Below are 114752 nucleotides of genomic sequence, written 5' to 3' on the forward strand. Positions count from 1 at the left end.
CCAGCGCAACCCCTACGTCAGGGCCGAGGTCATCTGGCCGCTGGAACTGTGCCGCCACAACGTGGTGCTCATCGACTCGCCCGGCCTCAACGAGCACGCCAACCGCGACGAGATCACCCTCACCCACCTGCGCAAGGCGGACGCGGTGATCTTCCTCCAGCATGCGATCGCGCCCATGAGCATCAGCGAGTCGCAGTTCCTCACGTCCTACCTGGACGCGCACGACCCCTTCTTCGTCTTCACGTACTTCGACGCCATCGAGGACACCGAGCGGGACGACGTGGTCGCCGGGGCGCGGCAGCGCATCGTCGGACTGCGCGGCGAGGACCGGGACGAGAACCGCTTCCACTTCGTCGACGCCAGGACCGCCCTGCGCGCCCGGATCGCCAACGACACCACCGGCTACCAGAACTCCGGTGTGGCCGATCTGGAACAGGCCCTGGAACGCTATCTGGTGACGGACCGTCACAAGGTCAAGCTGCTGGCTCCGGCACGTGCCCTGCGCGGCCTCGCGCGCGAGCTCGACCGCAACATCCCGCACGAACTCGCCCTGCTCGACACGAAGTCCGCCGACCTGGAACGACGCTGGGAAGCCGCCCAGCAGCCGCTGCGTGACCTGGAGGTACAGGCCCGGCAGATCTCGCTGGACATCCGCAACCAGACCCGGATGCTCCAGGACAGGGTGGAAGCCCTGCTCGGCGGCTACCTCGCGTCCGTGGCGGACGAGGCTCCGGCGATCGCGGCGGAGGTCCCCCTGACGACCAGGATCGGCATGAATCCGCTGAAGGTTCCGGAGCGGGCCGAACAGGTCACCCAGGAGATCGCCGCGGGCACCGCGAGGGCCATCGAGCAGAAGGTGGCGGACTGGGTGAGCAGTTCGCTGGAGCCGGTGATCCACCAGGACCTGGAGAAGCTCGGCGAGCGGATGAACGCTCAGCTGAACTCCTTCGAGGCCCGTCTGGACGAGCTGCGGATCAGCCTCACCGGAGTGCGGGACGCCGGGCGCGCCGGGGAACGCGAGGAGGAACAACCGCTCACCAGGTTCCTTTCGGGGGCGGCCGGCTTCGTCCTCGGCGGAGTGGCGGGCGGCATGGTCGGTGCCCGGTTCGGAGCCAAGGAAGCGCTGCGCACCCTGCCGATCACCCTGGCGATCGCCATGGCCTGGATGTTCACCCCGTTCGGGATCCCGACCCTGATCGGCAGCATGCTCGTCCATGGATTCATCAAGAGCAAGGAAGCCGGCGGCCGGCTGGAGAACAGGATGCGGGAGGCCGTCGGCCGCGAGATGGCCACCCAGATCAGGCTGGCCGCGCCCAAGCAGGCCCGGGAGGCGGCCCAGGCGTTCGCCACCACGACCATGGAACCGATCGCCCGTGACGTGACTGCGGGGCTCTCCGCCCGGACCGGTGAACTGACCCGCAGCGTGGAGTCCGCGCGCGAGGCCCGCCGGCAGGGCGAGGAGACCGTCGAGGAGCGCCGCGCCGAACTGACCCGGCTGGACGCGCTGCTCCGCAAGGCCGGTGACGACCTCGGCGACCTGGTCGACGAACTGGCGTTGCTCTGATGGCCCGTTACCGCAGGCGCCTGTGCATGGCCGTGGACCTGCGCCAGTACAGCCGCCACGGCTACACCGAACAGGCCGACGCACAGGTCAGGCTCCGCCTCGTCGTCGAACACGCGCTGCGCCGCGCCCGGGTCATGCGGGTCCGTACCCAGCAGCAACTGCAGGGCGACGGACGGCTGGTGGTCTTCCCGGCCCGTACCGACCTCGTACGGGCCGTCCCGGCACTGATCCTCGGCCTACGGGACGGCCTGTACGAGGCGAACCGGGCACCCGGCGCCTTCGGCCGGATGAGGATGCGGGCCGCGCTCGGGCAGGGGTCCATCTCCCGGGCCGACAGCGGCTATCTGGGCGACTGCGTGGTGCTGGTCAGCCGCCTGGTGGACTCCGACGGGCTGCGCGGCGCACTGGAACGCAACGAGGACAGCGACCTGGCCCTCGCCGTGTCGAGCGAGCTCTATCGGGACGTGATCGTGCAGCAGGCCCATGGGCTGCCCGCCTCCGGCTTCCGGCGGACCGAAGTGGTCACCGAGAAGAAGGACTTCGCCGCCGACGCCTGGCTGTACGTGCCGAGGTCCGCGCCCGCCAGGGACATGAGCCAGGAGCCGGTGATCTGGGGGCACTCGCCGGGGCGCGCGGCCATGCGGGAGTTCGTCGTTCCGGCGCTGGCCGCCGCGCACCTCGCGGCCACCGTGGTCTCTCACACCCAGACGCTGCGGGAGTGGGCGCTGCCGGAGTCCGGTGCCGGTACGGGCTGCGGGGGCGACGACTTCGACGGACCGGACCACACGGGTCCGTACGGCGCCCACCATGCGGATGCTCCCCATGCGGACCCGTACCACCACGACCCGTATCACCACGACCCGCACCACCCGGATCCGCACCACCCGGATCCGCACCACCCGGATCCTCATCACCCCGACCCGCATCACCATGGCGTTCAGCACCAGCACCATGACCACGACCCCGATCCGCAGCACCACGACCCCGGCGACCACTTCCAGCACTTCCACCACTTCCACCACGGCGGGCACTGAGCGATGGCCGAACACACCTCGGCAGCGGAGGAGTTGGCGGCGGCGGTCGCCGCGATGGCCTCGTTCCAGCAGGTCACCCAGCAGGCCGACGCCAAGGCCGGAACGATGGTCACCGTGCACGTCGGTCTCGCGGCCGTCGTCGCCACCAAGGTCGGCTCGGTCGGTGCCCCGGCGCCGACCGAGCCGGTGGCCGTGCTCTTCTGGCTCGCCACCCTGGCGTATCTGCTCGGCTTCACCGTATCGGGATACCTGCTGGTCCAGGTGATCCGTCCGCGCACGGGGCGGCACCCGGCACCGAACCGGTTCTCACTCGACGTCGCCGACCACGCCGGCGCGACCGGCGATCGGCTGGCAGTCCAGGCATGGGCGACGGCGGACGCCATCGCGCGGATCGCCTCGCTCAAGAACCGCTACACGGCCCGCGCGGTCGGCTGGGTCGCCGGGATGGTCGTGGCGGCGGCCGTCTGGCTGGTGCTGGCCGGGGCGACGTGAGGAGCGGCGCGGCGCCTCAGTCCGTACCGGCGATCCGGCTGAGTTCGGGGACGTCCCGGACCAGGATCCGCCGGTACCCGGTCTCGATGATCCGGTGCTCGCGCAGCATGCGCAGCACCCGGTGCACGCTCGGTTCGGAGGCCCCGACCAGCGCCGCGAGCTCCGGTTGGGTGAGCGACACCCCGATCGAGACCCCGGCCTCGCAGGGCCGGCCGTACACCCGGGTCAGCTCACCCAGTACCCGGGCCACCCGGGTGCTCACCGGACAACCCCCGAACTCCTGTCTCCGCCGGGTCGCCCAGCGCAGTTTGCCCGCCACCGCGCGCATCACGGCCTGGGCGGCGTCGTCGTGCCGCGCGAGAGCCGCGAGGAACTCCTGCCGGGTGATGGTCTTTGCCGTCCCCGCTCCGGCCGCCACGACCGTGGCAACGCGTGGCTGCGCGTCGAAACAGGCCAGTTCGCCGACGATGTCACCACCGGACCGGACCGCCATCAGCGCCTCCCGGTCGTCCTCCGTCGTGGCCAGCACCTTGAACCAGCCGCTCAGCAGCAGGAAGACGTGCGAGCCGTACTCGCCCTCGCGCAGTAATCGCTCACCGCCCTCGAAGCGCACCGGCCGCCCGAGTCCGATCAGCTGATTGCGCGTCTCCACGCAGAGTCCGCCCAGCAGGCTGGCCTCCGGCCAGCGGCCTTCCACCGGCCGGGGAGCGGGCCCGGTGCGCGCAGCGGTTGATGTCATGACGGGGCCCTTCGCATCGCCGTTGGTTTTTGGCCAAGATGCCGCCTGTCACGCATTGTGTCCCCGACTTCCGTGCTGCGCCCAGAAGTTGGGTGTTTTGGTGTGACTTTTCGGTCGGGGCCGTTCGCCCCGCACATGATGTGGTACCGGCGTGCGTGGTGCCTGATGCCGCGCTAGGTGGCCGAGGTGCGGCGGCCGTCTCGGCGGTCGGAGCCTCGGCGGTCGGAGCCGCGGCCGCCGGAGCTACGGCCGCCGGTGCCGGCAGCTCCGCCCGTGGCTCCGCCGGCCGCCGCTCGTCGGCGGGATCCGCGGGCATCCTTGCCGGATGCGGAGGTGTCACCCCTGGTGGCAGCACCTGTCGTCGCTCCGGACCCGTCGCCGTTTCGGCGTCGGCGGCCGGACCGTCTGCCGCGCTCGGTGCCGGTCTTCCGGTCCGGGCGGGACGCCGTCGGTGTCATCGGCTGGGGGACCTCGATGGTGACGGGCACGCCCGAAGGCTCGCGGGCGCCGGTGAGGGTGACCAGTTCCGGGTCGCCCGACTTGATGCGGGCCGTACGGGGGCGGATGCCCGCGTCCGACATGAGCCGGGTGACGTCATGTCTCTGGTCGGGCAGGACCAGAGTGACCACGCTGCCCGAGCCGCCGGCGCGGGCCGTGCGGCCGCCCCGGTGGAGGTAGTCCTTGTGGTCGGCGGGGGGATCGACGTTCACGACGAGGTCGAGGTCGTCGATGTGTATGCCCCGGGCCGCGACGTTCGTCGCCACCAGTGTGGTGACCTGGCCGTTCTTGAACTGTTCCAGGGTGCGGGTGCGCTGCGGCTGGGAGCGGCCTCCGTGCAGTGCCGCCGCGCGGACACCGACCGCCAGGAGCCGCTTGGCGAGCCGGTCGGCGGACCTCTTGGTGTCGAGGAAGAGGATGACCCGGCCGTCACGGGCCGCGATGCGCGTGGTGACGGCCTTCTTGTCGGTCTCGTCCAGGACGTGGAGCACGTGGTGCTCCATGGTGGTCACCGCCCCCGCGGACGGGTCCACGGAGTGCACCACGGGGTCGGTCAGGAACTGCTGCACCAGGCGGTCGATATTGGCGTCGAGGGTGGCCGAGAAGAGCATGCGCTGTCCGTCGGGCCGTACCTGCCGGATCAGCTTGGTGATCTGCGGCAGGAAACCCATGTCGGTCATCTGGTCGGCTTCGTCCAGCACCGTGATGCGTACGCTGTCGAGTACGCAGTCCCCTTGTTCCACGAGGTCGTTGAGCCTGCCGGGCGTCGCCACGACCACCTCGGCGCCACGCCGGAGCGTATTGGCCTGCTTGGTGACGGACAGTCCGCCGACCACGGTGGCCAGCCGGAGGTTCACCGCCGTCGCGTAGGGGGTCAGCGCGTCCGTCACCTGCTGGGCGAGTTCCCGGGTGGGCACCAGCACGAGGGCGAGGGGTGCCTTGGACTGCGCGCGCAGTCCGGCTGTGCGGGCCAGCAGCGCCAGCCCGAACGCGAGGGTCTTGCCGGAGCCGGTGCGTCCCCGCCCCAGCAGGTCACGGCCGGCGAGTGAATTGGGCAGCGTGGCGGCCTGGATGGGGAAGGGGGTGGTGACGCCTTGAGCGGTGAGGGTCTTCAGCAGCCCCGCGGGCATGTCCATACCGGCGAAATCCTCGACGGCGGGCAGTGCGGGTGTCGTGCTTTCCGGTAGCCGGAATTCCCTCGACGACGACGCCGACGGCGGGGGTGACGAGGCGCGCCGATTCGGCTTCTGCGACCTGCGGGACATGCAGTTCTCTGCCTTCCTGGAAACAGCACAAACCGGGGTCCGCACCATGACGGTGCGGACCCCGGTGAGCGGATACGCGTCCGGCGATCAGGCGGGGACGATGTTCTCCGCCTGCGGGCCCTTCTGGCCCTGCGTGACGTCGAAGGAGACCCGCTGGCCCTCCTGGAGCTCACGGAAGCCCTGGGTCGCAATGTTCGAGTAGTGGGCGAAGACGTCGGGGCCGCCGCCGTCCTGCGCGATGAAGCCGAAACCCTTTTCAGCGTTGAACCACTTCACGGTTCCCTGTGCCATGACTTTCTCCTTCTGTAGGCAGAGGCCCCATCCGGAGATGCCGGAAAAACAAATAATGCGCCCGAAGGAGAAACATTCCCGTCAGGCGCACATAGGTTCATGGGTACCACAACTGCAACGCGAAAACCCTAGCACAGCTCGGCGGCCCGTGCCGGAACATCGAGGCGCGCGCCGGGGCGCAAGGCCGCCGGGTCGGCGCGGGTCGGAAATCGGTGGCACTCGGGTGCGTGCCGCTCTAGGGTGAGGGCTGATTCACACGGCGGCCGTCCGGCCGCCGCTGTCGACCGGGTGAGGAACGGGAGGTGTGACCGATGGCTGTCTCTGCGATGGGCGCTGCCCGCAACCAGAAGAGCATCCACTCCACCTCCGTGGCCTCCGGCTGACCTTTCTCCCAGCGCACAGCTGCGCGGAGCCGGGGCCGCCCTTGTGAAGGGTTTCCCTTGACTTCCAGCAATGCTTTCTCCGCTCTCGCTCCCTACGGCTGGGACGAGGCATGGGCGGAGCAGTTCGCCCCGTACGACTCCGATGGACTGCTGCCCGGGCGGGTCGTCCGCGTCGACCGAGGGCAGTGCGACGTCGTCACCGCCGGTGGCGTCGTGCGGGCGGACACCGCCTTCGTCACCCCGCACGACCCGCTGCGGGTCGTGTGCACCGGTGACTGGGTCGCCGTCGAGCCCGGTGGCAACCCGCGCTATGTACGGACGTGTCTGCCGCGCCGTACCGCCTTCGTGCGCTCCACCTCCTCCAAGCGGTCCGAGGGGCAGATCCTCGCCGCCAACGTCGACCACGCGATCGTCGCCGTGTCGCTCGCCGCCGAACTCGACCTCGGCCGCATCGAACGGTTCCTGGCCCTGGCCTGGGAATCGGGGGCGCAGCCCGTGGTCGTGCTCACCAAGGCCGACCTCGTGCCGGACGCGACGGCCCTGTCGCACCTCGTCCAGGACGTGGAGACGACCGCGCCCGGTGTGCCGGTGCTGACCGTCAGCGCTCTGTACGGCGAGGGGCTCGACGTCCTCGTGGCGCTCGCCGCCGGGGGTACCTCCGTGCTGCTCGGGCAGTCCGGCGCGGGCAAGTCGACACTCGCCAACGCGCTGGTCGGACAGGACGTGATGGACGTCCAGGCCATCCGGGACATGGACGGCAAGGGGCGGCACACGACCACCACACGCAATCTGCTCCCCCTGCCCGGCGGAGGCGTGCTGATCGACACCCCCGGGCTGCGGGGCGTCGGGCTCTGGGACGCCGAGACCGGGGTCGGACAGGTCTTCTCCGAGATCGAGGAGCTGGCACAGCGCTGCCGGTTCCACGACTGCGCCCATGAGTCGGAGCCCGGGTGCGCGGTGCTGGCCGCCGTCGACACCGGGGAACTGGCGCAGCGGCGGCTGGAGAGCTACCGCAAGCTCATGCGGGAGAACCAGTGGATCGTGGCCAAGACCGATGCGCGGGTCCGCGCGGAGCTGCGGCGCGACTGGAAGCGGAAGGGGGCGGAAGGGAAGGCGGCGATGGAGCTGAAGCGGGGGCGTTGGCGGTAGGCCCCGGGTGCCTGCCGGTGCCGGTGCGGCCGTCACCGGACGGGCTGGTGTGGCGTCGGCCGGACCCGCCAGGTGCGTGTCCGATATCCGCCAGCCCGGCCCGGTGTCCATCGCTCACACTGGAAGCGTGATGGACGAAGACACCAGGTACGAGGCCGTGCGGAGCCGGGACGCCCGGTTCGACGGGGAGTTCTTCTTCGCCGTCGAGACCACCGGGATCTACTGCCGGCCCAGCTGCCCGGCCGTGACGCCGAAGCGGCGGAACGTGCGGTTCTACGCGACGGCCGCCGCCGCGCAGGGCTCCGGGTTCCGGGCCTGCCGGCGGTGCCGTCCGGACGCCGTGCCGGGCTCCGCCGACTGGAACGTCCGGGCGGACGTGGTGGGCCGGGCGATGCGGCTGATCGGGGACGGCGTGGTCGACCGGGAGGGCGTCGCCGGGCTCGCCGAGCGGCTGGGCTACAGCACGCGGCAGGTGCAGCGGCAGCTCACCGCGGAGCTCGGCGCCGGCCCCGTCGCGCTCGCCCGCGCCCAGCGCGCACACACCGCGCGTGTGCTGCTGCAGACCACCGAGCTGCCGGTCACCGAGATCGCCTTCGCCGCCGGATTCGCCAGCGTGCGCCAGTTCAACGACACGATCCGGGCCGTGTACGACTCGACGCCGACCGAGGTACGGGCCGCCGCGCCCCGGGATCGTGGGGCGCGCCGGACCACCCCCGGCGCCGGGATCCCACTGCGCCTCGCGCACCGGGGGCCGTATCAGTCCGGCGCCGTCTTCGACCTGCTCGCCCGCGAGGCCGTGAGTGGGGTCGAGGAGGCCTGCGGCGAGCCCGGCCGCCGTACCTACCGGCGCACGCTGCGGCTGCCGTACGGCACCGGGACCGTCGCCGTCGAGGAGCGCACCGGCGCCCCGGGCGCGGGGAGCGCCGCGCATCCCGGTGGCTGGCTCGACGCCCGGCTGCATCTGACCGACCCGCGGGACCTGACCACCGCCGTGCAGCGGCTGCGCCGGCTGTTCGACCTCGACGCCGATCCGTACGCAGTCGACGAGCGGCTCGGCGGTGACGAGCGGCTCGCTCCGCTGGTCGCCGCCCGGCCGGGACTGCGCTCGCCCGGCGCCGTCGATCCGGCGGAGTTCGCGGTACGGGCCCTGGTCGGGCGGCCGGAGGCCGAGCGGCTCGTCCTGCGGTACGGCAAGGCACTGGACGCCCCCAGCGGCAGCCTGACCCATCTGTTCCCCGAGCCCGCCGTCCTCGCGGAGGCCGAGCCGCACGGCACCCTGGGCGCGCTGGCCGCCGCGCTCGCCGACGGCACCGTACGGCTCGATCCGGGCGCCGACCGGGACGACACCGAGGCGGCGCTGCTCGCCCTGCCCGGTATGGACCCGGCCGTGGTCGCCGCCGTCCGGGTCCGCGCGCTCGGCGACCCCGACGTGGCCCCGCCGGGCGAGGACGTGCCCGACGGCTGGCGGCCCTGGCGTTCCTACGCCGTACAACACCTGCGTGTGCAAAAGGAGTTGGAGTCCGGATGACGTACTGGACCCGGGTGGACGGGCCGCTCGGCCCGCTGCTGCTCACCGCCGACCCGGACGGGGCGCTGACCTCGCTGTCCGTGCCCGGGCAGAAGGGCGGCCGCACGGTCCTGGCGGACTGGCGGCAGGACCGCGGGCCGTTCCGGGCGGCCGACGAACAGCTCGCCGCCTACTTCGCCGGTGAACTCAAGGAGTTCCGGCTGGAGTTGCGCAGCCCGGGCACCGAGTTCCGGGAGCGGGTCTGGGCCGCGCTCGACTCCGTCCCGTACGGCGCGACCACGACGTACGGCGAGATCGCCGCACGGATCGGCGCCTCCCGGGCCGCCGTACGGGCCGTCGGCGGCGCGATCGGCGCCAACCCACTGCTGGTCGTCCGCCCGTGCCACCGGGTGATCGGCGCGGACGGCTCCCTGACCGGCTACGCGGGCGGCCTCGACCGGAAGGTGTGGCTGCTCACGATGGAGGGGGCGCTCGGCCCGGCGGGAGCCTAGGCCCCGTCGTCCTCCAGGCCCCAGCTGATGATCCGGCGCGGATGGACGCGGATGACCTCCTCGCTCATGTACGGGCCCAAGTCGTGCGGGCCGACGAGGAGTTCGGCCTCCCCGCGAATGTCGACGCCGCGGACCTTCCACGGCCGCGTGCTGACGATGTCGTCCACGACCAGCGCGACCTTCGGGTTCTCCCGGAGGTTGCGCCACTTCTTGGTGGTACCCATCGAGCGGCCGCCGATCAGGATCGTCCCGTCGTCCTGCGGGAAGAAGCCCACGGGGTTCGCCTGCGGCTGCCCGTGTGCGTCGACGGTGGCCAGTCGTCCCAGCCGCTGTGACGCCAGATATGCCCGCTCGGCCTCGCTGAATCCGGTCATGGCACCAGTCGAACACGCCCGCCCCGCCCGGCACATCGGCACATCGCCCCAGAACCCCTAGGGCCGTCGGCCTGGTCCGGAACGGCCCGGCTGGGCCGTGCGGGTGGTTTCCGCGGTGGCGTTCCGTCGTCCTGTCGCGCCCGTGTGTCACCGTCGCCTCCAGCGGGCGACGGGGAAGGGCGGGCGGACACATGGTCAAGGCCGGGCGGGTTCTCGCACTGCTGCTACTGCTGCTGTCCTTCGGCGCCGCCGCGCCGACTGCGACGGCCGACGCGGCTCCCGGGCCGGCGTCCGTCTGGACCGGCACCTGGGAGACCGCCCCCTCGGGGACCGCTCCCGCGCTTCCCGGTGCCGCCATTCGCAACGTCGTGCACACCAGTGTCGGTGGGACAGCTGTGCGCATCAGGCTCAGCAACCGGTTCGGCACAGTGCCCCTGACGCTGGGCGCGGTCACGGTCGCCCTGCGGCGGGCGGGCGGCGGTCCGGTGGCCGTGGCCGGTTCGATGCGTGTCGCCACGTTCAGCGGGGCCGAGTCCGTCAGCGTGCCGCCGGGCTGGGACGTGCTCACCGACCCGGTGCCGCTGGCCGTGCCGGCCGCCGCCGATCTGCTGGTCACGGTCTTCACGCCGGCCGACTCGGGCCCCGCGACGTACCACCGCACGGCCCTCCAGACCAGCTATGTGGCCGCGCAGGGCGAGCAGTGGGCCGCCGACGAGGACGGCGCGGCCTACTCGGCCAAGACCCGCTACTGGTACTACGTCACCGGCGTGGACGTGCGCGGCACGGCCGCCGGCAGTGTCGTCGCCTTCGGGGACTCCCTCACCGATGGCAACGGCTCCACCACTGACGCCAATCACCGCTGGCCCGACCGGCTTGCCGAACGCCTCCAGGGCCGCCGGCTGGGCGTCCTCAACGCGGGCATCGCCGGCAACCGCCTCCTGCGGGACGGAGTCGGGCCCAGCGCCCTGTCCCGGCTCGACGCCGACGCGCTGTCCCGGGCCGGGGTGCGCGCGCTGATCGTCCTTGAGGGCATCAACGACATCAAGGGCTCACCGGAGGCGAGCGACCCGGTCGCCTTCGTGGAGGCGTACCGCGAGATCGTGACCCGCTCGCACGCCCACGGCATCCGGGTCGTCGGCGCGACCCTCACGCCCTACGGCGGCTACTCCGCCTTCACGGCGGCCCGTGAGGCGGTACGGCAGAAGGTCAACGCTCTCATCCGCACCGGCGGTGTCTTCGACGCGGTGGTCGACCTCGACGCCGTCGTCCGCGACCCGGCGTCGCCCGAGCGGATCCGGCCCGACTACGACCCGGGCGACCATCTGCACTTCAACGACGCGGGCATGCGGGTGCTGGCCGACACCGTCGAGCCGGCCGTCCTCGGCTGACGCGTCAGCCCCCGATCACCGCTCCCAGCCACGCCCCCGCGATCAGCAGGCAGGCGAACAGCTCCGCCAGCAGGCTGGAGCCGCCCGAGCGCATCGTCGTACGCAGCGCGGCCATGGCCTCGCCATGACGGCCCAGACGCAGTCGCTCGTGGAGGTAGATCCCGGCCATGAAGCCGGGGATCGCGCCCAGCACGGGAAGCAGGAAGAAGCCGAGGAAGGCCCCGGCGCCCGCGTACACCCCCATCCGGGGCGTGGCGCCGCTCTCGCGCAGCCGCCGGGGCGGGAGCGCCCAGCGCACCATCAGCGAGAGCAGCAGTACGGCGGTGGCGCCCACCAGGACACCCCAGGCCAGCGGCTGCGGATCCGTCAGCGCCCACCACAGGACCCCGGCCCACACCAGCCACGACCCCGGCACCCCGGGCACCAGCACTCCCCACAGGCCCAGCACGATCACCAGGCCGACCAGCAGGAGCTCGGGCACTCCCATCTGCCCAGCGTGCCGGAGCCCGGGCGACCGCGCAGGCCAAGCGCCGGGTCAGTGGTCGTCCCTGGCCACCCAGCCCCGATCGTGGGCGTGCCAGCCCAGCTGCAGCCGGGTCGTCACACCGGTCAGCTCCATCAGCCGCTTCACCCGTCGCTGTACGGTCCGCAGGCCCAGGTCGAGCTGTTTGGCGACGCTGGCGTCGGTCAGCCCGGCGAGCAGCAGCGAGAGCACCTCCAGATCGGTGCCGTCGGGACCGTCCGGCTGCTCCTCGACGACCCCCTGCGCACCCAGCCGCAGCGGCAGCGCGTCCCGCCACACCGACTCGAACAGCCCCGAGAGCAGTTCCAGCAGGCCGCTGGCGTGCACGACCAGCGCGGCCGGTTCGCCGGTGTGCGAGGTGAGCGGCACCATGGCCAGCGTGCGGTCGGCGACCACCAGCTTGGTCGGCACCCGGTCCACCACCCGTACCCGCTCGCCGCGGCCCAGTGCCGTGGTCAGCTCCGTGATGCCGTCCGGCCGGTCGAGCACGGCCCGCTCGACGACCACCCGGTAGCGGACCCCGCGTCCGGCGGCCTGCTCCTCGGCGTCGTTGTCCATGCCGGAGACGACGGCCGGGTTGCCGGTGACCAGCGCGCAGACCTCCTCGCTCGCGCCGAGCTGGAGCTGGAGGAAGCGCTGGGTGACCGCGGACGCGCCGGTCACCACCTCGACCAGGTCGTGCACCGCGGGCTCCGCGGCCGCCGCGCGGTACTCCTCGGCGAGCAGGGCCGCCGCCAGCTCGGCCTTCTCCAGTTCGTGCCGCTGCTGGGTGAGCAGCGCGCCCAGCGCCACGCCCGGGGGTGCGGCGACCCAGCGGCCGGGGCGGGCCGAGGACTGCGCCGCGAGGCCGTGCCGCTCCAGTCGGCGCAGGGCGCGCTCGGTGTCGTGCTCGGCCAGTGTCAGGCGCCGGGCGAGATCGGCCACGTCGGCGGCGCCCACGGACACGAGTGCCCGGTACGCCGACTCGTGCGTCTCGTCCAGCCCTATCGCCGCGAGCATCAGCCCTCGCCCCTCCCCTGAGACAAGCCGTGACACGGGCGGCCATGGCGGAAACCGGCCACGGCGCAATCCCGCCTCGGCACATCATCGCCGTACCGACGGTCACCCTGCCAAGGTGGCGTCACCGATCAGTTGATCAACGGTGTCGCCGGGCGGTCCTCCCGTGGGGGGTGGGGCCGCCCGGCGGCGTTGCGCGTATCGCCTTGCCTCGTACGGCAGTTCGCCGCGTCCCTCGGTACGGCGTGCGCGGCCGGCAGGTGCGCCGGTTTTTCGGGATGCCCCGTTTTCATACGGCCCGTGCGGTGGACAATTAGGGGCATGAGCCAGCAGGGGGGTAGGCCCACCCGTCATGAGGACGACTGGTGGGGGCAGCTGTACGACGACTCCACCGACGACGCCGGGCCCACGGCCACGGCCGACTCCCTGGACGACCGGTTCGCCTCGGCGGCGGACACGGTGGACCCACGATCGGGTGGCGCGACGGGGGACGGCTCCTCGGACGCGCCCCCCGCCGTGGAGTCCACGGTCCCGCCGCAACGCGCGCCCACCGCGCCGGACGAGGGACCCCCACGGCAGCGCGCCCCCTGGGAGCCGCCGCCCGAGGCACCCGAGGGCCCCGCGACGTTCCCACCGGGCCCCAAGCCCCCGGGCTTCAGGGACTTGCCGGACGGCGCACCAGACGCCCGGCAGGGTGCCCCTGCCGCCACTCAGCTCGATCTGCCCGTCGTACCGCCGCCCTCCGCAACCGTCGACTACGTCGGATCCGGGCCGCCCACCTATGACGCCGAACCCACCGCGTTGCCCGTCGCCGATCCCGACGAGCTGGACGATCTGGTCGCGGACACGGTGCTCGACGGCGCCCGGTACGGGGCGTGCACACTGCGGGCCGTGTCCGTGCGGGGGGACTCCGCGCGGTACCGGGGGGAGCCGCGCCGCGACTCGTTGCTCACCGCGCGGTTCGGGTCGGGGGAGCAGGCGCTGATCCTCGTGGCCCTGGCGACCGGCGCGCGGGCCACGCCGGGGGCACACCGGGCGGCGGCCGAGGCCTGTCAGTTGATCGGGCGGGCCGTCGGACGCAGCCATCAGCGGCTCGGCGAGGACATCCGGGCCGCCCGGCGCGGTGACCTGAAGTCCGGCCTGCACCGGCTCACCGACCGCAGCCTCGGCAAGCTCCGCGCCAGCGCCGCCGAGCAGGGCATCGACCCGGAGGAGTACTCGGCGACCCTGCGCTGTCTGCTGCTGCCCGCCCACCCGGAGTGCCGTACACGCGTGTTCTTCGGGATCGGCGAAGGCGGGCTGTTCCGGCTGCGGAACGGGGAGTGGCAGGACATCGAGCCACGGGTCACGGCCGACGACACCACCGGTGAGGCGGTGGTCGGCTTCGGCTCGCTGCCGTCCGAGACCCCGCAGGGCGACCGGCTCACCATGGACCTGGGCATCCCGACGCCCCCGAGTCCGTACGAGCCGGCTCCCGAACCACCCCGCGAACCCTTCCGCTTCCGTGCCTCCGTCGCCCGTCCGGGCGATGCCCTGCTGATGTGCAGCGGAGGGCTCGCCGACCCGCTGCGCGGCGAGCCCGCCCTCTGCGCCTACCTGGCCCGGCGCTGGTCCCGTGGCGCCCCGCCCGGTCTGGCCGCGTTCCTCGCGGACACCCAGGTGCGGGTGAAGGGGTACGCCGACGACCGTACGGTGGCCGCCGTCTGGGAGGCGTAACCGCGCACCCTGTGAATTCATGGATCTCGCAGAGACCGGACGGCACCGGATGGCACCCGATTGCACCCGATGGCACCGGACGGTTACTCCGGAGACGAAGGGGCACGCGAGAGCCATGGCCAAGCAGAACGTCGCCGAGCAGTTCGTCGACATCCTCGTCCGCGCCGGCGTACGCCGCATGTACGGCGTCGTCGGCGACAGCCTCAACCCGGTCGTCGACGCCGTCCGCCGCAACTCCGCCATCGACTGGATCCACGTACGGCACGAGGAGACGGCGGCCTTCGCGGCGGGCGCGGAGGCACAGATCACCGGGAAGCTGGCGGCCTGCGCCGGCTCCTGCGGCCCGGGCAATCTGCACCTCATCAACGGCCTGTACGACGCCCACCGCTCCATGGCCCCGGTGCTCGCCCTCGCCTCGCAGATCCCGTCCAGTGAGATCGGCCTCGGCTACTTCCAGGAGACCCACCCCGACCGGCTGTTCAGCGAGTGCAGTCACTACAGCGAGCTGATCTCCAGCCCCAAACAGATGCCCCGGCTGCTGCAGACCGCGATCCAGCACGCGGTCGGGCAGCGCGGCGTGAGCGTGGTGTCCCTGCCCGGCGACATCGCCGACGAACCCGCCCCGGACAAGACCGCCGAGACCGCCCTGGTCACCTCCCGGCCCTCGGTGCGCCCGGGCGACGCCGAGATCGACCGGCTCGTGGAGATGATCGACAGGGCCGAGAGGGTCACCCTGTTCTGCGGCAGCGGCACGGCGGGCGCGCACCCCGAGGTGATGGAGTTCGCGGGGAAGATCAAGTCCCCGGTGGGCCACGCGCTGCGCGGCAAGGAGTGGATCCAGTACGACAACCCGTACGACGTCGGCATGAGCGGTCTGCTCGGCTACGGCGCCGCCTACGAGGCCACCCACGAGTGCGATCTGCTGATCCTGCTCGGCACCGACTTTCCGTACAACGCGTTCCTGCCCGACGACGTCGCCATCGTCCAGGTCGACGTGCGGCCCGAGGTGCTCGGCCGCCGCTCCCGCCTCGACCTCGCCGTGTGGGGCGATGTGCGCGAGACGCTGCGCTGTCTCACCCCGCGGGTGCGGCCCAAGGACGACCGGCGCTTCCTCGACCGGATGCTGAAGAAGCACGCGGACGCGCTGGAGGGTGTGGTCAAGGCCTACACCCGGAAGGTGGAGAAGCACGTCCCGATCCATCCTGAGTACGTGGCCTCCGTGCTCGACGAACTCGCGGCCGAGGACGCGGTGTTCACGGTCGACACCGGGATGTGCAACGTCTGGGCGGCCCGCTACATCTCGCCCAACGGCCGCCGCCGGGTCATCGGTTCGTTCTCGCACGGCTCGATGGCGAACGCGCTGCCGATGGCGATCGGGGCGCAGTTCACCGACCGGGGCCGGCAGGTCGTGTCGATGTCCGGGGACGGCGGGTTCTCCATGCTGATGGGCGACTTCCTGACCCTGGTGCAGTACGACCTGCCGGTGAAGGTCGTGCTGTTCAACAACTCCTCCCTGAGCATGGTCGAGTTGGAGATGCTGGTCGCCGGGCTGCCCCCGTACGGAACGGCCACCACCAACCCGGACTTCGCCGCCGTGGCCCGTGCCTGCGGTGCCTTCGGGATCCGGGTCGAGAAGCCCAAGCAACTCGCCGGTTCCCTGAGGGACGCCTTCAAGCACCCCGGGCCGGCCCTCGTCGACATCGTCACCGACCCCAACGCCCTGTCCATCCCGCCCAAGATCAAGGCCGAGATGGTCAAGGGGTTCGCCCTGTCCGCGTCGAAGATGGTGCTGGACGGCGGGGTGGGGCGCATGGTGCAGATGGCCCGGTCCAACCTGCGGAACGTGCCCCGGCCCTGACGGGTTGCTCAGGCTGTGGGGACCGTTTGATTCCGGCCAGTTTCACCGGCCCTGCAGAATCGTCCCTGCGGCGTATCGCGTGCCCGGTCTCCGCCATGGCGGCGGCCGGATCGGCAGAACGGAACCGTTAGGCCCTTGACGGGGCACCCGTGGCGGCGTACTGCGGACCCCAGGTCCGGAACCTGGACGCGGGGGCACTGGAGCCTGCCCTGAAGTCCCCTCCAACCGTGGCCGAAGAGCTGGTTGTTGACTTTTCGACATGACTGCCCCCGGACGGACGGGGCATGGATCCCCGTGAAGGTGTTCGATCAGGAGGGGTACCGGCAACAGCGTGCGGGCGGGGGTCATGAAGAGGCAGGCACGAGGGGGCGGTCCCGTGGCGATCGGGGCCTCCTCGGCGAAGGCAGTGGGGGAAGAGACCGTCAACATCAACGTCGTGGAGCAGACGCACGCACCGCAGCTCAGGCGCCGGCTGGGCCGCGCGGACCTGCGGGAGGTGCCCGAGGCACGCAGGGCACTGCGCGAGCTCCTGAGGCACTGGGGAAAGCCGGGCCGCTCCGAGATCGCCGAACTGCTCACCAGCGAACTTGTCACCAACGCCCTCGTCCACACCGACCGCGATGCCGTCCTGACAGCCGTCCTGGGACCGCGTGGACTGCGGGTGGAGGTGCGGGACTTCGTCGGCCGCAGGCCGAGGATGTGCGCGCCGAAGGCCGACGAGGGCACGAACGGCAGGGGTCTGGTGCTGGTGCAGTCCCTCGCGGACGCGTGGGGCGTGCGGGCGCACGGGGTGGGGAAGTCGGTGTGGTTCGAACTCGGCGCGGAGGCCGCGTGAGCCACGGCAACGGGACGGGGGCGTGACCCTGAAGGTCACGCCCCCGTCCCGAGTGGTGTCCGGCCCCGGCCGGACTAGCCGAACTGCTGCTCAAGGTCCTTGAGCTTGCGCTCCAGGGAGTCGAGCCGCGGCAGCGCCATGGTGTCGTCCTCCGCGGTCAGGTCGACCGTGATCGGGTCAGACCCTTTGCGGACCGGCTGAAGGGAGGGCCGAGAGCGTACGGGCAGCGGTTCCGGCGCGGATATGGCAGGCTCCGCAGTGACCTGGGAGGAACCGCGTTCCACCTCGTGCATCTCCATCTGCCGGCCGGTGCCGCGGCCGACGAAACCGCGGTGCCCGCGGCTGATCGCCTTGAGCTGGGCACGCTCGACCCGCTGCTGCTCACGGCGGCGCAGCCGCGTCTGCTCCTTCTGACGCTGGTCCTCGCGCACCTCCTCGACCGCCTCGTCCAGGCTGCGCACGCCCTCCAGGAGCATCAGCGACCAGGCCTTGTAGGTCTCGCGGGGGGCCCGCAGCCAGCGGACGATACGGATCTGCGGCAGCGGACGGGGCACCAGGCCCTGCTCACGCAGCGCGGCCCGGCGGGTCTGCTTCAGCGCGCGGTCGAAGAGCACGGCGGCCGACAGCGACATGCCGGAGAAGAACTGGGGGGCGCCGTCGTGGCCGATGCCCCGGGGTGCGTGCACCCAGTTGAACCAGGCCGCGGCGCCCGCGAACGTCCATACGAGGATCCGGGAGCCGAGGGCCGCGTCGCCGTGGCTGGCCTCGCGCACCGCGAGGACGGAGCAGAACATGGCCGCGCCGTCGAGGCCGAACGGCACCAGGTACTCCCAGCCGTCGGTGAGGCCGAGGTTCTGCTGGCCGAAGCCGACCAGGCCGTGGAAGGAGAGTGCCGCGGCAACCGCCGCACAGCAGAACAGAAGGACATAGGAGGCGGTGCCGTATATGGCCTCCTTGCGCCGGCGGCGCTCCTCGCTGCGCTCCCACGAGTCGTCCGCGCTCGCGTCCTTCCCCGAGGAGCGCTTACCGCGCGCAAGCACCGCAACCGCCGCCAGCATGCCCAGGAGCAGTACGCCGCCCGGAAGCAGCCAGTTCAGCGATATGTCTCTCATCTGGGGTCCCTTGCATTGGGATAGGGCGTATCGCCCGCCATAGTGGCCCAATCCCAACGGCCCTCAGGGGGTTTCGGGGCAAGAGGCCGCCAACGAAGTGCAAGGGGATGCCCAGGGCGGCGTTCTGCTCGAACTGCCGCTTGAGGGGCGGGAGTTGAGTTCGAATAAGACTACCCGTACGGATGGGGCCACGGAAAGTTCCTGAGAAAAGTGAGGAAGTTGTGAACTGCTTGTCTCCGTGGGGGTGTCCCCGTCGCCGGTGATCCTAGTGGACACCGGGCCGGGCCGTGTCCTGAGGGTGCCTCAGGCCGCCGCGACCGCAGTGAGCACAGCACGTGCCCGCGCCGCCGCCCGCGCGGCCCGAACCCCGCGAGGACGGGTTCCAGGTGTCCGGCCACCGCGGGAGCAGGTGGTCCCGCAGCACCTGTGACTCGTCCCACGCCGGGAACGCGTCGAGGTCGTCCGTTCAGGGGGTGGCGGAAGACGGCCGAGGCGGCGACGGGCATGGCGGAACCACCGATCGGCGAGCGCGAACGGATAAAAAGGTAAGCCTTGCCTTACTCGCTTCGTTCGGAATTTGAACTGACGCGTTGTGCGCCTAAGGTGCTTGACGGGTGAGTAACAACCCGCCGTTAATAGCCCAAGTGCCGACAACCCGGAGGAGGACCCCCGTGAAGCAGGGCGCACACGGCTCCGCCGTAACGGGGATTCCTGATCGTCCGGCGGATGCGGCGCGGGTGCCCGTGCAGCCGCGCGCCGCGGACGTGGCACGCGAGCGCGACACCTCGACGCCGGAGGCCCGAGGCGAGCACACGCACAGTGAGCGGCCGATTCCGCAGCCGCGGGCGGTCGTGCAGCGCTCGTCCGTGCGCGGCCAGATCCTCGACGCGCTGCGCTCCGCGCTCGTGACGGGGGAGCTGAAGCCGGGCGAGGTGTACTCGGGGCCCGCGCTCGGTGACCGGTTCGGGGTCTCCGCGACGCCCGTGCGGGAAGCCATGCAGCAGCTTGCCCTGGAGGGCGCGGTCGAGGTCGTGCCGAACCGTGGGTTCCGGGTCGTCGAGCGGGGCACCCGGGAGCTGGCCGAGCTGGTCGAGATCCGCGCGCTGATCGAGGTGCCGGTGATGCTGCGGCTCGCCCGTACGGTGCCCGCCGTGCGCTGGGCCGAGCTGCGGCCCCTCGCCGAGGACACCACGCGCGCCGCGTCCTCCGGCTGCCGCGCCACGTACGCCGAGTCCGACCGCACCTTCCACAGTGCGCTCCTGGCCCTCTCCGGCAACGAACAGCTCGTCCGGATCGCCGAGGACCTGCACCGCCGCTCCCAGTGGCCCCTGGTCGGCGGCCCCCCGCGCCCGGGCCACGCCGACCTGATCGCCGACGCGGCGGAGCACACGGCACTGCTGGAGGCCCTGATCGCCCGGGACCTGGACGTAGTACGAGCCCTGGTGGGCGAACATTTCGCAGGCGCGGCCTGAGCGTCACGCTGCGCTGCCTGGACGTCTGCGGGCCTGAGGTGGCTGTGCGGGGGCCGGCGTGGGTCAGGAACCGTCTCCTTCGGCCCCCGTGGCGCACGTGGTCTTCGAGGGGCCGTCGTGCGGGTCGGCCTTCGCGCGGCCTGAGCGGTGTGCCGGGGCCCGCGCGGCGCATCCCGTGCGGGCGCGGTGCGTGGCGTGGGCCCGGAGGGGGTCAGGGGCCTCGCCTTCGGCCCGGTGGCGCTTGCGGTTTTCGAGGGGTCGTTGTGCCCGGCGGCCTTCGTGCCGGGGTCGCCGATGCGGGGCAGGCGTGCCGGTGCGTGGTGCCGGCCGATGTGGCCTGGCCCGCGTTCGGCGCGGGCTGAGCCGTCTGCCGGGGCCCGCGTGGCGCGTTCGGTGTGGGTGGTGCGTGGTGTGGGCTCGGAGGGGGTCAGGGGCCTCGCCTTCGGCCCCCGTGGCGCTTGCGGTTTTCGAGGAGCCGTCGTGCCGGGGTCGCCGATGCGGGGCAGGCGTACCGGTGCGTGGTGCCGGCCGATGTGGCCTGGCCCACGTTCGGCGCGGGCTGAGCCGTCTGCCGGGCCCGCGCGGCGCGTCCCGTGTGGGTGGTGCGTGGCGCGGGCCCGAAGGGGGTCAGGAGCCGTCGTTGTCGGAGCCCGTGTTGCTTGCCGTCTTTGAGAAGCCGTCGTGCCAGGCGGCCTTCGCGCCGGAGTCGCCGATGCGGTACACGTCCAGGACCGCGCCCGAGGCCACGGCCAGGGACAGTACGGCGAACGTGATCCGCAGGGGGAGGGCGTAGCGGCGTGCCGCGGCGGGTGAATCGGCCTGCGCCGTGTCCGGCGTGGACTGGCGGCGGCCCACCCACCAGACCGCCGCCGCCAGGACGAACAGGCCCGCGGCCCAGGGCAGCAGCCCGTCGCCCAGTTCGGCGTGCCGGCGGACCAGGGCGTTGCCGTCGACGTGCTCCTCCAGCCACTCTCCGGCCTGAGTGGTCAGCGGCACGCTCACCAGCGCGACGAAGGCGAGCAGGGGCAGCAGCGGGCCCAGTCGCCGCGCGGCCTTCGGCCACACGGCGCAGACCACCAGGGCCAGCGCGGTCAGCGGAACGAGCACGACGACGAAATGGACGAGCAGGACATGTGCGGGCAGGCCATTGACGAGGCTCATCGGGGTACTCCTGTGAGGGGGTCGGGCGCGCCAGCCTGGCACAGGAACCTCTCAGTTCCCTCTGGGTCCGCGCTCAGGCCGTGGCCGCCCCCGGAGCCGGCGGGGCCAGCTGGCGGGCCAGCCAGGTCGGTACGCCGCCGAGCAGGCGGAACAGCCGGCGGGCCTCCTCCCGCAGCCGGGACGCCTCCGGCTCCGACTCCGCGTCGGCCAGCGAGGCGAGGGCCGGTGCCGTACCCACCAGATAGCCCAACTCCTCCCGGATGCGCAGGGATTCGGCGAAGCCGTGCCTCGCCTCCGCCAACTCGCCCTCGCGCAGCGCCAGCCCGGCGAGGTGGCGCCAGGTGAAGGACAGCAGCAGCGGGTCGGAGTGCGCGGCGGCGGCCGCGTGGGCGCGCCGGTACGCGGCCAGCGCCGCCTGCGGGGAACGGGCCAGGTTCTCGGCGAGCAGACCGCGCCGGAAGTCCAGCAGGGCCCGGCCCGGCACCCCCGGAGGGAGCAGCGCCGCCGCCCGCCCCAGCGCCGCCCGCGCCTCGTCGGCCCGGTCCCGCACCCCGTGGATCGTGGCCGCGTACGCAAGTTGCCCGCGTTCACAAGCGGCCGCGCCCCGCTCCTCGTCGCTGCGGGCCTGCGCCTCGGCCGTACGCAGCGCGTCCTCGGCCTCCGCCCAGCCCCGCTCGGTGTAGAGACACCGCTCGACCAGCAGCCCGGCCCGTTGCAGCGTGGCCGCCGCGCCGTCCGGCGGGAGCAGCGCGGCCGCGTCGGCCCAGCAGGCCCGCGAGCGCAGCCGCCATACCGCGGTCTGGAGAGGATCGTCGCCAGCGGTCGTTCCGTTACCAGACATGGCGGTATGCGCCACGTTGCCCTCCCCGAGCGCGCCATCGAGCTGTTGAGTGGTGGCGGCATTCCAGCACCAATCGACTGGCCTGGCCAAGAGGGTGGGTGAATAATTTCACAAAGTCGTGGGATCACGCCACCAGTTGGCGCATCGCCGTCGCCCGCCCGGGCGACCTCAGCTCATCCGCAACGCCAAAAAGAAATCGAGCTTGTCCTCCAGCCGGGACAGGTCCCGTCCCGTCAACTGCTCGATCCTCCCCACGCGATAGCGCAGCGTGTTGACGTGCAGGTGAAGCCGGGTGGCACAGCGGGTCCAGGAGCCGTCGCAGTCCAGGAACGCCTCCAGCGTCGGGATCAGCTCGGCGCGATGGCGGCGGTCGTAGTCGCGCAGCGGATCCAGGAGGCGGGCGGTGAAGGCCCGGCGGACGTCGTCCGGCACGAACGGCAGCAGCAGCACGTGCGAGGCCAGCTCCTGGTGGCCCGCCGCGCACACGTGTCCGGGGCGCGCCGCGGCCACCCGCCGCGCATGCCGCGCCTCCTCCAGCGCGCCCCGCAGCCCCTCCGCCGAGTGCACGGCCGCGCTGACGCCCAGCGTGACCCGCCCGTCCTCGCCCAGGCCCGCCGACAGCGGGTCCCGTACGGTCTCCAGGAGCTCGTCGGCGAGGATCCCGGCCTCCGAACCGTCGTGCTCGGACGAGACGGCCGGCAGTGGGACCAGCGCCACAGCCTCCTCACCGGTGTGGGCGACGGCGATCCGGTCGGAGGGCTCGGGTCCGGTGGCGAGGGGGTCGACCAGGATCTCCTCCAGCAGCGACTGGGCGACCGGGCCCCCTTCGACCTCGCCCTCGTCCCACTCGACCCGCGCCACGACCACCTGCCAGTGCGGGGCGGTCCCGAGGCCCGGCAGCAGCACCGGCGCGGCCACCCGCAGACGCGCGGCGATCTCGGCGGGCGCGGCGCCCGTCTGCACCAGTTCGAGGACCTCCTGCGCGAGCCGCCGCCGCACCGTGCGCGACGCGTCCCGCCGGTCCCGCTCGACCGCGATCAGCTGGGTGACGCCCTGGAGCAGGTCCAGGCGCTCCTCGGGCCAGTCCCCGGCGTCCGCCTCCACGGCGAGCAGCCAGTCCGACAGCACCGTCTCGCGCACGTCCCGGGCCCCCTGCGGGGAACGGCCGCTGCTGCGGATCGGGAACAGCGAATACGTTGACACGGGCGCGGGCGCGGAGCCCAGCAGCACCCGGTGCGGTCCGCGACGGCCGGTGCGCACGGCGGACAGATGCTCGGCGGCGAGCCTGGCGCAGGTCTCCGGGGGCAGGGCCGGGCCCGCGACCTTGGAGCCCGCGATCAGCCGCCCGGTGGGGGAGAGCACCCAAGCCCGCAGGTCCAGGTCGGAGCCGAGGAGGTCCAGGACCACGTCCGGGCCGCCGCCCGCCGGGCCCGAGGTCATCATCCGGCGGTGCCGGTCGACCACGGCCGCCAGATCACCGGCCCGCTCGCCCGAGACCTGCCGGACCACATGCTCGGTAATCGTTGCGAACGCAACCGACTCATGCACCGCGAACAGCGGCAGCCGGTGCCGTGCGCAGGCCAGCACCAGGTCGTCCGGCACATCCCCGAGCTCGGCCTCACCGGCGGCCAGCGCGGCCACACCCGCCTGCACCAGGATCCGTACGAACGGCTCGGAGTCCTCCGCGTCCCGGCGCCAGGCCAGCCCCGTCAGCACCAGCTCCCCGCCCGAGAGATACCGGCTGGGGTCGCGCAGATCGGTGGTCATCACACCGCGCACGGCGCGGTCGAGTTCGTCCTCGCCGCCGAGCAGCCGCAGGCCCAGCGCATCGGTGTCCAGCAGTGCGCGCAGCCGCATTCTCGTCGCCGCCGTTCTTGTCTCGAAAACTACGATGAATCTTGAAGGGTTCAGTGGGGCGGGGGCCCGGTGGTGTTTCCAGAGGAAAACGAGGAGGTTTCTGATGGCCTCCATTCATACGAATCTACAAGATGCCCGTGCTGGCCAGCCAACTCCTTCATGGTTTCCGTGACTGACCCCCTCGGACCACAGCGCTGTGTACTGAGCCCACTCAGCGTGAACAGCACATGAACGAGCCAGGCCCGCCGCACACGATCTGGCTCATTCCGTACGACCCCGAGACGAAGAAGAGAGCCGGTCATGGACTTCCTTCGCCCCGCCAGCTGGGAGGAGGCGCTCGCCGCGAAGGCCGAGCACCCTTCCGCTGTGCCGATTGCGGGTGGCACCGATGTGATGGTCGAGATCAACTTCGACCACAGGCGGCCCGAGTACCTCCTCGACCTCAACCGCATCGGCGACCTCTACGAGTGGGAGGTGGGCGAGGTGAGCGTGCGGCTGGGCGCCTCCGTGCCGTACACCCGGATCATGGAGAACCTGCGCGCCGAACTGCCGGGCCTGGCCCTCGCCTCGCACACGGTCGCCTCCCCGCAGATCCGCAACCGCGGCGGCGTCGGCGGCAACCTCGGCACCGCCTCCCCGGCCGGCGACGCCCACCCGGCCCTGCTGGCGGCGGGCGCCGAGGTCGAGGCCGAGTCGGTGCGCGGCACGCGGCTGATCCCGATCGACGACTTCTACACCGGCGTGAAGCGCAACGCGCTCGCCCCCGACGAGCTGATCCGCGCCGTCCACATCAAGAAGGCGGACGGCCCACAGCAGTACTCGAAGGTCGGCACCCGCAACGCCATGGTCATCGCCGTGTGCGCCTTCGGTCTCGCCCTGCACCCCGAGACCCGCACGGTCCGCACCGGCATCGGCTCGGCCGCGCCCACCCCGGTCCGGGCGAAGACCGCCGAGGACTTCCTGAACGCGGCACTCGAAGAGGGCGGCTTCTGGGACAACGGAAAGATCATCACCCCGTCGGTCGCCAAGCAGTTCGCGGACCTGTGCTCCGCCGCCTGCAACCCGATCGACGACGTCCGGGGCACCGCGAGCTACCGCCGCCACGCGGTCGGCGTCATGGCCCGCAGGACGCTCACCTGGACCTGGGAGTCGTACCGCGGCGACCGCCGCATCACGGAGGGAGCCGCGTAATGCGCGTCAACTTCACTGTCAACGGACGCCCGCAGGAAGCCGACGACGTCTGGGAGGGCGAGTCCCTGCTCTACGTCCTGCGCGAGCGCCTCGGGCTCCCCGGCTCCAAGAACGCCTGCGAGCAGGGCGAGTGCGGCTCCTGCACGGTCCGCCTGGACGGCGTGCCGGTGTGTTCCTGCCTCGTCGCGGCGGGCCAGGTCGAGGGCCGCGAGGTCGTCACCGTCGAGGGGCTGGCAGAGTTCGCCAAGCAGCGCTCCTGCGGGACCGGTGCCTGCGGTACGTCGCTGCAGGACGCCCAGCTGGGGGTCCCCCCGGGCGAAGCCTGGGGGAGGGAGGCCAAGCCCTCCGACTCCCAGACCGGCGAGGGCACCGAACTCTCCACGATCCAGCAGGCGTTCATCGACGCCGGAGCCGTCCAGTGCGGCTTCTGCACCCCGGGTCTGCTCGTCGCCGCCGACGAGATGCTGGAGAACAACCCCAACCCGACCGACGCGGACATCCGCGAGGCCCTGTCGGGCAACCTGTGCCGCTGCACGGGCTACGAGAAGATCATGGACGCGGTCCGCCTGGCGGCCGCCCGGCAGGGAGAGGCTGTCTGAGCATGCCTACGAACGGCGCTCCCACCAAGATCACCCAGGGTTCGCACACCAAGGGCGGCATCGGCGAGTCGACCCTCCGCCCGGACGGCACCCTCAAGGTCACCGGCGAGTTCGCGTACTCGTCCGACATGTGGCACGACGACATGCTCTGGGGCCAGATCCTGCGCTCCACGGTCGCCCACGCCGAGATCGTCTCGATCGACACGGGCGAGGCCCTCGCGACGCCCGGCGTCTACGCCGTCATGACGTACGACGACCTGCCGACCGACGTGAAGAACTACGGCCTGGAGATCCAGGACACCCCCGTCCTGGCCCACGGCAAGGTACGCCACCACGGCGAGCCGGTCGCGATCGTCGCCGCCGACCACCCGGAGACCGCGCGCCGCGCCGCCGCCAAGATCAAGGTGGAGTACCGCGAACTGCCCGTCATCACCGACGAGGCCTCCGCCACCGCCCCGGACGCGGTCCTAGTCCACGAGAACCGCGACGATCACCACATCGGCCATGTCCCGCACCCCAACATCGTCCACCGCCAGCCGATCGTCCGCGGCGACGTGACGGCGGCCCGCGAGCGGGCGGACGTGATCGTCGAGGGCGAGTACACCTTCGGCATGCAGGACCAGGCCTTCCTCGGCCCCGAGTCGGGTCTCGCCGTGCCGGAGGAGGACGGTGGCGTCCACCTCTACATCGCCACCCAGTGGCTGCACTCCGACCTGCGCCAGATCGCGCCCGTGCTCGGCCTGCCCGAGGACAAGGTGCGCATGACGCTGGCCGGCGTCGGCGGCGCGTTCGGCGGCCGCGAGGACCTGTCGATGCAGATCCACGCCTGCCTGCTGGCCCTGCGCACCGGCAAGCCCGTCAAGATCGTCTACAACCGGTTCGAGTCCTTCTTCGGGCACGTCCACCGGCACCCGGCCAAGCTGTACTACGAGCACGGGGCGACGAACGACGGCAAGCTGACGCATGTGAAGTGCCGCATCGTCCTGGACGGCGGCGCGTACGCCTCCGCCTCCCCGGCCGTCGTCGGCAACGCCGCCTCCCTCGGCATCGGGCCGTACGTCGTCGACGACGTCGAGATCGAGGCCATCGCCCTCTACACCAACAACCCGCCCTGCGGCGCCATGCGCGGCTTCGGCGCGGTCCAGGCGTGCTTCGCCTACGAGGCGCAGATGGACAAGCTGGCGAAGAGGCTCGGCATGGACCCGGTGGAGCTGCGGCAGCTGAACGCGATGGAGCAGGGGACCATCATGCCGACGGGCCAGCCCGTCGACTCCCCGGCCCCGGTCGCCGAACTCCTGCGCCGCGTCAAGGCGATGCCCCTGCCGCCGGAGCGCCAGTGGGAGAGCAGCGAGGGCGCCGACGTACGGCAGCTGCCCGGCGGACTGTCCAACACCACGCACGGCGAAGGCGTCGTACGCGGCATCGGCTACGCGGTCGGCATCAAGAACGTCGGCTTCTCCGAGGGGTTCGACGACTACTCCACCGCCAAGGTCCGCATGGAGGTCATCGCGGGCGAGCCCGTGGCCACCGTGCACACGGCCATGGCGGAGGTCGGCCAGGGCGGTGTCACCGTCCATGCGCAGATCGCCCGCACCGAGCTGGGCGTCGCCCGGGTGACCATCCACCCGGCCGACACCCAGGTGGGCTCGGCGGGTTCGACCTCGGCCTCCCGGCAGACGTATGTCACCGGCGGCGCCGTGAAGAACTCCTGCGAGCTGGTGCGCGAGCGGGTGCTGGAGATCGGGCGCCGCAAGTTCGGTACGTACCATCCCGCTTGGGCGACGGCGGAGCTGCTGCTAGAAGGCGGCAAGGTCGTCACCGACGGCGGTGAGGTGCTCGCCGACCTGGTGGACGTGCTCGAGGACGAGGCCGTCGAGATCGAGGCCGAGTGGCGGCACCGCGCGACCGAGCCCTTCGACCTGCGCACCGGCCAGGGCAACGGCCATGTCCAGTACAGCTTCGCCGCGCACCGGGCCGTCGTCGAGGTCGACACCGAGCTGGGCCTGGTCAAGGTGATCGAGCTGGCCTGCGCCCAGGACGTCGGCAAGGCGCTCAACCCGCTGTCCGTCGTCGGCCAGATCCAGGGCGGCACCACCCAGGGCCTGGGCGTGGCGGTGATGGAGGAGATCATCGTCGACCCGAAGACGGCGAAGGTCAGGAACCCCTCCTTCACGGACTACCTCATCCCCACGATTCTCGACACACCGACCATCCCCGTCGATGTGCTCGAACTCGCCGACGACCACGCCCCGTACGGGCTCCGCGGCATCGGCGAGGCCCCCACCCTGTCCTCGACTCCCGCCGTCCTCGCGGCCATCCGCAACGCGACGGGCCTGGAGCTGAACAGGACGCCGGTCCGGCCGGAACACCTCACCGGAACGGCATGACAGACCCTCCGGGCGGCGCACGGAACGTCACACACTCCGCGCCGCCCGGAGTATTCAGATCGTTCGTCTCGGGCCGTCCCCCGGGTCGTGCGGCCGAAGCACCATCCCAAATCCCGCAGCCGCCGAGGCGGTTGCTGCGGGTGCCCCTATGAACCTTGGGAGTAGGCCCACATGACCCAGCAGTCTCTGGAGCCGACGACCACCGCCGAGGACGCGGGTGCGGGAACCCGCAACCCGGCCGGCAGGTCGTGGCTCGACCGGTACTTCCACATATCCGCGAGAGGATCGTCCGTCGCACGCGAGGTGCGCGGCGGCGTCACCACCTTCATGGCGATGGCGTACATCCTCCTGCTCAACCCCCTCATCCTGTCCGGCAAGGACGCGGCGGGGGACACACTCGGCCAGAAGGCCCTCATCACCGCGACCGCGTTCGCGGCGGCCTTCAGCACACTGCTGATGGGATTCGCCGGCAAGGTGCCGCTCGCCCTCGCCGCCGGCCTCTCCGTCTCCGGTGTCCTTTCCTCGCAGGTTGCCCCGCAGATGACCTGGCCGCAGGCCATGGGCATGTGCGTGATGTACGGCGTGGTCATCATGCTGCTCGTCGTCACCGGCCTGCGTGAGATGATCATGAACGCGATTCCGCTCGCGCTCAAGCACGGCATCACCATGGGCATCGGCCTGTTCATCGCCCTCATCGGCTTCTACAAGTCCGGCTTCGTGCACCAGGGCAAGGCGACCCCCGTCACCCTCGGCCCGGCCGGTGAGCTGGCCGGCTGGCCGGTCCTCCTCTTCGCGGGCACCCTGCTCCTGATCTTCATGCTCCAGGCGCGGGGCATCCCCGGCGCCATCCTCATCGGCATCGTCGGCGGCACGATCGTCGCCGCGATCCTCAACGCGGCCGGTGTCATCGACCCCAAGCAGTGGGCCGGCGGTGCTCCCGAACTGCACGGCAGCGCGGTCTCGATGCCCGACTTCTCGCTCTTCGGGCACGTCGAGTTCGGCGGCTGGGGCAAGGTCGGCGCGATGACCGTGGGGATGATCGTCTTCACCCTCGTGCTCGCCGGGTTCTTCGACGCGATGGCCACCATCATCGGCGTCGGCACCGAGGCCGGACTGGCCGACGACAAGGGCCGGATGCCGGGCCTGTCCAAGGCGCTGTTCATCGACGGCGCGGGCGGTGCGATCGGCGGTGTCGCGGGCGGCTCCGGCCAGACCGTGTTCATCGAGTCGGCCACCGGCGTGGGCGAAGGCGCCCGCACGGGCCTCGCCTCGGTCGTCACCGGACTGTTCTTCGCGGCCTGCCTCTTCTTCACCCCGCTCACCGCGATCGTCCCGCAGGAGGTCGCCTCCGCCGCCCTGGTCGTCATCGGCGCGATGATGCTGATGAACGCACGGCATGTGGACTGGGCCGACCGGGCCATCGCGATCCCGGTGTTCCTGACCGTCGTCGTGATGCCGTTCACCTACTCCATCACCGCGGGCGTGGCCGCCGGCGTCATCTCCTACGTCGCCATCAAGGCCGCTCAGGGCAAGGCCCGGGAGATCGGGGCGTTCATGTGGGGCCTGACAGGGATCTTCCTGGTCTATTTCGCCCTCAATCCCATTGAGAGCTGGCTCGGCGTGCACTAGCCGCTCCCCGAAAGACCCTCCACACAACCGTCGTCAAGGAGACCGAGAGATGCTGGACATCGCCGAGGAGCTCGACCGGTGGGTCGAGCGGGGACGCGACTTCGCCGTGGCCACCGTGGTGGCGGTCGGCGGCAGCGCCCCGCGCCAGCCGGGTGCCGCTCTCGCGGTGGACACCGACGGCACGGCGATCGGCTCGGTCTCCGGCGGCTGTGTGGAGGGAGCCGTCTACGACCTGTGCCAACAGGCGCTGCGGGACGGCGAAACCGTCCTGGAGCGCTTCGGCTACAGCGACGAGGACGCCTTCGCCGTCGGCCTCACCTGCGGCGGCATCATCGACATCCTCGTCACACCGGTACGGGAGGCCGACCCCGCCCGCCCGGTGGTCGCGGCCGCGCTGGCCGCCGCCGCGCGTGGGGAGGCCGCGGCGGTCGCGCGGATCGTGTCGGGCCCGGCACAGCTGCGGGGCCGGGCCCTGCTCGTCCGCCCCGACGGCTCGTACGACGGCGGCTTCGGCGCCCATCCCGAACTGGACCGCACCGTCGCAGCCGAGGCCGGCGCCTTCCTGGACGCGGGCCGCACCGGCACCCTGGAGATCGGCGAGCAGGGCTCCCGCTGCGGCGCCCCGCTCACCGTGCTGGTCGAGTCGTCGGTGCCGCCGCCCCGGGTGATCGTCTTCGGCGCGATCGACTTCGCCTCGGCGCTGGTCCGCATCGGCAAGTTCCTGGGCTACCACGTGACGGTGTGCGACGCCCGGCCGGTGTTCGCCACCCGGACCCGTTTCCCCGACGCCGACGAGATCGTCGTCGAGTGGCCGCACACGTACCTGGAGCGCACGGACGTCGACGGCCGTACCGTCCTGTGCGTGCTCACCCACGACGCCAAGTTCGACGTGCCGCTGCTGCGGCTCGCCCTGCGGCTGCCCGTGGCCTACGTCGGCGCGATGGGCTCCCGCCGCACCCACCTGGACCGCAACGAGCGCCTGCGCGAAGTCGGCGTCACCGAACTGGAGTTGGCACGCCTCAGGTCCCCCATCGGCCTCGACCTGGGAGCCCGCACCCCCGAGGAGACGGCCCTGTCGATCGCCTCGGAAATCGTCGCGGCCCGCCGCGGCGGCACCGGCGCGTCCCTCACGGGCGCACACACTCCGATCCACCACGACACGACGTCCGCACCGGCGGGCCGGATCGGTTCGGTGGCCTGAGGGCCGTCACGGAGACCGGTGCCCTGTCCGTGGCTGAGGGCGGGACCTGCCGCATCGTCGGCCGGGGGCCCGGGGCCGGCGGCGGAATGTCGGGGCCGAGGCCGGTGTGTGAGTCCGTTCACATGGCCAGACCGTGGTTCTTGGGCAGGGTCCGGGTGTTGCCGTGGGGCGGTCGCCGGTCGCCGGTCGCCGGTCGCCGGTCGCCGGTCGCCGGTCGTGCGGAGCGACGGGCCGTGGCCGAGACCGGCGCGCACGGCAACCTGCGCAACCCGGTCGGTGAGCTCTTGGGCAGTGCCCGGACGTCGACGCGTGGGGGTGTGGCCTTCGTCGGCCGCCGCGGCTGTCCGCCGACGCGTGGCCGGCGGTCACGTGTCCGTCCCGGTCCGCCCGTTCGGCAGTCCTGATGCCCTCCGCCGTTCACGCCCTCCTGAGCAGCCTGTTCAGTGCCCTGCCGAACATGGCCCGGGCCGTGCGGTCCAGGAGGGGGTCGAAGAGATTCGGGAGGCCGCGGAGGCGTAGTTCCTCCCGCCACACCACGCGGGTACGGCCGCCCGGTCCCGGGTGTACCTCCAACTCGGCCCAGCCGAGGACCACCCGTCCCTGCTTGACCAGGCGGCACAGGCCGGGCTCGCCGTCGTGCGGCGGGTGCCAGGCGGTGACCTCCATCGGGTCGGCCAAGGAGAGCGGACCGATCCCGGTACGGGCCACGAAGCGCGTGCCTTCCCGGGTCGGCGGATCGGTGACCACGGTGATCCGCGTCAGCGGGACCACGTCGGCGTGCCGGGGCCACTCCGTGAGCCGGCGCCACGCCTCGTCGATCGGCAGCGGTGCCGTGCGTTCGAGCTGGAAGGTGACCACGCAACGATCTTAGGGAAGCGGTTGCCCGAAAGGGGACCCGAGTCACCTCGGGCAGTTGCACCAACGAGGGCTTCGTAAGCGGGCGTACGCTGGTCGGCGCGGCGGGATGCCGCATTGCCCGGGCGAGGTCACCGGCCGGCGCCCCGCACGTCCCCTGTCGTGCCGTACAGCCGTACGGCACCATGAGGCGCGTCCCCGTACCAGCGTTCGGGAGGGCGTCGTGGACCGCGAACAGCACGGCAGGCTCGACGAGTTGATGCGCGACCCCTATCCGTACTACGCGAGGGCCAGGACGGCCGAGGGGCTCACCCATGTCGCCGAGCTCGACGCGTGGCTGGTGGCCAGGGACGCCGACGTACGCGAAGTGCTTCGTCGTACCGAGGACTTCTCGTCGGCGAACGCGCTCAGGCCGGACGTGCTCCCCTCGCCCGCCGCGCTCGTCGCCCTCGGCGGCGGGTTCGGCGGGCGGCCGGTGGTGGTCACCTCGGACGGCGAGCGGCACCAGCGGTTACGGGCACCGCTCGTCCGCGCGCTCTCACCGGCCCGGGTCGCCGCTCGGGTGCCGTACGCCGCCGAGCGTGCCGCCGCCCTCGTCGACGGCTTCGTCAAGGACGGGCACGTGGAACTGATGTCCGGCTATGCCAGGCGGCTGCCCGGTGAGGTCATCGGGCGGATCGTCGGCCTCGACCCGGCCGACGTACCCGTGGTCGTGCACGGCGGACACCGCGCCGAGGAACTGCTGTTCCGGCCTCTTGCGGAGGCGGAGCAACTGGCCGCCGCCCAGGACGTGGTGGCGATGCAACACGTCCTCGACCGCTGTGCCCGCGACCGGTACGCGCGCCCGCGCGAGGACCTCTGCACGGAGATCGTCGCCTCGGTGGCCGGCCCCGGTCAGGACGAACTCACGTTGGACCAGCGGCACGAGACCGTCGCCCATCTGCAGAACCTGCTGATCGCCGGGCACCTCACCACGACCGCGCTGATCGGCACCACCGTCCTGCACCTGATGCGGCACCGGTCCCAGTGGGAGCTGCTGTGCGCGGAGCCCGAAAGGATTCCGGCGGCGGTCGAGGAGGCGCTGCGCCATGACGGCCCGCTCCAGGGCTTCCGCCGGATCACCACCCGACCGGTCACCCTCGCGGGCACCGAACTCCCGTCCGGGGCAGCGGTGTTCGTCGCGTTCGGCGCGGCCAACCGGGACGGCTCGTGCCATTCCCGCCCCGACGACTTCGACATCACCCGCACCCCCGGCCGCCATCTCGCCTTCGGCTTCGGCACGCACGCCTGCCCCGGCGCACAGCTGGCCCGCGAGCAACTGCGCATCACCCTGGAGGAGTTGACGCGCAGGCTGCCCGGACTGCGGCCGGCCGCCGGGCACCCCGTCACCATGCGGCCCACGCTGATCCACCGTTCTCCGCGCAAGCTTCATCTGACCTGGTGAGGGGGCCCGGTGCCGCCCCGGTGCCGTCCCGGTGCTGTCCTAGGGGCGGTACACCTTCCCCGGCTCGGCCTTCCCCGGCGCGAGCAGCTGCGGCACGGTCACGAACACGTACCCGCGCTCCTTCAGGGCGTCGATGATGCCGGGTACGGCGGGCACGGTGCCCTGGTAGATGTCGTGCAGCAGGATGATCCCGTCACGGGACGCCTGCGCGAGGACGCGCTTGGTGATCAGTGCGGAGTCGGTGGTCGTGTAGTCCTTGGCGGTCACGCTCCACAGCACCTCGGCCAGCCCCAGCTCACGGCTGATGCGGTGCACGGTCCCGTTCGTACGGCCCTGGGGCGGGCGCATCAGCGTCGGCCGGTGCCCGGTGAGGCGCTCTATCGCGTCGTTGGGCCGCTCCAGCTCCTCACGTATCTGCTTCTCCGATATCCGGGTCAGGATCTTGTGGTCCCAGGTGTGGCTGGCGACCTCGTGGCCCTCGGCCGCCATGCGCTTGACGAGCTCCGGGTACTTCTCGATGTGCCGCTTGCCGAGCAGGAAGAAGGTCGCCGGGACCCGCTTCTCCTTGAGGATGTCGAGGAGCCGGGCCGAGTTCTCGCTGGGCCCCGCGTCGAAGGTGAGCGCGATGCACTTGGCTTCCCGGCAGTCCACGGTCCCGAACCGGGCGGCCTGGGATCCGGAGGCGGCATGGGCGCGGGCGGCGCTGGGGGCGGTCGTGTCGGTGTCCGCGCAGCCGGTGAGTGCGAGTGTCAGCGAGAGGGCCGCGGCGGTCAGTGCGGTGAGACGCAACCCCGATCCCCGTCTCGGCGTCTTCTCGGTTGGAAGCTTCTTGGTCCACAGAGGCATGCCGGGACTATACATAGCGGGTATAGACGGTGTGTATAGATGTCTGCGGTTGCCCGTATCACCATGGAAGACGAGGACCGACCTCCAGCGAGAGGACGACCCATGCGCTTCCAGGACCGAAAGCAGGCCGGACGCGAACTCGCCGAACGGCTCCGAGACCTGCGGGACAAGGGCGCCCTGCCAGAACCCGTCGTGCTGGCCCTCCCCAGAGGCGGCGTCGCGGTCGCCGCGGAGGTAGCCCGGGTGCTCGAAGCACCGCTCGACGTGCTCCTCGTACGCAAGATCGGCGCCCCGCACCACGCGGAGTTCGGCGTCGGCGCGATCGCCGGCGACGACCCGCCGCTCTACGACGCGGACACCCTGGACGGCCTGGGCCTGACCGAGGAGTCCCTCGCCCCGACGGTCGAGCGGGAGCGGCAGGAACTCCACCGCCGTGAGCGGCGCTACCGCAAGGGCCGCCCGCCGCCGGACCTGCGGGGACACACGGTGATCGTCGTCGACGACGGCCTGGCCACCGGCTCGACCGCGCGCGCGGCGCTGCGCCACGTACGGCGCAGGGGCCCCGCACGGGTCGTCCTGGCCGTCCCCGTCGGCGCGCCGGACTCGCTCGCCCTGCTGGGCGAAGAGGCCGACGACGTGGTCTGTCTGCACCAGCCGTACGGCTTCTCGGCCGTCGGCCAGTGGTACGACGACTTCGGACAACTGACGGACGACGACGTGCTCGACGCGCTGGACGGGTGACGGCCGCGTCGGCGGCGGAGGTGAGACGGTGCCGGACATGACGGCGGACGAGGCGCGGCGGCGGTTCACCGCGGCCCGGGTGGCGCGGCTGGCGACCGTGGACACGGACGGGCGCCCCCATCTGGTGCCGGTCGTGTTCGCCGCGCACGGCACCGACGGGATCGTGACCGCCGTCGACCACAAGCCGAAGACCACGACCCGGCTGAAGCGGCTGCGCAACATCACCGGCCGGCCGTCCGTGTGTCTGCTGGCGGACGTGTACGACGAGAACTGGGACCGCCTGTGGTGGGTCCGCGCCGACGGCGAGGCCCGCGTCATTGCGCCCGACGCACCCGATGTATCCGACGCGCCGGACGTACCTGACGTACCCGACGCACCCGACGCACCCGACCGGGCCGCGTACACCGCCGCTCTCGCGCTGCTCCGCGACAAGTACCCCCAGTACCGCGACCACCCGCCTACCGGCCCGGTGATCGCCGTCATCGTCCTGCACTGGACCGGCTGGCGCGCGACCACGGCCCCTGCGTAGCCGCGCCCCGAGGACGACGTCACCGCGCCCGGCACCGCCCGTCGCCCCGGACAACCCCCGTCTGTCAAGTCCCAGCGCATCCCAGTGGTACCGGACGGGTACGGGGAGTAACCTCGGAAGACATGACGCGCACGGGGGAACGAGCCGTCAAGTCGCGGATGGAGACGCCGCGTTGGGTTGCACGCATTCAGCAGGCCGGAGGGCCGGTCGTCGGCGCCGGTGTGCTGCTCGGGCCCGACCGGGTGCTCACCGGAGCCCATGTGGTCAGCCCGGGCGAGCGGTACGTCGTCCACTTCGTCGGCGTGCCGGGCGTACCGGCGGTCGCCGCCACCGTCAGCCCTGACGAGTACGTGCCGCAGCAGGAGGACTCCTTCGGCGACCGCACCGGAGACCTGGCCCTGCTGCGGCTGGCCGAACCACGCCCCGCCCGGCAGACCACCCGGCTGTGCCGGCTCGCGGCCTCGCGCGAGGGCGTGGGCATGTACGGCTTCCCGGAGGGCGACGACGGGGGCCGCTGGCACAGCGCCACCCTGGTCGGCGGGCGCGGCCGGGACAGCCAGGTGCAGCTTCGCCCCGAGACCCCGGGCGAACTGGCGGGACCCGGGTTCAGCGGCGGGGGAGTGGTCGACTACGCGACCGGCGAGCTCATCGGCATCGTGCTCAGCGTCGACGCGGGACACGGATCCGCGTTCACCTACATGAGCCCCACCGAGACCATCCTGCGCCATCTTCCGCAGGTCGCCGCCTGGACGGTCGGCCCGTCCGCCGTCGACCCGAGGCTGCACCCCAAGGAGAGCACCGGCGAACTCGACGTGCCGTTCGCCACCGAACTGGCCTCCTGGTTCCGCGGCGAGGGCTGGCCGGTGCTCGTCACCGTCGTCCCGGTGCGTGGCCGCCGCGCCTGGACCCTGAGACGCGCGGTCACCCTGGCCGACCGCGAACTGCGCACCCGTGACAACACCAGCCGCTTCGCCGACGATCCGCGCGAGACCGTCCCGCCGCCCGGCGGCCACGATCTCGCCCTTGTGGTCAAGGGATTGACGGTCGCCCAGGTCATGGACCGGATCGCGGAGCGGCTCGGCACCCCCAGGGACACCGCCGTCCCGCTGCCCGAGCAGATCGTGGCGATGGGCATCACGCTCGCCGCCGTCCTCGTCGGCGTCGACGAGGCGGCCGAACCCGACCCGCTGCTCGGGATGCTGGAGCGGCTCGCCGAACAGGGAGCGAGACTGCTCCTGGTGTTCCGCGCCCCGAACGACCGCGCCACGCAGGCCGCGGACACGCTCGTACACCGGCCGCTGGCCGGCCGCTGGGCCCGGCTGCGCGCGGACCTCGACCGGATCGTGGACCGGCTCGGACCCGCCCTCGACGAGCGCCTCGGCCGGGTACTGCCCGGTGGGGATCCCGACACCGCGCACCTGATCGACCGGGCCCGGCGCGGCATCCCGCTCACCCGCCTGCTGCGCGGCCAACTGGCCGAGGCCGCCGACCGGGAGACGGAACCGTCGCGGGCCGACGACCTGTTCGTCTACGAGGCCGCGGCCGCGCGCCGGATCCGGCGGCTGGAGCGGGCGGCCGCACTGCTCGACGCCCGCATCGCGCGCCGTGACGAACTGCGCGGCCGGGTCGCCTCGGTGTGGGAGCTGTCCAAGGGCAAGGCCGGCCCGGCGCAGGCCGAGCGCAACCTCATGGCGTACGAGCTGTATGACACCGCCTCGGCACTGCTGCGCGAGGCCCCGTGCGACGTCAACGCGGCGGAACACGCGGCCGGGCGATTCGTCGCGTACTGCTCCGGGCATCCGCAGGCGTACGAGGAGGGCACAGCGTGACGTCATGTACCCATGCCGGTTGCGCGGGCCGTCTCATGGTCACCGGTTTCTGCGACACGTGCGGGCGCAAGCCTGGGCTCATCGGCGAGTTGCCGCCGCAGCCGGTGCCGAGCGACGCCGGTGAGCCGGGGCAGTCGGGCCCCGAGCCGCCCGGCCAGGCCCCGGTGCATGCCGTCGCCGGGGTCGGCGATCTCGACCGGCGCGGACTCGTCCGCGCGCCGTACTGCTCCGGGCATCCGCAGGCGTACGAGGAGGGCACAGCGTGACGTCATGTACCCATGCCGGTTGCGCGGGCCGTCTCATGGTCACCGGTTTCTGCGACACGTGCGGGCGCAAGCCTGGGCTCATCGGCGAGTTGCCGCCGCAGCCGGTGCCGAGCGACGCCGGTGAGCCGGGGCAGTCGGGCCCCGAGCCGCCCGGCCAGGCCCCGGTGCATGCCGTTGCCGGGGTCGGCGACCTCGATCAGCACGGACTGGTCGTCCTGCCCGACGTACCCGTCCCCGCGCACCCGGTCGTCGAGGAGCCCAGACCCCCCACCGGCGGACGCCGCTGCGGCGCCGACGGGTGCACGATGATGATCGGCGTCGGCTACGGCGGACAGCCCGCCAGGTCCTCCGGCCGGTGCCCGCGCTGCGGCACGCCCTACTCCTTCCTGCCCCAGCTCCACCCCGGCCAGATCGTCGCCGGCCACTACCGGATCCTCGGCTGCCTCGCCCGCGGCGGCCTCGGCTGGATCCACCTCGCCGAGGACACCCGCGCCGAGGGGCACCGCGTGGTGCTCAAGGGACTGATCAACGTCCATGACGCGCTCGCCCGCCGCAACGCCGTCGAGGAACGCCGCTCGCTCACCGCTCTGCACCACCCCGACATCGTCCGCATCATCACCTACGCCGAACACGAGGTGCCCGGCCAGTCGCCCACCGGCTATCTGGTCATGGACTACATCGGCGGCCGCTCCCTGCAGCACCTCTTCGACGACGAGGACGCGGAACGGCTCTTCAAGGGCCGCCCCCGCCTCGACCATGTGCTGACCTACGGCTGCAAGATCCTCGGCGCGCTCCAGTACATGCACGAACGAGGCCTGCTCTACTGCGACATGAAGCCCGCCAACGTCATCCACTTCGGGCGCGGCATCAAGGTCATCGACCTCGGCGCGGTGCGCGCGATCGGCGACCGCACCTCCGCCTATGTGTACACGAGCACCTTCGCCCCGCCGCAGCAGGAGATCGAGAAGCGCGGCTGGCACGTCGACAGCGACCTCTACACCGTCGGTATGACACTGCAGGCCCTGGCCCGCAGCGCGGAACCGGCCCGCGGCCTCGCCCCCGACTCCTTCCGGCGCCTGATCGACCGGGCGACGCACGCCGAACCCCGTGCCCGGTTCCGCTCGGCGGCCGAGATGTCCCGCCAACTGTGGGAAGTGCTGCGCGAGTTCCGCTCGCTGCGGTTCGGTGAACAGCTCCCCGAGAGCTCCACCCGGTTCCGCCCCACCGACGCCTCGCTCGACGCCGGGCTCGGCGCGATCCCCTCCCTGGCCCACTGGACGGCCCGCCCCGACACCTGCCCCGGCGAACTGGACATCAGCCCGCCGCCCGCCCACGAGGTGGCCGCCGCCCTGCCCCAGCCCGTCCCGGACCCCGCCGACGGTGCCGCCCTCCTGCTCGACACCTTCCCGCCGGACGCCCCGGACCGCGTCGCCGAACAGTGGCGCCGCGAGTCACGGCTGGGCACCCCCGAGACCGCGCTGTGGCTGTGCCGCGCCTATCTGAGGAGCGGCAGACAGAGCGACGCCGAGAGCTGGCTGCACGAGGCCGAGGCCCAACTCGGCGCGCAGGACGCCAAGTACGACTGGCGGATCGCCTGGCACCGCGGCGTCCTGCACCTGAGCAAGGACGAGGTGAGCCACGCCGGCAGCTGCTTCGAGGCGGTGTACCGGGCCCTGCCCGGCGAATACGTCCCCAAGCTCGCCCTCGGCTACTGCGCGGAGCGGCTGCGCGAGGCCCAGGCGCAGCGGGGCGCTCAGGGGCAGCGCGATCCCCGGACCGCCAGGGCCATGAAGTTCCACGAGGCCGTCTGGCAGCGGGACTCCGCCCACGCCGCGGCCGCCTTCGGGCTGGCCCGCGGCCATCTGGCCTCCGGCCGGCGGGACGAGGCGGTACGGGTCCTCGACCACGTCCCCTCGACCTCCCGCCACCACGACGCGGCCCGTATCGCCGCGGTGCGCATCCGCACCGGCACCCTGGACGGCAGGGCGCCGTCCGTGGCCGACCTGCGGGACGCGGTCCGGCGACTGCCCGAGCTGCGCCTGGACGGCGGAGCGACCGACGGCGAGTCCCGGGCCCGGCTGGTCGCCGAGGTGCGGGACAACGCCCTCGGCCGCCGGCCGCCGCAAGGGTGGGGGCCGGACTTCCCCACCGGGACCGTGCTCGGGTCCGGTGACGAGGACACGCTGCGCGCGCTCCTCGAACAGTCCTTCCGGCACCTGGCCGGCCAGGCCCGCACCGCCGACGAACACGGCCGCCTGCTCGACCTGGCCAACGCCGTCCGGCCCATGACGACCTTCTGAACAGACGTAATGACAGCCGTCGAAAGGGAACACAGCGATGAGCGAGGCCGGTGGCATCGAGGTGACACTGGCGGTCGGCCAGAACAAGTACCTGTCCGCCGTACCGACGGCCGCCGGACCGCCGGGGGACCAGGAGATGCACGCCATCCTGGAGATCGGGGTCACCCACAGCGGGGTCACCCACAGCGGGGTCACCCACACCGGGGCCGGACCGCTGCCCGGACGGCCCGGCGGCTCGGGGGCCGCACTCGCCGAGGTGCTGATCATCGACACCTCCAGGTCGATGCTCCACCCCGACACGAAACTGCGCGCCGCGAAGGACGCCACGGTGGCGGCCGTACGACTGCTGCCCGACCGCACCGCCTTCGCCGTGCTGTCCGGCCGCTTCGACGCGACCGTGGTCCACCCCGCCCCCGGCGCCGAGGCGATGGCTGTCGCCGACCCGCGGCAGCGCGAGGCCGCCGAGTACGCCGTACGCGTCCTGGACGCCGACGGCGGCACCGCCATCGGCACCTGGCTCGACCTCGCCCGTCGGCTGCTCAACGGACAGGACGCCCCCATCAAGCACGTCCTGCTGCTCACCGACGGCCGCAACGAACACGACGACCGCGCCGCCATGCGGCTGGACACCGCACTCGACGCCTGCGACGGCCGGTTCATCTGCGACGCCTGGGGCATCGGCGACGGCTGGGACGCCGACGTACTGCTGCGCATCGCCCGGCGACTGCACGGACGCGCGGCCGCGGTCCGCCATGAATCGGAACTGCCCGCCGCCTACGAGGAGTTGGTCAACGGTCTGCTCGGCACGGCCGTCCCCGAGCTGCGCATCCGGCTCGTCCCCACCCCGGGCACGGTGATCCGGCAGGTCAAGCAGGTCGTGCCGGCCGAACAGGAACTCCTCACCGTCAGCACCGGATCGGGCGAGCGCGGAGCCGAGTACGTCACCCGGGGCTGGGGCGACGAGGTCCGGCACTACCAGGTCGTCCTCACCGCCGACCCGTCCGGCCGGGACCTCGGCGAGGACCTCCAGCTCGCCGCCGTGGAGCTGCTCGTCCCCGACTTCGGCCGCACCGTAGGGCTGCCCGCGCCGCAGCCGGTCCTGGTGCACTGGACCGACAACCCCGCCGACGCCTCCCGGCAGCACCCGGGAGTCCGGCGCCACCAGCTGTACGAGCAGTCCGGCGCGGCGGTGGCCCGGGCGTACCGAGCGTGGCTGCGCGGCGCGGACGGCCGGACGGAGGCCGACGCCGAACTCGGCCGGGCCCTGGCCCTGGCGCGGGAGCTCGACGATCCCCAACTGCTGCGCGCCCTGCGGCAGATCACGGACGAGGGACGGGAGCCCGGGGGCCGGGTCACCGTGCGCGACGGACTCAAGGACGTCGACTGGCAGCATCTGATCCTCTCCAGCGCCATGACCACCCCACCGGACCCGGCGGCCGCCGCGGAGCAGCCCCCGGCCGGCCCCGACGCCCCCGGCGAGGCCGGTGAGGGCGGCGAGCAGCTCGTGGAGTGCCCGGACTGCAAGTGGCTCGGCCCGGCGGGCTCCCTGTACTGCGGCGGCGACTGCGGCAGACGGCTCGGGGAGTCAGCATGAGCACCGGCACCCCGCCCCGGGACACGAGAGCGTCCGCCGCGCCCGGCCCCCTGCCCCGCTTCCTGGAGCGGGTCCTCGGCGGCCGGCACCGCCCGCCGCACGGCGCCAGCACGACCGCCCACGACCTGTCCCTGCGCCGTCGGCTGCTGCTGGGGCTCACCGCCGTGCTGACCGTCTGCCTCTTCCTCTCCTACGAGGGGGTGCACGGCGACGCGGACCCGCTGCGCACCTCCAGCGTGCCGGGCGTCCTCGCCGTCGACACCGCGCGGTACGCGCTCGCCCAGGCCCAGCAGGAGGCCACGGCCGCCACACCGTCCACCAGCGAGTTCCAGAAGCAGATCTCCGTCGCCGCCCGCAGTCTGGCCGTCGCGGCCGCCGACGACGTGGGCGGGCCGGCGGGCCGGCAGGCCCTGCAGACCGTCGCCGACCTGATCACCGTGTACCACGGCATGGTCCAGAAGGCGCAGCTCGAACCCGCGGGCGTGCTGCGCGACGCATACCTCAGGTATGCCAGCAGTGTCCTGGAGGACAGGCACTCGGGCATAAGGACCCGGCTGGATCAGCTGCAGAAGGACCAGCAGGGCGTGATGAAACGGCAGACGAGCTTCGGCTGGACGCTGTGGCTCGGCTGGAGCGTCGTCGTGCTCCTGGTCCTCGCCCTGGCGGCGGCCCTGCTGGAGACGCAGGTCTATCTGCGCCGCCGGTTCCGGCGCAGGTACAACCGCGAACTGCTGGCGGCAGGCGCCCTGCTGGTCGTCGGGGTCGTGACCCTGACGCTGTTCACCCTGTGGACGCACGACGGCATGTCGGACACCCGCGGGCTGCTCCACGGGCAGCTGTCCGAGCCGTCCGCCATCACCGAAGCGGGGCGGCAGACCGCCGCGAACCTGGCACACACCGGCTTCCGCGCGGCGGCGGCCGTATGGATCGTGATCGGAGGGGGCCTGCTCATGATGCTGGCCGAGACCGGCCTGCGGCAGCACATCAACGACTACCGGTTCAGGCCGCGGTGAGCGCGCCCCGGTCGACCGTCCGCACGGTCACGGTCGTGGCGAGCTGTCTGGCCCTGCTGGCGGCCCTCGTCGTCGTGGGCGTCCGCGTCTACGGCCGGGAGCCGACCGTCACCCTGCTGGCCAACTGGACGGGCGAGGACCAGAAGAACTTCGAGGAGGCGGTGATCGCCCCCTTCGAGAGCAAGTACCACATCCGCGTCGACTACCAGGGCAGCTCCGCCGAGAGCCAGGTGCTCAGCTCCGACGTGGAGGCGGGCACCCCGCCCGACGTGGTGGTGCTCACCGGGCCCGGTGAACTCGCCGCGTACGTCCGGCAGAACCAGCTGAAGGCCCTCGAAGGGCTCATCCCCAAGGGGGACTTCAGCGAGTCCTGGGCCACCCCGATCGACGGCCATGTGTACTGGTTCCCGCTCAAGGCCGACCTGAAGAGCATCGTCTGGCATCCCGGCGGCATGACCGAGCAGCAGATCCGGGACGCAGCCCGGCAGCCGGGCCAGTGGTGCCTGGGGATGGGCTCCGGCGCGACCAGCGGCTGGCCCGGCACCGACTGGATCGAGGACATCCTCCTTCAGCAGTCGGGCTGGCAGACGTACCAGAAATGGGCGCGGGGCGAGATCCCCTGGGACTCCGACGCGGTCCGCAACGCCTGGAAGAAGTGGGGGAGCATGGCCGGAGCGGGCAGGAAGCCGGACGACCTGGTCCGGCGCGCCCTGCTGACCGACTACCAGGACGCCTCCGCGTTCGTCACCAAGGATCCGCGGCAGTGCAGCCTGGAGCACCAGGCCTCGTTCATCCGCAACTCCTCCGACTCGTGGAAGCGGGTCAACGGTCAGTACGTGACCTCCTCCCGGCTCCTCGGCAAGGGCGACTCGGACGCCTGGGAGGTCTCCGGCGACCTGGTCGCCCTCCTGCACGCGACCCCGCAGGCGAAGAAGCTGATCGGCTACCTCGCCTCCGCCGAGGCGCAGCGGGCCTGGAGCGCCAAGGAGTCCGGCTTCTCCGTGGACGCCAAGGTGCCGCTGGAGACGTACGGGCCGGTGACCGCGTACCGCCACTCGCTCGCCACCACGCTCCTCGACCGGCGGGCGGTGCACTGCTTCGACGCCTCCGACGCCATGCCGCCCACGGTGCGCGACGCCTTCGCCCAGGCGACCATCGAGTTCCTGGCCCGCCCCGGCGACCTCGGGTCCCTGCTGAAGTCCCTCGACACCCTCGGCCGCAAGCCGGGCCTGACCTGGCTCCCCTCGGTCTGCGACCGGGTCCCGCCGGCGGACTGAGCGCGGTGGGTGCCGGAGCTACAGCCAGTCCTTGCGCTTGAAGATCAGATACAAGGTGACGCAGACGACCCCCATCAGACCGACGGCGAAAGGGTATCCGAGGGCCCAGTGCAGCTCCGGCATCTCGCGGAAGTTCATCCCGTAGATCGTTCCGACGAGGGTGGGGGCGAAGAGGATCGCGGCCCATGCCGAGACCTTCTTGACCTCCTCGTTCTGCTCGAATCCGGCCTCCGCCAGCGCCCGCATCTCCGCGTTCTGCTGCTGGCTCACCAGGGTCGCGTTCACGGTGAGGATCTCCGTGAGGGCCTGGCGGAAGCCGTCCACGCGCTCGCTGATGTGGGTGACGTGGTCGGCGACGTCGCGGAGGTAGCGCTGGAGCTCCTCGTCGGTCTCGTACTTGGCGAAACCGGCCATGAGACCGTGCAGCATGCCGACCAGCGGGCGGGTGGCGCGCTGGAACTCGACCATCTCGCGGGAGAGTTCGTAGATACGGCGGGAGACCTCGGGGTCGCCGCGGAACACCTCGGTCTCGATCTCGTCGATGTCGTTCTGGACCCCCGAGACGACGGGCGCGTAGCCGTCGACGACCGCGTCGAGGATCGCGTACAGCACCGCCTCCGGGCCGAGTTTGAGCAGGTCGGGGGAGTCCTCCATACGGCCGCGGACCGCCGAGAGGTCGGGAGCGGCCCCGTGCCGGACCGTGATCACGAAGTCCGGGCCCACGAAGACGTGCAGCTCGCCGAAGTCGACCTCCTCCGGCGCGTCGAGATAGCGGGCGGCACGCAGGACGACGAACAGCGTGTCGCCGTACCGTTCCAGCTTGGGGCGCTGGTGCGCCTCCATCGCGTCCTCGACCGCGAGCGGGTGGAGATCGAACTCGGCGGCCAGGGAAAGGAGTTCACCCTCGGTGGGGCGGGCGAGCCCGATCCACGCCATGCTGGAGGGCTGCTTGCGCAGTTCGCGGTAGGTGTCGGTGAGCGTGGCCGGGGAGGCGACGCGCACCCCGTCGCGGTACAGGGCCGCCTGGACGATGCTGACGGGCTCGACCGCATCCCCGCCCGGGGTCCGCGCCGGGGGAGCGGGGGGCACGGCGGCCGGCGGCTGGTTCAGCGCGCGACGCCAGACGGACTTGCGGTGATTCTTCTCGCCGGAGCCGGCGCGTCGCTCATGCATCGCGGCTGCCTCCCGGTCGAGCGTGTGTCGGGGTGATCACGCAGCAGGATATACGGGGGGATCCTTCGGGTGGGTGCCCCAATAGTGATCATGCTGTGACCTCGTTGTACACACCTCGGAAGGCCTGATCAATACGGTCTCACTGTGTCCGGCAACGAGAATCCACTTCTCCAGGAAGACCCGGTTCCTGCCCGGAAGCGTACGTGGCCCCGGAATGCCGCGCTGGCCGATGATCCCGGTGGCCGAGGCGTTTCCGGTCCATGTGGCGGACGGGAAGGGTGGCACCTTCACCAGGGTGGGCTCGGCCGTGCTGAAGTCCTGCACCGAGCAAGGACACCCACGACAACCAGTTCAACCTGGCCGTCTTCACCATGAAGGACCCCCAGGAGACGGTGAAGCTGGTGACCCAACTGTCCATGCACGTCGACGACTACGAGGTGGCCGCGCAAGCCCCACCGCCCGGATCCGGCCTGCCGACCCTGCCGGCCGACAGCGGAATGGTGCAGGCCTTCACCGGGCAGCGCTACGAGACCGCACAGTGACCCGTTCGACGCCCCCATGGCGCCGTCGGCCGCGTCGAGTGGGACCGCGCCGGTGTCATGCGCAGCCGGCACGGCGAGGACTACCCGCCCGCGGCACGCGATGTCCTGGCCGCCGCACGTGAGTTGGACGCCGAGCGGGTGACCACCAGCCCGTACCACCGCGTGGCCCGCGCACGAGGACGGCTCCTGGGCCCGCGCCACGGCCTTCGGGACCGAGCCGTGGCCGCGTTCCCTGACCGGCTCCGCTCGTCCGCTCCCTCCCCCGTGGCGCCGTCTCGCAGAGAGTTGCGGACAGAACGTGTCCGCAAGCGGCACTAGCGTGCGGTGCATGACGAAGCGGAGCATTGCGAGGGTGGCCTCCGCCCCCTCCCTCGACACCCGTGCGCTGAACCGCGCGACCCTCGCCCGGCAGCTGCTGCTGAGCCGTGCGCCGCTGTCCGTCGGGGCCGCCGTGGAGCATCTCCTCGGGCTTCAGGCGCAGAACGTCAAGCCTCCTTACTACGCGCTCGCCGCCCGTATCGAAGGCTTCACCCCCGAGGCGCTGTCCCGGCCCATGGCCGACCGCGAGGTCGTCCGCATCGTCACCATGCGCTCCACGATCCACACCCACACCGCCGACGACTGCCTCACCCTGCGGCCGCTCGTCCAGGTCGCCCGGGACCGGGAGCTGAACGCCTTCCGCAAGGGGCTGGCCGGTGTCGATCTGGACCGTCTCGCCGTGCTCGCCCGTGAGCTGGTCGAGGCCGAGCCGCGGACCATGGCGCAGTTGCGCGAGGCGCTGCTCGCCGAGTGGCCGGGCGCCGACCCCCAGTCCCTGTCCATCGCCGCCCGCTGCAGGCTCCCGCTCGTGCAGGTCACCCCGCGCGGGCTGTGGGGCAGGAGCGGACAGGTCGCCCTGACCACAGCCGAACACTGGCTGGGCCGCTCCGCCGAGCCCGCCGCCGCCCCGGACGCGACGGTTCTGCGCTACCTCGCCGCCTTCGGACCGGCGTCCGTGAAGGACATGCAGACCTGGGCCGGACTCACCCGGCTCCGCGAGGCCTTCGAGCGCCTCCGCCCGCGGCTGGTCACCTTCCGGGACGGCAACGGCGTCGAACTCTTCGACCTGCCCGACGCCCCGCGCCCCGACCCGGACACCCCGGCCCCGCCCCGCTTCCTCCCCGAATTCGACAACCTCCTCCTCTCCCATGCCGACCGCACCCGGGTCGTACCGCCCGAGTACTGGGGCCGCACCTGGCAGGGCAACCAGGCCCACTGCACCCTGCTCGTCGACGGCTTCGTGGCGGGCGTGTGGAAACTGGACGGTGACGCACTCCGCATAGAGCCCTTCGGGACACTCACGAAGGGTCGGCGGGAGGAGGTGGCCGAGGAGGGGGAGCGGATGCTCGCCGTCATGCATCCGGGGGAGTCGTACGACATCCGCTTCGGCAACGTCGTACGAACGTGAAGTCCTCGGTCCGCGTACGACCGTGTGAACGCATGGAAAGGGGGGCGCTGCGGGCCGCTCGTGGTGGCTCGCAACGCCCCCCTGGTATCTACCTGAGGGGTTCTCAGGAGTTCTTCTGGGTTACGAGTTGACCTGCGTGGTCACCAGGTTCGAGAAGGTGGTCAGCCGGGTGTACACACCCGGGTAACCGGCCTCCGCGCACCCCTCTCCCCAGGAAGTGATCCCTGCCAGGACGCCCCCGATGAGCAGGGGACCGCCGCTGTCGCCCTGGCAGGTGTCTACGCCACCGGATGAGTATCCGGCGCAAACCATGTCGGTCTGGACGAAGTCCGAACCGTAGGAGCTGCGGCAGCTCGAGTCGGCCGCGATCGGCACGGTCGCGGTCCGCAGCTGGTTGGAGGAGCTGCCGCTCTCCGAGGTGGTGCCCCAGCCGAGGATGCGGGCCGTGGTGCCGGCCGCGTACACACCCGTCTGGGAGGAGGAGACGTACGACGCCGTCGTGTACGGCATCGAGGTGGACAGGGTCAGCACGGCCACGTCATCGCCGTTGGTGGCGTCCGTGTAGTCCGGGTTGACCCAGATCTTGCTGACCTTGCTGACCGTGCCGTTCGTCCCGTTGAGGTAGGTCCGGCCGCCCACGACGCGGACGTTGCCGGCGCTCTCGCCGACCATGCAGTGCGCGGCGGTGATCACCTTCTTGGCCGCCACCAGGGTGCCGCCGCAGAACTGGTTGCCCGACGCGTCCGTGATCTGCATGACGAACGGGTACGCGGTCGTGGTGGTCGTCGTGCCGCCGACGATGGGCTGTGGAGCCGCTGCAGCGGTGGGGGCGCTGAGCAGTGCGGTCGCCGCGGCCGCGGCGGTCGCCGCGACGACGGCAGCGGTTCTCTTTGCGCGGTTGAGCCCGAACATGAGTCTCCTCAGTGGGGGTGGCCGGTGGGGGGTACGCGCGGGTGGGGGGTGTGAGCACGGGGGCCGCGGGACCGACCCCCGTGTGCCCGGGCGAGCGGCACGCCCTTAAGCTATGGGCCGGTACACCCTCCGCCCAATGAGGGAACCCCCTAGGGGAGTAGGGCAGGGAAAACCCTCGGTCCGGCTCAGTTAACCGGCAGGCTTCTCACTTCGCGCGCCGTCCCGCCGCCAAACGGACTATGTCCACCCGGGAACGGATGCCCAGCTTGCGGTACACCCGGGTCAGGGTCGCCTCGACCGTCTTCACGCTGATGAACAGGCGCGCGGCGATCTCCCGGTTGGTCGCGCCCTCCATGACCAGCGCCGCCACCTGACGCTCCATCGAGGCCAGCCCCTCCAGCCCGTCGAGGCCGCCCAGCGCGGCGGCCGCGGCGGCCGCCGGCTCCGGCTCGGGCGCCGCGAGGGCCGCGTCCACCTGGCGGAGCCAGGGCAGCGCCCGGCAGCGCCGGAACAGCCGGGTGGCCTCGTCGTACGACGACGAGTTGGGGCGGCGCGCCCCTTCGGCAGGGCCGGGCAGCCGGCCGCGCAGCGAGGCCAGGGCGAAGGCGGCCCGCGCCTCCTCCAGGCCGTACCCCAGTTTGGCCAGCCGGTCCTGAGCGGACGTCAGCTGGGACTCGGCCGCCTCGTGGTCGCCGCGGGCCGCGCGCACCAGGGCCTCGGCCCGGTCCAGGACCGCGAGGACACTCTCCCGGCCGAGCCGCAGCGCGTGCTCCCGGGTGACGTCGATGACGTCCTGCGCCTCGGCGGGTTCACCGATCCGGACGAGCGCCTCGGCGAGGTCGCCGTGCCAGCGGCCGCGCGCCGGGTCCGTGATGCCCAGGCCCCGCTCCAGCTCGCGGACCCGGCGCAGCGAACGGACCGTGCCCGCCGGGTCCCCGGCCACCAACTGGGCGTACCCGAGGGCGCCCAGGGCCCGGGACAGATACATCTGGTCACCGTCCTCCTCGGCGTGCTCCACCGCCTCCCGGGCCAGCGCCAGCGCCCGGTCCACGTCCCCGCCGGAGGCCTCGGTGAGCGAGGTGAGCATCGCGGAGGCGGTCTCGCCGATCCCGGAGTCCCGGGCCAGCCGGAGGCTCTCGCCGGCCAGGTCGAGGGCCCGGCCGCAGTGCCCGGCGCGCAGCTCGGTCTCGGCGAGGCCGCGCAGGAAGTGCACCTCGCTCTCCACGGAGCCGCGCCGGCGCACCTCGCGCAGCAGCGCGGTGACCGTCGCCCGGGCCTCGGCCAGCTGGTCGCCCATGACCAGCCAGCGGAACCGGGCGCTGCCCGCGCCGTTGTGATGGCAGGCCACCTTCGGGTCCTGGGGCTCCTTCAGCGCGCGCTTGATGGTCGCCGGGGCGGCCGGGTGGCCCATGAGGGTCTCGGTCTGGGCCTGGAAGGCCAGGGCCAGCAGTTCGGTGCGCCGGTCGGCGCCGCGCTCGGCCAGCTCCGCCGCGTGCGCGGCCGCCTCGCGGGCCTCGGTGAAGTCGCCCTCCACGATGAGGGCCCGCCAGGCCAGCTGGTAGTGGACCAGGGCGAGCAGCCGCGGGTCCTCCCCGGCGTCCGCCAGGGCCTGCGGGAAGACGGCGTCGACCTCCGTCATGGTGTGGCCCGCCGTGTCGATCACGATGATCCAGGCCCGCACCCGGTCCGCGGGCACGGTCGCCCGGGTCAGCACCTCGCGGGCGACGTCCCGGGCGAGGTCGACCTCGCCGGCGGTGATCGCGTCCTCGGCGGCCTGGAGCCGGCGCTCGTCCGGGCCGGGCAGGGTGTCGGCCGGGGTGTGGCGGGCGGCGAGCAGGCCGAGCTGCGCGGCCACGGACGGCGCGCCCCGGTCCCGGGCCTGCGTGGCGGCCTCGGCGAGCCGGGCGGCCACCTCCGGATCGGTGCCGGTGGTGGCCAGGGCCAGATGACGGGCCCGCTCGATCGGGTCGGAGGCCGCGGTGGACAGCGCCGCGTGCGCGGCACGCCGTTCGTGGGCGGGCGCCTCCGCGTAGAGGGCGGCCGATATGAGGGGGTGCGCGAAGCGCACGGTCGGGCCGTCGGGGTCCGTGGCCAGCAGCCCGAGTTCGGCGGCCTGGGCGCACTCGGCCTCCACGTTCTCCCGGCCGGCCGCGAGCAGCAGCGCCGGGGTGGGACGCGCTCCCGCGCTGGCCACCAGCAGGGTGCGGCGCGCCTCGACCGAGAGCATGTCGAGACGGCTCAGCACCAGGGCGCGCAGCGAGGTGGGCACCGGCAGCGGCTCGCCCGGCCTGGGCGGGGTGGGGTTCTCGGCGAGGGCGCGGCCGAGCTCCAGGGCGAAGAGGGGGTTGCCGCCGCTGGTGCGGTGTATCTCGCGGACCGTGGAGCGGGGCAGTCCCGTGTAGCCGCGGTGGTCCAGGAGCGCGGAGACCTGGTTGCGGGAGAGCGGGTCGAGGCGTACGGCGACGGTGTCCGGCGGAGAGGCGCGCAGATGGCGGTCGTACTCCTGGCCCTCGGTCCGGACCGCGCAGAGCAGCTGCACCGGGGTGCCGCCGAGGCGGCGGGCGGCGAAGCCGAGCAGCTCCGCGCTGGCCGGATCCAGCCACTGCAGATCGTCGGCGACGATCAGGACGGTGCCCTCGGCGGCCAGGGCGCGCAGCGCGGACAGCACCGCAAGACGCAGGGCCAGACCGTCGCGTTGCAGGGTGGATTCGCCGCGGCCGGTGAGCGCCGACTCCAGGGCGGTGCGCTGGGCCGCGGGGAGCCGGCCGGAGACCTGGTCGAGGACTAGACCGAAGAGGTCGGCGAGGGCGAGGAAGGGAAGGTGCGATTCGGACTCGGTGGCCGAGCAGCGCAACACGGTGCGGGCCGCGCCGGCGTATTCCGCTGCCAATGCCCGCAGGACGGTCGATTTCCCTATTCCGGCGGGGCCGTGCAGGAGCACACTGCCGCCCGAGGTGAGCTGCTCACGGGCGGCGCCGAACGGCTCCTCCCGGCCGATGACCAGGTCGGGGCGGCATCTCGCAGGCTCCTGGAAGTCCCGTCGCACGGTCACCGCTCCCCTCGTGTGTCGTGTCCGGCCCAAATTCTAGGCAACGAACCTTGAAATTCGGACGGAAGGCGTGGTGAGGGAAATAACAGAGGGTAGCCACAGGGCAATTCAGGTACCGGCGGATGAATAGACAGGCTTCCTAACCGCTACGGCAGCAGACCCGACCGGCGTGCCGTCGCCACCGCCTCCCCTCGCGTGTGGGCGCCCAGTTTGCGCATCGCCGAGCGCAGATAGCCCTTGACCGTCTCCGGGCGCAGCCCCAGCCGCTCCGCCACCGCCGCGTTCGTCGCACCCTCGGCCACGCAGGCCAGGACGTCCAGCTCGCGCGGCGCCAGAACGACACCCCTCGCCGGTGTCGGCGCGGTCAGCAGACCGCAGGCGGCGAGGAGTTCCTCCCGCAGCTGGGGGTCCGTGATCCGGGGCGCCAGGGCACGCAGCGCCGCGTGCGCCTCGCGCACCTGCTCCCAGGCGGCGTTCGCGTCCGTGTCGGCGCCCGGCTCCGGCCGGGCCGCCGTCAGCAGCCCGCGCGCCTCCTCCCGTACGACGAGCGCCTGCTCCACGTCCCGGGCCACCGCCACCGCCGAGTTCAGCGTGCGGTCGCCCAGCGGCTGGGCCGTGCGCAGGGCGCCGTAGATCACGCCCCGCACCCGGCGTCGTACCACCACCGGTACGGCGAACACCGAGCGGATGCCCTCCGCGGCCACCGGCGCGTCGTACTCGTGGCTGATCTGCCGCGACGAGGAGTAGTCCGTCACCGCGCACGGGCGGGCCAGCGCCACCGCCTTGCCGCCCAGGCCGTTGCCCGAGGTCACCGCGAGCGAGCGCAGGGCCGCGGTGTTGGTGCCGCTCAGCTCGCTGATGCGCATCTGCAGCCGGCCGGACTCGACCAGGCCGCCGAAGGCGACCGGGAGACCGGTCGTGCGCCGGAGCCGGGCCAGCGCACTTCGTATCTCGACCGCCCCCGCGGGGTCTGCTGCCACCTGTTTCACCCCTTCGTCGCGGCTTCCGTGCGACCCACACCCCCATTCGGGGGTAGTGAGACCTGCATCACGGATTACACGATGCCAGAGAGCCGCCCGGCAATGGTCCGGCACCTAGGAGGACAGATGACGACGGCCACGGAGCTCTTCCGCACCGCGCGGGACTTCCTGCTGGAACACCGCGAGGATTACGCCACGGCCTACGAGGGCTTCGCCTGGCCGCGCCCGGAGCACTTCAACTGGGCCCTGGACTGGTTCGACGTCATCGCGGACGGGAACGACCGCACCGCCCTGCACATCGTGGAGGAGGACGGCGCGGAGACCCGGCTGTCCTTCGCCGAGCTGGCCGACCGCTCCGACCGGGTCGCCAACTGGCTGCGGGCGCGCGGTGTCCGGGCCGAGGACCGCATCCTCGTCATGCTCGGCAACCAGGCCGAGCTGTGGGAGACCGCGCTGGCCGCGATGAAGCTGCGTGCCGTCGTCATCCCCGCCACCCCGCTGCTCGGCCCCGCCGATCTGCGCGACCGTGTCGAGCGCGGCCGGGTCCGGCACGTACTCGTCCGCACGGCCGACGCCGGCAAGTTCGACGAGGTGCCCGGCGACTACACGCGCATCGCCGTCGGCGGCGCGCCCGAGGGCTGGCAGCCGTACGAGGACGCCTACGCCGCCTCCGCCGACTTCACCCCCGACGGCGAGACCCACGCCGACGACCCGCTGATGCTCTACTTCACCTCGGGCACCACCGCCCGCCCCAAGCTGGTCGAGCACACCCATGCCTCGTACCCGATCGGGCACCTGGCCACCATGTACTGGATCGGCCTCGAACCCGGCGACGTGCACCTCAACATCTCCTCGCCCGGCTGGGCCAAGCACGCCTGGTCCAACCTCTTCGCCCCGTGGAACGCGCAGGCCACCGTCTTCATCCACAACTACACGCGCTTCGACGCGGCCCGGCTGATGTCCGAGATGGACCGGGCCGGGGTCACCACCTTCTGCGCCCCGCCCACCGTCTGGCGCATGCTCATCCAGGCCGACCTCACCCAGCTGCGCACCCCGCCCCGCGAGGCGGTGGCCGCCGGTGAGCCCCTGAACCCGGAGGTCATCGAGCAGGTCCGCCGGGCCTGGGGCGTCACCATCCGGGACGGCTTCGGGCAGACCGAGACCGCCGTACAGGTCAGCAACAGCCCCGGCCAGGAGCTGAAGACCGGCTCGATGGGCCGGCCGAGCCCGGGCTACCGCGTGGAACTGCTCGACCCGGTGTCGGGCGCACCCGGCGTGGACGAGGGCGAGATCGCGCTCGACCTGTCCGTGCAACCGGTGGGCCTGATGGCCGGCTACCACGGCGACGCCGACCGTACGGCGGAGGCGATGGCCGGCGGCTACTACCGCACCGGTGACATCGGCTCCCGCGACGCCGACGGCTACATCACCTACGTGGGCCGCGCGGACGACGTCTTCAAGGCCTCCGACTACAAGATCAGCCCCTTCGAGCTGGAGAGCGCCCTGCTGGAGCACGAGGCGGTGGCCGAGGCGGCCGTCGTGCCCGCGCCGGACGAGCTGCGGCTGGCCGTGCCCAAGGCGTACATCGTCCTCGCCGAGGGCTGGGAGCCCGGGCCCGACACCGCCAAGGTGCTCTTCGAGCACTCCCGCGAGGTCCTCGCCCCCTACAAGCGCATCCGCCGGCTGGAGTTCGCCGAGCTGCCCAAGACCGTCTCCGGCAAGATCCGCCGGATCGAGCTGCGCGAGGCCACGGCCGCGGGTTCGGGCAACGAGTACCGCGAGGAGGACTTCCGGTGAGCGGAACGTCGGAGCTGTCGTACACGCACGGGACGAGCGGGACCGTCCTGCTCGGGGACACCATCGGAGCCAACCTGGACCGGGCCGTCGCCACCTGGCCCGACCGGGAGGCGCTCGTCGACGTGCCGTCGGGGCGGCGCTGGACGTACGCCGAGTTCTCCGCGGACGTGGACGCGCTGGCGTACGCCCTGCTGGCGAGCGGGGTCGCCAAGGGCGACCGGGTGGGCATCTGGGCGGTCAACTGCGCCGAGTGGGTACTGGTCCAGTACGCCACCGCCCGCATCGGCGCGATCATGGTCAACATCAACCCGGCCTATCGCACCCACGAGGTCGAGTACGTCCTCAACCAGGCCGGAATCTCCCTGCTGTTCGCCTCCCTCAGCCACAAGTCCAGCGACTACCGGGCGATGGTCGAGGAAGTGCGCGGCAGCTGCCCGCAGTTGCGGGAGGTCGTGTACATCGGCGACCCGAGCTGGGAGGTGCTGCTGCGGCGCGGGACGCCCGACCGGGCCGAGGAGCTGAGGGCCCGCGGGAGCGAGCTGTCCTGCGACGACCCGATCAACATCCAGTACACCTCGGGCACCACGGGCTTCCCCAAGGGGGCCACCCTCTCCCACCACAACATCCTCAACAACGGCTATTTCGTGGGTGAGTCGATCGCCTACAGCGAGCGGGACCGGATCTGTATCCCGGTGCCCTTCTACCACTGCTTCGGCATGGTGATGGGCAACCTCGCGGCGACCTCGCACGGCGCGTGCATGGTCATCCCGGCGCAGTCCTTCGAGCCGAAGGCGACCCTGGAGGCGGTCCAGCAGGAGCGCTGCACCTCCCTCTACGGCGTCCCGACCATGTTCATCGCGGAGCTGAACCTCCCCGACTTCGCGACGTACGACCTGTCGTCGCTGCGCACCGGGATCATGGCGGGTTCGCCCTGCCCGGTCGAGGTGATGAAGCGGGTGGTGGCCGAGTTGCACATGGAGGAGGTCTCCATCTGCTACGGCATGACGGAGACGTCCCCGGTCTCCCTGCAGACGCGGATCGACGACGACCTGGAGCACCGCACCGGCACCGTCGGCCGTGTCCTGCCGCATCTGGAGGTCAAGGTCGTCGACCCGGTGGACGGCGTCACCCGGCCCCGGGGCGTCGCGGGCGAGTTGTGCACCCGCGGCTACAGCGTGATGCTCGGCTACTGGAACGAGCCCGAGAAGACCGCCGAGGCCGTCGACCCCGGGCGCTGGATGCACACCGGCGATCTGGCGGTGATGCGCGAGGACGGGTACGTCGAGATCGTCGGCCGGATCAAGGACATGATCATCCGGGGTGGCGAGAACATCTACCCGCGTGAGATCGAGGAGTTTCTCTACGGCCACCCGAAGATCAGGGACGTCCAGGTGGTCGGGGTGCCGCACGAGAAGTACGGCGAGGAGGTGCTCGCCTGTGTCATCCCGCACGACGCGGCCGATCCGCTGACGCTGGAGGAACTGCGCGCGTTCTGCCAGGGGCGGCTCGCGCACTACAAGGTCCCCAGCAGGCTGCGGATCCTCGACTCCTTCCCGATGACGGTGTCCGGGAAGGTGCGCAAGGTTGAACTGCGGGAGAAGTACGGCGCGTAGCTCAGGCGCCGGTGGCGTTCAGGTCGTCGGCGAGGCTGTTCGCCGGCTGCGGGGTGCCCGTGAGGTCCAGGACGAACAGGGGGATGCCCAGGGAGTCGGCGCGGGCGCGGGCGTCGTCGGTGTACCCGGCGAGAGAGAAGTAGACGCAGTCGGTCGACTCCACCATCGCCGTCAGCCACAGGCACTCCACGTCCCGCAGGGAGGCCGGGCTGACGGTGGGGTCGACCTGGGCCACGACCCCACGGGCGGCGAGCCCGACACCGGACGGCGGCCGCTGATCGGCCCGCCGGATGTTCCGGTACCCGAGCCACCGCAGATAGAGCGCGGCGACGGTGACGGCGTCCCGTGCGGATCGAATGGCAATGGGCTGAAAGGGACGTCGCCGCTGGGGGGATTTGGGCGCGGGGGGCGACCCGGGACTGCGGCGGCCGGGGGTGGGCGGTGATCCGGGGCCGGCGCGGCCGGCGTCCGCAGCGGGGCGGCCGGGGTTTGCGAGCGGGTCTGTGGCGGGGCGGCCGGGGCCGGTGTGCGGGTCTGTGGCGGGGCGGCCGGGGCCCTGGTGCCGGTCCTTCCCGGAGCGGCCGTGGGGTGCGCGGCGGCCCGTGCCGGAGCGACCGGGGGCGCCCTTCGCACGTGCGTCGGCACCGGCGTCCGTGACCGGCCCTGCCTCCGCGTCCCCGCTCGGGCCGGGGGCTGAACCTGCTCCCGGGCTCGCGTCGGCGTCCGCTTCCTCCGCGCCCGTGTCGAGGTCTGCGTCTGCTCCCGCCGCCGTACCCGAGTCCGTGCTCGCGCCCGCGCTCCGACCTGGGCCGTCGCCTGCCCCCGCACCTGCACCGAAACCCGTGTCCACCCGCGTATCCGTGTCCTCGCCGGGGCGTCCGTCGGTGACCGGGATGCGGAGGACCGTGCCGCAGCCGCAACCCAGTTCCGGGCGGGGCCACTCGTCGTGGCGTCCGCAGGACGGGCAGCGGACGGTGATCCAGTCCTGGTCCCAGACGCGATGGGTGACGGCCGTCGCCGCGGCCCCGTGGTCGAGCGCTGGTGCGATCGCCGCGCCGCACGCGCAGGGATACGACGGCGCGGTGTAGACGTGCTCGCGCCGACAGGCCGGACAGCGCACCGGCACGCTCTCGGGCATGGCCGACTCCAAGGCGTCGCGTCGGGACAGCGGTCCCATCGTGCTCCTGCCGGACCCCGCTTGTCCCACTCTTGACGACCTTCGGACACCCACTTACATTGATTCCAGATAGTAGAAGTTTCATTCCGCAATGCGGAAGCAAGCGGAAGTAATGAAAACTCGGGACACAGTGCTCACCGCGGGGCGCGACGGGAGTACGCATCCGACAGCCGGAGCAGGAGTACTCGATGGCTCGTATGACCGCTGCCCGCGCGGCAGTTGAGATCCTCAAGCGCGAGGGCGTCACCGCCGCGTTCGGTGTGCCGGGCGCGGCGATCAACCCCTTCTACGCGGCGCTCAAGGCCTCGGGCGGCATCAACCACACCCTCGCCCGCCATGTCGAGGGCGCCTCGCACATGGCCGAGGGTTACACCCGCACCCACCCGGGCAACATCGGCGTCTGCATCGGTACCTCCGGCCCCGCCGGCACCGACATGATCACCGGCCTGTACTCGGCCATCGGCGACTCGATCCCGATCCTGTGCGTCACCGGCCAGGCCCCGACCGCGGTGATCCACAAGGAGGACTTCCAGGCCGTCGACATCGCCTCGATCGCCAAGCCGGTCACGAAGATGGCGGTCACCGTGCTGGAGGCGGCCCAGGTCCCCGGCGTCTTCCAGCAGGCCTTCCATCTCATGCGCTCCGGCCGCCCGGGCCCGGTCCTGATCGACCTGCCGATCGACGTCCAGCTCACCGAGATCGAGTTCGACCGGGAGACGTACGAGCCCCTCCCGGTGTACAGGCCTGCCGCGACCCGCCCGCAGATCGAGAAGGCGATCGCGCTGCTCAACGAGTCCGAGCGCCCGCTGATCGTCGCCGGCGGCGGTGTCGTCAACGCCGACGCGGCCGAACTCCTCGTCGAGTTCGCCGAGCTGACGGGCACCCCGGTGGTCCCGACCCTGATGGGCTGGGGCGTCCTCCCCGACGACCACGAGCTGAACGCCGGCATGGTCGGCCTGCAGACCTCGCACCGCTACGGCAACGCGACCTTCCTGGAGTCCGACTTCGTCCTCGGCATCGGCAACCGCTGGGCCAACCGCCACACCGGCAAGCTGGACGTCTACACGGCCGGCCGGACGTTCGTCCACGTCGACATCGAGCCCACCCAGATCGGCAGGATCTTCCCGCCCGACTACGGCATCGCCTCCGACGCCAAGGCGGCGCTGGAGCTCTTCGTCGAGGTGGCGCGGGAGCTGAAGGCCGCGGGCAGGCTGCCCGACCGGTCCTCCTGGGCCGCGGCCGCGCAGGAGAAGAAGGCGACCCTCCAGCGCCGTACGCACTTCGACGACATCCCGATCAAGCCGCAGCGCGTCTACGAGGAGATGAACAAGGCCTTCGGACCGGAGACCCGGTACGTCTCCACCATCGGCCTCTCGCAGATCGCCGGCGCCCAGATGCTGCACGTCTTCAAGCCCCGGCACTGGATCAACTGCGGCCAGGCGGGTCCCCTCGGCTGGACCGTTCCGGCGGCGCTGGGTGTGGCGAAGGCCGACCCGGAGGCGTCCGTCGTCGCCCTGTCCGGCGACTACGACTTCCAGTTCATGATCGAGGAGCTGGCGGTCGGCGCCCAGCACAGGATCCCGTACGTCCACGTCCTCGTGAACAACTCCTACCTGGGCCTGATCCGCCAGGCGCAGCGGGCGTTCGACATCGACTTCCAGGTCAAGCTGGAATTCGAGAACATCAACTCGCCCGAGCTCGGCGTCTACGGCGTCGACCACGTCAAGGTCGCCGAGGGCCTCGGCTGCAAGGCGATCCGCGTGACCGACCCGAACGAACTCGGCGCCGCCTTCGAGCAGGCCAAGAAGCTCGCCGCCGAGTTCCGGGTGCCGGTCGTCGTCGAGGCGATCCTGGAGCGCGTCACCAACATCTCCATGTCGACCACCAACGACATCTCCGACGTGGTCGAGTTCGAGGAACTGGCCACGGACCCGTCCCACGCACCCACGTCGATCAAAACCCTGAAGGTCTGACCTCGGTCAGCAAGGGGGCGGCCCGTCCGAGGGGGACGGACCGCCCCCCTTCTTTTTGCGTGAGGATCCGCGGGCCTTCACACCGAGCCGCAGGTGAAGCCGCCCCCGCCGGACGAGGAGCGCGGTACCTCGTGGTCCGTGGTGCCGCCGCGGCCGGTCAGCCCCGCCTCCTGCGCGAAGCGCGGGGCGAGTGCGGTCAGCGCCCGGTCGCCGTACAGGGCGACCGCGAGCAGGGTGTCCCGTGCCGACAGGCCGGTCCGGACGGCGGGCAGAGGATGCTGTGCGCGCAGGTCCTTCAGTGCGCGGCGGGCGGCGCGGGGGCGGCCGGGCGGGAAGGTGCGCAGCAACCCGGCGGCCGTGAGGTTGCCGCGCGCTTCGGCGAGGGCCGAGCGCACGCCCTGGCGGTCCAGCAACTGCCGCATGCCCGCGCTCCGGTACAGGGCCGCGTGCACGGCCCTGGTCAGGGGCGGCAGCCCCGGCCCGCTGACGGGTCCCGAGGTCCGCATCGTCCCCGCCCGGCCCGCACCGACGGCGCCGCGCAGATGCAGATCCAGCACCGCGACCGTGACGGCGGCGCGAGGACCGCCCCGTATCAACGCGATCTCGTACGGCTCCAGCCGGCCCGTCGGCGTACCGCTCATGACACACCCCCGTGCGGGCGCCGGCCGCCACTGTGCCGGCGGGTCCCGCATGGCGGGAATGTGCCCGCCGGCCGGGGTGGTCGAAGCCTCGGCGGCGGTGTTTCAGAGGTTGATTTGAGGGTGCCGTAGGCAGGGGTACGCCCGGTGCCGTACGCGTGTCGTCATGGCTCCGGCTCCATCAGTCCCGGCCAGTCGTCCGGGCCGCCGCCCTGCCACTCGATCAGGTCGCTCTCCTCGACCTCGATCCGGTCCAGGTCGGCCATGCGCAGGATCTCGACCACGTCGTCCAGATGGGAGGCGATGCCGAGGGTCACGTCGCCCTCGGTCACCCGCCGGGAGCCGTCCAGGGCCGGGGAGTGCACCACGATGTGCGGAAACTCGGTCGGTGGATACGTCATGAGTAAAGGCTCCTGCGGGGCGGACGGATCCGCACCCCCGAGGAGCCTTGGCCTTGGCCGTCCGACGGCGCGAGGCTGGGCGCGACAGGACATTCGCGCCGCCGGACGGTGTCTGTGAGGTGTGGCTGGGACCGCGGCGGCAGCGACGGACCGGCAACGCCCTCCCCTCAGGTCGAGAAGGGGAACCGGATCCTTCACCACCGCACTGGCTCGCCCGCCGCCGCGGTCCTCACCTGCCCGCACCGGGTCCCGACGGCACCCCTCATCCGGGCCGTTCGCTGGGACGCGGTGCGGGAGTTCAGTCCTCGCGCAGGGCGCGGACCGCCTCCTCCACGCGCCTCCCGTAGTCCGGGTCGGCGGCGTGGAAGTGGGCCAGGTTCTTCTCGATCACGTCGTCGCGGGAGACCTGCGAGAGGCCGCCGGCGATGTTCGCGACGAGACGGGACTTCTCCTCCTTCGACATCAGCCGGTACAGCTCGCCCGCCTGGAAGAAGTCGTCGTCCTTGGTGTGCTGCGGCGCCTCGTGCGTGCCGGTGTGACCGGTGACCGCCAGCGGGGCGGACAGCGGGCGGCCGGTCTCCACCGGGCCGTCGTACGAGTTCGGCTCGTAGTTCTTGGCCTTGCGGCCCTGGGAGTTGGCCGCCATGAGGCCGTCGCGGCCGTAGTTCCGCGCGGTCGTCGCCCTCGGGGCGTTCACGGCGAGCTGTGTGTGGTTGACGCCCAGGCGGTAGCGGTGCGCGTCCGCGTAGGCGAACAGGCGGCCCTGGAGCATCTTGTCGGGGGAGGGGCCGATGCCCGGGACGAAGTTGTTCGGGGAGAACGCGGCCTGCTCCACCTCGGCGAAGACGTTGTCCGGGTTGCGGTCCAGGACCAGGCGGCCCACGCGCCGGAGCGGGTGGTCCCGGTGCGGCCAGACCTTGGTGAGATCGAAGGGGTTGAAGCGGTAGTCGGCCGCCTCGGCCGCGGGCATGATCTGGACGTACAGCGTCCAGGACGGGTGGACGCCCCGCTCGATCGCCTGGAGCAGGTCCGTCTGGTGCGAGCCGGGGTCCTTGCCCGCGGTCTCGGCGGCCTGCTCGCCGCTCAGACAGCGGATGCCCTGGTTGGTCTTGAAGTGGTACTTGACGAAGAAGGCCTCGCCCTCGGCGTTCGTCCACTGGTAGGTGTGCGAGCCGTAGCCGTTCATGTGGCGGTACGACGCCGGGATGCCGCGGTCGCCCATCAGCCAGGTCACCTGGTGCGTGGCCTCTGGGGCGTGCGCCCAGAAGTCCCAGACGTTGTCCGGCTCCTGACGGCCCGTGAACGGGTCGCGCTTCTGCGAGTGGATGAAGTCCGGGAACTTGAGGGGGTCCTTGATGAAGAAGACCGGCGTGTTGTTCCCGACGAGGTCGTAATTGCCCTCTTCCGTATAGAACTTGACCGCGAAGCCGCGCGGGTCGCGCACCGCGTCCGCGCCACCCAGGCTGTCCGCCACGGTGGAGAAGCGCGCGAACACCTCGGTGCGCTTGCCGATCGTGTTCAGGAAGTCGGCGTGGGTGTGGCCGGTGACATCGTCGGTCACCTCGAAGTAGCCGTACGCGCCGGAGCCGCGGGCGTGCACCACGCGCTCCGGGATGCGCTCGCGGTTGAAGCGCGCCAGCTTCTCCAGGAGGTGCTGGTCCTGGAGCAGGAGCGGACCGCCGACGCCGGCGGAGGCGGAATTCTGGTTGTCTGCGACCGGGGCGCCGGACTCCGTGGTGAGAGTTCGCGCCGTGAGCACGCGCTTCGACATCGTGGACCTTCCGTGCGAGGGGGCAGCGGAGTTCTGTGGAATTCGACTTCCGCTTTGTGGAGCCTAGGTTTGGGGCAATCGGGCGTCAACAGTTTGTTGAAGTGGATTCCGGGCGGTGCCGACGCCTGGGCGCGACAGGACAGATGTCGGCGGCGGCACCGCCCGGAAGCTGGGGGAGCGGGCTCAGACCTGGGCGCCGGAGAGGCGCTCCACGGCCCGCAGCAGGGCCGAGTGGTCCAGGCCGCCGTCGCCCTGGGCGCGCAGGCTCGCGACCAGCTGGGCGACCACGGCGCCGATCGGCAGGGCGGCGCCGACGTTGCGGGCGGCGTCCGTGACGATTCCCATGTCCTTGTGGTGCAGGTCGATACGGAAGCCCGGCCTGAAGTCGCGGTTCAGGAAGTTGTCCTTCTTCCGCGTCAGCACCGTCGACCCCGCCAGGCCGCCATTGAGGACGTCCAGGGCGGCCGTCAGATCCACGCCCGACTTCTCCAGGAAGACCACGGCCTCGGCGCACGCCTGGATGTTCACGGCGACGATCAGCTGGTTCGCGGCCTTCACGGTCTGGCCGGAGCCGTGCGGGCCGCACAGCACGATGGTCCTGCCGAGCGCCTCGAAGACCGGCTTCGCCTCGTCGAAGTCGGCCTGCTTGCCACCGACCATGATCGACAGCACGGCCTCGACGGCGCCGGCCTCACCACCGGAGACGGGGGCGTCGAGGACGCGGATGCCCTTCTGTGCAGCGGCCGCGGCCAGGTCGACCGAGGTCTGCGGGGTGATCGAGGACATGTCGATCAGCAGGGCGCCGGACCTCGCGTTCTCCAGGATGCCGTCGGGGCCGTACGAGATCGCCTCGACCTGCGGGGACGCGGGCACCATCGTGATGATCACGTCGGCGTCCCGGACGGCCTCGGCGATGGAACCTGCGGAGGTGCCGCCCGCGGCGGCCAGGCGGTCCAGCTTGTCCTGCTCCAGGGTGAAGCCGGTGACGTCGTAACCCGCCTTGATCAGGTTCTCCGACATGGGGGAGCCCATGATGCCGAGGCCTATCCAGGCGATCGACGGGCGGGAGGAATCTGCGTGGTTGCTCATCTTGGGGGTGCCTCTCGGTACGGGGGGTGATTCAGCGGGCGGCGCGTGCCTCGTGGGGCAGCCAGTCGAAGGCGTCGGCGCTCGGGCGCTCGCCCGGCTTGTACTCCAGGCCGACCCAGCCCTCGTAACCGGCCTTGTGCAGCTGGTCGAGGAGCTCCTCCAGCGGGAGCGTCCCCGTGCCGGGGGCGCCGCGGCCCGGGGTGTCGGCGATCTGGACGTGGCCGGTCTTCGCGGCGTACCGCTCGATCACCGACGGCAGGTCCTCGCCGTTCATGGACAGGTGGTAGAGGTCCATCAGGAAGCGCGCGTTGCCGAGGCCCGTCGCCTCGTTGACCTTGTCGACGACCCCGACCGCCGCGGGGGTCGACACCAGCGGGTACAGCGGGGACTCCGGCCGGTTGAGCGCCTCGATCAGCAGGATCGCGCCGACGCGGTCGGCGGCCCGGGCCGCCAGTGCCAGGTTCGCCAGGGCCAGGGCGTCCTGCGCGGCCGGGTCGACGCCGTCGACGCGGTTGCCGTACAGGGCGTTGAGCGCCTTGCAGTCCAGGGAGGCGGCGAAGTCGGCGGCCACGTCGATGTTGGCGCGGAACCTCGCGGACTCCTCGCCCGGGAGCGACAGGGCGCCGCGGTCCGGGCCCGGGAGTTGTCCGGCGTAGAAGTTCAGCCCGGTGAGCTGGACGCCCGCGTCCTCGATCGCCTGCTTCAGGGCGTCGAGCTCGGACCGCTCGGGGGTGGGGGAGTCGACCCAGGGCCACCACAGCTCGACCGCGGAGAAGCCGGCCGCGGCGGCGGCCGCGGGGCGCTCCAGGAGCGGGAGTTCCGTGAAGAGGATCGACAGGTTGACGTTGAAGCGCTGGTCTGCGAATCCCATCGGGGCCGCGCTCCCTTCCGTTAGTGATTCCGTATTGCGGAAGTTGATTTCTGCTTAATGGAAGATTGCCTGCGACCAGGAAGACCTGTCAAGGGGCCCCACGAGTAAGCGCCCGTGTGGGCAGGGGGTGAGGGCGCTTGAGGGGCCTGACGGGAGGGGCTGCCTGCGGGCCACGGGTTCCTCGTCGATGGGGCGGCGCCGAGGGCGACGGCGGAGCGGGCTGGGCGGCGCCCCTCGGCCCAAGGCCGGCCGCCGAGGCCTACGCGCCGGCACGGCGGGCCTGGAGCGGGCAAAGCGGGAGCATCCGCTACGGCGGCCCGGCCGGGAGGTGCGGGCTCAGTCCTCCTTGGGCCCTGCCCCGCGGACTCCCGGTCTGTCGCTGTTGCCCGTTCCCCGGCGTCTTCGTGGGCTCTCTGTATGCGCGTGCTCGCGTCTTGGCTCCCGTCTGCGGGGCTTGCGGTGTGGGTGGGGGTGGAATTCGGGTGTGCTTTCGGGGGCGAGGCGTGTGGGTGGGTCGGTTAAGGTCTCACCCAGCGGGCGGGGTGTTCGCACCCCGGTCGTGGGCCTGGCGGAACGCGCGGGTCGGAGCGGATGCCATGGGGGCACAGTGCGACTGAAAGTTGAGTTCACCACCGAGCCCTTCGATCTGGACGAGGCGCCCGCGCACGCGCTGGCGGCCCGCGAGGTGATCGGGGCGGCGCAGCTGGACGCGGTCGACGTCGGCCCGTTCGGCAACACCGCGGAGGGTGGCGCCGACGAGGTGCTGACCGCCGTGGACGCGCTGCTGCGCAAGTCCCTGGAGGCCGGCGCCACCCGGATCTCGCTGCAGGTCAATGTCATCGAGGAGGGCGAGTGACCGGCAAGGACGAGCCCTTCATCACGGCCGTGAAGCCGCTGGTCGACGCCATGGGCGGGGAGCTGCTCCCGCCGGACGAGGCCGGCCCCGACGACGTCGTGCTCGCCTGGGAGGGCGTCGACGCGGTCGCCGTACGCCTGCCCCAGCTCGCCGACTCCCTCGACCACATCCTGGCGGCCATGGAGCGCAAGAAGGGCAAGCCCCTGGCCGATCTGGACCGCAAGGCCAAGCAGGAGGTCGTACGCATACTGGAGGCGCGCGGCGCCTTCTCGGTACGGCACGGCGTGGAGACCGTGGCGAGCGCGCTCGGGGTGAGCCGCTTCACCGTCTACAACTACCTGAACCGCGAGAAGCAGGGCTGAACGCCCCCGCCGGGCTTGTAACGCGGAATTTTCAACAAAGTGTTGACGTCGTGTTTCTGAGGGCGTTAGCTGTTCGCAGCCCGTTCAGCACGAAGGCCGTTCACGGCCACGGAGGCTCCCGTGACTTCCACTTCAACGCCCACGGGCCTGGCCCGGTTCAACGTCCTGGAGGAGCCCGCGGCCTTCGCCGTCCTCCACGAGGCGTGCGCCTCCACGGCATGGGTCCGGCGGCTGCTCGCCGCCCGCCCGTACGCCACCGCCGACGCCCTCTACGAAGCCGGTGACGCCGCCATGGCCGAGCTGACCCGCGACGACCTCGCGGAGGCGATGGCCGGGCACCCGCCCATCGGCCGCCCCAAGCCCGGCGACCCGACCTCCGCCCGGGAGCAGCGCGGCATGGCCGGCGCCTCCGAGGAGCTCAAGGCGGAGATGCTCGAACTGAACCTCGCCTACCAGGACAGGTTCGGCCATGTCTTCCTCATCTGCGCCACCGGCAGAACCGGCGAGCAGATGCGCGACGCGCTCAAGGAGCGGATCGGCAACTCGCCGGAGCAGGAGCGGGAGATCGTCCGCACCGAGCTGGGCAGGATCAACCGTATCCGGCTCGCCCGCATCGTCGAAGAGGACTGAGAGCAGCATGAGCACCAGCACCACCGCTTCCGTGTCCACGCACATCCTGGACACGAGCGTCGGCCGCCCCGCCGAGGGCGTCGCCGTACAGCTCGCGGCCCGCAGCGGCCCAGGCGCCGCCTGGCAGGCGCTCGGCGGCTCCGCGACCGACGCGGACGGGCGGTGCAAGGACCTTCCGGACCTGCCGGAGGGGACGACCCACGTACGGCTCGACTTCGCGGTCGAACCGTACTTCGGACAATCTGTGAAGAAGCAAGCCGATGCGCAGCAGGACGCCCCCGCGAATCGGGACAGCGGTGCCGTGTTCTTCCCCGAGGTGGCGATCACCTTCGCCGTGAACCCCGGGGAGCACTACCACGTACCGCTGCTGCTCAACCCGTTCGGCTACTCCGTTTACCGAGGGAGCTAGCAGAAACATGACTGACAATTCCCGGCCCGCCCGCCCTGTGATCCTGGGACAGAACCAGTACGGCAAGGCCGAGAACCGAGTCGTAAAGATCACGCGGGACGGCGCAACCCACCACATCAAGGACCTCAACGTCTCCGTGGCGCTCTCCGGCGACATGGACGAGGTCCACTACTCCGGCTCGAACGCCAACGTCCTGCCGACGGACACCACCAAGAACACGGTGTACGCGTTCGCCAAGGAGTACGGCATCGAGTCCGCCGAGCAGTTCGGCATCCATCTCGCCCGCCACTTCGTGACGAGCCAGGAGCCGATCCACCGGGCCCGTATCCGCATCGAGGAGTACGCCTGGGAGCGGATCGAGGCCTCCGACGCCAACTCCAGGTTCATCGGGGCGGACGAGGTCAAGCACTCCTTCGTGCGCCAGGGCCAGGAGACCCGGCTGACCCAGATCACCTACGACGGTGAGCGGTGGGAGGTCATCTCCGGCCTCAAGGACCTGGTCGTGATGAACTCGACCAACTCCGAGTTCTGGGGCTACGTCAAGGACAAGTACACGACGCTCCAGGAGGCGCACGACCGCATCCTGGCCACCCAGGTCTCCGGCCGCTGGCGGTTCAACTGGACCGACGACGAGCAGAAGATGCCCCACTGGGAGAAGTCCTACGAGCAGACGAAGAAGCACATGCTCCAGGCCTTCGCCGAGACGTACTCGCTGTCGCTGCAGCAGACGCTGTACCAGATGGGCGCGCGCATCATCAACAACCGCAGCGAGATCGACGAGGTCCGCTTCTCGCTGCCGAACAAGCACCACTTCCTCGTCGACCTGACGCCCTTCGGGCTGAAGAACGACAATGAGGTCTACTTCGCCGCCGACCGCCCCTACGGCCTCATCGAGGCCACCGTCGTGCGGGACGGCTGCGAGCCGAAGATCCCGGTCGACCTCACCAACCTGTAAGCACCCACTTTCGGCACCCGCGGCCGGAGAGCCCCGCTCCACCCGCTCCCGGCCGCGGCACTCAAACTCCCAGGGTCCTGCCGTGCCCCCTTCGAAACAGCGCAAAGGACGAACCATGGCAGCAGCCCAGCGCATCGTCATCGAGAACTGTTCGATCGCCACGGTCGACGCGCACGACACCGAGTACACCACCGGTCATGTCGTCATCGCCGGCCGTCGCATCGAGTCGCTCGGCGCGGGCAAGGCCCCCGAGGGCCTGGAGAACGTCGTACGGCGCATCGACGCCTCCGGCCACCTCGTGACCCCCGGTCTGATCAACACCCACCACCACTTCTACCAGTGGATCACCCGGGGCCTGGCCACCGACCACAACCTCTTCGACTGGCTGGTCGCGCTCTACCCGACCTGGGCGCGCATCGACGAGCCGATGGTCTACGCGGCCGCCCAGGGGTCCCTGGCGATGATGGCCCGCGGCGGCGTGACCACCGCCATGGACCACCACTACGTCTACCCGAAGGACTCCGGCGACCTGTCCGGCGCCATCATCCGCGCCGCCCGTGAGACGGGCGTCCGCTTCACCCTCGCCCGCGGCTCCATGGACCGCAGCGAGAAGGACGGCGGCCTGCCCCCGGACTTCGCCGTCGAGACGCTGGAGGGAGCTCTCGCCGCGACCGAGCAGACCGTCAAGGAGCACCACGACGCCTCCTTCGAGGCGATGACCCAGGTCGCCGTCGCCCCCTGCTCGCCGTTCTCCGTCTCCACCGAACTCCTGCGTGAAGGTGCCGAGCTGGCCCGCCGCCTCGGCGTGCGCCTGCACACCCACGGCTCGGAGACGGTCGAGGAGGAGAAGTTCTGCCACGAGCTGTTCGGCATGGGCCCCACCGACTACTTCGAGTCCACCGGCTGGCTCGGCGAGGACGTGTGGATGGCCCACTGCGTCCATATGAACGACTCCGACATCGCCGCCTTCGCCCGTACGAAGACGGGCGTCGCCCACTGCCCTTCCTCCAACGCGCGCCTGGCGGCGGGCATCGCCCGCGTCCCGGACATGCTGGCGGCCGGCGTCCCGGTCGGCCTCGGCGTCGACGGCACCGCCTCCAACGAGTCCGGCGAACTCCACACCGAGCTGCGCAACGCGCTGCTCATCAACCGCCTCGGCACCCACCGCGAGGCCGCCCTGAACGCCCGGCAGGCGCTGCGCCTCGGCACCTACGGCGGCGCCCAAGTCCTCGGCCGGGCCGCCGAGACCGGCTCCCTGGAGCCGGGCAAGCTCGCCGACCTGGTGCTCTGGAAGCTGGACACCCTCGCCCACGCCTCCATCGCCGACCCGGTGACCGCGCTGGTCTTCGGCGCGGCGGCACCGGTCACCGCCTCGTTCGTGAACGGCCGGCAGATCGTCGAGCACGGCCGTCTGCTGCACGTCGACGAGGACGCCATCGCCCGCTCCACGCGGGACGAGGCCCAGCGCCTGGCACGGATCGCCGCCCAGGGCTGAACAACCGAAGGACTCCGGCCAGGAGGGACGGCTCCCGGCCGGAAGCCGTGGACCCGAGCGGGGTCCATGGCGGCCGCGTCCGGGGCGTGCGTGAACGCGCACGCCCCGGGACGGTCCCCGTCCCGACCCGTGAACCCGGGTCTTCGGTCCCTCCCCCAAGCTCTCGGCTGCGCTCGAGCAGGGAGGTGCCCCCATGCCCGCGCACCACCTCCCTGAAACCCGCGTCGAAGCCGACGTGTCAACCGACCGGAGGAGCCGCCGTGTCCGCTCACCCCGATGTCCAGCGCCACCCCGTCGACGAGAAACTCCCCGCCCTCAAGATGGCGACCACCGGGCTGCAGCACGTGGCCGCCATGTACGCGGGAGTCGTCGCCCCGCCCCTGATCGTCGGCGCCGCCGTAGGCCTGAACGGCACCGAACTCACCTTCCTCACCGGCGCCTGTCTGTTCACCGCCGGCCTCGCCACCTTTCTGCAGACCCTCGGCATCTGGAAGATCGGCGCCCGGCTGCCCTTCGTCAACGGGGTCACCTTCGCCGGTGTCGCCCCCATGACCGCGATCGTCGCCTCGACCAAGGACAAGTCCGACGCCCTGCCGGTCATCTTCGGCGCGGTGATCGTCGCCGGACTTCTCGGCTTCCTGGTGGCCCCCTTCTTCAGCAAGGCGGTCCGCTTCTTCCCGCCGGTGGTCACCGGCACGGTCATCACGCTGATCGGCGTCTCGCTGCTCCCGGTGGCCTTCGGCTGGGCGCAGGGTCCCGACCCGGCCGCGGACGACTACGGTTCGACGACCTATCTCACCCTCGCGGGCATCACCCTGCTGATCGTCCTCGCGCTGCGCCGCTTCACCCGCGGCTTCGTCAAGCAGATCGCCGTCCTGCTCGGCCTCGTCGTCGGGACGCTCGTCGCGATCCCCTTCGGCGTCACGGACTTCGGCCCGGTCACGCACGCGGACGTCGTCGGCTTCCCGACCCCGTTCCACTTCGGGGCGCCGCAGTTCCAGCTCGCCGCGATCCTGTCCATGTGCGTGGTGATGGTGGTCTCGATGACCGAATCGACCGCCGACATGCTGGCGTTGGGCGAGATCGTGGAACGCCCCGCGGACGAGCGGACCATCGCCGCGGGCCTGCGCGCCGACACCCTCGGCTCGGCCCTCAGCCCGCTCTTCAACGGCTTCATGTGCAGCGCCTTCGCGCAGAACATCGGCCTGGTCGCGATGACCCGCGTCCGCAGCCGCTTCGTCGTCGCCACCGGCGGCGGCTTCCTGGTTCTGATGGGACTGTGCCCCATGGCGGCCTCGCTCATCGCCGCCGTACCGCGACCCGTGCTGGGCGGAGCGGGCGTGGTGCTGTTCGGCTCGGTCGCCGCGAGCGGCATCCAGACCCTGGTGCGGGCCGGCCTGGAGAAGGACAACAACGTCCTGATCGTCGCGGTCTCGCTCGCCGTCGGCCTCATCCCCATCACCGAGCCGGAGTTCTACCACGCGTTCCCCCAGACTGCGAAGATCGTCCTCGACTCGGGCATCTCCACGGGCTGTGTGGCCGCCGTCCTCCTCAACCTCGTCTTCAACCACCTGGGCAAGGACCAGGAGGCACGGGACGTGACGCATCCGATGGAAGCGGGTGAGGAACTGGTGGCCGATGGGGCACCCTGTGTGCCATGACGAGTGAGTCCGGCCGGGTCGAGGCCTTCAGCGACGGTGTCTTCGCCATCGCCATCACCCTGCTCATCCTTGAGATCAAGGTGCCCGAGGTCGGCGAACACGGCGGCCTGTGGCATGCGTTGGGCGCGCAGTGGCCGTCGTACGCCGCCTATGTGGTGAGCTTCCTGGTCATCGGCATCATGTGGGTCAACCACCACCAGGTGTTCAGCTACGTGGCCCGTGTCGACCGGACGCTGATGTTCCTGAACCTGCTGGTGCTGATGGTGGTGGCCGCCGTGCCCTGGCCGACGGCGATGCTCGCGGAGTACCTGCGCGAGGACAGGGCCTCGCATGTGGCGGCGGCGGTCTACAGCTTGGTGATGGTGCTGATGGCCGCCACCTTCCAGGCGCTGTGGTGGCATCTGACCCGCACGGGCCATCTCTTCGACGCCCGGGTCGACGCCGATGCGGCCCGGGCGACCCGCGCCCGCTTCGCACTGGGCTCCCTGGCCTACCCGGTCACGGTCGGCCTGGCCTTCGTCTCGGCCCCTCTCACCCTCGCCGCACACGGGCTCATCGCCCTGTACTACGGCTTCAATCAGGTACCGGTCCCGACCCGGGACCCGGCCACAGCATGAGATTGGCGAGCAACTCGGCCTGCTCGACGGCGTCGTCCAGCGCGTGATGCGTGTGGCGGCGCCGCGACAGGAGGTGCCGGGGCATCGTCCCCTTGGCGACGGCCCGCAGCGGAAGGCGGGCCTTCGTCGCGTACAGCGTCTTCATGTCCAGGCAGCCCGAGTGACCGAAGGGGCTCGCCCCGGTGAAGCGGATCAGATACCAGTACAGGAACGTCCAGTCGTACGAGGCCGGGTAGCCGCACATCACCGGCTGGGCACCCGCGCTCACCTCCCGGACCCACTCGGAGAACTCGGCCAGCGCGAGGGCGGGTTCCGCTCCCTCGGACCTCAGCCGATCCCGGTCGAGTCCGCTCACCGCGAGGGCCTCGGGCACGAACTCATCGCTGATCGGCCGCAGTTCGCGATAGAAGGTCAGCCGCTCGGGGTCGGCGGCGGTGAATCCGTCGGCGTCCTGCGCACCGGCGACGGCGGCGCCCAGGCTCAGCATGGAGTAGGGGCCGGGGATCGGGCCGTCCGCCTCGATGTCGACGGAGATGTACAGACTCGGCTTGATGCGTCGTGCGGGCATGGGACCGGAGCATCGCAGGCGGGAGCGGTTCCCCGCATCCGAATTCAGGGGCGGGGGCCTGCCTGGCAGGGGGTGGCCGCAGGCAGCCGTGCTTGCCTCGGTCCTCGGCCGCCCGGTCACCACGTGGGACCTGTCGCCGGACGAGACACGCGAGCACCTGCTCACCGCCTGGGGCTTCGACGACGCGCAGGCGGCAGGCATCCTGGCCGGCACCGCCTTCGTCCGCAAGGGCGGCAACGCGGTCGTCACCGACGACGTACCGGAGCTGCTGGGAAGGCCGGCCCGGGCGTACCGGGAGTGGGCCCAGGACCACAGGGAGGCGTTCGCCGGGACGTGAGGCAGAGCGGCGGGGCCACCGGTCCCGCCGCCCCGTCTCCGGTCACGCCCGCGGTCGTGGCACCCCCGCGGCCAGGACCCGGCGGTCAGAGGCCGAAGAGGCCGAGATCCGTCGCCAGTTCCTTGAATACCTCGCGCGGGTCGGCGACCAGCTTTCTCGCCTTCAGGTCCATGATTCCGCCGACCGCGGTGAGCTCGGCCGCCACCGTGCCGTCGGCCTTGCGTATCTCCTGACGGATCCGGAAGGTCTTGCCCGTGCCCCACTCGAACTCGCAGGTCACATCGACCTCGTCGCCCGTGAGCAGCTCGCGCCGATAACGGATCGTCGTCTCCAGCGCCACCGGGCCCACGCCCCGGCCGGCGAGCTGGGCCTGGGACACCCCGGCGTCCTTGAGCAGAGACCAGCGGGCGTGCTCCGCGTAGTTGACGTACACCGCCTGGTTGAGGTGACCCTGCACGTCGGTCTCGTACCCGCGGACGGTCACGCGGACGGAATACGGTTCACTCACGACTTCCTCTTCTCGTGTACGACGCACTGATCCCCCGATCCTGGCACGCCGCTCACACCCGGCGCGGGGACGCCAGCAGATAACGCACCCTCGTCCGCGGCTCCGTGTACTCGCCGGCCTGCCAGCCCACGCCCTCAAGCGTGGCCGCGCACGCGCGCAGCGCCTCGCCGTCCGGCGCGTACACGGCGACCGCCTCTGGCTGCGGGGTGGCGCGCACCCGGTACCCGTCGGCGTCCTGCCCCGCCGGACGGTGCCCGGCCGCCTCCAGGGCGAGCGCGGCGGCCCGCACCAGATGCGTACGCTCCCACCCGCACGGCCGGTCCGTGGCACCGTCCGGATTGGTCATCCGCCGCAGCTCCAGCAGGCCCTGCCAGGCGCTGTGCACCTCACGCACCCGCTCCGGGCCGGAGCCGGACGCCGACTCCTGCGGATCGCCGACGCGGGCCGCGAACACCCCGTCGGCGGGTGACGGCTCGACCGGTTCGGCGGCGGCCGCCGGCACCGCCTCCCGTATGCGATGCCCCGCCGGTGTCAGGAAGTGATCGTGCGGCGGACGCGGGTGCCGGAAGGCGAGACCGTGCCTCACCAGCGCCGCGAGCTGCGCCTCCGTACCCCGCAGCAGACCGGTGACCGGATCGGCGGCATCGATGACACGCCGCTGCGCGGCGCTCGGCGGTCGTGCCACGGCGTGCTCCTCTCCGGCGGACGGCCCATCCGGTGGACGGCTCATTCGAAGAGTACGACCGGGGTCTGACAACCGGCTGGTGTCTGACAACCTGCCGGGGCCACCGGCTGCCGCAGCCGTCCGGGTCAGGTGCGCGGCCGGACGTTCCACCCCGCCACCACCGGCCGCCCGTGCTCCGTGCCGAGCCGGCACAGCGTGCCCGTCGCCAGCTGGAACAGGGCCCCGTGCTGCGGGCGCAGGCCGAGGCGGCGGGCGGTGAGGACGCGCAGGAAGTGGCCGTGGGCGACGAGGAGGACGACACCCTCGGTGTTGGCGAGGGCGGCGTCCACCTTGCCGAGCATCCGGTCGGCACGCTCCCCGACCTGCTCCGGAGTCTCCCCGGGGTGCTCGGGCGGGCCCGGCGCGACCCCGTCCGTGAACAGGAACCAGTCGGGCCGGGTGCGCTGGATCTCGACCGTGGTGACGCCCTCGTAGCCGCCGTAGTCCCATTCGCGCAGGTCGCTGTCGACCCGGGCGTCGGGGATCCCGATGAGTTCGGCGGTCTCCCGGGCCCGTTGCAGGGGGCTGACGAAGGTGGCGCCGATGTGGTGCGAGCGGATCAGCGGCACCAGTCGGCGCGCCTCCTCCCGCCCGTGCTCGGTGAGGGGTACGTCCGTCCAGCCGGTGTGCCGTCCGGACCGCGACCACTCGGTCTCACCGTGCCGGACGAGAAAGAGGTCACCCACGGCCCTGCCCTTCCTGTTCCACTACTCAGCACCGTGTCACACGGTCGCGGCGCCGCGCAGGACGGACTGGGCCGGACGGTCGTTCTCGGGGGCGCGTCGGTGAAGGGCGGGCGATGCTCACAGGTGCCGAGTGGCAGATCTGGGCCACCGGCGGCCCCAGCGTCGCTCGGCGCATGCTCTCAGGCCTGGCCCGAATCCGCCGATGGCCCACCGGGCACGGGGAGACGGGCCCGGTGCCGGGCGAGTCGGGCGTTACTGCCGGTATCCGCTCAGGAACCGTCCGATCCGGCCGATCGCGGCCTCCAGGTCCTCCGCGTGCGGGAGGGTGAGGATGCGGAAGTGGTCCGGAGCGGGCCAGTTGAAGCCGGTGCCCTGGACGACCTGGATCTTCTCACGGAGCAGCAGGTCGAGGACGAACTTCTCGTCGTCGTGGATCTTGTGCACCTTGGGGTCGAGGCGCGGGAAGGCGTACAGCGCGCCCTTGGGTCTGACGCAGGACACGCCCGGGATCTCGTTCAGCTTCTCCCAGGCCACGTTCCGCTGCTCGTACAACCGGCCGCCCGGAGCGGCGAGTTCGCGGATGGACTGGCGCCCGCCGAGCGCGGCCTGGATGGCGTACTGCGCGGGCGCGTTGGCGCACAGGCGCATGGAGGCCAGCATGGTCAGGCCCTCCAGATAGTCCTTCGCGTGCTGCTTGGGACCGGTGACGCACAGCCAGCCCGAGCGGAAGCCCGCCACCCGGTACGTCTTCGAGAGCCCGCAGAAGGTGAGGACGACCAGGTCGGGAGCGAGCGCGGCGGCCGAGTGGTGGACGGCGTCGTCGTACAGGATCTGGTCGTAGATCTCGTCGGCGAAGACCATCAGGCCGTGGCGGCGGGCGAGGTCGAGGATGCCCTCGACGACCTCCTTCGGGTAGACCGCCCCGGTGGGGTTGTTCGGGTTGATGATGACGACGGCCTTGGTGCGATCGGTGATCTTCGAGGCGATGTCGTCCAGGTCCGGGTTCCAGTCGGCCTGTTCGTCGCACACATAGTGGACCGCCTTGCCGCCCGCGAGGGTCGTCACGGCCGTCCACAGTGGGAAGTCCGGTGCGGGGATGAGGATTTCGTCGCCGTCCTCCACCAGCGCCTGGACGGCCATCGACACCAGTTCGGAGACGCCGTTGCCGAGGAACACGTCGTCGACGCCGACCTGCAGGCCCAGGCTCTGGTAGCGCTGGGCCACGGCGCGGCGCGCGGAGAGGATGCCGCGCGAGTCCGTGTAGCCGTGCGCCTGCGGGAGCATCCGGATCATGTCCTGGAGGATCTCCTCCGGCGCCTCGAAGCCGAAGAGCGCCGGGTTGCCGGTGTTCAGGCGCAGCACGCTGTGGCCCGCCTCCTCCAGCGCGTTGGCGTGCTCGATCACCGGGCCGCGGATCTCGTAACAGACCTCGCTGAGCTTGTTCGACTGCCGGAACTCCATGCGCCCCTCCAGGAACTCGTGATGCTTGGTTTTACCAAGTTCGAGCTTGGAAAGTCCAACAACACGTCTAGACTGCGCCGCATGTCACCTCGCCGAAGCTACGACCAGTACTGTTCCGCAGCCCGCGCGCTCGACCTGGTCGGCGACCGCTGGACCCTGCTGATCGTCCGGGAGCTGCTCGCCGGTCCCCGCCGCTACACGGACCTGCACGCGGATCTGCCGGGGGTCAGCACGGACGTACTCGCCTCACGGCTGAAGGACATGGAGCGCGACGGCCTCGCGACCCGGCGCCGGCTGCCTCCGCCCGGCGCGGCCTACGTCTACGAACTCACCGAGCGCGGACGCGAGCTGCTGCCCGTGCTGCAGGCGCTGGGCACATGGGGCGAGGCCGAGCTGGGGGAGCGGCGGCCCACCGACGCCGTACGGGCGCACTGGTTCGCGCTGCCGCTGACCCGCGGGCTGGAGGGCGAGGGGATCGTCGAAGTCCATGTGGAGGAAGGGGACTTCCATCTGTACCTGGGAGCGGAGGAAGGCGCCGTGTACGGCGACGGGCCGGCCCCCGCCGAGCCCGACGCCCGGCTCGTCCTCGACTCCGCCACCTGCACGGCCGTCACCCGCGGTGAGCTGAGCGTGCTGCGCGCGGTGCGGGACGGCCGGATCGCGGTGACCGGTGACAGCACTCTGGCCAAGGCGCTGCGGGAGGCCTGAGGCGCTACGGGGCCTGAAAGGGACAGGGCCCGCCACGCGGACGCGGCGGGCCCCGGGGCGGCTCAGGCGCCCGGCGGCACCCGTGAGGGCCGTCCCGTACCGCTCGTCAGCGCGTACCCGCCGATGCCCGCGAGGGCGGCCAGCACACCGCCGATCGCGGTCCACACCCAGCGGTCGGTCCACCAGCCGGAGGACCAGCCGTCGTCGGGCTCGATGGCGGACAGCACGGCCGACTTCGACGAGTCCGAACCGCTGTCGTCCGCCGCCGACTTGACCGCGATCCCGGGGACCAGCGGCTTGGCCAGCGAGCCGTCCACCGCGGCCGAGCCGCCGATGTCCTTGGAGTCGACGCGGACCTCGGCGCTCACCGGCTGGCCGAGGTCGGCGGAGCCGAGGTTCACCACCGTCAGCCGGATGTAGTACGTGCCGGGCAGCGGGTCGTTGGCCCACGGCTCCGACCAGGCGCGCACGGTACGCAGGACGCAGGCCAGCTCGACCGAGGCGGCGCCCTGGGCGGCGGTGCGGCTCTGGGCGCCGTACTGGCAGGACTGGCGGCGGCGCAGACCGTCGTACACGTCCATCTGCCAGGTCTGCCCGGAGTGCGACTCGGGCAGCTTCACCGTCGCCTTGACGGTGGGCCGCTGACCGGCGTCGGCCGGGAACGACCAGTACAGATAGTCGCCGGTGGAGGCGCCCGCCGTGGCCTGCTGCCCCTGGTCGATCTCCGCCGCCGTACGGAAGGACGTACCCGCCTGAGTGGGCGCCTTGCCGTCCTCCGAGGCGCTCGGGGACGGAGAGGAGTCGGCGACGGCCGGACCCGCGGCCAGCCCGACGGCCAGCAGTGCGGCACTCAGCACACGTGTGATTCGCATCAGTTGGTCCTCCAGACCGCGACCCGCCAGCGCGACACCCAGCCCCACAGCAGACCCGCGACGAAGCCGGTCAGCACCAGCGCGCCGAGCAGCCACCAGCCGCGCCCGAGGCCGAAGGAGGCCACGTCGCCCGCCTTGTCCGGGCCGTCCACGACGTCGACGGTCAGCTCCAGCGGCAGACCCGGCGTGGTCTTCACGCCGGCCGCCGCCGAGAAGGAGTTGGTGACCTGGAGACACACCGTCTCGGCACTCGCCGTGTCGTCGTCGCTCTCGGGCTTCGGGTAGCGCAGACCCGTCGAGATCATGTCCGTACGGCCGTTGCCCGCGGCCTCGCCGCGCACGATCTCGCGGCCGTGCGCCGTGACCGCCCGCAGCAGCACCCCGTAGTCGGGGCCGACGGCCCGGTCGTCCGCCACGCTCACCGAGGCGCGCAGCTCCTGGCCGGGGTTGACGTCCACCTTGTACCAGCGCTGCTGCCCGAACTCCTCACGGTCCGTGTACAGGCCGGACTTCAGCGCGGGCGCGCTGGAGCACTGCGTCGTGCCCTCCGTGGCCACCGGCGTCACCACCGGATCGGCCGCCCGGTCGACCAACTGGCCGACCTTGTCGCTGAGTTCCTCCTTGTGACGCACATCGGTGTAGGTGCCGCCCGTCGCGTCCGCGATACAGCTGAGCTGGTCACGGGTCTTCGCGTCCGGCACCAGACCGAGCGTGTCGATGGTCAGCCCGATGCCCTTGGCGGCGATCTCGCGGGCCACCTCGCACGGATCGAGCGGCTGGCAGGTGTCCTCGCCGTCGCTGATCAGGACGATACGGCGGGTGCCGTCACCGCCGTCGAGATCGGTGGCCGCCTTCTGCAGCGCGGGGCCGATCGGCGTCCAGCCGGTCGGCGCCAGGGTTGCCACCGCGGTCTTCGCCTCGGTCCGGTTCAGCGGGCCGACCGGATAGAGCTGCGCGGTGTCCGTGCAGCCCGTCTTCCGGTCGTTGCCACGGTAGTTGGCGCCCAGCGTCCGTATGCCGAGCTGGACCTCCTCGGGCGTCGCGTCCAGCACCTCGTTGAACGCCTGCTTCGCCGCGGCCATCCGCGACCCGCCGTCGATGTCCCGCGCCCGCATGGAACCGCTGACGTCGAGGACCAGTTCCACCTTCGGGGCGGCGGCCTGGTCCGTCTCGTCGGCAACCGCTCCGGCGGGGAACGCGATCCCGGCCGTCAGGGTGGCGAGCAGGGCGCAGACGCCCGCCGCCAGCCGTTGTCTTCTGATCATCGGCGGATCCTATTGACCGGAGGTGTCGGGCTCCAAAACGAGCGGGTTCGGCAGACCGAACCACTGGTCGCCGGGAGTCCGAGGCGACAGCCGCATCAGCGTCAACGCCTTGGCGGGCAGCGGCTCTTCGCGCAGAGCCGTCAGATCGGGGGTGCGCGGCAGATCCCGTACAGCGGTCTCCAGGGCCGTGGCGAGAGCGGCGCCGGAACCCGCCGCGCCCGCCAGCGCGCCCGCCACCAGGGAGCCGAACAACTTGCGGCGCAGGGCCGTTTCGTCGTCCGTGACCACGCGGCCCGTCAGAGCGGGCGGGGCGATGCCGTGGCGGGTCAGCCGGGCGGGGCTGACCCGGATGTCGGCCAGATCGCGGTAGACCAGGCGCAGCGGGGCGCCCGTCGCGGACAGCACCACGAGGAGGTTCTGACCGTGCGCCTCCAGGGCCACGCCCAGTTCGAGCAGCCGCAGACCCACCGTCAGCGCGAGACGGGTGAAACCGGCCAGCCAGGCGGGGGAGTCCGGCAGGTCCGTGGTGGCCAGGGCGCCGACCGGCAGCACGTACTCGCCCGGCGCCGCGAACCGCTGCGGCGACTCGCGCAGCACGGCCGCCAGATCCGGCGAGTGGGCCGTCACCGCGCCCAGCGTCCGGGTGATGTGCAGCAGCCCGTCCGTGCGCGCCGCCAGGTCCTCCGCGAAGGACGACAGAGTCGCGGAGATGCCGATCGAGTACTCCGAGATGTCCCGCACCGAGGACGTCAGCCGGGTGCTCAGCGCGGTCTTGACGTGCGGCCCGTCGGGGAGGGCCAGGGTCCGCAGGGACATCAGGGGGTGGGCGGGCAGCGTGCCGTCGACGGGCCGCTCGAGGACGTGCTCCACCTGCCAGGGGTGCACCGGGATCAGCAGCTGCCCGCCCTCGCGCATGTCCTCGGGCCAGGCTCCCGTCAGCAGGCACTCCTCCGGGCGGACCGGGACCGTCCCCAGCTCCACCACGGGCCCGTGCTCCGGGCCGTACGCGAGCTGCTCGGCCACCGAGAAACCGGGCCGGGAACGGCAGTTGGGGTGGAACGGATGCCCGTCGACCACCCGCTGCTCCCACTCCCAGTCCCGCGTCGGCCACTCTTTCGGGCGATCCGGGTGTCCGGCCCGGGACAGCGCCAACGAGGCCGCGCTGTGCCCGAGTTCGGCCGCGAAACCCGCCGCGTTCGGCACCGCGAGGTCCATCATCAGACGGGCGGGATCGTCGTACGGCACACCGCCGAGGTGCACGGCGGTGACGTACGCGGTGGTCGCGTACGGATCAGCGAGCGGCCCGTGCAGCGCGCGACCGTCGCAGAGCCACAGGGCGAGCCCCCGCGGGCCGCGGACACGGCGGGTGATCCAAGGCAGCGGTTCGTGCGCGAGCGCCCGCCACAGACGGGTCAGCACGGCCGCCCGGGCACCGGGCAGTTCGGCCGCGTACCGGGGCACGAGAGAGGGCCGGATCTCGGCCAGCTCGGCGGCGACCCGCGCCTCGGCGGTGGGGGGACGGTGCACGGACGGGCTCCTCGGGGTACGGGACAGGAAGGTCAACGACTGCCGGCGACGACAGACATACTGATCGCGGCCGGACCGTGTGGACTGCAGCCGTGTGGACTGCAGGAGAACGCGTGTGGACTGCGAGAGAACGAATGGAACGCGTGGACTCCATGCCCCCCAGCGACGACGTCGGACAGCGTGCCGACGCGTACGCGGTCGCGTCCCTGCTCAACTGTCTGCTGCGGGAGGTGGCCCAGCCGCTCCCGGAGCCCGGGGAGCGGCGGGTGTACCGGCTGCCGGGCGGCGGCCGGCTGCTGCGTGTGCGCGGCGAGCGGCGGCCCACGGAGCCCGAGGTGTACGCGGACGGCGGCTGGCAGCCCCTCGGCCACGCCGATCTGGTCAAGCTGGTCGCGGACGAGCTGCGCCGGCACACCGGGGTGTCGAACGACGAACTGCCGATCGAGATGGCCGACAGCCGCGACGCGGTCGCCGCCCTGCTCACCGCGCGCGCCGGGGCGACGGCGCCCGACGACCCGTATCTGCGCTCCGAGCAGTCCCTCATCACCGGCCATCCCTACCATCCCGCGCCCAAGGCCCGCGGTGGCGGCCCCGTCGCGGGCTGGCTGCCGTACGCCCCCGAGGCGCACGCCCGCTTCCCGCTGGTGCTGCTCGGTGTGCGCGAGGACACCGTCGTGGAGGAGGGCGACACCTCCGCGCTGGACGCCCTCGGCACCGCCCCGCCCGGCTACCGGCTGCTGCCCGCCCACCCCTGGCAGCTCGACCTGGTCGGCCCGGACCTCGCCCCCGCCTTCGCGGACGGCCGACTGGTGCGGCTGGGCACGACCGCGTTCGAGACCTGGCCGACGGCCGCGATCCGCACCCTGTACGAGCCGCGCCGCGACCTCCACCTGAAATTCAGCCTCGATGTGCGCATCACCAACGACATCCGCCGGCTGTGGCGCCACGACCTGCTGAAACTGCGCCGCACCGACACGGCCGTGACCCGTGCCTTCGCCCGGATCGGCCCGCCCGCCGCCTGGCTGGGCGACCGCGGCTACCGCACCGCGGGCTTCGCCTTCGAGGAACTGGCCGTCCTCGTCCGCGACGGCCTGCGCGACCGCCTCCTGCCCGGCGCGACACCGCTGCTCGCCGCCGGCCTCGCGGAGGGCTTCGACGGCAACCCGCTCGCCGCGGCCGCCGACCCCGAGGCCTGGTGGGAGGCCTATCTCAGCCAGGTGGTGCCACCGGCCCTGGCGGCCTTCGCGGACCACGGCGTCGTCCTGGAGGCGCATCTGCAGAACTCCCTGATCGCCGTGGACGCCTCCGGCACCCCCGTGCAGGCGCTGTTCCGGGACGCCGAGGGCGTCAAGCTGCTGCCGGACGTCTCCCGGGCCGCCGGGTGGGAACGGCTGGTGTACACCCTGGTCGTCAACCATCTGACCGAGATCGCCGCGGCCCTGACCGAGCACCACCGGGGCCTCGACCCCTGGCCCGCCGCCCGCCGCGAACTCGCCCGCCACCGCCTCCCCGAGATCGCCGCCCTGCTCACCTCGCCCACCCTGCCCGGCAAGACCAACCTGCTGCTGCGCTGGACCGGCGCGGACGGCGCCGACGCCCGCTACCTGCCGCTGCCCAACCCGCTCCTCGGCGCCTGACAGGGGCGCTGCTTACGCTGTGCTCGGGGCGATTGCGACATGAGTTCCCCGTCCGTCCTCGGCGCGCCCAGCCATGCTGAGTGACAGACGCGGCGGCAGATCGACGTCTGGTGTGGATTCAGTGGAGAGCAGCGCCTGCTCCTGGGAGGGACCCGCCGAGCACGGTGCGCGACCCCGCGGCCGACGTGAACATCCAGCTCCGGCTCGTGGGCAAGTCCCTCTACACCGTGGGCATGCCGCGCGACGTCCGCAGGAAGAGCGGCCTGTTCGGGATCGGCCGCTTCCTGACGGTCCAGGCGGGTCGCCCGGACCACCTGCAGAAGGAGTACGGCGAGATCGCCGACGTCGCACGGACACCGAGGGCCGACGCCGGCTGACCGAACGCGGGGAAGGCCCCGTCTCCGGCCCGCTGCCCCTCTCGGAACCGGCCGGATGTGCAGATGCACAATCGGGCGGGCCGATCCGGCTTCACCGCTCCATCGACCCCGCCATGACGGCTCGCGCACACTGCCCCGGAAACATCCGGCCGGCAGTTGGCAAGGGAGCACAGCCATGAAGGCATACAGCGGGCACTTCATCGACGGGCAGTGGACGCAGGCGCCGGACCCCGAGGTGATCGAGGTCGTCAACCCGGCGGACGAACGCGTCATCGGCTCGGTTCCGGCCGGTACGCCCGAGGACGTCGACCGGGCGGTGCGCGCGGCGGCCCGGGCGTTCGAGACGTGGTCGCAGGCCGCCCCCGAGGTCCGCGCGGACTACCTGCGGCGGATCCACCTGGCGCTGGAGGAGCGTGCGGAGGACATCGCGCGCCTGGTGGCGAGCGAGGTCGGCACCCCCGTCCAGGAGAGCCGGGTCCTGCAGTCGGGACTGCCCGTGTTCACCTTCGGACACGCCGCCGACCTGGCGGCCGGCTTCGACTTCGGGCCCGAGGAGATCGGTAACTCCCACGTCGTCCGCGAGCCCGTCGGGGTCGTGGGCTGCATCACGCCGTGGAACTTTCCGCTCCACCAGGTCTCGCTGAAGGTGGCGCTCGCCCTGGCCGCGGGCTGCACCGTCGTGCTCAAGCCGTCCGAGGTCGCCCCCCTGTCCGCCATGCTGCTGGCGGAGATCACCGAGTCGGTGGGGCTGCCCGCCGGCGTGTTCAACGTGGTCACCGGATACGGTCCGGTGGTGGGCGAGGCACTGGTGGACCACCCCGACGTGGCGATGGTCTCCTTCACGGGATCGACCCGGGCCGGCCGCCGGGTGGCGGCGCTCGCGGCGGGGACCGTCAAGAAGGTGGCGCTCGAACTCGGCGGCAAGTCACCCAACATCATCCTGGACGACGCCGACCTCCAGGCCGCGGTCGCCGACGGAGTGGCCAAGTGCTACCTCAATTCCGGCCAGACCTGCATCGCCCTCACCCGCATGCTCGTTCCCCGTGACAAGCTCGAGGAGGCCGGGCGGATCGCCGCCGAGGTGGCGCGCGGCTACCGCGTCGGAGACCCGCAGGAGGAGGAGACACGGATCGGTCCCATGGTCTCCGACGTCCAGCTCAAGCGGGTACGCGACTACATCGCGACCGGGATCGCCGAGGGCGCCACCCTCCTTACCGGCGGCCCGGACGCACCGCACGACGGGCCCGGCTACTTCGTCGCCCCGACCGTCTTCAGCGACGTCACCAACGATATGACCATCGCCCGAGAGGAGATCTTCGGGCCGGTGCTGTCGATCCTTCCCTACGACACCGAGGAGGAGGCGGTCGCCATCGCCAACGACACGCCCTACGGTCTCGCCGGCGCCGTGTGGTCGGGCGACCTCGAGCGGGCGCGGGCCGTTGCCCGGCGGATCCGGGCCGGAATGGTCGACGTGAACGGCGGCGCCTTCAACCCCCTTGCCCCGTTCGGTGGTTACAAGCAGTCGGGCGTGGGTCGCGAGGCCGGACGCCTGGGCTTCGAGGAGTTCCTGGAGACCAAGGCCATCCAGCACTGACTGCCTGTCGGCCGCCGGCCGCCGGCGCCCGGGAGAGGACACACCATGTACGACTACATCATCGTCGGCGCTGGATCCGCGGGCTGTGTGCTCGCCGCCCGGCTCAGCGAGGACCCGGAGGTACGCGTCCTGCTCGTGGAGGCCGGCCCGGCCGACGACGCGCAGGAGATCCACGTTCCGGCCGCGTTCGCCAAGCTCTTCCGTAGCAAGTACGACTGGGACTACCTCACCGAACCCGAGCCGGGCCTGGGAGACCGTCGGCGCTATCTGCCGCGCGGCCGGATGCTCGGCGGGTCCTCCTCGATGAACGCCATGATCTACATCCGCGGCAACCGCCGGGACTACGACTCCTGGGCCGCCGCCGGAGCCAAGGGCTGGGGCTGGGACGACGTCCTGCCGTACTTCCTGCGCTCCGAGGACCACCACGGCGGGGCCTCCGAGTGGCACGGCGCCGGCGGTCCGCTCCCGGTCAGCCCCGGACGCTCCCGCAGTCCCCTCGTCGACGCCTTCATGACGGCGGCGCGGCAGGCGGGCCACGTGTTCAACCCCGACTTCAACGGCCCCGAGCAGGACGGCGTCGGCTACTACGAGCTGACCCAGCGCGGGGGCCTGCGGTGCAGTACGGCCGCCGCGTATCTGAAGCCGGCGAGGGAACGCCCCAATCTGTCCGTGCTCACCGGGGCGCAGTGCACCCGGATCCTCTTCGACGCGGAACGGGCCGTCGGTGTCGAGGTGGACCGGGACGGGGCGACGCAGGAGCTCCGGTGCGAACGGGAGGTCGTCCTCTCGGCGGGCGCGTACAACTCACCGCAGCTGCTCATGCTCTCCGGGATCGGCGTCGCCGACGAACTCGCGGCTCTCGGCATCACGCCCAAGGTGGACCTGCCCGTGGGCGAGAACCTCCAGGACCATCCGCACCTGGCCGTCGTCCACCTCACCGACACCGAGTCCCTGCTCACCGCCGAGACTCCCGAAAACCTGCGGCTGCTGGAGACCGAGGGCCGCGGGCCCCTCACCTCCAACGTTGGTGAGGGCGGCGGGTTCTTCCGGACCACCGACGGTCTCGATGCCCCGGACGTGCAGATCCACGCCGTACCGGCGATGTTCCACCAGGAGGGGCTGGGAGCGGCCACCGACCACGCCTTCCACATCGGTGCGGTGCTGCTCGCTCCCACCAGCAGGGGAAAGGTCCTGCTGCGTTCGGCGCTGCCCAGCGCGAAGCCGCGCATCCTGCACAACTACCTGACCACCGAGGAGGACCGGGCCACGGCGGTCAGCGCGCTGCGGCTGGTGCTGGACATCGTCGGACGGCCCGCCCTGCGGGCGCACCGCAGAGCGGACTTCCTGACGCCGGCGTCCGACAGCGACGCCGACCTCCTGACGTACGCGCGGCGCGAGCTGCAGACCCTCTACCATCCCACGAGCACCTGCGCGATCGGCCCGGTGGTCGACCACGAGCTGCGCGTGCACGGTGTGGCGGGGCTGCGGGTGGTCGACGCGTCCGTCATGCCGACCGTTGTCCGGGGCAACACCAACGCGCCGACGATCATGATCGCGGAGCGGGCGGCCGACCTCATCCGCGGCACTGCGGTCGCCGGCGTCTGACGTCGGCGGCCTCTCGCCACCGCCACGTCGCGTGGTTACTCTGCCAGTGGCCCGGCCGTACCGGGCCACTGGCCCGACGTGGTGGGACCGCCCGCGCGGCGGTCCCGCTCACTTCGCTGCGGGAGCCCCCATGACTGTCATCTCCCAGGACAAAGGTGTACGCGAGGACGACGGCGCGCGAACGGACGACGGCATGCGCAGGCTGGTCGATGTGCTGCTGCCCGGGATCGACCGGTTCGCCGACCTCCTCACCTGCCGGATCACCCAGGAGGAGGACGCCTACCGCGACCACGGCCACGTGAAGCACGACCAGTTGCGCACCTCCTGCGCGGACAACCTGCACTCCATGGTCACCCAGCTGGGCCGGGACGCCCTCGACCTGCGCGTGCCGCACGACACCGGCCGTTTCAAGGCCGAGCACGGGGTGCCGCTGTCGGCGGTGACGCACGCCTACCGGCTCGCCGGACGGTTCCTGTGGGAGTGCGTCCTGAGCGAGGCGGGAGACACCGTCACCCGGGAGATGCCGTACGTCGCCACGGCCGTCTGGTCGGTCAGTGACGCCTTCACCGACGCGGTGGCGACGGCCTACCGCGAGACCATGACCGAAAGGGCTCACCACGACCGGCAGGTAAGAAGCCTGCTGCTCGCCGCGCTGCTCGACGGCAGACTGGACGAGGGCACGCACCTGTGGGAGTGCGCCGACGCGCTGCGGCTGCCGCAGCGCGGAGTCTTCGCCGTGGTGAGTGCCGAGTGCGGGGCCGGGGGACGTCCGGCGGACGAGGATTCGCTGTACGACCTGGAGGGCGCGCTGCGGGTCCTCGGCATTTGGTCGGTCTGGCGACAGGAAGAGGACGCGCAGGTGGGGCTGCTCTCGCTGCGGTCTCCCCGGGGCCTTGCCCCGGCCATGGGACTCATTCGCCGGCGAGGCGCCGGACGGGTGGGGGTGAGCACCCTCTTCCACGGCCTGGAGCAGGTGCCGAGCGCCTTCCGCCAGGCGCGGCTCGCCTGCGCCTGCGTCGAGCCAGGCACCAGCGAGGTGGTCTCGTACGGCGACTCACCGGTCCGCCTGATGGTGGTGAGCGCCCCGGACTCGGCCCGGCACGCGGTGCGCGAGGTGCTCAGCCCCGTTCTCGAACTCCCGTCGCACGAAAGGGACGTGCTGCTGGAAACACTAAGCCGGTGGTTCGCCTCGGGCGGGTCCGCCACCGAGACGGCCGCCCGGATGTACTGCCACCGCAACACCGTGACCTACCGTCTGCGGCGCGTACTGGAACTCACGGGGCGCTCACCCACCGACCCGGTGGGGGCGAGCGAGATCCACCTCGCTCTGGAGGCGCACCGCCTGTTGACGGGGCTCCCGTCCGCCGGAACGCCCGGCACTTGACGCATGTGCCGTCCCCCGCCCGAGGCGGGCCGGGGGACGGCGGATCGGTTGCGGCGGCTCAGCGACTCGGTGGTCTCCCTGTCACGGGCCGGTTCCGCGGGACGGGCTCGCTCCGGCTCCCAGCAGGACCCGCGCCTCCAGTTCGGCGTACTCCGCCCCGCCCCGTTCCCTCCGGTCGAGGACCGATCCCAGCCAGCCGAACAGGAAGCCGAGCGGGATGGACACCAGCGCCGGGTTGCTGAGCGGGAAGACAGCGAAGTCCATGTCCGGCAGCAGCGCGGCCGGGCCTCCGGACAGGGCGGGGGAGAACAGCACCAGCAGTACCGAGGAGAGCAGTCCGCCGTAGATGCTCCAGAGCGCTCCCCTGGTGGTGAAGCCCTTCCAGTACAGGTGGTACAGCAGCGCCGGCAGGATCGCGGACGCCGCGACGGCGAAGGCCAGGCCCACCAGGAACGAGATGTTCTGGCCTTGGGCGTACATGGACAGTCCCGTGGCGGTGATCCCGATCAGCAGGACCCCGCCCCTGGCGACCAGGAGTTCGCTCTTCTCCGATGCCCCGCCGGCCCGCAGCCCGACCTGGTAGAGGTCGTGTGCCAGCGCGGTCGACGCGGCCAGCACGATTCCGGCGACCACCGCGAGGATCGTGGTGAAGGCGACGCAGGAGATCATGGTGAGCAGGAACGCCCCGCCGAGACGCTCGGCCAGGAGCAGGACGGCGGAGTTGCCCGTGGCGCTGTCGGCGGTGATGGCGCCGCGTCCGAGCACGGCCATCGCGCCGAATCCCAGCACACCGCCCGCCAGGCAGAACACCACCGTCAGATAGGTCGCCAACGTGACCGATCCGCGTGCCGCACGTGCGGTGGGTACCGCCCCGAGCCGCATGAGCAGGTGCGGCAGCCCCGCGGCCCCCAGCAGCACGGCCAACTGCAGGCTGAGCGAGTCGAGCCTGCCCACGGTGTCGTCGCCGTAGCGCACGCCCGGCCGCAGGAAGGCGTCCCGCAGCCCGCTGTGGTCCGCCGCCCGGGTCAGCAGGACTGAGGGGTTCCAGCCGCAGCGCGACATGACGAGGACGGCCAGGCATCCGCCGCCGCCGAGCAGCAGGACGGCCTTGACCAGCTGTACGGTCGTCGTCGCCCGCATGCCGCCGATCAGCACGTAGATCACCATGAGAATGCCGAGCGCACCGACCATGATCTGCCGCGCACCGGTGCCGTCCAGACCGAGGATCGGCGCGGCGAGCGCCCCGGCGCCGACCAGTTGGGCGATCAGGTACACCAGGGAGATGACGACGGCGGAGATGCCCGAGGCCAGGTGCACGGACCGAGGACGCAGACGCCGCCCCAGGCTGTCGCCGATCGTGTAGCGCCCGGTGCTGTGGAACGGCTCGGCGATCAGCAGGAGCATCACCACCCAGGCGACGATCGGGCCCAGCAGATAGGAGATGCCGTCGTACCCCGCCAGCGCGACCACTCCGGGGGAGCCGAGCAGGGTCGCGGCCGACATGTAGTCACCGAAGAGTGCGACACCGTTGCGTGTCGGCGTGAGCCGGCCGTCGCTCACGTAGAAGTCGCCCGGGGTGACCCGGTCCGTCGTGACCCACAGGGCCAGGAACAGCGCGCTGGCCACGAAGGCGGCGAAGACCACGAACACCGGGAACGAGCCGGCGGCGGCCGGGAACGCGGCAGTGGTCATCGCGCATCCTCCCGTGAGCCGGACTGGTCACCCGGATGCGGGCCGCCGGGGGCGAAGCGGGTCCTGGCATGGCGGTTGTACCACCGGACCGCCCAGACGGTGGTGACGCACTGCAGGAGGCTCATGGCCAGGCCGGCGTTCAGCGGCCCGGCGATCCGTACCGCCATCACGCCGCGCGCCTCACTCGCCAGCAGGGCGTTGATCAGGTAGAGCGCGATGACTGCGCCTGCCACGGTGAAGACCGGGCGCCGGCGTGCCGCGCGCAGACGCAGCAGGGCCGGATCGTCCTTGGGCCGCTCGGGGACGTACGGTGCCGGTGCCGCGTACATGGCGGGGTGCGCACGGGGCGGGGGCATCGGCCGCCCGGAAGCGGCGGGACGTTGCCAGGGGCCGGGATCTGTCCATGGCTGCTGTCCCTGCCAGGAACCGGAGCCCTGCCCCGGATCGGGCCCCCGCGACGGTGGCGGGGGGAACGCCGGGCTCATGACGTCCCTCTCGGTGGCTCGGTGCCCCGGCCGCCGACCGCCCGGTGCACGAGCCGGTGGTCGACACCGGCCGGGTCGCGGGCGAGCTCCCGCGCCATGCGACGGGCCCACCTGTGTCTTTCGCCGTGCCGGTGGCCGCCCGCCGCGGCCTCCTCGCGCAGCGTGTCGGCGTACCGGCCGGGGAGCTCCTGCCTTCCGCCGACTCGTTCAACGGTCTCGGCGATGGCCCGGAGCAGCTCCGCGTCGGAATACAGGGATTCATGGTCGAGCGGGCTCAGATACAGGGCCGACACCGACTGAGGATCCCCTTCGGGGGGCAGGGTCATGCGGCTCATGACAGTTCCTCGGGGAGATGGGTGGATGGTCCTGGACGGGTGCGGCTCACGAGACGATGTCGACGGCCAGCTCCCCGTCCGCGTACTGCTTGCGCAGCGTCTTCTTGTCGAACTTGCCGACGGATGTCTTGGGCACCGCCTCGAGAAGTGCCCAGCGCTCCGGCAGCTGCCAGGCGGCCACCTTGCCGGCGAGGAACCGCCGCAGTTCGTCGTGCGTGGTGCCGCTCCCGTCCCGGAGCACGACCGTGGCCAGGGGACGCTCCCCCCATTTGTCGTCCGGGACCGCGACGACGCATGCTTCGGCCACCGCCGGGTGCGCCATGAGGTGGTTCTCCAGCTCGACGGACGAGATCCACTCCCCGCCCGACTTGATCACGTCCTTGACCCGGTCGGTGAGGGTGAGGAAGCCGTCGGCACTGATCGTTCCGACGTCACCGGTGCGCAGCCAATCGTCGTGGAACTTCTCCGGGTCGTCGTCGAGGTGGTAGGAGCCGGTGATCCAGGGACCGCGCACCTCCAACTCCCCGATGCTCAGCCCGTCCCAGGGCAGAACGGCTCCGTCCTGGCCGATGAGCCTGGCCTCCACCGGTGCCGGGAAGCGGCCCTGGCTGAGGCGGTGGCGCCAGGCGTCCTCTCCTTCGGTGCCCTCGGGGGCGCGGGCCAGGGCGCCCAGCGGCGAGACCTCGGTCATCCCCCAGGCGTGCAGCAGCCGGATGCCCAGCTCGTCCTCGTAGGTCCGCATCAGCGACGGCGGGCAGGAGGAGCCGCCCACGACGGCCTCCTCGAGGCTGGAGATGTCGGCGCCGGGGTGCTGCCGGACGTGGTCGGCCAGGCCCTGCCACACCGTCGGCACGCCTGCGCCCTTGTTGGGGCGGGAGGCGGCGATGAACCGCGCGAGCGGCGCGGGAGCCAGGAACCTGTCCGGCATGACGAGCGAGGCGCCGGTGAGGAAGGCCGCATACGGCAGGCCCCAGGCCTGGGCGTGGAACTGCGGGACGATGGCGAGCAGGCGGTCCCGGGCGGAGATGTTCATCAGGTCCGGCAGGCTGATGCCCAGCGAGTGCAGGTACAGCGAGCGGTGGCTGTAGACGACGCCCTTGGGGTTGCCCGTGGTCCCGGAGGTGTAACACATGGCCGCCGCCTGGTTCTCGTCCAGGTCCGGCCAGTCGTACGACCCTGGCCGCCCCTCCAGCAGCCGCCTGTAGTCATGGACGGTCACCGGGGCGTCGGGCATGAGCGCGGACTCCGCCTCCCCGTTGACGATGACGTGCCGCACCGTGCGCATGTCGGGCAGCAGCGCGGAGAAGACCGGCAGCAGGGAGCCGTCGACGATGACGACCGTGTCCTCGGCGTGATTGGCGATGTAGGTGAGCTGATCGGGGAAGAGACGGATGTTCAGGGGGTGGATCACGGCGCCCATGGCGGGCACGGCGAGGTACGCCTCCAGGTGCTCCTGGTTGTTCCACATGAAGGTGGCCACCCGGTCGCCGTGTCCTACGCCCAGGCCGGCCAGCGCGTGGGCGAGCGCGGCGGCGTTGCGGCCGACGCGGGCGTAGTCGGCGCTACGGGTGCCGGTGCCGGTGCCGGTGCCGGTGGCGGTGACGACCTCACTGCCACCGTGCAGTCTCATACCGTTCTCCAGCAGTCTTCTCACGAGCAGGGGCACGGCCTGCATGGTGCTGGGAATCGGGTGGTGGCTGGGCATGTGCGTGTGTGTTCCTTAGATCTCGATGCCGGTGGGTGCGGCTGCGCCACCTCACCGGCCGCTGCGGCTCGTGCCGCGATTCTGGGCGCCGCACCGGGGCGCGAGTAGCTCCAGGCGGAGATATGAGTCCGGAGGTCTCCATTCGGAGATGGTCAGGGCACTTGCGGCGGGGCAGGATGTGGGACCGGAGTGCGCGCGTTCACTCCTGGTCCGCCGGCGGGAGACGACCTACCATGACGAACGTGTCAGACGGGAGCCGGGACCGGCCACTGCCGAGCGCCCTGTTCGAGCTCACCGAGGGATATAGCCAGGTCCTCGCGCTGCTCGACCAGTCCGTAGCCATGCGCCGGATCGTGGACGACGTTCCCGAGCTGAGCGGGGTGGACGTCGCGTGGGTGGGCGAACCGGACGGGGCCGACCGGCTGGTGCTCGGGCACGTCGTCCACGCCCGCACGCCCGCCGTGGACGGCCTGGTCGTCTCCGCCGGGTGCGGGCTGGGCGGACAGGTGATGCTCCGGCGCCGGCCCCTGTGGGTCAGTGACTATCGCCGCTCCGACACCATCACCCACCACTTCAACGCACAGGCGGAGACCGAGGGGCTCGGTGCGATGATCGCCGTGCCCGTCATCCACGACGACCGGCTGCTGGGCGTCCTCTACGGCGCGAACCGCGAGCCCTCCCTGTACGGCGACCGGACGACCCAGGCCCTGGAACAGGCGGCGAGCCGGGCCGCGGCGGCTGCTGTAGTGGCAGAGCGTGCCCGTCACGCGGCGGAGGTCGCCGTGCACGAGGAACGGCGCCGGCTCGCGCTGGACCTGCACGACACCGTGGGGGCCATGCTTTTCACCTTGGGCACGGGCATCCGCACGCTGGCCGCGGAGCTGCCGACCGGGGACGCCGTGTCGGCACGTCTGGGAGACCTGGAGGAGCAGGCGATCCAGGCGGCCGCCGCGCTGCGCGTGTCCCTGCACGCGCTGCACGCGCCCCCGGAGGAGGTCGCTCTCGGCGTCGCGCTGCGCGGTGACTGCAGGGCCTTCCAGCAGCGTACCGGCGTGATCGCCCGGCTGATCATGGTGACCGAGGTGCCGGGCCTCGCGCCGGGCCGGATCAGGGCACTGACCGATGCGGCGCGGGAGGCGCTGCTGAACGTCGAGAAGCACGCGCGGGCCCGTTCCGTCGTGATGAGCGTGTTCACCCGGTCCGGGGGCGTCTGCGTGACCATCGCCGACGACGGCGTCGGTCTGCCCCCGGAGGGCGGCTCCTCCGGGGGCATCGGCCTGTCCACCATGTCGGAGCGCCTGGAACGGGTGGGCGGCCGGGTCAACGTCGGCAGCAACGAGGACGGCGGCGTGACTGTCCAGATGTGGGTGCCGGCGTGAACGAGCCGACGGTGCGCGTACTGGTCGTGGACGACCACCCCATCGTCCGCGACGGTGTCGCCCTGGCGCTCGGCAACGCCTCCTGGATCACCGTCACCGGGTACGCGAGCTCGGGGCGGGAGGCGATCAGCGAGGCCGAGCGGCTGGTGCCCGACGTAGTCCTGCTGGACCTGCGCCTGCCCGACATGCTCGCCCCCGAGGTCGTCCGGGAGCTGCGGACCCACGTCCCCGGCGTCAAAGTGGTGATCTTCACCGCCTTTCCGGAGCACGCCGCTCTGGAGGAGGCACTCGGCGCCGGAGCGCACGCCGTGGTCGTCAAGGACGCGCAGCGTTCGGATCTGATGGACATCGTCCGCCGGGTCAACGCCGGGGAACGGGTGGTCCGCACCAGTCCGGACCACCTGCTCAGCGTGCTGCTGAACCGAAGGCTCAAGGAGAGCGGCCTGACCCGCCGCGAGTACGAGATTCTGCGCAGGGTGGCGATGGGCGAGACCAACCCGGAGATCGCCGACGTGCTCGGCCTGAGCCGGAACACGGTCAAGACCTATCTCCAGCGGACGCTGGAGAAGCTGGGCGCCCGCAACCGCGTGGAGGTCCTGGCGCGCGCGAGCGAGCGCGGGATCCTCTAGCCCCGGCCCCGGCCCCGGCCCCGGCGCCGCAGGCCCGGCCGCGCGGCATCGCCGCACAGCCCAAGAGCGGAAGTGAAAGGCCCACTTGAGGTGCCCTGCAACCGGCGCCGAAGCAGGCAGTTCTGGCTTCGGCGAGCATGACGGCCGCTTCGCGGGCCTTCGCGATCAGGCTCGCCAGGACGTCACGCCCGTCGGCCAGCAGAACATCGCTCGCCGCCTTCTGCGGCAGGCCGCATGCAGACCGACAGCAGCACACGCGGCGGTCTGGGACGCCGGTACCGGCCGGTCGTACTCGGGTGCGGACTTCGGCAGGGTGAAGTCTTCGGTTGAGCCCGGAGGACGTCGACTGTGCCCGAGGCGTCCTTCGCGTCCGTCGCCAAGTTCAGGCGATCAACGGGAGGTTGTAATGCGCCCTGCCGAAGGGGCCGAGCTCAACCCCGTCGAAGGGGTGTGGTCGCACCTGAAAAGGTCACCTCACCATACACAGCCTCGACCAGCTCACCGCGTTGGTGAAGACGCGGTGGGAGGCGCCGCCGAAGGACGGCTTCCACGTGCTGCGGCACACCTGGGCCTCGATCATGCTGCAAGCAGGGGAGTCGGTGGTGACGCCGGCAGATGGCTCGGGCGCTTCTCCCCGGCTGTCACGCTTGGTTACTATGCTCGCTTCGTGCCGGAGGCCGGAAGCAAGGGACGTACTGCCATTGACGGACTGCTGGGGAGGCAGGGAGACGAGCATGCCAGTCGAAACTCCCCAGATTCTTTCAGGGCTGATCAGGGAGGTTGCCCGGGTGCACCGCGGTGGAGTCGGCCATGGAATGTAAGGCAAGCGCGCTTTGAGGCCTTGGAAGATGCTGAGGCAGATTACTGTAACCCGCTACATCGAACCCCTGCGGTCCGGCGGCTCCGTCCCCGGAGTCGTCGAGGCCGACGACCTCGGCACATACGTCGTCAAGTTCACCGGTTCCGCGCAGGGCCGCAAGGCGCTGGTCGCCGAGGTGATCGTGGGCGAGCTCGCGCGGGCGCTCGGGCTGCGGTTCCCCGAGCTGGTCCTGGTGCACTTCGACCCGGCGATCGCCGACGACGAGCCGCACCAGGAGGTACGGGACCTGCACACCGCGAGCCGGGGCCTCAACCTCGGCATGGACTATCTGCCGGGCGCGAAGGACTTCACCCCGGAGGTCGCGAAGACCTTCGGGGTCGATCCCCTGGAGGCGGGCCGGATCGTCTGGCTCGACGCCCTCACCGTGAACGTCGACCGCACGGTCCACAGCTCCAACCTGATGGTCTGGCCCACCCTCGGCACCGTGCCCCCGCGCCTGTGGCTGATCGACCACGGCGCCGCCCTCGTCTTCCACCACCGCTGGGACGCGTCCGATCCCGCCAAGGCGTACGACTTCCGCCATCACGCCCTCGGGCACTACACGCCCGACACCCGGGCGGCCGACGTGGAGCTGGCGCCCAAGGTGACGGAGGAGCTGCTGCGGGAGATCGTCGCCGAGGTCCCCGACGCCTGGCTGACGGGCGAAGAGGGGTTCACGACGCCGGACGAGGTGCGCAGGGCGTATGTGGACTACCTCCACGCGCGCGTGCGGGCGTCGGCCGCCTGGCTCCCGACCGACTTCCCCACCCGGGAGGAGCTCGCCGCCGAGGAGGCCCGCCGGGCGGCGAGGACCCAGCAGGGCCGTCCGAACTGGCTCAAGCGGGTTCCCGACCTGCACGGCAAGCCGGCGGCGGAACAGGACTGGTCGGCGCACCTCAGGTGAAGTGGGCCGTACGCGACCGAGTGGCCCAGGGGGAGTCCCCGCACCACTCGGAAGGATGAGGTCTCAGCCGGTGAGCTGCTGGTACGCGGGCAGGGTGAGGAAGTCCGCGTAGTCCTCGTCGAGGGCGACCTGGAGCAGCAGATCGTGGGCCTGCTGCCAGTGGCCGGCCGCGAAGGCCTCCTCGCCGATCTCCTCCCGGACGGCGGCCAGTTCCTCGGCGGCGACCTTGCGGGCCAGCTCGGGGGTCGCCGTCTCGCCGTTCTCGAACTCGACGCCCGCGTTGATCCACTGCCAGATCTGCGAGCGGGAGATCTCGGCGGTGGCCGCGTCCTCCATGAGGTTGAAGATGGCGACCGCGCCGAGGCCGCGCAGCCACGCCTCGATGTAACGGATGCCCACCTGCACGGCGTTGACCAGGCCCGCGTACGTCGGCCTGGCCTCCAGCGAGTCGATCGCGATCAGGTCGGCCGCCTCGACGTGCACGTCCTCGCGCAGCCGGTCCTTCTGGTTCGGCCGGTCACCGAGGACCTTGTCGAAGGACTCCATGGCGAGCGGGACCAGGTCCGGGTGGGCGACCCAGGAGCCGTCGAAACCGTCGTTCGCCTCGCGGTCCTTGTCCGCCTTGACCTTCTCGAAGGCGACCTTGTTGACCTCCTCGTCGCGGCGGGACGGGATGAACGCCGCCATGCCGCCGATCGCGTGCGCACCGCGCTTGTGGCAGGTGCGGACGAGGAGTTCGGTGTAGGCCCGCATGAACGGGGCTGTCATCGTCACGGCGTTGCGGTCCGGCAGGACGAACCGGGGCCCGCCGTCACGGAAGTTCTTGACGATGGAGAAGAGGTAGTCCCAGCGTCCGGCGTTCAACCCGGAGGCGTGGTCGCGGAGTTCGTAGAGGATCTCCTCCATCTCGTACGCGGCCGTGATCGTCTCGATGAGCACGGTGGCACGGACGGTGCCCTGCGGGAGGCCGAGGTAGTCCTGCGCGAAGACGAACACGTCGTTCCAGAGGCGGGCCTCCAGGTGCGACTCCGTCTTGGGGAGGTAGAAGTACGGCCCCTTGCCGAGGTCGAGCAGACGCCGGGCGTTGTGGAAGAAGTACAGCCCGAAGTCGACGAAGGCGCCGGGGACCTGGGCACCGTCCGCGTCCACGAGGTGGCGCTCGTTCAGGTGCCAGCCGCGGGGACGCATGACGACGGTGGCCAGTTCCTCGTTCGCCTTCAGGGCGTACGACTTCCCGGACCCGGGGTCGGTGAAGTCGATGTTCCGGGTGTACGCGTCGATCAGATTGAGCTGGCCGACGACCACGTTCTCCCAGGTGGGCGCGGAGGCGTCCTCGAAGTCGGCGAGCCAGACGCGCGCGCCCGAGTTCAGGGCGTTGATGGTCATCTTGCGGTCGGTGGGGCCGGTGATCTCGACGCGCCGGTCGTCGAGTGCCTCGGGCGAGGGGGCGACCCGCCAGGAGTCGTCGGCGCGGATCGCGGCGGTCTCCGGGAGGAAGTCGAGCGTGGAGGTGCGGGCGATCTCGGCGCGGCGCTCCGCGCGGCGGGCGAGGAGTTCGTCACGGCGTGGCGTGAACCGCCGGTGCAGCTCGGCCACGAAGGCGAGCGCCGCGTCGGTGAGGACCTCCTCCTGCCGGGGCAGGGGCTCGGCGTCGACGATGGCCAGCGGAGACGGCGCTGGTGCGGACATGAGCTGTCACTTCCTTCAGCGGTGGCACCGGGTGCCAGTCGTACCGGGTAGGGCTGAGGACGCCCGGGGAGCGGCAGGGCGCTTCTGAACAGTGGATACTAGTTTCCTCATCGTGGAACTTCAATGGTTTGTTGACGTCGAGATTCTCCGGGTCGAGGCAAGGTGGCTCTCGGTGCCATCCTGCTCACTCAAGGTGGATCAGATCCTCGGTGGTGTCGATGTCGTACGGTTCGGCCACGTCGCCGCACTCGACGAGCCGGATCTCCCGCTCGTGCTCCTTCAGATAGGCGCGGGCGCCCCGGTCGCCGGTCGCGGTGCGGGCGATACCGGCCCAGTGGGCGGAGCCGAAGAGGACCGGGTGTCCGCGTACGCCGTCGTAGGCGGCGGAGACCAGGGACCTCTCGTCCTCGTGGGCGGCGAGCACCCGGGCGACCGCCTCGGGGCCGATGCCGGGCTGGTCGACCAGCGAGACCAGGGTCGCGCGGGCGCCCGTACCGGCGAGCGAGTCGAGGCCGGCCCGCAGCGAGGACCCCATTCCCTCGGCCCAGCCGGGGTTGTCCACGAGTACGCAGCCGCTCAGGTCCGCCCGTTCTCGGACCTCGTCGGCCCGGGCGCCCAGCACCACATGGATGCGATCACATCCGGCCGTGCGCAGCACCCCGACCGCGTGCTCCACCAGGGGCCGTCCCCGGTGTTCGAGCAGTGCCTTGGGCCGTCCGCCGAGCCGCCTTCCGCCGCCCGCGGCAAGGAGCAGACCGGCGATCCGGCCTTGGTTGTCCGTCATGTGTCCTGCATACCTGACGCGGGGCGGAGTGCCCGGTTTCGATGGACTGAATTTCGGTCCGCGCAGTGGCGCTCCCCGTACCGGGTGGCGTTTACTGACCCGCGTCGCCCGGCGCCGGACCTACGCCACGGGGCACCAGTGCGCACACGACGGCGTGCGAGGGGGAGGGCTGTGTTGCGGAGCTTGGGGCAGAGGCCAGTGACCGGCAGCGACGAGGACCCGAGAGTGGCGGAACTGCGGACCGCGGTGTCCCGGTTGCGCCGCGAACTCGCCGCGCACCCGGCCGAGTTCCCCGACCGCTGCATAGCCGAGGACGAACTGGCAGCCCTGGCCGCGATGACCTCCGGCGGCATCCCCGAGATACCCCGCCTGCGCCGTTCCCTGCTCCTGATCGCGGGCGCGATCGGCTCGGTCAGCGCACTGGCACGGGGTTTGTCGGAGGTCCGGAACGCGGTGGACTTGTTCGGGGAACCGCCGCGCCGCTGAGGGGTACGCGCCGGCTCCGACCCTGGCGGCAGGGGCGGGGACCCGGCCTCGGGCGGCATTGCCGGGGTACCTCGTCTGTGTCGTTCGCTGCGGGTGATCGCGGGCGCGATCGGTTCGGTGAGGGTGCCGGGGAACCGTCGCGGGCGTTGAGGGGGTCTCGTCCTTGTCGGTTCTGGCCCTGCTGGGGCAGGGCTGAGGGCGAGCCGTCGGCCCCGGCGCGGTCGGGATCGGGTGGTGCACTGGCGCGGGGGTTGTCGGAGGTCCGGGACGCGGTGGGCTTCATCGGGGAGTCGCCGCGGCGCTGAGGGGTGCGCGTCGGCTCTGGCGCTGGTGGGCGGTGCTGGGGACGAGTTGCCGGCCCCGGCGCGGGGTTGTCGGTGGACCTGTTCGGGGGTCACACCGAGAACATCCTCGGCGGCAGCCCCGAGCCCGGCGCGGAGCTCGCCACGCCTCTGAAGGCATTGGCGCACGACTGGTTGCCCGACAGGGTGACCGGGGCGCGGTGATTGCGGCCCCGGCGCCTGCGGAGAACGCTCACGGCGTCCGCCGCCCTCCTTGTGTGGGTGCCGACGCCGACAGGCGATTGGGCGCGCCGGCTGCCGACCGTAGTCCCGCCCCCCGGCCAGGCACCACGAACGGGGACCGGTGGCGGTCGTGCCGCCGACCCCGGCCGGACCGTCGGGCACCGGGGCGGGCCGCTGCTCCTCAGCGGTTGCCGGGGCCGCTTCGAGGCCTTGGCGCCAGTGCGCCCGCAGGAAGGGGGCGGCCCACTGCGGTGCCCCGGCGTCCGGCCCGGTCGGGACGCCGGCGGCTCAGGGTGCGATCTCGCCGACGCCGGTCGCCGCGCTCGTCGGAGGCGCCGGGGAATCGAGGAACCGGACCTTGGCTGCGAAGGGGCCGAACCCCCGGCGGGCTCAGCTTGCCAGGGTCTGGGACAGTTCCGTGGCGATCTGCTGGAGTACCGGCACGATCTTGTCCGTTGCCGATTCCGTGACGCGGCCCGCCGGGCCGGAGATGGAGATGGCGGCGGCCGTGGGGGAGTCCGGCACGGGGACCGCGAGGCAGCGGACGCCGATCTCCTGCTCGTTGTCGTCCACGGCGTACCCGAGGCGGCGCACCTCCTCCAGGGCGGCCAGGAATGCGTCCGGCGTGGTGATCGTCATCTCCGTCGCGGCCGGCATGCCGGTGCGGGACAGGAGGGCGCGCACCTCGTGGTCGGGGACATGGGCGAGCAGCGCCTTGCCGACGCCCGTGGAGTGCGGCAGAACCCGCCGGCCGACCTCGGTGAACATGCGCATCGAGTGCTTCGACGGCACCTGGGCGACATAGACGACCTCGTCGCCGTCCAGCAGCGCCATGTTCGCCGTCTCTCCGGTCTCCTCGACGAGGCGCGCGAGGTAGGGCCGGGCCCACGTGCCGAGCAGCCGGGACGCCGACTCGCCGAGGCGGATCAGGCGCGGGCCGAGGGCGTACCGCCGGTTGGGCTGCTGACGTACATAGCCGCAGACGACCAGCGTGCGCATCAGCCGATGGATCGTGGGCAACGGCAGCCCGCTGCTCGCGGACAGCTCGCTCAGGCCGACCTCGCCGCCCGCGTCGGCCATCCGCTCCAGCAGATCGAAGGCGCGCTCCAGGGACTGGACCCCGCCACCGGCGGACTTGGCGGAGTCGTTGGTGCTGGCGCTGGACGTCGGCACGGCGCGTTCCTTTCGGGACTGGCAGGAAGGGCAGAAGCCTACCCGGCAGTCGGTTGACTCCCTGATCGTGCGTAGCTACGTTCTGCTTGCTGGAATTCTAATTCCGCTTAGTGGAAACGTCCAGAGCAGTGGCGCCGGGTGCGCTGGGTAGAAGTGTGCCTCTTGACGGCGCAGGAGCGGGAGTGAAGACTCCTTCAACAGAACGTTGAATTCCCTTACGTGGCAGTACATCCCGTTTCCGGGAAGCGAGACGGCGGCAGAGAGAGGGGTCCGGGTGTCCGACGCTGAACTGGTGCTGCGCTCGACACGCGTCATCACCCCGGAAGGGACGCGGGCCGCCTCGGTCAGGGTCTCCGCCGGGAAGATCACGGCCGTACTGCCGTACGACGCCGACGTACCGTCCGCGGCCCGCCTGGAGGACCTCGGCGACGACGTCCTGCTGCCCGGCCTGGTCGACACCCACGTGCACGTCAACGACCCCGGCCGCACCGAGTGGGAGGGCTTCTGGACCGCCACCCGCGCCGCGGCGGCCGGCGGCATCACCACCCTCGTCGACATGCCCCTCAACTCCCTCCCGCCGACCACGACGGTCGACCACCTGCGTACCAAGCGGCGGGTGGCCGAGGACAAGGCCCATATCGACGTCGGCTTCTGGGGCGGTGCCCTGCCCGACAACGTCAAGGACCTGCGTCCGCTGCACGACGCCGGCGTCTTCGGTTTCAAGGCGTTCCTGTCGCCGTCCGGCGTCGACGAGTTCCCGCACCTCGACCAGGAGCAACTGGCCAGGTCGATGGCCGAGATCGCCGGTTTCGACGGCCTGCTGATCGTGCACGCCGAGGACCCGCACCACCTGGACGCGGCCCCGCAGCACGGCGGCCCCAAGTACGCCGACTTCCTCGCCTCCCGCCCGCGCGACGCCGAGGACACCGCCATCGCGAGCCTGCTGGCCCAGGCGAAGCGCCTCCACGCGCGCGTGCACGTGCTGCACCTGTCCTCCAGCGACGCACTGCCCCTGATCGCCGCCGCCCGCGCCGAGGGCGTCCGCGTCACGGTGGAGACCTGCCCGCACTATCTGACCCTGACCGCCGAGGAAGTCCCGGACGGCGCCAGCGAGTTCAAGTGCTGCCCGCCCATCCGCGAGGCGGCGAACCAGGACCTGCTCTGGCAGGCGCTGGCGGACGGCACCATCGACTGCGTGGTCACCGACCACTCGCCGTCGACGGCCGACCTCAAGACCGACGACTTCGCCACCGCCTGGGGAGGCGTCTCCGGCCTTCAGCTCAGCCTGGCGGCCGTGTGGACCGAGGCACGCCGGCGTGGCCACGGCCTGGAGGACGTCGTCCGCTGGATGTCGACGCGTACGGCGGCCCTGGTGGGCCTGGCCGAGAAGGGCGCCATCGAGGCCGGCCGCGACGCGGACTTCGCCGTCCTCGCCCCCGACGAGACGTTCACGGTCGACCCGGCGGCCCTCCAGCACCGCAACCGCGTGACGGCGTACGCGGGCAAGACCCTGTACGGGGTCGTGAGGTCCACCTGGCTGCGCGGCGAACGCATCGTCGCGGACGGCGAGTTCACCGAGCCGAAGGGCCGACTGCTGACCCGTACCCCCTGATCCCCCGCATCCGCGGCGGCCGACTCCCGAAAGGAACACCTGATCACCGTGACGGCACAGCGTCCATCTGATCCGGCCGGCTTCACCGGCGACGCGAACCCCTACGGAGGCGGTGACCCGTACGCGGACTACCGCACCGCCGACTTCCCCTTCACCCACCACGCCAACCTCGCCGACCGGCAGCTCGGCGCCGGTGTCATCGCCGCCAACGACGAGTTCTTCGCCCAGCGGGAGAACCTGCTGGTGCCCGAGCGGGCCGAGTTCGACCCCGAGCACTTCGGGCACAAGGGCAAGATCATGGACGGCTGGGAGACGCGTCGCCGCCGCGGGGACTCCGCCGAGCACCCCTGGCCCACCGCCGAGGACCACGACTGGGCGCTGGTCCGCCTCGGCGCGCCCGGTGTCGTACGGGGCATCGTCGTCGACACGGCCCACTTCCGCGGCAACTATCCGCAGGCGGTGTCGGTCGAGGGCACGTCCGTACCCGGTGCCCCGTCCCCGGCGGAACTGCTCGGCGACGACGTGAAGTGGACGACCCTCGTCCCCCGCACGCCCGTCGGCGGCCACGCGGCGAACGGCTTCGCCGTCTCGGTCGAACAGCGTTTCACGCATCTGCGCGTCAACCAGCACCCCGACGGAGGCATCGCGCGCCTGCGCGTGTACGGCGAGGTCGTGCCCGACCCCGGGTGGCTGGCGGCGCTCGGCACCTTCGACGTGGTCGCCCTGGAGCACGGCGGCCGGGTCGAGAACGCCTCCGACCTCTTCTACTCCCCGGCGACGAACACCATCCAGCCGGGCCGCTCGCGCAAGATGGACGACGGCTGGGAGACGCGAAGGCGCCGCGACCGGGGCAACGACTGGATCAGCTACCGGCTGGCCGCCCGGTCCCGGATCCGCGCGATCGAGATCGACACGGCCTACCTGAAGGGCAACAGCGCCGGCTGGGCATCGGTGTCCGTGCGCGACGGCGAGAGCGGCGACTGGCGCGAGATCCTCCCGCGCACCCGCCTCCAGCCCGACACCAACCACAGGTTCGTCCTGCCGGACCCCGCCGTCGGCACGCACGCGCGCGTGGACATCTTCCCCGACGGCGGCATCTCCCGCCTGCGCCTGTTCGGCTCTCTGACGGAGGAAGGAACCGCCGCCCTGGCCGCCCGCCACCAGGAACTGGGCGGCTGATCCCGCCCTCGGGCGGGCGGACCGATGAGTTGCGGGTGCGCCCGGGGTCTGCACTGATGACAAAAGACCCCACCCCAGGAAGAAGGCACCCGACATGGGCAAGCTCGTCTCCACCATGTTCGTCACCCTCGACGGCGTCTACCAGGCGCCGGGCGGCCCCCAGGAAGACACCAGCGGCGGCTTCGAGCAGGGCGGCTGGAGCTTTCCGTACGGCGACGACGACTTCGGCCGGTTCGTCACCGAGGTCTTCGACCGCGTCGGCGCCTTTCTGCTCGGGCGCCGTACGTACGACATCTTCGCCTCGTACTGGCCGAAGATGACCGACCCCGCCGACCCGATCGCGTCCAGGCTCAACGCACTCCCCAAGTACGTCGCCTCCTCGACCCTGACCGCGCCCGGCTGGTCCGGCACCACCGTCATCGGCGGTGACCTCGCCAAGGAGGTCACCGCCCTCAAGGAACAGACGGACGGCGAGCTCCAGGTCCACGGCAGCGGAGCCCTCGTCCGCTCCCTGCTGGCCCTCGACCTCGTCGACACGCTCCACCTGCTGACCTTCCCGGTCGTCCTCGGCGCCGGCCGCCGCCTCTTCGAGGAGGGCGCACCACCCACCAAGTTCCGGCATGCGGGCGGGCGGGTCACCGCTGCGGGCGTCTCCATCCAGACGTACGACTTCGCGGGCCGCCCCGACTACGGCTCGTACGAGCTCCCGGACAACGCCTAGCGCGCTTGTGGGGAGCGCGTGGGGACCGTGGGCCGCAGGTTAACTCCCTGAAAACTCATCTGACTTGAAGGGAAAATCTTCAACTTTGTCATTGACATGCCACTGTCTACGCGCGTCATCATTGCGCCATGAGATTCCCCCCACGAATCACTCGCATCGGCGCCGCGGGCGTCCTCCTGTCCGCCCTCCTCGTCGGCGGTACGGTCACCGCCACCACGGCGGACGCGGCTGCCTCGTCCGTCGGCAGCATCTGCTACAGCGACCTGCCCTCGCAGGCGTACACCACCCTGCGGCTCATCGACCAAGGTGGCCCGTTCCCGTACTCGCAGGACGGGGTGGTCTTCCAGAACCGCGAAGGCGTCCTGCCCAAGCAGACGACCGGCTACTACCACGAGTACACGGTGAAGACCCCCGGCTCCTCCACCCGCGGTGCGCGGCGCGTCGTCACCGGTGAGGAGTACCAGGAGGACTACTACACCGCGGACCACTACGCCACGTTCGACCTGATCGACTTCGGCTGTTGAGCCGGTAGCCGGTTCCGGGAGAACGGTGCGACAGCCGGAGGCCGGGCGGGCGCTCAGTCCGGCCTCCGGCTCTCCGCGGCGGCGAACAGCGCGCACGCCAGCACCACCAGGGCGGCGCTCGCGTACACCTCGTAGCCGTCGAGGAAGCCGAGCCGCTGCACGAGACCCACGTGCCAGTGGGTGAACTCGTGCACCAGGCCCAGCACGCCCTGCACCAGGGCGAGGAATCCGATCAGCTCCAGCAGCTTCTTCATGGCACGACTCTCGCCCCGCGGTCTCCCCCCACGCATCGGCCGCGGGGCGAGTCCCGTCCCGCCGGAGGACGGTCCTCGCGCCGGGGCGGATCACCGAAAGTCCATGGCGTCGCGACTTTGGTCGGCGATCCCGTGCGCGGGGAGACCGCGCGGGCTCGCGCTGCGTAGATTTGTCGACCGTGAGTGGTCACGAGCAGGCGCAGGCGCCGCAGGAGTTCGCGGGACGCCGATGGCTGTTCCCGTCCGCCGTGGTGCACGAACTCGACCCGGACGCCGGGGCCTTGGGGCGGCCGCCGCGGCGCACCGCGCGCGACTGGGTCGTCGACTTCTCCTGCTTCCTGCTGGCCGTCGCCCTCGGCCTGGCCGCCGCGGACACCCTGCGGCACGACCCCCACACCCCGCATGCGCTGGCCGTCGTGGACCAGCTGCTCGGCGTGCTCGCCTGTGCCGCGGTCTGGCTGCGCCGCCGGTGGCCGTTCGGGCTCGCCGTCGCCATGATCCCCGTCGGCTTCCTCTCGAACACCTCGGGCGGTGCCGCTCTGGTCACCCTGTTCACGCTCGCCGTGCACCGCCCCTTCCGGTACGTGGCCTGGGTCGGCGGGATCGGCCTCGCGCTGATGCCCGGCTTCTACTGGCTGCGCCCCGACCCCGACCTGCCGTACGCGGCCGTCGTCACGCTCACCACGCTGATGACCGTCTCGGTCATCAGCTGGGGCCTGTTCGTCCGCTCCAAGAGGCAGCTCATGCTGAGCCTGCGCGACCGCGCCCGGCGCGCCGAGACGGAGGCGCGGCTGCGCGCCGAGCAGGCCCAGCGTCTCGCCCGCGAGGCCATCGCCCGGGAGATGCACGATGTGCTCGCCCACCGGCTCACCCTGCTGAGCGTGCACGCGGGAGCCCTGGAGTTCCGGCCGGACGCGCCCCGCGAGGAGATCGCCAGGGCCGCCGGTGTGATCCGGGAGAGCGCGCACGAGGCACTGCAGGACCTGCGGGAGATCATCGGCGTGCTGCGGACGGGCGACTCCGACGACACCGGCCGCCCCCAGCCGACGCTCGCCGCGCTGGACGCCCTGGTCGCCGAGTCCCGCGAGGCCGGCATGAAGGTCAGCCTCGACAACCGCGTCACCGACCCCGCCGGTGTCCCCGCCTCCGTGGGCCGCACCGCCTACCGCATCGCTCAGGAGGCCCTGACCAACGCCCGCAAGCACGCCCCCGGCGCCGAGGTCACGGTGACCGTCACGGGCGCCCCCGGCGACGGCCTGGCCGTCTCGGTCCACAACCCCGCCCCCGCGTCCGTGCCCCGCCCGGTCCCCGGCTCCGGCCAGGGCCTCATCGGCCTGACCGAGCGCGCGACGCTGGCCGGGGGCCGGCTGGAGCACGGGCCCACGGCGGACGGCGGCTTCGAGGTGCGGGGGCGGCTGCCGTGGGGCGCGGCGTGACGCCGTGGAGCGTGCTCCGCGCGCGGGCCGGCACGAACGCCGCCGTGCGGTGCCGTACGACCGTGATGTGCTGCCCCGCAACCGTGATTCGCCGTCCTGCAACCGTGATTACGTATGGCCCATGACTGCGATCAGACTGCTCCTCGTCGACGACGATCCCCTGGTGCGGGCGGGCCTGTCCTTCATGCTGGGCGGGGCCGACGGCATCGAGATCGTCGGGGAGGCCGCGGACGGCAGCGAGGTCGAGGCGGTCGTCGACCGCACCCGGCCGGACGTCGTCCTGATGGACATCCGTATGCCGTCGGTGGACGGGCTCACGGCCACCGAGCGGCTGCGCGGCCGAAAGGACGCCCCTCAGGTCGTCGTCCTCACCACCTTCCATGCCGACGAGCAGGTGCTGCGCGCCCTGCGCGCGGGTGCGGCCGGATTCGTCCTGAAGGACACCCCGCCCGCCGAGATCGTCGCGGCGGTGCGGAGGGTCGCGGCCGGTGATCCCGTCCTGTCGCCCACCGTCACCCGCCAGTTGATGGAGCACGCGGCCGGCACCCCGGCCGACACCCGGCGCTCCCGCGCGCGGGAGCGGCTCGCCGGCCTCAACGACCGCGAACGGGAGGTCGCCGTCGCGGTCGGCCGCGGGCTCGCCAACGCCCAGATCGCCGCCGGACTCTTCATGAGCGTCGCCACCGTCAAGACCCACGTGTCCCGCATCCTGGCCAAACTCGGCCTCAACAACCGCGTGCAGATCGCCCTGTTGGCCTATGACGCGGGGCTGCTGGAAGAGGGAGAGGAAGGAAACGAGGGGCACGCCGGCGAGCACGCCGGGCACTAGGCGAGCACGCCGGGCACTGGTTGGGCACGCCGGGCACTGGTCGGGCCGGTCGCGCGTTGTCAGTGCACCGGGACCCGCCCGGAGGACTTCGGGGGATGTCCGAGATGGGGGAGACCATGGGCCAAGTGATCGACCTGGGTGACTTCGGGGACGGGTTCCACAGGGACCCGCATCCGGTCTACGCGCGCCTGCGGGAGCGGGGTCCCGTGCACCGCGTCCGGCTCCCGGCACCCGACCAGCACCAAGAGACCTGGCTCGTCGTGGGGTACGAGGAGGCGCGTGCGGCCCTCGCCGACCCCCGGCTGTCCAAGGACGGCAGCAGGATCGGGGTGACCTTCCTCGACGAGGAGCTGATCGGCAAGTATCTGCTGGTCGCCGACCCGCCGCAGCACACGCGGCTGCGCGGGCTCATCACGCGCGCGTTCACCATGCGCCGGGTGGAGGAACTGCGGCCGAGGATCCAGGAGATCACCGACCGGCTGCTGGACGAGATGCTGCCGCACGGCCGCGCCGACCTGGTGGACGCCCTCGCCTACCCGCTGCCGATCACCGTCATCTGCGAGCTGCTCGGCGTCCCCGAGATGGACCGCACACAGTTCCGGAAGCTGTCCACGGAGGCGGTGGCGCCGACCAGCGCACAGAGCGAGTACGACGCCTTCGTCCGGCTCGCCGAGTACCTGACCGAGCTGATCGACGACAAACGGCGTGCCGGACCGAGCGGCGATCTGCTCGGTGACCTGATCCGCGCCACCGCCGAGGACGGCGACCGGCTCTCCCCCCGGGAGCTGCGCGGCATGGCCTTCGTGCTGCTGATCGCGGGCCACGAGACCACGGTCAACCTGATCGCCAACACCGTCCTCGCCCTGCTGGAGCACCCCGGTCAACTCGCCGCCCTGCGCGCCGACATGACACTCCTCGACGGCGCGATCGAGGAGACGCTGCGGTACGAGGGACCGGTGGAGAACGCGACGTACCGATTCGCCGCGGAGCCCCTGGAGATCGCCGGGACGCCCATCGCGCGGGGCGACACCGTGCTGATCGGTCTCAGCGCCGCCGACCGGGACGCGGCCCGCTGTCCCGACCCCGACCGCTTCGACATCCGCCGCGACAACCGCGGCCACCTCGCCTTCGGCCACGGCATTCACTACTGCCTGGGTGCACCCCTGGCTCGTCTGGAGGCCCGCACGGCCGTCCGTTCGCTGCTGGGCCGTGCCCCCGCGCTCACCTTGGACGGACCGCCCGGTGACTGGCTGCCGGGGATGCTGATGCGCGGGGTGCGGAGTCTGCCGGTGCGCTGGTAGCGGCCGCGGCCGCGGCCCGGCGGGGTGGCCGTTCCCTGTGTACGGCTCTCATCCGAGCGCGGACGCGGCGCCGCCGGGGACTTCCATCAGGCGCACGGGTCTGCGCTCCCGGCGGGACCGCTCGCAGGCCTCGGCGACCCGCAGGGCCTGCAGGGCCTCCCGTCCGTCGCAGGGGTTGGCCCGAGCGCCGTGCAGCACGTCCACGAAGGCGCACAGTTCGGCCTCGTACGCGGGGCCGAAGCGCTCCAGGAACCCCGTCCACGGCTTGTCCGCGGCGGGCGGCCCGGTCGGCTCGGTCGAGGCGACCGGCGTACGGTCGTCCAGGCCCACCACGACCGTGTCCCGTTCGCCGGCGAGCTCCATCCTGACGTCGTAGCCCGCCCCGTTCAGCCGGGTCGCCGTCGCCGTGGCCAGGGTGCCGTCGTCCAGGGTGAGGACGGCCGCGCCCGTGTCGACGTCCCCCGCCTCGCGGAACATCGCGGGCCCGGCGTCCGACCCGGTCGCGTACACGTCGACGATCTCGCGCCCCGTCACCCAGCGCACCACGTCGAAGTCATGGATCAGGGTGTCCCGGAACAGCCCGCCGGACAGCGGCAGCCACTCGACCGGGGGAGGGGACTGGTCGCAGGTCATCGCCCGGATCGTGTGCAGCCGTCCGAGCCGCCCCGCGCGCACCGCCTCCCGCGCGCCCATGTAGCCCGCGTCGAAGCGCCGCTGGAACCCCATCTGCAGAACCGTCCCGGCCGCGTCGACCTCGCCGAGCGCCTGCAGCGTGCCCGGCAGGTCGAGGGCGATGGGCTTCTCGCAGAAGACCGGGAGGCCGGAACGTGCTGCCCGACCGATCAGTTCGGCGTGCGCCGAGGTCGCCGTGGTGATCACCACCGCGTCCACGCCCCACTTGAAGATCTCGTCCACACCCGGCGCGGCCGTCTCTCCCAGACGGTGCGCCAAGGCCTGGGCCCGCGCCGGATCCCGGTCCGTGAGGATCAGCGATCCGACATCGCGATGGCGGCTGAGCGTGTTCGCATGAATGGCTCCGATGCGGCCCGTGCCGATGACCCCGATGCGCATGGAAACAAAGTGAGGGGCGACCCCGCATGCTGTCAATGCGCATGTCCGGACAATCAAACTACACAACTTCCCGTCAACCATTCACAGAGCTACGCTCGGCCCGTGCCCAAACCAGAAGTGGACCCGACCGTGTCGCTCGCCCTCACCGTGGACCGGAGCTCGCCGGTGCCCTTGTACTTCCAGCTGTCCCAGCAGCTGGAGGCCGCGATCGAGCACGGAGACCTCACTCCCGGCAGCCTCCTGGGCAACGAGATCGAGCTCGCCGCACGGCTCGGCCTGTCCCGGCCCACGGTCCGCCAGGCCATCCAGTCCCTCGTCGACAAGGGCCTCCTCGTGCGCCGCCGAGGCGTCGGCACGCAGGTCGTGCACAGCCAGGTCAAGCGACCGCTGGAGCTCAGCAGCCTCTACGACGACCTGGAGGCGGCCGGTCAGCGCCCCGCGACCAAGGTCCTGGTCAACACCGTCGTCCCGGCCTCCGCCGAGGTCGCGGCCGCGCTCGGGGTCGCCGAGGGCAGCGACGTGCACCGCATCGAGCGGCTGCGGCTGGCGCACGGGGAGCCGATGGCGTACCTGATCAACCATCTGCCGCCCGGGCTGCTCGACCTGGACACCGCGCAGCTGGAGGCCACCGGCCTGTACCGGCTGATGCGCTCCGCCGGCATCACCCTGCACAGCGCCCGGCAGTCCATCGGCGCCCGCGGCGCCACGGCCCCCGAGGCCGAGCGGCTCGCCGAGGAGGAGGGCGCCCCGCTGCTCACCATGCAGCGCACCACCTTCGACGACACCGGCCGCGCGGTCGAGTTCGGCGACCACACCTACCGCCCCTCGCGCTACTCCTTCGAGTTCCAGCTGCTCGTACGGTCCTGACGGCCTTCCGGCCGATGACGGCATTCGTCGCAATGTCCGGACAATGCGACGCACACGGCCTCGCGGGCCGTCGCTCCCCCGTACGGCACTCGGGGCGACGGTGAGGCAGAATCGGCCCCGATGAGCACCTACCGCGACCTCACCGCCCCCATCGGCTCCCGCCGGGCCCCGGTGCTGCGCACCGTGGGCACCCGGGAACGCCGCTCTCACCTGACCGCGCCCCGGGTCCCCACCGTAGGGATCGACATCGGCGGCACCAAGGTCATGGCGGGCGTAGTGGACGCCGACGGCAACATCCTGGAGAAGGTCCGCACCGAGACGCCGGACAAGTCGAAGAGTCCCAGGGTCGTCGAGGACACCATCGTCGAACTGGTCCTGGACCTCTCCGACCGGCACGACGTGCACGCCGTCGGCATCGGCGCGGCCGGCTGGGTCGACGCCGACCGCAACCGGGTGCTCTTCGCGCCCCACCTGTCATGGCGCAACGAACCGCTGCGCGACCGCATCTCCGGGCGCCTGTCGGTGCCCGTCCTCGTGGACAACGACGCCAACACGGCCGCCTGGGCGGAGTGGCGGTTCGGCGCGGGACGCGGCGAGGACCACCTCGTCATGATCACGCTGGGCACCGGCATCGGCGGCGCGATCCTGGAGGACGGCCAGGTCAAGCGCGGCAAGTACGGCGTCGCGGGTGAATTCGGCCATATGCAGGTCGTGCCCGGCGGCCACCGCTGCCCGTGCGGCAACCGCGGCTGCTGGGAGCAGTACAGCTCCGGCAACGCCCTGGTCCGCGAGGCCAAGGAGCTGGCCGCCGCCGACTCGCCGGTGGCCTACGGGATCATCGAGCACGTCAAGGGCAACATCAACGACATCACCGGCCCGATGATCACCGAGCTGGCCCGCGAGGGCGACGCCATGTGCATCGAGCTGCTCCAGGACATCGGCCAGTGGCTCGGCGTCGGCATCGCCAACCTCGCGGCCGCCCTCGACCCGTCCTGCTTCGTCATCGGCGGCGGCGTCAGCGCGGCCGACGACCTGCTGATCGGCCCCGCGCGGGACGCCTTCAAGCGCCACCTCACCGGCCGCGGCTACCGCCCCGAGGCCCGGATCACCCGCGCCCAGCTCGGCCCCGAGGCCGGCATGGTCGGCGCCGCCGACCTCGCCCGCCTGGTCGCCCGCCGCTTCCGGCGCGCCAAGCGGCGCAGGGTGGAGCGCTACGAACGCTACGAGCGGTACGCGGCGGCCCGCCGTACCCAGGACACCGCATGACCGCCTCCCTGCCCCGCCAGGCCACGCCGCCGGACGAACCGCACCGCCCGCCCGAGGACCCGCGCCACAAGGCCCGGCGCCGGGCCCTCACCCTGCTGATCATCGTGCTGCTCATCGGGGTCCCGGCGGGCTACCTGGTGATCTCCGCCAACCAGAGCCGCAACAGCGGCAAGGACAAGGAACAGAAGTACTCGGCGACGGGCCTCACCGCGGGCTGGCCCTCGAAGGTGCAGCGCCGGCTGTACCAGGTGCCGATCCCGCACCCCGCCGACGAGATCGCCTACTACGAGACGAACAACTGGAAGACCAGCCGTCTCTACGTCCAGTTCCGCACCAACAGCGCCGGACTGGACAGTTTCCTGCAGGGCATGCGCGTCGACCGGAACGACCTGAAGAAGGACGACATCGCCATCGGCGCCCGAGACCAGAAGATCACCGGCTGGAACTTCACCGGCCCCGGCCCGTGGTGGGGCATGTCCCACAAGCAGAAAAACCCGGCGCCGACCCAGGACGTGGTCGTGAACCTGGCCGATCCGAACTTCCCGATGGTGTACGTCGTCTCGCGCACGGTGCCCTGACCGGTGGGCTCCGACGGCCGCCGGCGCCGATTGTCAGACCCCGCCCGTACAGTCGAAGACGTCTGATCCGACACAGGGGCGGGAGGTGGCAGGACGTATGAGCGGCACGGCCGCGGTGACAGGGAGCGCGCGGGGGACCGGGACACCGCGTCAGCCGGTCCCGGTGCGTCTCGCGGCCGTCTATCTGCCCGCCCCCCTGCCCCGCGAGGGCCGCGTCGCCTTCTGGGACCCCGACGGGGAACCACTGGCCGCCGACGCGAAGATGCCCGCCGCCGACGGCGAGGAACTGACCGTCGTACGACGGCACGGAGCCGGGGTGCGCCGCAGGAAGGTGCTCGCGCTGTCCCTGCCGCTCGACGAGGCCCTCCCGGTGCTCGTGCGGGCCCGCCGCGACCCCGCCGCCCACCCGGCCACGGCCTGCTGGGGCGCGGCCGCCCTGCACGCGCTGCGCCTCGCCGCCCGCGGCAGACTGCTCCCCGGTCTGACCCCGACCGGGCACGACGCCTGGCGCGCCGGCCCCCTGGAGCCCGACGACATCGCCCATCTGCGCGCGGTGGCGGCGGCCCTGCCCGCCGAGGGACACGCCGTGCCCCTGCCCGGCCCCGGCCCGCTGCGGCTGCCCGAGCCGGAAGCGCTGCTGCGCTCCTTCCTGGACGCGGTCGCGGACACCCTGCCTCGTACCCCGGCCGCGCCGTACACCTCCGGCAAGCCCTTCGCCGCCCGCGACGCCCAGCATCTGCCCCATGCGCAGGAGTGGGCCGCGGAGGTCGCCGCCGGGATGGACGCGGGCGTGCGGATCTCGCTCCGCCTGGACCTCTCCGCGTACCACCTGTTCGACGCCACCCCCGGCGGCGACGGGGCGCGCGGCGCGGGCGCGGCGATCGTCCAGGTGCACAGCCTCGCCGACCCCACCCTCGTGGCCGACGCGGCGGCCCTGTGGGCGGGGGACGCCGACGCGGCGTTCGGGCCACGCGCGCGCGTGGACGCGGCCCTGGCCGTGCGCCGCGCCGCCCGCGTGTGGGCGCCGCTGGACCGGCTCGCCGAGCAGGACGTGCCCGACGTACTGGCCCTGTCCGAGGACGAGCTCGGCGAACTGCTGGGCGCGGCGGCCCCCCGGCTCGCCGCGGCCGGGGTCGCCGTGCACTGGCCCAGGGACCTGGCACACGACCTGAGCGCGGCCGCGGTGGTACGGGCCGCACCGGGCTCGGCGACCGACGGCACCGGCTTCTTCGAGAGCGAGGAACTGCTCCAGTTCCGCTGGCAGCTGGCCCTCGGCGGCGACCCGCTCACCGAGGCCGAGATGGACGAGCTCGCCGAGGCCCACCGCCCGGTCGTCCGGCTCCGGGACCGCTGGGTGCTCGTCGACCCGGCCCTCGTCCGCAAGGCCCGCAAACGCGAACTGGGCCTGCTCGACCCGGTCGACGCGCTCTCCGTCGCGCTCACCGGCAGCGCGGAGGTCGACGGCGAGACCGTGCCGGCGGTGCCGGTCGGTGCGCTGGCCGACCTGCGCGACCGCCTGACGGCCGGACTCCGGCCCGCCGAACCGCCCGCCGGCCTGCACGCCACCCTGCGCGACTACCAGCTGCGGGGTCTGGCCTGGCTCGACCTCATGACCTCCCTCGGCCTGGGCGGCTGCCTCGCCGACGACATGGGCCTCGGCAAGACGATCACGGTCATCGCCCTGCACCTGAAGCGGGCCCGCACCGAGCCGACGCTGGTGGTCTGCCCGGCATCCCTGCTCGGCAACTGGCAGCGGGAGATCGCTCGCTTCGCCCCCGGCGTCCCCGTGCGCCGCTTCCACGGCCCGGACCGCACCCTGGACGGCCTGGACGGCGGCTTCGTCCTCACGACGTACGGGACGATGCGGTCGACCGCCGCACAACTGGCCGGGCAGCCCTGGGGCATGGTGGTCGCGGACGAGGCACAGCACGTCAAGAACCCGTACTCGGCGACGGCCAAGGCGCTGCGCACGATCCCGTCCCCCGCGCGGGTGGCCCTCACCGGCACCCCGGTGGAGAACAACCTCTCCGAACTGTGGGCCCTGCTCGACTGGACGACCCCCGGACTCCTCGGCCCCCTGAAGTCCTTCCGCGCGCGGCACGCGCGCGCCGTGGAGAACGGCGCGGCCGACGAGAACAGCGAGGCGGTCGCCCGTCTCGCCCGCCTGGTGCGCCCCTTCCTGCTGCGCCGCAAGAAGTCCGACCCTGGCATCGTCCCGGAGCTGCCGCCCAAGACGGAGACCGACCACCCGGTCCCCCTCACCCGCGAACAGGCCGCGCTGTACGAGGCGGTGGTGCGCGAGTCGCTGCTGGCCATCGAGACCGCGGAGGGCATGGGCCGCCGGGGCCTGGTGCTGAAGCTGCTCGGGGCGCTCAAGCAGATCTGCGACCACCCCGCCCTGTATCTGAAGGAGGAGGCGCGCGGCGACGGCCTGTCCGCCCGCTCCGGCAAACTCGCCCTGCTCGACGAGCTGTTGGACACCCTGCTCGCCGAGGACGGCTCGGCACTCGTCTTCACCCAGTACGTCGGGATGGCCCGCCTCATCGCCTCCCACCTCTCCGCCCGCGCCGTCCCCGTCGACCTCCTGCACGGCGGCACGCCGGTCCCGGAGCGCGAACACATGGTGGACCGCTTCCAGAGCGGGCGGACCCCGGTGCTCATCCTGTCCCTGAAAGCCGCGGGCACCGGACTGAACCTCACCCGCGCGGGCCATGTCATCCACTTCGACCGCTGGTGGAACCCGGCCGTCGAGGAGCAGGCCACCGACCGCGCCTACCGCATCGGCCAGACCCAGCCGGTCCAGGTCCACCGACTCGTCACCGAGGGCACCGTCGAGGACCGCATCGCCCAGATGCTGGAGTCCAAGCGCGCCCTGGCCGACGCGATCCTCGGCTCCGGCGAGTCCGCCCTCACGGAACTGACGGACCGGGAGCTGACCGACCTGGTGTCGCTGCGGAGGTCGTCGTGACGTCGGCGAGCGGGCAGCCGCGTCCCGGTGACGCGGCACGCCGGGCACTGCGAGAGGCCCGGGACCGAGCGAGCGCGCTCCAGGAGGGCCCCGCCGCCGATACGGCACAGACACCCGAGAACGCGACCGCGCCCGCGAGCGGGGCGCAGCCGACGGGGGCCGAGACCGACGGCACGGCCGGTACGCAGCAAGCGCCTGCCGTCGCCGACGAGACGCGGCCCGGTGACGTCGCGCGGTCGGCGCTTCGGCAGGCGATCTCCGCCCGGCGTGACTCGGGGACGGACGCCGATGACGGCGACGGCACTGCGTACGCCGGCGCGGAAGAAGCCGGCGGCGACCGGCCCACTGCTCACCCCGGGCGCCCCGGCGACGTCGCCCGGGAGGCGCTGCGCGCCGCCCGCAAGGAGGCGGCACAGACCGCGGCGCAGACCGAGGCACCGGCAACCGATGCGCCACGCCGAGCACCCTCCCCGCCCCGAAGCGGTGGGACCGGCCATGTCGACCGTGCGCGGGTGGCGCGTGACGTACGGCAGTTGCTCGTGAACGGGTTCCGGATGCCGTCGGCGGCGGCCGACCCGGAGCCCTCCACCGGGGCCTCCCGGCGGGCTGCCGCCGAAGACTCGCTCCCCGAGAAGCCGACCCCGCCCCCCGCCACCGCCCCCACGCCCCCGCCCGTCCCCCGGACGATGGCCACCCCCCACCGCGACGGCGAACTCCGCCGGACGTTCCCCGCCTTCCCTCCCCGCACGTCGCCGGAGGGCGCCGGGTTCGCCGAGACCTGGTGGGGCAACGCCTGGGTGGACGCGCTGGAGCGGGGCGCGCTCGATGTGAAGCGGCTGGCGCGCGGACGCGGTTACTCGGCGCAGGGACACGTGGACGCCATCACCGTGACGCCCGGCCTCCTCCTCGCCTATGTGCAGGGCAGCCGCCCGCGGCCGTACCGCGTGCAGGTGCGGCTGCGCACGCTCGCCGAGGCCGACTGGGAGCGGTTCCTGGACGCGGCCGCCGACCGGCCCGGCCATATCGCCGCCCTGCTCGACAAGGAGCTGCCGCAGTCCCTCGCCGACTGCGGAGTCCCGCTCCTGCCCGGCCCCGGCGATCTCGAACCGCACTGCAGCTGCCCCGACTCGGGCCACCCCTGCAAGCACGCCGCCGCGCTCTGCTACCAGACCGCACGCCTGCTCGACGCCGACCCCTTCGTGCTGCTTCTGCTGCGCGGCCGCGGCGAGCGCGAGCTCCTGGACGCGCTGTCCCGCCGCAACGCCGCCCGGGCGGCCCGCGCCGCGCAGGAACAGGGACCCGCGCCCCTGCCCGGCGTACGCGCGACCGATGCCCTGGCCGCACGCGAACTCCCGCCTCTCCCGCCCCCGTTGCCGGTGCCCCCGCACCCGGAGCAGCCCCCGGTGTATCCGGCGTCCCCGGGCGGCCCCGACCCCTTCGCCCTGGACCAGCTGGCGACGGACGCCGCCGCCCGCGCGCACGCGCTGCTCGGCACCGGACGTGACCCGGTCGGCGAGCTGACGCTGTGGCAGGACGCGGTGCGTCTCGCGGCGGCCCGCCCCGGTTCCGGTCTGACCGCGGGCACCCGCGCCCTCTACTCCTCACTCGCCTCCGCCGCCGGCCGCACCCCGGCCGAGCTGGCGCGCGCGGTCGCCGCCTGGCGGCAGGGCGGCCTCGACGGGCTCGCCGCCCTGGAGGAGCCCTGGGACCCGCCGGCGGGCCGCTTCGACCGCGCCCGGCCCCTGCTCCTGGCCGCCGACCTCCCGGCGTTCCGCCCCTGGCGCAACCACCTCACCCACCCCCACGGCCATGTCCAACTCCGCCTGGGCCGCGACGGCTTGTGGTACGCCTACGAGTCGGAACCGGGCCGGGACGACTGGTGGCCCCGGGGCACCCCGGACCTGGACCCGGTGGGCGCGCTGACCGGGCTGGGAACACCGGGCGACGTCTGAGGCGCACGGCCGCCACGACATGGGACGGCTTGCACGCATTCGGACCCCGGCATGTGAGAGATCGTGAGATGTGAGAGCGTGCAGGGCGTGAGTGAGACACCGACGAACACCCTGCGATACTGCTTCGACGGCCCGGAAGACGCCCCGGTCCTCATTCTCGGCCCCTGCCTCGGGACGACATGGCACATGTCGTAGAAACCGTCCACGGGCGTCCAGTTGATCCAGGGTGAGCGCGTAAGTCCAGGTCAGAGCCTTGTGACGTGAGTGCGTCCGCGGGGTTGGTGACCCGCCTGTGATCGCTCGTGACACGTGAGGACCCCCCGTCGGCTGAAACGAGATGGGCTGCACCAGGGCTGGTTCAGCCACAGCTCCCACCCTCGCGGATACACCGTTTCCTGAGTCAGGGTGCGGGCTCGGGGCCGAGGGTGATGAGTACGACGATGGTGGTGATCCAGACGAGCAGGGCCGTGCCTACCAGGTAGGGGCCGTACTTCTTCATGGCGGGACTCCCTTGCGGGGTGGTGATCAGGCGAGGCCGAACCAGCCGAGGACGGTCTGGACGAGCAGGATGGTGGACATGCTCGCGACGCCGACGACCACGGCGGTGGCGG

101 protein-coding genes and 2 pseudogenes (2 of these 103 running past the window's edge) are annotated in these 114752 nt (G+C 71.9%); 63 read left to right on the plus strand and 40 right to left on the minus strand.

Going from position 1 to position 114752, the window contains the following annotated elements:
* The 3 genes in view from ACFY1J_RS06550 to ACFY1J_RS06560 are tightly spaced (at most 3 nt apart) and all read left to right on the plus strand, a layout consistent with a single transcriptional unit that may run on beyond the window.
* A protein-coding gene (locus ACFY1J_RS06550; protein ID WP_390707282.1) for a dynamin family protein crosses the window boundary here: on the plus strand, positions 1-1564 show its 3' portion. It extends 392 nt beyond the left edge of the window; the window shows 1564 of its 1956 coding nt (coding positions 393-1956); its start codon lies beyond the left edge, outside the window; it ends in the stop codon at positions 1562-1564.
* Positions 1564-2598, plus strand: a complete 1035-nt coding sequence (locus tag ACFY1J_RS06555; RefSeq protein ID WP_390707281.1) for a hypothetical protein — start codon at positions 1564-1566, stop codon at positions 2596-2598. The genes ACFY1J_RS06550 and ACFY1J_RS06555 overlap by 1 nt, the downstream gene beginning before the upstream one ends.
* Positions 2599-2601: 3 nt before the next feature.
* The gene (locus ACFY1J_RS06560) at positions 2602-3090 is read left to right on the plus strand and encodes a hypothetical protein (protein ID WP_390707280.1); all 489 of its coding nucleotides are present in this window, start codon (positions 2602-2604) and stop codon (positions 3088-3090) included.
* A 16-nt stretch (positions 3091-3106) separates the two neighbouring features.
* Here the strand turns inward: ACFY1J_RS06560 and ACFY1J_RS06565 are convergent, their stop codons facing one another.
* The 3 genes from ACFY1J_RS06565 to ACFY1J_RS06575 form a co-directional block, all read right to left on the minus strand.
* Entirely contained in the window at positions 3107-3829 is a 723-nt protein-coding gene (locus tag ACFY1J_RS06565; RefSeq protein ID WP_390707279.1) for a Crp/Fnr family transcriptional regulator, read from the minus strand.
* 173 nt (positions 3830-4002) lie between these two features.
* Entirely contained in the window at positions 4003-5592 is a 1590-nt protein-coding gene (locus tag ACFY1J_RS06570) for a DEAD/DEAH box helicase (protein WP_390707278.1), read from the minus strand.
* A gap of 87 nt (positions 5593-5679) precedes the next feature.
* Positions 5680-5883, minus strand: a complete 204-nt coding sequence (locus ACFY1J_RS06575; RefSeq protein ID WP_031161015.1) for a cold-shock protein — start codon at positions 5881-5883, stop codon at positions 5680-5682.
* 440 nt (positions 5884-6323) lie between these two features.
* Here ACFY1J_RS06575 and rsgA point away from each other — a divergent pair, with 440 nt between their 5' ends.
* The 3 genes from rsgA to ACFY1J_RS06590 all read left to right on the plus strand — a co-directional run bounded on the left by rsgA (position 6324) and on the right by ACFY1J_RS06590 (position 9434).
* The gene (gene rsgA, locus ACFY1J_RS06580) at positions 6324-7415 is read left to right on the plus strand and encodes a ribosome small subunit-dependent GTPase A (RefSeq protein ID WP_390707277.1); all 1092 of its coding nucleotides are present in this window, start codon (positions 6324-6326) and stop codon (positions 7413-7415) included.
* A 130-nt stretch (positions 7416-7545) separates the two neighbouring features.
* Complete coding sequence (locus ACFY1J_RS06585; RefSeq protein WP_390707600.1) at positions 7546-8943, plus strand: AlkA N-terminal domain-containing protein; 1398 nt, start codon at positions 7546-7548, stop codon at positions 8941-8943.
* The gene (locus ACFY1J_RS06590; protein ID WP_390707276.1) at positions 8940-9434 is read left to right on the plus strand and encodes a methylated-DNA--[protein]-cysteine S-methyltransferase; all 495 of its coding nucleotides are present in this window, start codon (positions 8940-8942) and stop codon (positions 9432-9434) included. The genes ACFY1J_RS06585 and ACFY1J_RS06590 overlap by 4 nt, the downstream gene beginning before the upstream one ends.
* On the opposite strand, the gene ACFY1J_RS06595 is transcribed toward ACFY1J_RS06590, so the two are convergent.
* A complete protein-coding gene (locus tag ACFY1J_RS06595; RefSeq protein WP_390707275.1) occupies positions 9431-9808 on the minus strand; it encodes a PPOX class F420-dependent oxidoreductase in 378 nt (125 codons plus the stop codon). The two genes, ACFY1J_RS06590 and ACFY1J_RS06595, sit on opposite strands and share 4 nt — an antisense overlap.
* A gap of 191 nt (positions 9809-9999) precedes the next feature.
* Here ACFY1J_RS06595 and ACFY1J_RS06600 point away from each other — a divergent pair, with 191 nt between their 5' ends.
* A complete protein-coding gene (locus tag ACFY1J_RS06600) occupies positions 10000-11196 on the plus strand; it encodes an SGNH/GDSL hydrolase family protein (protein WP_390707274.1) in 1197 nt (398 codons plus the stop codon).
* Between the two features lie 4 nt (positions 11197-11200).
* Here the strand turns inward: ACFY1J_RS06600 and ACFY1J_RS06605 are convergent, their stop codons facing one another.
* Both ACFY1J_RS06605 and ACFY1J_RS06610 read right to left on the minus strand, forming a co-directional pair.
* Positions 11201-11683 (minus strand): DUF456 domain-containing protein, encoded by a 483-nt coding sequence (locus ACFY1J_RS06605; RefSeq protein ID WP_390707273.1) that lies wholly within the window; start codon positions 11681-11683, stop codon positions 11201-11203.
* A gap of 48 nt (positions 11684-11731) precedes the next feature.
* Entirely contained in the window at positions 11732-12718 is a 987-nt protein-coding gene (locus ACFY1J_RS06610; protein WP_390707272.1) for a helix-turn-helix domain-containing protein, read from the minus strand.
* Positions 12719-13036: 318 nt separating this feature from the next.
* Between ACFY1J_RS06610 and ACFY1J_RS06615 the strand changes: the two genes are divergently transcribed.
* The 3 genes from ACFY1J_RS06615 to ACFY1J_RS06625 all read left to right on the plus strand — a co-directional run bounded on the left by ACFY1J_RS06615 (position 13037) and on the right by ACFY1J_RS06625 (position 17124).
* Complete coding sequence (locus tag ACFY1J_RS06615) at positions 13037-14431, plus strand: protein phosphatase 2C domain-containing protein (RefSeq protein ID WP_390730786.1); 1395 nt, start codon at positions 13037-13039, stop codon at positions 14429-14431.
* Positions 14432-14546: 115 nt separating this feature from the next.
* Positions 14547-16289, plus strand: a complete 1743-nt coding sequence (locus ACFY1J_RS06620) for a pyruvate dehydrogenase (protein ID WP_390707270.1) — start codon at positions 14547-14549, stop codon at positions 16287-16289.
* Between the two features lie 376 nt (positions 16290-16665).
* Entirely contained in the window at positions 16666-17124 is a 459-nt protein-coding gene (locus ACFY1J_RS06625) for an ATP-binding protein (protein WP_390707269.1), read from the plus strand.
* Positions 17125-17198: 74 nt separating this feature from the next.
* On the opposite strand, the gene ACFY1J_RS06630 is transcribed toward ACFY1J_RS06625, so the two are convergent.
* Positions 17199-18236, minus strand: coding sequence for a DUF2637 domain-containing protein (locus tag ACFY1J_RS06630; protein WP_390707268.1), 1038 nt, complete (start codon positions 18234-18236; stop codon positions 17199-17201).
* A 671-nt stretch (positions 18237-18907) separates the two neighbouring features.
* Here ACFY1J_RS06630 and ACFY1J_RS06635 point away from each other — a divergent pair.
* Positions 18908-19708 (plus strand): GntR family transcriptional regulator, encoded by an 801-nt coding sequence (locus tag ACFY1J_RS06635; protein WP_390707267.1) that lies wholly within the window; start codon positions 18908-18910, stop codon positions 19706-19708.
* A 627-nt stretch (positions 19709-20335) separates the two neighbouring features.
* Here ACFY1J_RS06635 and ACFY1J_RS06640 read toward each other — a convergent pair.
* The 3 genes from ACFY1J_RS06640 to ACFY1J_RS06650 form a co-directional block, all read right to left on the minus strand.
* Entirely contained in the window at positions 20336-20869 is a 534-nt protein-coding gene (locus ACFY1J_RS06640; protein WP_390707266.1) for a DUF2231 domain-containing protein, read from the minus strand.
* 73 nt (positions 20870-20942) lie between these two features.
* The gene (locus ACFY1J_RS06645) at positions 20943-21725 is read right to left on the minus strand and encodes a hypothetical protein (protein WP_363294543.1); all 783 of its coding nucleotides are present in this window, start codon (positions 21723-21725) and stop codon (positions 20943-20945) included.
* Between the two features lie 153 nt (positions 21726-21878).
* Entirely contained in the window at positions 21879-23567 is a 1689-nt protein-coding gene (locus ACFY1J_RS06650) for a PucR family transcriptional regulator (RefSeq protein ID WP_390707265.1), read from the minus strand.
* Between the two features lie 300 nt (positions 23568-23867).
* On the opposite strand from ACFY1J_RS06650, the gene ACFY1J_RS06655 reads away from it, so the two are divergent.
* The 5 genes from ACFY1J_RS06655 (at position 23868) to ACFY1J_RS06675 (ending at position 30574) form a co-directional block, all read left to right on the plus strand.
* A complete protein-coding gene (locus ACFY1J_RS06655) occupies positions 23868-24758 on the plus strand; it encodes an FAD binding domain-containing protein (RefSeq protein WP_390730787.1) in 891 nt (296 codons plus the stop codon).
* A complete protein-coding gene (locus tag ACFY1J_RS06660) occupies positions 24758-25357 on the plus strand; it encodes a (2Fe-2S)-binding protein (protein ID WP_390707263.1) in 600 nt (199 codons plus the stop codon). The genes ACFY1J_RS06655 and ACFY1J_RS06660 overlap by 1 nt, the downstream gene beginning before the upstream one ends.
* A 2-nt stretch (positions 25358-25359) precedes the next feature.
* The gene (locus ACFY1J_RS06665) at positions 25360-27744 is read left to right on the plus strand and encodes a xanthine dehydrogenase family protein molybdopterin-binding subunit (protein ID WP_390730788.1); all 2385 of its coding nucleotides are present in this window, start codon (positions 25360-25362) and stop codon (positions 27742-27744) included.
* Between the two features lie 171 nt (positions 27745-27915).
* Positions 27916-29373, plus strand: coding sequence for an NCS2 family permease (locus ACFY1J_RS06670; RefSeq protein ID WP_390707261.1), 1458 nt, complete (start codon positions 27916-27918; stop codon positions 29371-29373).
* Between the two features lie 49 nt (positions 29374-29422).
* Positions 29423-30574, plus strand: a complete 1152-nt coding sequence (locus ACFY1J_RS06675; RefSeq protein ID WP_390730789.1) for an XdhC family protein — start codon at positions 29423-29425, stop codon at positions 30572-30574.
* Between the two features lie 417 nt (positions 30575-30991).
* On the opposite strand, the gene ACFY1J_RS06680 is transcribed toward ACFY1J_RS06675, so the two are convergent.
* Entirely contained in the window at positions 30992-31432 is a 441-nt protein-coding gene (locus ACFY1J_RS06680) for an SRPBCC family protein (protein ID WP_390730790.1), read from the minus strand.
* Between the two features lie 220 nt (positions 31433-31652).
* On the opposite strand from ACFY1J_RS06680, the gene ACFY1J_RS06685 reads away from it, so the two are divergent.
* Positions 31653-32873 carry a cytochrome P450 gene (locus ACFY1J_RS06685; RefSeq protein WP_390730791.1) on the plus strand — a complete coding sequence of 407 codons (1221 nt, stop codon included), beginning with the start codon at positions 31653-31655 and terminating at the stop codon, positions 32871-32873.
* 39 nt (positions 32874-32912) lie between these two features.
* Here ACFY1J_RS06685 and ACFY1J_RS06690 read toward each other — a convergent pair whose 3' ends face one another.
* Positions 32913-33719, minus strand: a complete 807-nt coding sequence (locus ACFY1J_RS06690; RefSeq protein ID WP_390707257.1) for a polysaccharide deacetylase family protein — start codon at positions 33717-33719, stop codon at positions 32913-32915.
* A 102-nt stretch (positions 33720-33821) separates the two neighbouring features.
* Here ACFY1J_RS06690 and ACFY1J_RS06695 point away from each other — a divergent pair, with 102 nt between their 5' ends.
* The 8 genes from ACFY1J_RS06695 to ACFY1J_RS06730 all read left to right on the plus strand — a co-directional run bounded on the left by ACFY1J_RS06695 (position 33822) and on the right by ACFY1J_RS06730 (position 43268).
* Complete coding sequence (locus ACFY1J_RS06695; RefSeq protein ID WP_390707256.1) at positions 33822-34460, plus strand: phosphoribosyltransferase; 639 nt, start codon at positions 33822-33824, stop codon at positions 34458-34460.
* A 28-nt stretch (positions 34461-34488) separates the two neighbouring features.
* Positions 34489-34989 (plus strand): TIGR03668 family PPOX class F420-dependent oxidoreductase, encoded by a 501-nt coding sequence (locus ACFY1J_RS06700; protein ID WP_390707255.1) that lies wholly within the window; start codon positions 34489-34491, stop codon positions 34987-34989.
* A 122-nt stretch (positions 34990-35111) separates the two neighbouring features.
* Positions 35112-36818, plus strand: coding sequence for a serine protease (locus tag ACFY1J_RS06705; RefSeq protein WP_390730792.1), 1707 nt, complete (start codon positions 35112-35114; stop codon positions 36816-36818).
* Positions 36815-37084, plus strand: a complete 270-nt coding sequence (locus ACFY1J_RS06710; protein WP_390707253.1) for a hypothetical protein — start codon at positions 36815-36817, stop codon at positions 37082-37084. The genes ACFY1J_RS06705 and ACFY1J_RS06710 overlap by 4 nt, the downstream gene beginning before the upstream one ends.
* Positions 37081-39384 carry a tetratricopeptide repeat protein gene (locus tag ACFY1J_RS06715; RefSeq protein WP_390730793.1) on the plus strand — a complete coding sequence of 768 codons (2304 nt, stop codon included), beginning with the start codon at positions 37081-37083 and terminating at the stop codon, positions 39382-39384. Before ACFY1J_RS06710 ends, ACFY1J_RS06715 begins: the two co-directional genes overlap by 4 nt.
* Before the next feature lie 37 nt (positions 39385-39421).
* Positions 39422-40978 carry a VWA domain-containing protein gene (locus ACFY1J_RS06720; protein WP_390730794.1) on the plus strand — a complete coding sequence of 519 codons (1557 nt, stop codon included), beginning with the start codon at positions 39422-39424 and terminating at the stop codon, positions 40976-40978.
* On the plus strand, positions 40975-41991 hold the full coding sequence (locus ACFY1J_RS06725; RefSeq protein WP_390707250.1) for a hypothetical protein: 1017 nt from the start codon (positions 40975-40977) through the stop codon (positions 41989-41991). Before ACFY1J_RS06720 ends, ACFY1J_RS06725 begins: the two co-directional genes overlap by 4 nt.
* Positions 41988-43268, plus strand: coding sequence for an ABC transporter substrate-binding protein (locus ACFY1J_RS06730; RefSeq protein ID WP_390730795.1), 1281 nt, complete (start codon positions 41988-41990; stop codon positions 43266-43268). Before ACFY1J_RS06725 ends, ACFY1J_RS06730 begins: the two co-directional genes overlap by 4 nt.
* 18 nt (positions 43269-43286) lie before the next feature.
* On the opposite strand, the gene ACFY1J_RS06735 is transcribed toward ACFY1J_RS06730, so the two are convergent.
* A complete protein-coding gene (locus ACFY1J_RS06735; protein ID WP_390730796.1) occupies positions 43287-44441 on the minus strand; it encodes a magnesium and cobalt transport protein CorA in 1155 nt (384 codons plus the stop codon).
* A 371-nt stretch (positions 44442-44812) separates the two neighbouring features.
* Here ACFY1J_RS06735 and ACFY1J_RS06740 point away from each other — a divergent pair, with 371 nt between their 5' ends.
* Complete coding sequence (locus ACFY1J_RS06740) at positions 44813-44983, plus strand: hypothetical protein (RefSeq protein ID WP_390707247.1); 171 nt, start codon at positions 44813-44815, stop codon at positions 44981-44983.
* Positions 44984-45311: 328 nt separating this feature from the next.
* Positions 45312-46430, plus strand: a complete 1119-nt coding sequence (locus ACFY1J_RS06745; RefSeq protein ID WP_390707246.1) for a winged helix DNA-binding domain-containing protein — start codon at positions 45312-45314, stop codon at positions 46428-46430.
* Between the two features lie 120 nt (positions 46431-46550).
* Here the strand turns inward: ACFY1J_RS06745 and ACFY1J_RS06750 are convergent, their stop codons facing one another.
* The 3 genes from ACFY1J_RS06750 to ACFY1J_RS06760 form a co-directional block, all read right to left on the minus strand.
* Positions 46551-47342, minus strand: coding sequence for a S1 family peptidase (locus ACFY1J_RS06750; RefSeq protein WP_390707245.1), 792 nt, complete (start codon positions 47340-47342; stop codon positions 46551-46553).
* Between the two features lie 205 nt (positions 47343-47547).
* Positions 47548-50394, minus strand: a complete 2847-nt coding sequence (locus tag ACFY1J_RS06755; protein WP_390707244.1) for an AAA family ATPase — start codon at positions 50392-50394, stop codon at positions 47548-47550.
* Positions 50395-50537: 143 nt separating this feature from the next.
* A complete protein-coding gene (locus ACFY1J_RS06760; protein ID WP_390707243.1) occupies positions 50538-51371 on the minus strand; it encodes a response regulator transcription factor in 834 nt (277 codons plus the stop codon).
* Between the two features lie 126 nt (positions 51372-51497).
* Between ACFY1J_RS06760 and ACFY1J_RS06765 the strand changes: the two genes are divergently transcribed.
* Together ACFY1J_RS06765 and ACFY1J_RS06770 are read left to right on the plus strand one after the other, a co-directional pair.
* Positions 51498-53168 (plus strand): AMP-binding protein, encoded by a 1671-nt coding sequence (locus ACFY1J_RS06765; RefSeq protein ID WP_390707242.1) that lies wholly within the window; start codon positions 51498-51500, stop codon positions 53166-53168.
* Positions 53165-54781: an AMP-binding protein gene (locus ACFY1J_RS06770; RefSeq protein ID WP_390707241.1), complete on the plus strand. Its 1617-nt coding sequence runs from the start codon at positions 53165-53167 to the stop codon at positions 54779-54781. The genes ACFY1J_RS06765 and ACFY1J_RS06770 overlap by 4 nt, the downstream gene beginning before the upstream one ends.
* A gap of 1 nt (position 54782) precedes the next feature.
* On the opposite strand, the pseudogene ACFY1J_RS06775 reads toward ACFY1J_RS06770, so the two are convergent.
* Positions 54783-55163: pseudogene (locus ACFY1J_RS06775) on the minus strand (hypothetical protein); the annotation flags it as partial.
* Between the two features lie 983 nt (positions 55164-56146).
* Here ACFY1J_RS06775 and gcl point away from each other — a divergent pair.
* Positions 56147-57931, plus strand: coding sequence for a glyoxylate carboligase (gene gcl, locus ACFY1J_RS06780; protein ID WP_390730797.1), 1785 nt, complete (start codon positions 56147-56149; stop codon positions 57929-57931).
* Positions 57932-58008: 77 nt separating this feature from the next.
* Here gcl and ACFY1J_RS06785 read toward each other — a convergent pair whose 3' ends face one another.
* From ACFY1J_RS06785 to ACFY1J_RS06805, 5 genes are all read right to left on the minus strand, one after another.
* Entirely contained in the window at positions 58009-58572 is a 564-nt protein-coding gene (locus ACFY1J_RS06785) for a TIGR04222 domain-containing membrane protein (RefSeq protein ID WP_390707239.1), read from the minus strand.
* Positions 58573-58733: 161 nt separating this feature from the next.
* Positions 58734-58970, minus strand: coding sequence for a hypothetical protein (locus tag ACFY1J_RS06790; protein WP_390707238.1), 237 nt, complete (start codon positions 58968-58970; stop codon positions 58734-58736).
* 298 nt (positions 58971-59268) lie between these two features.
* Positions 59269-60741: a catalase gene (locus ACFY1J_RS06795; RefSeq protein WP_390707237.1), complete on the minus strand. Its 1473-nt coding sequence runs from the start codon at positions 60739-60741 to the stop codon at positions 59269-59271.
* A 183-nt stretch (positions 60742-60924) separates the two neighbouring features.
* On the minus strand, positions 60925-61830 hold the full coding sequence (locus ACFY1J_RS06800; protein WP_390707236.1) for a 2-hydroxy-3-oxopropionate reductase: 906 nt from the start codon (positions 61828-61830) through the stop codon (positions 60925-60927).
* 31 nt (positions 61831-61861) lie between these two features.
* A complete protein-coding gene (locus tag ACFY1J_RS06805) occupies positions 61862-62701 on the minus strand; it encodes a TIM barrel protein (protein ID WP_390707235.1) in 840 nt (279 codons plus the stop codon).
* Positions 62702-63308: 607 nt separating this feature from the next.
* Between ACFY1J_RS06805 and ACFY1J_RS06810 the strand changes: the two genes are divergently transcribed.
* From ACFY1J_RS06810 to ACFY1J_RS06845, 8 genes are all read left to right on the plus strand, one after another.
* On the plus strand, positions 63309-63557 hold the full coding sequence (locus ACFY1J_RS06810) for a hypothetical protein (RefSeq protein WP_390707234.1): 249 nt from the start codon (positions 63309-63311) through the stop codon (positions 63555-63557).
* Positions 63554-63919, plus strand: coding sequence for a helix-turn-helix domain-containing protein (locus ACFY1J_RS06815; RefSeq protein ID WP_390707233.1), 366 nt, complete (start codon positions 63554-63556; stop codon positions 63917-63919). Before ACFY1J_RS06810 ends, ACFY1J_RS06815 begins: the two co-directional genes overlap by 4 nt.
* A gap of 120 nt (positions 63920-64039) precedes the next feature.
* On the plus strand, positions 64040-64549 hold the full coding sequence (gene uraD, locus ACFY1J_RS06820; RefSeq protein ID WP_390707232.1) for a 2-oxo-4-hydroxy-4-carboxy-5-ureidoimidazoline decarboxylase: 510 nt from the start codon (positions 64040-64042) through the stop codon (positions 64547-64549).
* 7 nt (positions 64550-64556) lie between these two features.
* A complete protein-coding gene (gene uraH, locus ACFY1J_RS06825) occupies positions 64557-64958 on the plus strand; it encodes a hydroxyisourate hydrolase (protein ID WP_390707231.1) in 402 nt (133 codons plus the stop codon).
* A 7-nt stretch (positions 64959-64965) separates the two neighbouring features.
* The gene (gene pucL, locus ACFY1J_RS06830; protein ID WP_390707230.1) at positions 64966-65913 is read left to right on the plus strand and encodes a factor-independent urate hydroxylase; all 948 of its coding nucleotides are present in this window, start codon (positions 64966-64968) and stop codon (positions 65911-65913) included.
* Positions 65914-66028: 115 nt separating this feature from the next.
* Complete coding sequence (locus ACFY1J_RS06835; protein WP_390707229.1) at positions 66029-67408, plus strand: 8-oxoguanine deaminase; 1380 nt, start codon at positions 66029-66031, stop codon at positions 67406-67408.
* Positions 67409-67668: 260 nt separating this feature from the next.
* Positions 67669-69069 carry a nucleobase:cation symporter-2 family protein gene (locus ACFY1J_RS06840; protein ID WP_390707228.1) on the plus strand — a complete coding sequence of 467 codons (1401 nt, stop codon included), beginning with the start codon at positions 67669-67671 and terminating at the stop codon, positions 69067-69069.
* On the plus strand, positions 69066-69686 hold the full coding sequence (locus ACFY1J_RS06845) for a TMEM175 family protein (protein WP_390707227.1): 621 nt from the start codon (positions 69066-69068) through the stop codon (positions 69684-69686). The genes ACFY1J_RS06840 and ACFY1J_RS06845 overlap by 4 nt, the downstream gene beginning before the upstream one ends.
* Here the strand turns inward: ACFY1J_RS06845 and ACFY1J_RS06850 are convergent.
* The gene (locus ACFY1J_RS06850; protein ID WP_390707226.1) at positions 69643-70254 is read right to left on the minus strand and encodes a 3'-5' exoribonuclease domain-containing protein; all 612 of its coding nucleotides are present in this window, start codon (positions 70252-70254) and stop codon (positions 69643-69645) included. The two genes, ACFY1J_RS06845 and ACFY1J_RS06850, sit on opposite strands and share 44 nt — an antisense overlap.
* A gap of 88 nt (positions 70255-70342) precedes the next feature.
* Between ACFY1J_RS06850 and ACFY1J_RS06855 the strand changes: the two genes are divergently transcribed.
* Positions 70343-70591, plus strand: coding sequence for a hypothetical protein (locus ACFY1J_RS06855; protein ID WP_390730798.1), 249 nt, complete (start codon positions 70343-70345; stop codon positions 70589-70591).
* Positions 70592-70676: 85 nt separating this feature from the next.
* Here the strand turns inward: ACFY1J_RS06855 and ACFY1J_RS06860 are convergent, their stop codons facing one another.
* The 4 genes from ACFY1J_RS06860 to ACFY1J_RS06875 form a co-directional block, all read right to left on the minus strand.
* Complete coding sequence (locus ACFY1J_RS06860) at positions 70677-71099, minus strand: acyl-CoA thioesterase (RefSeq protein WP_390730799.1); 423 nt, start codon at positions 71097-71099, stop codon at positions 70677-70679.
* Positions 71100-71151: 52 nt separating this feature from the next.
* Entirely contained in the window at positions 71152-71784 is a 633-nt protein-coding gene (locus tag ACFY1J_RS06865; protein WP_390730800.1) for a hypothetical protein, read from the minus strand.
* Positions 71785-71909: 125 nt separating this feature from the next.
* On the minus strand, positions 71910-72509 hold the full coding sequence (locus ACFY1J_RS06870) for a histidine phosphatase family protein (protein ID WP_390730801.1): 600 nt from the start codon (positions 72507-72509) through the stop codon (positions 71910-71912).
* 252 nt (positions 72510-72761) lie between these two features.
* On the minus strand, positions 72762-73970 hold the full coding sequence (locus ACFY1J_RS06875) for a pyridoxal phosphate-dependent aminotransferase (protein WP_390730802.1): 1209 nt from the start codon (positions 73968-73970) through the stop codon (positions 72762-72764).
* An 81-nt stretch (positions 73971-74051) separates the two neighbouring features.
* Between ACFY1J_RS06875 and ACFY1J_RS06880 the strand changes: the two genes are divergently transcribed.
* Complete coding sequence (locus ACFY1J_RS06880; RefSeq protein ID WP_390707220.1) at positions 74052-74678, plus strand: winged helix-turn-helix transcriptional regulator; 627 nt, start codon at positions 74052-74054, stop codon at positions 74676-74678.
* A gap of 62 nt (positions 74679-74740) precedes the next feature.
* Here the strand turns inward: ACFY1J_RS06880 and ACFY1J_RS06885 are convergent, their stop codons facing one another.
* The 3 genes from ACFY1J_RS06885 to ACFY1J_RS06895 are packed head-to-tail and all read right to left on the minus strand — an operon-like array spanning position 74741 to position 78342.
* Positions 74741-75550, minus strand: a complete 810-nt coding sequence (locus ACFY1J_RS06885) for a hypothetical protein (RefSeq protein ID WP_390707219.1) — start codon at positions 75548-75550, stop codon at positions 74741-74743.
* On the minus strand, positions 75550-76815 hold the full coding sequence (locus tag ACFY1J_RS06890) for a VWA domain-containing protein (RefSeq protein WP_390707218.1): 1266 nt from the start codon (positions 76813-76815) through the stop codon (positions 75550-75552). The genes ACFY1J_RS06885 and ACFY1J_RS06890 overlap by 1 nt, the downstream gene beginning before the upstream one ends.
* 9 nt (positions 76816-76824) lie before the next feature.
* Complete coding sequence (locus tag ACFY1J_RS06895) at positions 76825-78342, minus strand: IucA/IucC family protein (protein ID WP_390707217.1); 1518 nt, start codon at positions 78340-78342, stop codon at positions 76825-76827.
* 134 nt (positions 78343-78476) lie between these two features.
* Between ACFY1J_RS06895 and ACFY1J_RS06900 the strand changes: the two genes are divergently transcribed.
* The 5 genes from ACFY1J_RS06900 to ACFY1J_RS06920 all read left to right on the plus strand — a co-directional run bounded on the left by ACFY1J_RS06900 (position 78477) and on the right by ACFY1J_RS06920 (position 84939).
* Complete coding sequence (locus tag ACFY1J_RS06900; protein WP_390707216.1) at positions 78477-79979, plus strand: IucA/IucC family protein; 1503 nt, start codon at positions 78477-78479, stop codon at positions 79977-79979.
* Between the two features lie 164 nt (positions 79980-80143).
* Positions 80144-80356, plus strand: a complete 213-nt coding sequence (locus tag ACFY1J_RS06905; protein WP_390707215.1) for a hypothetical protein — start codon at positions 80144-80146, stop codon at positions 80354-80356.
* A gap of 175 nt (positions 80357-80531) precedes the next feature.
* Positions 80532-81950 (plus strand): aldehyde dehydrogenase family protein, encoded by a 1419-nt coding sequence (locus tag ACFY1J_RS06910; RefSeq protein WP_263214032.1) that lies wholly within the window; start codon positions 80532-80534, stop codon positions 81948-81950.
* A 45-nt stretch (positions 81951-81995) separates the two neighbouring features.
* Positions 81996-83555: a GMC family oxidoreductase gene (locus ACFY1J_RS06915; RefSeq protein ID WP_390707214.1), complete on the plus strand. Its 1560-nt coding sequence runs from the start codon at positions 81996-81998 to the stop codon at positions 83553-83555.
* A gap of 130 nt (positions 83556-83685) precedes the next feature.
* The gene (locus ACFY1J_RS06920; protein WP_390707213.1) at positions 83686-84939 is read left to right on the plus strand and encodes a PucR family transcriptional regulator; all 1254 of its coding nucleotides are present in this window, start codon (positions 83686-83688) and stop codon (positions 84937-84939) included.
* 81 nt (positions 84940-85020) lie between these two features.
* Here ACFY1J_RS06920 and ACFY1J_RS06925 read toward each other — a convergent pair whose 3' ends face one another.
* The 4 genes from ACFY1J_RS06925 to ACFY1J_RS06940 form a co-directional block, all read right to left on the minus strand.
* On the minus strand, positions 85021-86631 hold the full coding sequence (locus ACFY1J_RS06925; protein WP_390730803.1) for a cation acetate symporter: 1611 nt from the start codon (positions 86629-86631) through the stop codon (positions 85021-85023).
* A complete protein-coding gene (locus ACFY1J_RS06930) occupies positions 86628-86960 on the minus strand; it encodes a DUF485 domain-containing protein (RefSeq protein WP_390730804.1) in 333 nt (110 codons plus the stop codon). The genes ACFY1J_RS06925 and ACFY1J_RS06930 overlap by 4 nt, the downstream gene beginning before the upstream one ends.
* A 152-nt stretch (positions 86961-87112) precedes the next feature.
* Entirely contained in the window at positions 87113-87451 is a 339-nt protein-coding gene (locus ACFY1J_RS06935; protein ID WP_390707210.1) for a hypothetical protein, read from the minus strand.
* A gap of 46 nt (positions 87452-87497) precedes the next feature.
* Positions 87498-89156 carry a long-chain fatty acid--CoA ligase gene (locus tag ACFY1J_RS06940; protein ID WP_390730805.1) on the minus strand — a complete coding sequence of 553 codons (1659 nt, stop codon included), beginning with the start codon at positions 89154-89156 and terminating at the stop codon, positions 87498-87500.
* Between the two features lie 242 nt (positions 89157-89398).
* Here ACFY1J_RS06940 and ACFY1J_RS06945 point away from each other — a divergent pair, with 242 nt between their 5' ends.
* The 3 genes from ACFY1J_RS06945 (at position 89399) to ACFY1J_RS06955 (ending at position 92927) form a co-directional block, all read left to right on the plus strand.
* Positions 89399-90535: a GAF domain-containing protein gene (locus ACFY1J_RS06945; RefSeq protein ID WP_390707208.1), complete on the plus strand. Its 1137-nt coding sequence runs from the start codon at positions 89399-89401 to the stop codon at positions 90533-90535.
* A complete protein-coding gene (locus tag ACFY1J_RS06950) occupies positions 90532-91164 on the plus strand; it encodes a response regulator (RefSeq protein ID WP_390707207.1) in 633 nt (210 codons plus the stop codon). Before ACFY1J_RS06945 ends, ACFY1J_RS06950 begins: the two co-directional genes overlap by 4 nt.
* A gap of 848 nt (positions 91165-92012) precedes the next feature.
* Positions 92013-92927, plus strand: coding sequence for a HipA family kinase (locus ACFY1J_RS06955; protein WP_390730806.1), 915 nt, complete (start codon positions 92013-92015; stop codon positions 92925-92927).
* Positions 92928-92990: 63 nt separating this feature from the next.
* Here ACFY1J_RS06955 and aceB read toward each other — a convergent pair whose 3' ends face one another.
* On the minus strand, positions 92991-94616 hold the full coding sequence (gene aceB / locus ACFY1J_RS06960) for a malate synthase A (protein WP_390730807.1): 1626 nt from the start codon (positions 94614-94616) through the stop codon (positions 92991-92993).
* Positions 94617-94800: 184 nt separating this feature from the next.
* The gene (locus tag ACFY1J_RS06965) at positions 94801-95400 is read right to left on the minus strand and encodes an NTP transferase domain-containing protein (protein ID WP_390707204.1); all 600 of its coding nucleotides are present in this window, start codon (positions 95398-95400) and stop codon (positions 94801-94803) included.
* 171 nt (positions 95401-95571) lie between these two features.
* On the opposite strand from ACFY1J_RS06965, the gene ACFY1J_RS06970 reads away from it, so the two are divergent.
* Entirely contained in the window at positions 95572-95886 is a 315-nt protein-coding gene (locus ACFY1J_RS06970) for a DUF5955 family protein (RefSeq protein ID WP_390707203.1), read from the plus strand.
* 377 nt (positions 95887-96263) lie between these two features.
* Positions 96264-96392: a hypothetical protein gene (locus tag ACFY1J_RS06975; protein WP_390730808.1), complete on the plus strand. Its 129-nt coding sequence runs from the start codon at positions 96264-96266 to the stop codon at positions 96390-96392.
* A gap of 408 nt (positions 96393-96800) precedes the next feature.
* Here ACFY1J_RS06975 and ACFY1J_RS06980 read toward each other — a convergent pair whose 3' ends face one another.
* Positions 96801-97583, minus strand: coding sequence for an IclR family transcriptional regulator (locus ACFY1J_RS06980; RefSeq protein WP_390730809.1), 783 nt, complete (start codon positions 97581-97583; stop codon positions 96801-96803).
* Positions 97584-97857: 274 nt separating this feature from the next.
* Here ACFY1J_RS06980 and allB point away from each other — a divergent pair, with 274 nt between their 5' ends.
* From allB to ACFY1J_RS07000, 4 genes are all read left to right on the plus strand, one after another.
* On the plus strand, positions 97858-99195 hold the full coding sequence (gene allB, locus ACFY1J_RS06985) for an allantoinase AllB (RefSeq protein WP_390707200.1): 1338 nt from the start codon (positions 97858-97860) through the stop codon (positions 99193-99195).
* Between the two features lie 39 nt (positions 99196-99234).
* The gene (gene alc, locus ACFY1J_RS06990; RefSeq protein ID WP_390730841.1) at positions 99235-100374 is read left to right on the plus strand and encodes an allantoicase; all 1140 of its coding nucleotides are present in this window, start codon (positions 99235-99237) and stop codon (positions 100372-100374) included.
* Positions 100375-100468: 94 nt separating this feature from the next.
* The gene (locus ACFY1J_RS06995; RefSeq protein ID WP_390707199.1) at positions 100469-101095 is read left to right on the plus strand and encodes a dihydrofolate reductase family protein; all 627 of its coding nucleotides are present in this window, start codon (positions 100469-100471) and stop codon (positions 101093-101095) included.
* A gap of 128 nt (positions 101096-101223) precedes the next feature.
* Positions 101224-101619 carry a ribonuclease domain-containing protein gene (locus tag ACFY1J_RS07000; protein ID WP_390707198.1) on the plus strand — a complete coding sequence of 132 codons (396 nt, stop codon included), beginning with the start codon at positions 101224-101226 and terminating at the stop codon, positions 101617-101619.
* A 53-nt stretch (positions 101620-101672) separates the two neighbouring features.
* Here the strand turns inward: ACFY1J_RS07000 and ACFY1J_RS07005 are convergent, their stop codons facing one another.
* Entirely contained in the window at positions 101673-101873 is a 201-nt protein-coding gene (locus ACFY1J_RS07005) for a hypothetical protein (protein WP_390707197.1), read from the minus strand.
* 179 nt (positions 101874-102052) lie between these two features.
* Here ACFY1J_RS07005 and ACFY1J_RS07010 point away from each other — a divergent pair, with 179 nt between their 5' ends.
* The 3 genes from ACFY1J_RS07010 to ACFY1J_RS07020 all read left to right on the plus strand — a co-directional run bounded on the left by ACFY1J_RS07010 (position 102053) and on the right by ACFY1J_RS07020 (position 105439).
* Complete coding sequence (locus tag ACFY1J_RS07010; RefSeq protein WP_390730810.1) at positions 102053-103309, plus strand: histidine kinase; 1257 nt, start codon at positions 102053-102055, stop codon at positions 103307-103309.
* Positions 103310-103430: 121 nt separating this feature from the next.
* Entirely contained in the window at positions 103431-104138 is a 708-nt protein-coding gene (locus tag ACFY1J_RS07015) for a response regulator (RefSeq protein ID WP_390707195.1), read from the plus strand.
* 116 nt (positions 104139-104254) lie between these two features.
* Entirely contained in the window at positions 104255-105439 is a 1185-nt protein-coding gene (locus ACFY1J_RS07020) for a cytochrome P450 (protein ID WP_390707598.1), read from the plus strand.
* A gap of 48 nt (positions 105440-105487) precedes the next feature.
* On the opposite strand, the gene ACFY1J_RS07025 is transcribed toward ACFY1J_RS07020, so the two are convergent.
* Positions 105488-106510 carry a Gfo/Idh/MocA family oxidoreductase gene (locus tag ACFY1J_RS07025; protein ID WP_390707194.1) on the minus strand — a complete coding sequence of 341 codons (1023 nt, stop codon included), beginning with the start codon at positions 106508-106510 and terminating at the stop codon, positions 105488-105490.
* A 129-nt stretch (positions 106511-106639) separates the two neighbouring features.
* On the opposite strand from ACFY1J_RS07025, the gene ACFY1J_RS07030 reads away from it, so the two are divergent.
* The 6 genes and pseudogenes from ACFY1J_RS07030 to ACFY1J_RS07055 all read left to right on the plus strand — a co-directional run.
* Positions 106640-107377 (plus strand): GntR family transcriptional regulator, encoded by a 738-nt coding sequence (locus ACFY1J_RS07030; protein WP_363294982.1) that lies wholly within the window; start codon positions 106640-106642, stop codon positions 107375-107377.
* Positions 107378-107497: 120 nt separating this feature from the next.
* Entirely contained in the window at positions 107498-108643 is a 1146-nt protein-coding gene (locus tag ACFY1J_RS07035; RefSeq protein WP_390707193.1) for an ROK family glucokinase, read from the plus strand.
* Positions 108640-109221 carry a sugar kinase gene (locus tag ACFY1J_RS07040; protein WP_390730811.1) on the plus strand — a complete coding sequence of 194 codons (582 nt, stop codon included), beginning with the start codon at positions 108640-108642 and terminating at the stop codon, positions 109219-109221. Before ACFY1J_RS07035 ends, ACFY1J_RS07040 begins: the two co-directional genes overlap by 4 nt.
* A gap of 97 nt (positions 109222-109318) precedes the next feature.
* Positions 109319-112189, plus strand: a complete 2871-nt coding sequence (locus ACFY1J_RS07045; RefSeq protein ID WP_390707191.1) for a DEAD/DEAH box helicase — start codon at positions 109319-109321, stop codon at positions 112187-112189.
* On the plus strand, positions 112186-114141 hold the full coding sequence (locus tag ACFY1J_RS07050) for an SWIM zinc finger family protein (RefSeq protein WP_390707190.1): 1956 nt from the start codon (positions 112186-112188) through the stop codon (positions 114139-114141). Before ACFY1J_RS07045 ends, ACFY1J_RS07050 begins: the two co-directional genes overlap by 4 nt.
* An 87-nt stretch (positions 114142-114228) precedes the next feature.
* A pseudogene (locus ACFY1J_RS07055) lies at positions 114229-114330 on the plus strand (3-oxoadipate enol-lactone hydrolase); the annotation flags it as partial.
* A gap of 336 nt (positions 114331-114666) precedes the next feature.
* Here the strand turns inward: ACFY1J_RS07055 and ACFY1J_RS07060 are convergent.
* A protein-coding gene (locus tag ACFY1J_RS07060; RefSeq protein ID WP_390730812.1) for an NRAMP family divalent metal transporter crosses the window boundary here: on the minus strand, positions 114667-114752 show its end. The gene runs 1210 nt beyond the window's last position; 86 of the gene's 1296 nt are visible here — the last part of the coding sequence; the start codon falls outside the window, past its right edge — the gene reads right to left on this strand; the stop codon is at positions 114667-114669.

Source organism: Streptomyces sp. NPDC001406 (genome assembly GCF_042895285.1).
Classification (GTDB): Bacteria; Actinomycetota; Actinomycetes; order Streptomycetales; family Streptomycetaceae; genus Streptomyces.

Coding starts and splice junctions, on each gene's coding strand:
- ACFY1J_RS07040 (WP_390730811.1), top strand. CDS start 108,640: ATGACCGCCTCCCTGCCCCGCCAGGCCACGCCGCCGGACGAACCGCAC.
- ACFY1J_RS06655 (WP_390730787.1), top strand. CDS start 23,868: ATGGACTTCCTTCGCCCCGCCAGCTGGGAGGAGGCGCTCGCCGCGAAG.
- ACFY1J_RS06585 (WP_390707600.1), top strand. CDS start 7,546: ATGGACGAAGACACCAGGTACGAGGCCGTGCGGAGCCGGGACGCCCGG.
- ACFY1J_RS06735 (WP_390730796.1), bottom strand. CDS start 44,441: ATGCATGAGCGACGCGCCGGCTCCGGCGAGAAGAATCACCGCAAGTCC.
- ACFY1J_RS06875 (WP_390730802.1), bottom strand. CDS start 73,970: ATGGAGTTCCGGCAGTCGAACAAGCTCAGCGAGGTCTGTTACGAGATC.
- ACFY1J_RS07035 (WP_390707193.1), top strand. CDS start 107,498: ATGAGCACCTACCGCGACCTCACCGCCCCCATCGGCTCCCGCCGGGCC.
- ACFY1J_RS06695 (WP_390707256.1), top strand. CDS start 33,822: ATGCGCTTCCAGGACCGAAAGCAGGCCGGACGCGAACTCGCCGAACGG.
- ACFY1J_RS06850 (WP_390707226.1), bottom strand. CDS start 70,254: ATGCCCGCACGACGCATCAAGCCGAGTCTGTACATCTCCGTCGACATC.
- ACFY1J_RS06630 (WP_390707268.1), bottom strand. CDS start 18,236: ATGAGAGACATATCGCTGAACTGGCTGCTTCCGGGCGGCGTACTGCTC.
- ACFY1J_RS06675 (WP_390730789.1), top strand. CDS start 29,423: ATGCTGGACATCGCCGAGGAGCTCGACCGGTGGGTCGAGCGGGGACGC.
- gcl (WP_390730797.1), top strand. CDS start 56,147: ATGGCTCGTATGACCGCTGCCCGCGCGGCAGTTGAGATCCTCAAGCGC.
- ACFY1J_RS06660 (WP_390707263.1), top strand. CDS start 24,758: ATGCGCGTCAACTTCACTGTCAACGGACGCCCGCAGGAAGCCGACGAC.
- ACFY1J_RS06565 (WP_390707279.1), bottom strand. CDS start 3,829: ATGACATCAACCGCTGCGCGCACCGGGCCCGCTCCCCGGCCGGTGGAA.
- ACFY1J_RS06805 (WP_390707235.1), bottom strand. CDS start 62,701: ATGGGATTCGCAGACCAGCGCTTCAACGTCAACCTGTCGATCCTCTTC.
- uraH (WP_390707231.1), top strand. CDS start 64,557: ATGAGCACCAGCACCACCGCTTCCGTGTCCACGCACATCCTGGACACG.
- aceB (WP_390730807.1), bottom strand. CDS start 94,616: ATGTCCGCACCAGCGCCGTCTCCGCTGGCCATCGTCGACGCCGAGCCC.
- ACFY1J_RS06575 (WP_031161015.1), bottom strand. CDS start 5,883: ATGGCACAGGGAACCGTGAAGTGGTTCAACGCTGAAAAGGGTTTCGGC.
- ACFY1J_RS06835 (WP_390707229.1), top strand. CDS start 66,029: ATGGCAGCAGCCCAGCGCATCGTCATCGAGAACTGTTCGATCGCCACG.
- ACFY1J_RS06845 (WP_390707227.1), top strand. CDS start 69,066: ATGACGAGTGAGTCCGGCCGGGTCGAGGCCTTCAGCGACGGTGTCTTC.
- ACFY1J_RS07015 (WP_390707195.1), top strand. CDS start 103,431: ATGACTGCGATCAGACTGCTCCTCGTCGACGACGATCCCCTGGTGCGG.
- pucL (WP_390707230.1), top strand. CDS start 64,966: ATGACTGACAATTCCCGGCCCGCCCGCCCTGTGATCCTGGGACAGAAC.
- ACFY1J_RS06765 (WP_390707242.1), top strand. CDS start 51,498: ATGACGACGGCCACGGAGCTCTTCCGCACCGCGCGGGACTTCCTGCTG.
- ACFY1J_RS06935 (WP_390707210.1), bottom strand. CDS start 87,451: ATGAGCCGCATGACCCTGCCCCCCGAAGGGGATCCTCAGTCGGTGTCG.
- ACFY1J_RS06880 (WP_390707220.1), top strand. CDS start 74,052: ATGTCACCTCGCCGAAGCTACGACCAGTACTGTTCCGCAGCCCGCGCG.
- ACFY1J_RS06790 (WP_390707238.1), bottom strand. CDS start 58,970: ATGACGTATCCACCGACCGAGTTTCCGCACATCGTGGTGCACTCCCCG.
- ACFY1J_RS06900 (WP_390707216.1), top strand. CDS start 78,477: ATGGAACGCGTGGACTCCATGCCCCCCAGCGACGACGTCGGACAGCGT.
- ACFY1J_RS06560 (WP_390707280.1), top strand. CDS start 2,602: ATGGCCGAACACACCTCGGCAGCGGAGGAGTTGGCGGCGGCGGTCGCC.
- ACFY1J_RS06740 (WP_390707247.1), top strand. CDS start 44,813: ATGAAGGACCCCCAGGAGACGGTGAAGCTGGTGACCCAACTGTCCATG.
- ACFY1J_RS06720 (WP_390730794.1), top strand. CDS start 39,422: ATGAGCGAGGCCGGTGGCATCGAGGTGACACTGGCGGTCGGCCAGAAC.
- ACFY1J_RS07000 (WP_390707198.1), top strand. CDS start 101,224: ATGAGATTCCCCCCACGAATCACTCGCATCGGCGCCGCGGGCGTCCTC.
- ACFY1J_RS06690 (WP_390707257.1), bottom strand. CDS start 33,719: ATGCCTCTGTGGACCAAGAAGCTTCCAACCGAGAAGACGCCGAGACGG.
- ACFY1J_RS06705 (WP_390730792.1), top strand. CDS start 35,112: ATGACGCGCACGGGGGAACGAGCCGTCAAGTCGCGGATGGAGACGCCG.
- ACFY1J_RS06570 (WP_390707278.1), bottom strand. CDS start 5,592: ATGTCCCGCAGGTCGCAGAAGCCGAATCGGCGCGCCTCGTCACCCCCG.
- ACFY1J_RS06915 (WP_390707214.1), top strand. CDS start 81,996: ATGTACGACTACATCATCGTCGGCGCTGGATCCGCGGGCTGTGTGCTC.
- ACFY1J_RS06670 (WP_390707261.1), top strand. CDS start 27,916: ATGACCCAGCAGTCTCTGGAGCCGACGACCACCGCCGAGGACGCGGGT.
- ACFY1J_RS06590 (WP_390707276.1), top strand. CDS start 8,940: ATGACGTACTGGACCCGGGTGGACGGGCCGCTCGGCCCGCTGCTGCTC.
- ACFY1J_RS07025 (WP_390707194.1), bottom strand. CDS start 106,510: ATGCGCATCGGGGTCATCGGCACGGGCCGCATCGGAGCCATTCATGCG.
- ACFY1J_RS06930 (WP_390730804.1), bottom strand. CDS start 86,960: ATGTACGCGGCACCGGCACCGTACGTCCCCGAGCGGCCCAAGGACGAT.
- ACFY1J_RS06995 (WP_390707199.1), top strand. CDS start 100,469: ATGGGCAAGCTCGTCTCCACCATGTTCGTCACCCTCGACGGCGTCTAC.
- ACFY1J_RS06595 (WP_390707275.1), bottom strand. CDS start 9,808: ATGACCGGATTCAGCGAGGCCGAGCGGGCATATCTGGCGTCACAGCGG.
- ACFY1J_RS06725 (WP_390707250.1), top strand. CDS start 40,975: ATGAGCACCGGCACCCCGCCCCGGGACACGAGAGCGTCCGCCGCGCCC.
- ACFY1J_RS07020 (WP_390707598.1), top strand. CDS start 104,255: ATGGGCCAAGTGATCGACCTGGGTGACTTCGGGGACGGGTTCCACAGG.
- ACFY1J_RS06785 (WP_390707239.1), bottom strand. CDS start 58,572: ATGAGCGGTACGCCGACGGGCCGGCTGGAGCCGTACGAGATCGCGTTG.
- ACFY1J_RS06795 (WP_390707237.1), bottom strand. CDS start 60,741: ATGTCGAAGCGCGTGCTCACGGCGCGAACTCTCACCACGGAGTCCGGC.
- ACFY1J_RS07005 (WP_390707197.1), bottom strand. CDS start 101,873: ATGAAGAAGCTGCTGGAGCTGATCGGATTCCTCGCCCTGGTGCAGGGC.
- ACFY1J_RS06925 (WP_390730803.1), bottom strand. CDS start 86,631: ATGACCACTGCCGCGTTCCCGGCCGCCGCCGGCTCGTTCCCGGTGTTC.
- ACFY1J_RS06910 (WP_263214032.1), top strand. CDS start 80,532: ATGAAGGCATACAGCGGGCACTTCATCGACGGGCAGTGGACGCAGGCG.
- ACFY1J_RS06600 (WP_390707274.1), top strand. CDS start 10,000: ATGGTCAAGGCCGGGCGGGTTCTCGCACTGCTGCTACTGCTGCTGTCC.
- ACFY1J_RS06640 (WP_390707266.1), bottom strand. CDS start 20,869: ATGAGCCTCGTCAATGGCCTGCCCGCACATGTCCTGCTCGTCCATTTC.
- ACFY1J_RS06955 (WP_390730806.1), top strand. CDS start 92,013: ATGCTGAGGCAGATTACTGTAACCCGCTACATCGAACCCCTGCGGTCC.
- ACFY1J_RS06965 (WP_390707204.1), bottom strand. CDS start 95,400: ATGACGGACAACCAAGGCCGGATCGCCGGTCTGCTCCTTGCCGCGGGC.
- ACFY1J_RS06745 (WP_390707246.1), top strand. CDS start 45,312: ATGACGAAGCGGAGCATTGCGAGGGTGGCCTCCGCCCCCTCCCTCGAC.
- ACFY1J_RS07045 (WP_390707191.1), top strand. CDS start 109,319: ATGAGCGGCACGGCCGCGGTGACAGGGAGCGCGCGGGGGACCGGGACA.
- ACFY1J_RS06555 (WP_390707281.1), top strand. CDS start 1,564: ATGGCCCGTTACCGCAGGCGCCTGTGCATGGCCGTGGACCTGCGCCAG.
- ACFY1J_RS06940 (WP_390730805.1), bottom strand. CDS start 89,156: ATGCCCAGCCACCACCCGATTCCCAGCACCATGCAGGCCGTGCCCCTG.
- ACFY1J_RS06920 (WP_390707213.1), top strand. CDS start 83,686: ATGACTGTCATCTCCCAGGACAAAGGTGTACGCGAGGACGACGGCGCG.
- ACFY1J_RS06885 (WP_390707219.1), bottom strand. CDS start 75,550: ATGCGAATCACACGTGTGCTGAGTGCCGCACTGCTGGCCGTCGGGCTG.
- ACFY1J_RS06800 (WP_390707236.1), bottom strand. CDS start 61,830: ATGAGCAACCACGCAGATTCCTCCCGCCCGTCGATCGCCTGGATAGGC.
- ACFY1J_RS06665 (WP_390730788.1), top strand. CDS start 25,360: ATGCCTACGAACGGCGCTCCCACCAAGATCACCCAGGGTTCGCACACC.
- ACFY1J_RS06615 (WP_390730786.1), top strand. CDS start 13,037: ATGAGCCAGCAGGGGGGTAGGCCCACCCGTCATGAGGACGACTGGTGG.
- ACFY1J_RS06750 (WP_390707245.1), bottom strand. CDS start 47,342: ATGTTCGGGCTCAACCGCGCAAAGAGAACCGCTGCCGTCGTCGCGGCG.
- ACFY1J_RS06605 (WP_390707273.1), bottom strand. CDS start 11,683: ATGGGAGTGCCCGAGCTCCTGCTGGTCGGCCTGGTGATCGTGCTGGGC.
- ACFY1J_RS06620 (WP_390707270.1), top strand. CDS start 14,547: ATGGCCAAGCAGAACGTCGCCGAGCAGTTCGTCGACATCCTCGTCCGC.
- ACFY1J_RS06610 (WP_390707272.1), bottom strand. CDS start 12,718: ATGCTCGCGGCGATAGGGCTGGACGAGACGCACGAGTCGGCGTACCGG.
- ACFY1J_RS06890 (WP_390707218.1), bottom strand. CDS start 76,815: ATGATCAGAAGACAACGGCTGGCGGCGGGCGTCTGCGCCCTGCTCGCC.
- ACFY1J_RS06650 (WP_390707265.1), bottom strand. CDS start 23,567: ATGCGGCTGCGCGCACTGCTGGACACCGATGCGCTGGGCCTGCGGCTG.